At 35.0% G+C, this 86768-nt stretch carries 93 protein-coding genes and 1 tRNA gene; 30 read left to right on the forward strand and 64 right to left on the reverse strand.

The features are described 5' to 3' along the window. Positions 1-53 precede the first annotated feature (53 nt). Entirely contained in the window at positions 54-278 is a 225-nt protein-coding gene (locus tag ACPDG9_RS07575) for a hypothetical protein (RefSeq protein ID WP_430527154.1), read from the forward strand. Positions 279-418: 140 nt separating this feature from the next. Here ACPDG9_RS07575 and ACPDG9_RS07580 read toward each other — a convergent pair whose 3' ends face one another. Beyond that, positions 419-541, reverse strand: coding sequence for an IS3 family transposase (locus tag ACPDG9_RS07580; RefSeq protein WP_430527155.1), 123 nt, complete (start codon positions 539-541; stop codon positions 419-421). Between the two features lie 253 nt (positions 542-794). On the opposite strand from ACPDG9_RS07580, the gene ACPDG9_RS07585 reads away from it, so the two are divergent. The 3 genes from ACPDG9_RS07585 to ACPDG9_RS07595 are packed head-to-tail and all read left to right on the forward strand — an operon-like array spanning position 795 to position 6232. Next, entirely contained in the window at positions 795-1991 is a 1197-nt protein-coding gene (locus tag ACPDG9_RS07585) for a TolC family protein (RefSeq protein ID WP_430527156.1), read from the forward strand. Between the two features lie 18 nt (positions 1992-2009). Beyond that, positions 2010-3104 (forward strand): efflux RND transporter periplasmic adaptor subunit, encoded by a 1095-nt coding sequence (locus ACPDG9_RS07590; protein ID WP_430527157.1) that lies wholly within the window; start codon positions 2010-2012, stop codon positions 3102-3104. Positions 3105-3124: 20 nt separating this feature from the next. Further along, complete coding sequence (locus tag ACPDG9_RS07595; protein WP_430527158.1) at positions 3125-6232, forward strand: efflux RND transporter permease subunit; 3108 nt, start codon at positions 3125-3127, stop codon at positions 6230-6232. A 300-nt stretch (positions 6233-6532) separates the two neighbouring features. On the opposite strand, the gene ACPDG9_RS07600 is transcribed toward ACPDG9_RS07595, so the two are convergent. Beyond that, complete coding sequence (locus tag ACPDG9_RS07600) at positions 6533-8719, reverse strand: glutamine synthetase III (protein WP_430527159.1); 2187 nt, start codon at positions 8717-8719, stop codon at positions 6533-6535. A gap of 236 nt (positions 8720-8955) precedes the next feature. Next, positions 8956-9522: a hypothetical protein gene (locus ACPDG9_RS07605; protein WP_430527160.1), complete on the reverse strand. Its 567-nt coding sequence runs from the start codon at positions 9520-9522 to the stop codon at positions 8956-8958. Between the two features lie 362 nt (positions 9523-9884). Here ACPDG9_RS07605 and ACPDG9_RS07610 point away from each other — a divergent pair, with 362 nt between their 5' ends. The 10 genes from ACPDG9_RS07610 to ACPDG9_RS07655 all read left to right on the forward strand — a co-directional run bounded on the left by ACPDG9_RS07610 (position 9885) and on the right by ACPDG9_RS07655 (position 26139). Then, the gene (locus tag ACPDG9_RS07610) at positions 9885-12761 is read left to right on the forward strand and encodes a tetratricopeptide repeat protein (RefSeq protein ID WP_430527161.1); all 2877 of its coding nucleotides are present in this window, start codon (positions 9885-9887) and stop codon (positions 12759-12761) included. 363 nt (positions 12762-13124) lie between these two features. Continuing rightward, the gene (locus ACPDG9_RS07615) at positions 13125-13826 is read left to right on the forward strand and encodes a LuxR C-terminal-related transcriptional regulator (protein ID WP_430527162.1); all 702 of its coding nucleotides are present in this window, start codon (positions 13125-13127) and stop codon (positions 13824-13826) included. A gap of 253 nt (positions 13827-14079) precedes the next feature. Next, entirely contained in the window at positions 14080-15162 is a 1083-nt protein-coding gene (locus tag ACPDG9_RS07620) for a lipase family protein (RefSeq protein ID WP_430527163.1), read from the forward strand. 423 nt (positions 15163-15585) lie between these two features. Further along, entirely contained in the window at positions 15586-16440 is an 855-nt protein-coding gene (locus ACPDG9_RS07625) for a hypothetical protein (RefSeq protein ID WP_430527164.1), read from the forward strand. A 177-nt stretch (positions 16441-16617) separates the two neighbouring features. After that, entirely contained in the window at positions 16618-17046 is a 429-nt protein-coding gene (locus ACPDG9_RS07630; protein ID WP_430527165.1) for a hypothetical protein, read from the forward strand. Positions 17047-17319: 273 nt separating this feature from the next. After that, positions 17320-21165 carry an efflux RND transporter permease subunit gene (locus ACPDG9_RS07635; RefSeq protein ID WP_430527166.1) on the forward strand — a complete coding sequence of 1282 codons (3846 nt, stop codon included), beginning with the start codon at positions 17320-17322 and terminating at the stop codon, positions 21163-21165. Further along, entirely contained in the window at positions 21158-22609 is a 1452-nt protein-coding gene (locus ACPDG9_RS07640) for a TolC family protein (protein ID WP_430527167.1), read from the forward strand. Before ACPDG9_RS07635 ends, ACPDG9_RS07640 begins: the two co-directional genes overlap by 8 nt. Positions 22610-22619: 10 nt before the next feature. Then, entirely contained in the window at positions 22620-24530 is a 1911-nt protein-coding gene (locus ACPDG9_RS07645) for an efflux RND transporter periplasmic adaptor subunit (protein WP_430527168.1), read from the forward strand. Between the two features lie 196 nt (positions 24531-24726). Continuing rightward, a tRNA-Arg gene (locus tag ACPDG9_RS07650) sits at positions 24727-24800 on the forward strand. A 115-nt stretch (positions 24801-24915) separates the two neighbouring features. Beyond that, complete coding sequence (locus ACPDG9_RS07655) at positions 24916-26139, forward strand: tyrosine-type recombinase/integrase (RefSeq protein WP_430527169.1); 1224 nt, start codon at positions 24916-24918, stop codon at positions 26137-26139. A 10-nt stretch (positions 26140-26149) separates the two neighbouring features. On the opposite strand, the gene ACPDG9_RS07660 is transcribed toward ACPDG9_RS07655, so the two are convergent. From ACPDG9_RS07660 to ACPDG9_RS07715, 12 genes are all read right to left on the reverse strand, one after another. After that, positions 26150-28171, reverse strand: a complete 2022-nt coding sequence (locus ACPDG9_RS07660; protein ID WP_430527170.1) for a hypothetical protein — start codon at positions 28169-28171, stop codon at positions 26150-26152. Positions 28172-28175: 4 nt separating this feature from the next. After that, the gene (locus ACPDG9_RS07665; RefSeq protein WP_430527171.1) at positions 28176-30173 is read right to left on the reverse strand and encodes a hypothetical protein; all 1998 of its coding nucleotides are present in this window, start codon (positions 30171-30173) and stop codon (positions 28176-28178) included. Between the two features lie 159 nt (positions 30174-30332). Then, entirely contained in the window at positions 30333-34478 is a 4146-nt protein-coding gene (locus tag ACPDG9_RS07670) for a phage tail tape measure protein (protein WP_430527172.1), read from the reverse strand. Continuing rightward, complete coding sequence (locus ACPDG9_RS07675; protein WP_430527173.1) at positions 34468-35076, reverse strand: hypothetical protein; 609 nt, start codon at positions 35074-35076, stop codon at positions 34468-34470. Before ACPDG9_RS07675 ends, ACPDG9_RS07670 begins: the two co-directional genes overlap by 11 nt. Then, a complete protein-coding gene (locus ACPDG9_RS07680) occupies positions 35069-35545 on the reverse strand; it encodes a hypothetical protein (protein ID WP_430527174.1) in 477 nt (158 codons plus the stop codon). The genes ACPDG9_RS07675 and ACPDG9_RS07680 overlap by 8 nt, the downstream gene beginning before the upstream one ends. After that, a complete protein-coding gene (locus ACPDG9_RS07685; protein WP_430527175.1) occupies positions 35487-35696 on the reverse strand; it encodes a hypothetical protein in 210 nt (69 codons plus the stop codon). The genes ACPDG9_RS07680 and ACPDG9_RS07685 overlap by 59 nt, the downstream gene beginning before the upstream one ends. Then, entirely contained in the window at positions 35696-36574 is an 879-nt protein-coding gene (locus ACPDG9_RS07690; RefSeq protein ID WP_430527176.1) for a hypothetical protein, read from the reverse strand. The genes ACPDG9_RS07685 and ACPDG9_RS07690 overlap by 1 nt, the downstream gene beginning before the upstream one ends. A 12-nt stretch (positions 36575-36586) precedes the next feature. Beyond that, positions 36587-37099, reverse strand: coding sequence for a hypothetical protein (locus ACPDG9_RS07695; RefSeq protein ID WP_430527177.1), 513 nt, complete (start codon positions 37097-37099; stop codon positions 36587-36589). Further along, the gene (locus ACPDG9_RS07700) at positions 37099-37680 is read right to left on the reverse strand and encodes a hypothetical protein (protein WP_430527178.1); all 582 of its coding nucleotides are present in this window, start codon (positions 37678-37680) and stop codon (positions 37099-37101) included. Before ACPDG9_RS07700 ends, ACPDG9_RS07695 begins: the two co-directional genes overlap by 1 nt. A gap of 11 nt (positions 37681-37691) precedes the next feature. Continuing rightward, entirely contained in the window at positions 37692-39002 is a 1311-nt protein-coding gene (locus ACPDG9_RS07705) for a hypothetical protein (protein WP_430527179.1), read from the reverse strand. 7 nt (positions 39003-39009) lie between these two features. Further along, entirely contained in the window at positions 39010-39402 is a 393-nt protein-coding gene (locus ACPDG9_RS07710; RefSeq protein ID WP_430527180.1) for a hypothetical protein, read from the reverse strand. 16 nt (positions 39403-39418) lie between these two features. Next, positions 39419-40036 (reverse strand): hypothetical protein, encoded by a 618-nt coding sequence (locus tag ACPDG9_RS07715; RefSeq protein WP_430527181.1) that lies wholly within the window; start codon positions 40034-40036, stop codon positions 39419-39421. A 108-nt stretch (positions 40037-40144) separates the two neighbouring features. On the opposite strand from ACPDG9_RS07715, the gene ACPDG9_RS07720 reads away from it, so the two are divergent. From ACPDG9_RS07720 to ACPDG9_RS07760, 9 genes are all read left to right on the forward strand, one after another. Beyond that, the gene (locus tag ACPDG9_RS07720; protein ID WP_430527182.1) at positions 40145-40591 is read left to right on the forward strand and encodes a hypothetical protein; all 447 of its coding nucleotides are present in this window, start codon (positions 40145-40147) and stop codon (positions 40589-40591) included. Positions 40592-40596: 5 nt separating this feature from the next. Then, positions 40597-41244: a hypothetical protein gene (locus tag ACPDG9_RS07725; protein WP_430527183.1), complete on the forward strand. Its 648-nt coding sequence runs from the start codon at positions 40597-40599 to the stop codon at positions 41242-41244. 2 nt (positions 41245-41246) lie between these two features. Then, positions 41247-43802: a hypothetical protein gene (locus ACPDG9_RS07730; protein ID WP_430527184.1), complete on the forward strand. Its 2556-nt coding sequence runs from the start codon at positions 41247-41249 to the stop codon at positions 43800-43802. Positions 43803-43808: 6 nt separating this feature from the next. Beyond that, positions 43809-44612, forward strand: coding sequence for a hypothetical protein (locus tag ACPDG9_RS07735; protein ID WP_430527185.1), 804 nt, complete (start codon positions 43809-43811; stop codon positions 44610-44612). A 2-nt stretch (positions 44613-44614) separates the two neighbouring features. Then, complete coding sequence (locus ACPDG9_RS07740; RefSeq protein ID WP_430527186.1) at positions 44615-45499, forward strand: hypothetical protein; 885 nt, start codon at positions 44615-44617, stop codon at positions 45497-45499. Positions 45500-45512: 13 nt separating this feature from the next. After that, complete coding sequence (locus ACPDG9_RS07745) at positions 45513-45809, forward strand: hypothetical protein (RefSeq protein ID WP_430527187.1); 297 nt, start codon at positions 45513-45515, stop codon at positions 45807-45809. Beyond that, positions 45809-46336, forward strand: a complete 528-nt coding sequence (locus ACPDG9_RS07750; protein ID WP_430527188.1) for a hypothetical protein — start codon at positions 45809-45811, stop codon at positions 46334-46336. Before ACPDG9_RS07745 ends, ACPDG9_RS07750 begins: the two co-directional genes overlap by 1 nt. 78 nt (positions 46337-46414) lie before the next feature. Continuing rightward, complete coding sequence (locus tag ACPDG9_RS07755) at positions 46415-46957, forward strand: N-acetylmuramoyl-L-alanine amidase (RefSeq protein ID WP_430527189.1); 543 nt, start codon at positions 46415-46417, stop codon at positions 46955-46957. Positions 46958-46959: 2 nt separating this feature from the next. Further along, the gene (locus ACPDG9_RS07760; protein ID WP_430527190.1) at positions 46960-47400 is read left to right on the forward strand and encodes a hypothetical protein; all 441 of its coding nucleotides are present in this window, start codon (positions 46960-46962) and stop codon (positions 47398-47400) included. 19 nt (positions 47401-47419) lie between these two features. Here ACPDG9_RS07760 and ACPDG9_RS07765 read toward each other — a convergent pair whose 3' ends face one another. From ACPDG9_RS07765 to ACPDG9_RS07955, 39 genes are all read right to left on the reverse strand, one after another. Further along, the gene (locus tag ACPDG9_RS07765; RefSeq protein WP_430527191.1) at positions 47420-48481 is read right to left on the reverse strand and encodes a hypothetical protein; all 1062 of its coding nucleotides are present in this window, start codon (positions 48479-48481) and stop codon (positions 47420-47422) included. Positions 48482-48503: 22 nt separating this feature from the next. Then, the gene (locus ACPDG9_RS07770) at positions 48504-48914 is read right to left on the reverse strand and encodes a hypothetical protein (RefSeq protein ID WP_430527192.1); all 411 of its coding nucleotides are present in this window, start codon (positions 48912-48914) and stop codon (positions 48504-48506) included. 43 nt (positions 48915-48957) lie between these two features. Further along, positions 48958-49302 (reverse strand): hypothetical protein, encoded by a 345-nt coding sequence (locus ACPDG9_RS07775; protein WP_353159356.1) that lies wholly within the window; start codon positions 49300-49302, stop codon positions 48958-48960. Positions 49303-49459: 157 nt separating this feature from the next. Beyond that, complete coding sequence (locus ACPDG9_RS07780; protein WP_430527193.1) at positions 49460-49861, reverse strand: hypothetical protein; 402 nt, start codon at positions 49859-49861, stop codon at positions 49460-49462. Between the two features lie 7 nt (positions 49862-49868). After that, entirely contained in the window at positions 49869-50132 is a 264-nt protein-coding gene (locus tag ACPDG9_RS07785) for a hypothetical protein (RefSeq protein WP_430527194.1), read from the reverse strand. A 196-nt stretch (positions 50133-50328) separates the two neighbouring features. Continuing rightward, complete coding sequence (locus tag ACPDG9_RS07790) at positions 50329-51756, reverse strand: phage portal protein (RefSeq protein WP_430527195.1); 1428 nt, start codon at positions 51754-51756, stop codon at positions 50329-50331. After that, positions 51756-53189, reverse strand: coding sequence for a phage terminase large subunit (locus ACPDG9_RS07795; RefSeq protein WP_430527196.1), 1434 nt, complete (start codon positions 53187-53189; stop codon positions 51756-51758). Before ACPDG9_RS07795 ends, ACPDG9_RS07790 begins: the two co-directional genes overlap by 1 nt. After that, entirely contained in the window at positions 53182-53745 is a 564-nt protein-coding gene (locus ACPDG9_RS07800) for a terminase small subunit (RefSeq protein WP_430527197.1), read from the reverse strand. Before ACPDG9_RS07800 ends, ACPDG9_RS07795 begins: the two co-directional genes overlap by 8 nt. A 12-nt stretch (positions 53746-53757) precedes the next feature. Further along, complete coding sequence (locus ACPDG9_RS07805; RefSeq protein WP_430527198.1) at positions 53758-53970, reverse strand: hypothetical protein; 213 nt, start codon at positions 53968-53970, stop codon at positions 53758-53760. A 144-nt stretch (positions 53971-54114) separates the two neighbouring features. Then, complete coding sequence (locus ACPDG9_RS07810) at positions 54115-55284, reverse strand: hypothetical protein (protein WP_430527199.1); 1170 nt, start codon at positions 55282-55284, stop codon at positions 54115-54117. Positions 55285-56071: 787 nt separating this feature from the next. Then, a complete protein-coding gene (locus tag ACPDG9_RS07815; RefSeq protein WP_430527200.1) occupies positions 56072-56365 on the reverse strand; it encodes a hypothetical protein in 294 nt (97 codons plus the stop codon). Then, positions 56362-56838: a hypothetical protein gene (locus tag ACPDG9_RS07820; RefSeq protein ID WP_430527201.1), complete on the reverse strand. Its 477-nt coding sequence runs from the start codon at positions 56836-56838 to the stop codon at positions 56362-56364. The genes ACPDG9_RS07815 and ACPDG9_RS07820 overlap by 4 nt, the downstream gene beginning before the upstream one ends. Then, complete coding sequence (locus tag ACPDG9_RS07825; protein ID WP_430527202.1) at positions 56835-57281, reverse strand: hypothetical protein; 447 nt, start codon at positions 57279-57281, stop codon at positions 56835-56837. The genes ACPDG9_RS07820 and ACPDG9_RS07825 overlap by 4 nt, the downstream gene beginning before the upstream one ends. Positions 57282-57600: 319 nt before the next feature. Continuing rightward, positions 57601-57822 carry a hypothetical protein gene (locus ACPDG9_RS07830; protein ID WP_430527203.1) on the reverse strand — a complete coding sequence of 74 codons (222 nt, stop codon included), beginning with the start codon at positions 57820-57822 and terminating at the stop codon, positions 57601-57603. A gap of 109 nt (positions 57823-57931) precedes the next feature. After that, positions 57932-58234: a hypothetical protein gene (locus tag ACPDG9_RS07835; RefSeq protein WP_430527204.1), complete on the reverse strand. Its 303-nt coding sequence runs from the start codon at positions 58232-58234 to the stop codon at positions 57932-57934. Position 58235: 1 nt separating this feature from the next. Next, positions 58236-58439 carry a hypothetical protein gene (locus tag ACPDG9_RS07840; protein ID WP_430527205.1) on the reverse strand — a complete coding sequence of 68 codons (204 nt, stop codon included), beginning with the start codon at positions 58437-58439 and terminating at the stop codon, positions 58236-58238. 32 nt (positions 58440-58471) lie between these two features. Next, complete coding sequence (locus ACPDG9_RS07845; protein ID WP_430527206.1) at positions 58472-58747, reverse strand: hypothetical protein; 276 nt, start codon at positions 58745-58747, stop codon at positions 58472-58474. Between the two features lie 75 nt (positions 58748-58822). Next, on the reverse strand, positions 58823-59611 hold the full coding sequence (locus ACPDG9_RS07850) for an SPFH domain-containing protein (RefSeq protein ID WP_430527207.1): 789 nt from the start codon (positions 59609-59611) through the stop codon (positions 58823-58825). Between the two features lie 172 nt (positions 59612-59783). Next, a complete protein-coding gene (locus tag ACPDG9_RS07855; protein ID WP_430527208.1) occupies positions 59784-60254 on the reverse strand; it encodes a DUF3127 domain-containing protein in 471 nt (156 codons plus the stop codon). Beyond that, positions 60254-60904, reverse strand: coding sequence for a site-specific integrase (locus ACPDG9_RS07860; protein WP_430527209.1), 651 nt, complete (start codon positions 60902-60904; stop codon positions 60254-60256). Before ACPDG9_RS07860 ends, ACPDG9_RS07855 begins: the two co-directional genes overlap by 1 nt. A 10-nt stretch (positions 60905-60914) precedes the next feature. Then, on the reverse strand, positions 60915-61262 hold the full coding sequence (locus tag ACPDG9_RS07865; protein WP_430527210.1) for a hypothetical protein: 348 nt from the start codon (positions 61260-61262) through the stop codon (positions 60915-60917). Further along, positions 61255-61902, reverse strand: a complete 648-nt coding sequence (locus ACPDG9_RS07870; RefSeq protein WP_430527211.1) for an HNH endonuclease signature motif containing protein — start codon at positions 61900-61902, stop codon at positions 61255-61257. Before ACPDG9_RS07870 ends, ACPDG9_RS07865 begins: the two co-directional genes overlap by 8 nt. A 3-nt stretch (positions 61903-61905) precedes the next feature. Next, positions 61906-62319, reverse strand: a complete 414-nt coding sequence (locus ACPDG9_RS07875; protein WP_430527212.1) for a hypothetical protein — start codon at positions 62317-62319, stop codon at positions 61906-61908. Between the two features lie 29 nt (positions 62320-62348). Then, the gene (locus ACPDG9_RS07880; protein WP_430527213.1) at positions 62349-62567 is read right to left on the reverse strand and encodes a hypothetical protein; all 219 of its coding nucleotides are present in this window, start codon (positions 62565-62567) and stop codon (positions 62349-62351) included. Positions 62568-62569: 2 nt separating this feature from the next. Continuing rightward, positions 62570-62800 (reverse strand): hypothetical protein, encoded by a 231-nt coding sequence (locus ACPDG9_RS07885; protein WP_430527214.1) that lies wholly within the window; start codon positions 62798-62800, stop codon positions 62570-62572. Continuing rightward, positions 62778-63233: an ASCH domain-containing protein gene (locus ACPDG9_RS07890; RefSeq protein WP_430527215.1), complete on the reverse strand. Its 456-nt coding sequence runs from the start codon at positions 63231-63233 to the stop codon at positions 62778-62780. Before ACPDG9_RS07890 ends, ACPDG9_RS07885 begins: the two co-directional genes overlap by 23 nt. A 3-nt stretch (positions 63234-63236) precedes the next feature. Continuing rightward, positions 63237-63881, reverse strand: a complete 645-nt coding sequence (locus tag ACPDG9_RS07895; protein ID WP_430527216.1) for a hypothetical protein — start codon at positions 63879-63881, stop codon at positions 63237-63239. Positions 63882-64039: 158 nt separating this feature from the next. Beyond that, positions 64040-64777, reverse strand: a complete 738-nt coding sequence (locus ACPDG9_RS07900; protein ID WP_430527217.1) for a hypothetical protein — start codon at positions 64775-64777, stop codon at positions 64040-64042. Further along, positions 64752-65702: a Lin1244/Lin1753 domain-containing protein gene (locus ACPDG9_RS07905; protein WP_430527218.1), complete on the reverse strand. Its 951-nt coding sequence runs from the start codon at positions 65700-65702 to the stop codon at positions 64752-64754. Before ACPDG9_RS07905 ends, ACPDG9_RS07900 begins: the two co-directional genes overlap by 26 nt. Then, positions 65699-65959: a hypothetical protein gene (locus ACPDG9_RS07910; RefSeq protein ID WP_430527219.1), complete on the reverse strand. Its 261-nt coding sequence runs from the start codon at positions 65957-65959 to the stop codon at positions 65699-65701. Before ACPDG9_RS07910 ends, ACPDG9_RS07905 begins: the two co-directional genes overlap by 4 nt. Before the next feature lie 29 nt (positions 65960-65988). Beyond that, positions 65989-67044: a nucleoid-associated protein gene (locus ACPDG9_RS07915; RefSeq protein WP_430527220.1), complete on the reverse strand. Its 1056-nt coding sequence runs from the start codon at positions 67042-67044 to the stop codon at positions 65989-65991. 5 nt (positions 67045-67049) lie between these two features. Beyond that, positions 67050-67244, reverse strand: coding sequence for a hypothetical protein (locus ACPDG9_RS07920; RefSeq protein WP_430527221.1), 195 nt, complete (start codon positions 67242-67244; stop codon positions 67050-67052). A gap of 74 nt (positions 67245-67318) precedes the next feature. Then, entirely contained in the window at positions 67319-67759 is a 441-nt protein-coding gene (locus tag ACPDG9_RS07925; RefSeq protein ID WP_430527222.1) for a hypothetical protein, read from the reverse strand. A gap of 2 nt (positions 67760-67761) precedes the next feature. Next, positions 67762-68496, reverse strand: a complete 735-nt coding sequence (locus ACPDG9_RS07930; RefSeq protein ID WP_430527223.1) for an MBL fold metallo-hydrolase — start codon at positions 68494-68496, stop codon at positions 67762-67764. Then, the gene (locus tag ACPDG9_RS07935) at positions 68493-68807 is read right to left on the reverse strand and encodes a hypothetical protein (protein WP_430527224.1); all 315 of its coding nucleotides are present in this window, start codon (positions 68805-68807) and stop codon (positions 68493-68495) included. Before ACPDG9_RS07935 ends, ACPDG9_RS07930 begins: the two co-directional genes overlap by 4 nt. A gap of 17 nt (positions 68808-68824) precedes the next feature. Next, complete coding sequence (locus ACPDG9_RS07940; RefSeq protein ID WP_430527225.1) at positions 68825-69697, reverse strand: recombinase RecT; 873 nt, start codon at positions 69695-69697, stop codon at positions 68825-68827. A 92-nt stretch (positions 69698-69789) separates the two neighbouring features. Next, on the reverse strand, positions 69790-71790 hold the full coding sequence (locus ACPDG9_RS07945) for an AAA family ATPase (protein WP_430527226.1): 2001 nt from the start codon (positions 71788-71790) through the stop codon (positions 69790-69792). A 10-nt stretch (positions 71791-71800) separates the two neighbouring features. After that, on the reverse strand, positions 71801-71983 hold the full coding sequence (locus tag ACPDG9_RS07950) for a hypothetical protein (RefSeq protein ID WP_430527227.1): 183 nt from the start codon (positions 71981-71983) through the stop codon (positions 71801-71803). Between the two features lie 60 nt (positions 71984-72043). After that, positions 72044-72265 carry a hypothetical protein gene (locus ACPDG9_RS07955; RefSeq protein ID WP_430527228.1) on the reverse strand — a complete coding sequence of 74 codons (222 nt, stop codon included), beginning with the start codon at positions 72263-72265 and terminating at the stop codon, positions 72044-72046. Positions 72266-72637: 372 nt separating this feature from the next. On the opposite strand from ACPDG9_RS07955, the gene ACPDG9_RS07960 reads away from it, so the two are divergent. After that, positions 72638-72811: a hypothetical protein gene (locus ACPDG9_RS07960; protein ID WP_430527229.1), complete on the forward strand. Its 174-nt coding sequence runs from the start codon at positions 72638-72640 to the stop codon at positions 72809-72811. Here ACPDG9_RS07960 and ACPDG9_RS07965 read toward each other — a convergent pair. Next, the gene (locus tag ACPDG9_RS07965; RefSeq protein WP_430527230.1) at positions 72786-73004 is read right to left on the reverse strand and encodes a hypothetical protein; all 219 of its coding nucleotides are present in this window, start codon (positions 73002-73004) and stop codon (positions 72786-72788) included. The genes ACPDG9_RS07960 and ACPDG9_RS07965 overlap by 26 nt on opposite strands. 473 nt (positions 73005-73477) lie before the next feature. On the opposite strand from ACPDG9_RS07965, the gene ACPDG9_RS07970 reads away from it, so the two are divergent. From ACPDG9_RS07970 to ACPDG9_RS07985, 4 genes are read left to right on the forward strand one after another with little or no spacing between them, the layout of a single operon-like run. Next, complete coding sequence (locus ACPDG9_RS07970; protein ID WP_430527231.1) at positions 73478-74149, forward strand: hypothetical protein; 672 nt, start codon at positions 73478-73480, stop codon at positions 74147-74149. 40 nt (positions 74150-74189) lie between these two features. Continuing rightward, positions 74190-74492: a superinfection immunity protein gene (locus tag ACPDG9_RS07975; RefSeq protein ID WP_430527232.1), complete on the forward strand. Its 303-nt coding sequence runs from the start codon at positions 74190-74192 to the stop codon at positions 74490-74492. 13 nt (positions 74493-74505) lie between these two features. After that, a complete protein-coding gene (locus ACPDG9_RS07980; protein WP_430527233.1) occupies positions 74506-75045 on the forward strand; it encodes a hypothetical protein in 540 nt (179 codons plus the stop codon). A 4-nt stretch (positions 75046-75049) separates the two neighbouring features. Beyond that, entirely contained in the window at positions 75050-75571 is a 522-nt protein-coding gene (locus tag ACPDG9_RS07985) for a hypothetical protein (RefSeq protein ID WP_430527234.1), read from the forward strand. A 253-nt stretch (positions 75572-75824) separates the two neighbouring features. Here the strand turns inward: ACPDG9_RS07985 and ACPDG9_RS07990 are convergent, their stop codons facing one another. Continuing rightward, positions 75825-76049, reverse strand: a complete 225-nt coding sequence (locus ACPDG9_RS07990; RefSeq protein ID WP_430527235.1) for a CDGSH iron-sulfur domain-containing protein — start codon at positions 76047-76049, stop codon at positions 75825-75827. Positions 76050-76356: 307 nt separating this feature from the next. On the opposite strand from ACPDG9_RS07990, the gene ACPDG9_RS07995 reads away from it, so the two are divergent. Next, a complete protein-coding gene (locus ACPDG9_RS07995) occupies positions 76357-77166 on the forward strand; it encodes an ankyrin repeat domain-containing protein (protein ID WP_430527236.1) in 810 nt (269 codons plus the stop codon). A 6-nt stretch (positions 77167-77172) separates the two neighbouring features. Here the strand turns inward: ACPDG9_RS07995 and ACPDG9_RS08000 are convergent, their stop codons facing one another. The 6 genes from ACPDG9_RS08000 to ACPDG9_RS08025 form a co-directional block, all read right to left on the reverse strand. Beyond that, the gene (locus ACPDG9_RS08000) at positions 77173-78348 is read right to left on the reverse strand and encodes a multidrug effflux MFS transporter (RefSeq protein WP_430527237.1); all 1176 of its coding nucleotides are present in this window, start codon (positions 78346-78348) and stop codon (positions 77173-77175) included. 63 nt (positions 78349-78411) lie between these two features. Beyond that, positions 78412-79260: a helix-turn-helix domain-containing protein gene (locus ACPDG9_RS08005; RefSeq protein WP_430527238.1), complete on the reverse strand. Its 849-nt coding sequence runs from the start codon at positions 79258-79260 to the stop codon at positions 78412-78414. Between the two features lie 129 nt (positions 79261-79389). After that, on the reverse strand, positions 79390-79629 hold the full coding sequence (locus ACPDG9_RS08010; RefSeq protein ID WP_430527239.1) for a hypothetical protein: 240 nt from the start codon (positions 79627-79629) through the stop codon (positions 79390-79392). 157 nt (positions 79630-79786) lie between these two features. After that, positions 79787-80365 (reverse strand): TlpA family protein disulfide reductase, encoded by a 579-nt coding sequence (locus ACPDG9_RS08015; protein WP_430527240.1) that lies wholly within the window; start codon positions 80363-80365, stop codon positions 79787-79789. A gap of 113 nt (positions 80366-80478) precedes the next feature. Further along, a complete protein-coding gene (locus ACPDG9_RS08020) occupies positions 80479-81795 on the reverse strand; it encodes a solute carrier family 23 protein (protein ID WP_430527241.1) in 1317 nt (438 codons plus the stop codon). Positions 81796-81870: 75 nt separating this feature from the next. After that, positions 81871-83091: an MFS transporter gene (locus ACPDG9_RS08025; protein ID WP_430527242.1), complete on the reverse strand. Its 1221-nt coding sequence runs from the start codon at positions 83089-83091 to the stop codon at positions 81871-81873. A 172-nt stretch (positions 83092-83263) separates the two neighbouring features. Between ACPDG9_RS08025 and ACPDG9_RS08030 the strand changes: the two genes are divergently transcribed. Beyond that, positions 83264-84079: a LysR substrate-binding domain-containing protein gene (locus tag ACPDG9_RS08030; RefSeq protein ID WP_430527245.1), complete on the forward strand. Its 816-nt coding sequence runs from the start codon at positions 83264-83266 to the stop codon at positions 84077-84079. A 150-nt stretch (positions 84080-84229) separates the two neighbouring features. Here the strand turns inward: ACPDG9_RS08030 and ACPDG9_RS08035 are convergent, their stop codons facing one another. Then, a complete protein-coding gene (locus ACPDG9_RS08035; RefSeq protein WP_430527243.1) occupies positions 84230-86491 on the reverse strand; it encodes an aconitate hydratase in 2262 nt (753 codons plus the stop codon). Between the two features lie 81 nt (positions 86492-86572). Then, positions 86573-86768, reverse strand: a 196-nt coding sequence (locus tag ACPDG9_RS08040) for a hypothetical protein (RefSeq protein ID WP_430527244.1), incomplete at its 5' end; no start/stop codon positions are given.

Genomic DNA, 86768 nt, shown 5'->3' on the forward strand with positions numbered 1-86768 from the left:
CTAAAAAAGTATCAAGTTCGTCTCGTTATTTCTAATAGCCAAACACACATATAATGAAAATAAGAAAGGTTTATTTAAGTCTGTTATTGGGTGGATTTTTAGCCACTCAAAGTATAAGTGCTCAAGAGCCTATCAAAACACCCTTGGAGATTGCCGATGGTCACTATAAGCACTACGAATTTGTAGAGGCGGCTAAGGTGTACCAGAAGTTGATCCGCAGTGCTAAGACAGATAATTATATTTATTTACAATTAGACGATTGGATGTTTACGTGGTAGACTTGACAACCCCTTAAGCAGAACCTAAGTTCTTCGACTCACCAATCAATAGACAAAGTAAATTTATCCTCTTAAAAAAGTTTTAGTCCGTTTGTTTAAAAAAACCCTTATTTGGACTGATCCCAAAAAGTTGGACGAAGTTATGCAATCTTTTTAATATAATGAGCTCGGTATTCTACTGGGCTCATTCCATTTAAATTAATTCGTATTCTCTCGTTATTATAATATTTTATATACTGTTTTATCTCTTGGGTTACCCCCATAGAACTTACCTTTATTACTAGGGATCAAGACTTCCAAAAAGGTGTACCATCCACACTTGCCGCTAGGAGTTCTAATCGAATTCTAATCTACTTTTAATATCTTATTAATCCTATTCCAAAGCCTCTATAATATAGGGTTTGTAATTTTGATCTATAAATTATGAGCACCATGTTTAAAAATGTAATAACCTTATCTCTATTCATTTTTTCCACTTGTCTCGTCCTCGCACAAGAGAAACAGCAAGTACTAAAAATGAGTAAACAAGAAATAGAACACGTATTTCTAGAGCAGAATTTAGATTTACTGGCAAAAAAATTAGAAATTTCACAGGCTGAAGCCCAACTTATTCAAGCGCGTTTATGGCCCAATCCATCCTTCGAAATTTCAGAAGTGAATGTTTGGCGAACAACGGATATTGAAGAACAACCTATTATTTTTGGAAACTGGGGAACTTCTCAACAAATATCTTTACACCTTGAGCAAGAAATCGAAACAGCAGGAAAAAGACGCAAGAGAATCGACCTTCATAAATTATCTATTGAAGAGCGAAAAACGGATTTCGAAGTGGTTTTACGCGAATCTAAACTGTCGTTGCGCAATACGTTAACTTCTATTCAAGTATTACAACAACAACGCGATATTTATCAACAACAAATCGCCAATACAGAGCAACTGATTTCTGGTTATAAAAATCAGCTCTCCCAAGGTAATATCAGCCAAAGTGAATATATCCGATTAAAAGCAGCTCAACTTCAATTTAAAAAAGAGGTTGTCGATCTATCCAAAGATTTAGAAGAAGCCTTAAAAGAGTTAAAAAACTTTATCAACATCGGATCAAACACAACTATTGTCCTTACGGATATTCTTGATGTTCCAACGAAAATAGTTAGCGAATTACAAGTGGAAGATTGGATTATTCATGCACAAGAAAACAGACCTGATATTTTACTACATGACAACTTAATTAGTCAAGCTAAAAAACAAGTCGAAATCGAAAAAGCAGAACGCACACCAAATATCACCTTAGGGGTTGACTATGACCGTGGGGGAAATATAATGCGTGACTTTGTGGGCTTTGGGCTTTCTTTTGATCTTCCAATTTTTGATCGCAATAAAGGAAATATCAAAGAAGCTAAAATTGGAGTTCAACTAGCAGAACTAGAATCACAATCCAAGAAAAACGAAATCGCCAACGACATTGTTGAGGCCATGAGAAACTATATACAAGCCAAAAGTTTATATGATCAAATTGAAAGTACTTACGAAAGTGATTTGGACCATTTACTCGAGGCTTACATCAAGAACTTCCAAAAAAAGAATGTAAGTCTGATCGAGTACTTAGACTTTGTTGAAGCCTATCTCGACAATAAAAACATCTTGTTGGAAACAAAAAAAGAATTACACGAACAACTTGAAAATTTACAATTTGCTGTTGGCAAAGATATATAAGGATAAAAACGAAATAAAATGACTTCAAAATATACCCTAAGCTATGCTGTATTAGCCTTGCTAACCTTAGCATCATGTAAACAAGAAACGCAAACAAAAGAAAAAGAAAACTATTGTATTCCCGAAGAAATTGGCCAAGGATTAAATTTTGCCAAAGTAACAAAACGTCCCATTCAACGAACCATCAATTTAAGTGGTACAGTAGAGTACAACCAAGATAAAACGGTTCCTTTTTATAGCCTAGTAGAAGGGGTTGTACTCCGTGCTACATTCTCTTTAGGTGATTTTGTCAAGAAAGGACAACTACTAGCAGAAATCAGAAGTACCGATCTCAATGAATTCAAAACAGAATTACGTGCAGCCGAAGCGGAATTAAAAGTAGCTAAACGCGAATTAGAATCGGTTTCTTCCATGTACAACGATGGACTTTCGTCTCAAAAAGAACTTCTTGAAGCGGAAGAAGAGGTACAAGTTTTAGAGAGTAAATTACACGCTGCAAAGAGTAATCTCGCTATGTTTAACGGACAAAATGAAGCGGGAATTTATCAAATTCTTGCGCCACAAGATGGTTATATTGTGACCAAAAATATCGTTACAGGGATGACGTTAACGGATACAGATGAACCGTTATTTACCATTGCCAATTTAAACGATGTTTGGATTATGGCCAATGTTTATGCTACATCCATGCGTTATGTCAACCTCAACGCGGAAGTACAGGTGAGTACGCTTGCTTATCCAGATGAGCGATTTGAGGGAAAAATATCTAATATTTCACAAGTTTTTGACGCAGAGGAACGCGTATTAAAAGCGCGTATTGTCATGGGTAATCACGACATGAAACTACGCCCAGGCATGTCGGCAGAAATTCATTTGCTTGTCGATGACAACCAAGGCGAAGCCCTTGCGGTGCCAAACAACGCTATTATTTTTGACAACAATCAAAACTATGTGGTAACCTATCAAGATGCTTGTCATCAACAAATCAAACCTATTATCCCCCTTACAAAAAACAAGGAATTCACCTATATTTCAAGCGGTGTTCAAGAAGGAGAAACTGTAATTACCACCAATGAATTATTAATTTACGAACAATTAAACAATCATCTATAACCCCTAAAGAAGAGTAGAAAATGCAAAAATTTGTCAAAAAAATTGTAGCTTTTTCCCTAAAAAATACGTTCATCGTGCTCTTTGGCGTGTTGTTATTGTTATTTGGTGGAATTTACAGCTATATCCATACGCCTATTGAGGCTTTTCCTGATGTTACCAATACGCGAGCCCGTATCATTACCCAATGGCCTGGACGAAGTGCTGAGGAAATAGAAAAATTTATCACTTTACCCATTTCCAAAGAAATGAATACGATTCCGAATAAAGCGGAAGTTCGTTCTATCTCTCTCTTTGGTCTGTCTGTAGTAACCGTAATCTTCAACGATGAGATTGACGATTTTTACGCCCAACAGTATGCGTCAAATCGCATGGGAAATGTCAATCTACCCGATGGCGCTGATTTCGAAATTGAGCCGCCTTCAGGCGCTACTGGTGAAATCTTCCGTTACATTATCGAAAGTGATTTACCCATAAAAGAAGTAACAGCGATCCAAGATTGGGTTGTTGAACGTGAATTGCTATCTGTACCAGGTGTTGCGGATGTTGTGAGCTTTGGAGGTGAAGAAAAAATATTCGAAATCCAAATCAACCCTACAGAACTGGTCAACTACGGTTTATCGCCTTTGGATGTTTACGAAGCGGTTGAGAAAAGCAACATCAACGTGGGTGGAGATGTAATTCAACGCGGGGATCAAGCCTATGTTGTTCGCGGTGTTGGATTACTAGACAACCTCGAAGATATTGAAAATATTCTAATCGAAGTAAAAGGCAATACGCCTATCTTAGTCAAACACGTTGCTAACGTTGAAATTAACGCCAAACCTCGATTAGGTCAGGTAAGTTACCAAGATAAAGATGATGTTGTACAGGGAATCGTGGTCATGTTACGCGGGGAAAATCCTAGTGAGGTGATCAGCAAATTGAAAACGAAAATCGCAGATCTCAACGATCGTATTTTACCTAAAAATGTAAAAATAGTTCCGATTATTGATCGTACTGATTTGGTGAACACTACCGTGCATACCGTAACCAAAAACTTAATCGAAGGGGTCTTATTAGTATCCGTTATTGTTTTTATCTTTTTATACAATTGGCGAACGACTTTTATTGTTGCAACCGTAATTCCGCTGTCTTTCTTATTTGCTATCATTATGCTTAAGATTCAAGGCTTACCTGCAAACTTAATCTCCATGGGGGCCTTAGATTTTGGTTTACTGCTAGAAGGAACATTGGTTATTGTAGAACACGTCTTTGTTGGACTAGAGAAAAAAGCGCAAGTTGTTGGTATGAAGCGCTTCAACAAGATGTCCAAATTAGGTACGATCCGAAAAAGCGCGAGTAGCGTTGCTGGTTATATTTTCTTCGCTTTATTGATTTTGATCGTAGCCTTAATGCCTATTTTCTCTTTTGAAAAAGTAGAAGGAAAAATGTTCTCTCCGTTAGCCTTTACACTAGGTTATGCTTTGCTAGGCTCACTAATCCTCAGCTTAACCTATGTACCTGCGATGTGTAAGCTCTTATTGACCAAAAACATAGAAGAAAAAGAAAACGCAATCTCTAGATTTTTTAAAATAAAGATCTACAGCATGTTCAATTGGAGTTTTTATCACAAAAAACTAACTTTTGGTCTTTTTGGTTTGATCTTAGTAATCTGTGGCGTGAAATTTCATTACTATGGATCTGAATTCCTACCAAAATTAAACGAAGGGGCAATCTATATTCGCGCTACTTTACCTAGCAGCATCAACTTAGATGAGTCTGTGCGTTTAGCAAAAGAGATGAAGGGAATTCTACGCGAGTTTGACGAGGTGAAATTTGTCTTAACACAAACGGGTCGCCCCAATGATGGAACGGATCCAACGGGATTCTTTAATATTGAATTTCACACTGAACTCAAACCGGAAAATGAATGGAAACGCTCCGTATCTAAGGATCAATTACTCGAAGAAATGCGCGTTTCCCTAGAGAAATATCCAGGAATAAACTTTGGTTTTAGTCAACCTATTCAAGATAACGTCGAGGAATATGTAGCAGGAGTTAAAAGCGCTCTAGTTATTAAAATCTTTGGTGATAATCTATTTGATTTAGAGCAATACGCGACTCAAGTTGCACAAAGTATCAAGGATGTTCCGGGAATTACAGATTTAAATATATTTAAGAATATTGGGCTTCCTGAATTGCGCATTTCCTTGAGTGATACAAAAATGGCTAAATACGCCGTTACTACCGCCGATGCGCAAGCTGTCATTGCGATGACTATTGGCGGACAAGCAGCAACGACCTTTTACGAGAACGAACGCATGTTTGATGTCGTCCTGCGTTTCGACAAAGACTACCGCGATTCTGCTGAAAAAATTGGAGAAATTTTAATTCCCAGTTTAGATGGCAAACAGGTACCTTTAAAAGAAATAGCAACGATTGATTACCACACCGGACCTGCTTTCATCTATCGAGAAGGAAACAGCCGTTACATCGGGATTGGTTTTAGTATCGAAGGACGTGATTTAGGTAGTACTATAGCCGAAGCAAGAGCAAAAGTGGATAAAGAAGTTCAGCTTCCCGCCATCAATAAAATGGAATGGGCAGGTGAATTTGAAAGTAAAGAAAGAGCAGCAAAACAGCTAATACTCGTTGTTCCTGTTTCTCTAGTACTCATCCTAATTCTACTGTACTTCAACTTCGGCAACGTCAAAGATACCGCAATTGCTTCCCTTACCTTGCCCTTTGCTTTTATCGGTGGATTTATCTCCCTTTGGGTCACAGGTACAACGTTTGGAATTTCCGCAGGAATTGGCTTTATTATCTTGTTTGGGGTATCTACCATTGATGGAATTGTCCTCATTGGGGTCATGAAAGAAAACCTCAAAAAGCGCATGTCTTTAGAAGAAGCTATCCGCGATGGTGTTAAAAGTCGTATTAGACCTGTAATTATGATTGCCCTAATGGGGTCTATGGGACTCTTACCTGCAGCTTTGTCAAACGGAATGGGATCCGAAATTCAAAAACCCTTAGCGATTATGATTGTAGGGGGATTACTGATCGGGATGATCTTAGCTTTTACTATTTTACCTCAAGTTTTTTATTGGGCTTATAAAGGGAAAATGGGAGAGGAAAGAAGAGAGGAGTAAATGTTCTAAATGAGAAGACGAGCTTTAAAACAATAATTTATAGCATATTAAATAAACTTAAAAAGGGGGAATTGCAAAGCAATTCCCCCTTTTTTTGGCACTATTAGTAAAGTGATACGTTCAAAAAATGATTTAGAGGATGCGACCTCTCCTACGTCGAGGTGACATACGAACCGAAGACTTGACTGGAAAAATATTGTTACTCTCCCCAACTTTTGCACCTAATCCTATATCTCACTTATTCTATATTGGTTTTGGTGTTCGATGAATCTACGCTTCGCTCCGATTTCCTCTTTCCAATTAATTCGTAAACAATAACTCACGGTATTTTGTCAACGTCCACAACTCGTTGTCTACCATCATTTCTAATTTATCACTGTGGTAACGGATAATATCGAAATACGGTTTTACGATATGGCAATACATGGTTGCCTGTTCTTCTACATCCTCAATCGCATTGGCTATTTTACGTTGATCTACCATTTCCGCCACTTTCGTATTGACTTGTGCAATGTGGTAAGAAATTTTCTTTAAAATGCGCAATTGTTCTTCTGCATACTCTTTATACTCTGCTTCTCCGAAAATTTCTTTCAATCCTTTTACGTTTTCAATCACCAAGTTTTGGTACTTAATTGCCGTAGGGATCACGTGATTCTTAGCAATATCTCCTAAAACACGTCCTTCAATTTGGATGCGTTTCACGTACTCTTCCAATTCGATTTCATAACGAGCCTCCACCTCTATTTTTGTCATAACCTGCATTTCTTCAAATACAGCAATTGACTTAGGGTAAACTTTTGCTTTTAAGGCTTCTGGTGTTGTTTTGTGGTTACTCAATCCACGTCTTGCCGCTTCTTCTTCCCACTCTTTGCTGTATCCATCTCCTTCAAACAAAATACGCTCACTTTGCTTGATATACTCACGCAATACATTAAATATAGCCTCGTCTTTTTTCAATCCATCTTGGTCTACCAAACGATCTACTTCTAACTTAAACTCTTTCAACTGTTTGGCTACAATAGTATTTAAAACAGTCATCGGACCTGCACAATTTGCTGTTGATCCAACCGCTCTAAATTCCCATTTATTCCCTGTAAAGGCAAATGGAGATGTTCTGTTTCGGTCCGTATTATCTAATAATACATCTGGAATTTTACCAACTACATTGAGTTTTAAATCCGTTTTCTCTTCTGGCGATAATTTACCATCTGTTACTTCTTTCAACTCTTCTAACACTTTCGTTAATTGTTGTCCGATAAATACAGAGACAATCGCAGGTGGTGCTTCATTTGCCCCTAAACGGTGATCATTACTCGCAGAAGCAATGGCTGAACGCAACAACTCCTCATTGTCATTTACGGCCTTGATTGTATTAATAAAGAAAGTCAAGAACTGTAAATTGCTCTTTGGTGTTTTACTCGGACTCAATAAGTTAACCCCTGTATCCGTAGCTAAAGACCAGTTGTTGTGCTTTCCTGATCCATTGACTCCTTTGAATGGTTTTTCGTGGAATAGCACTTTAAAGTGATGCTTCTCCGCCACTTTCTTCATCACATCCATCAACAACGAGTTGTGATCTACTGCTAAGTTAATTTCCTCAAAAATAGGAGCTAACTCAAACTGATTCGGTGCAACTTCATTGTGTCTTGTTTTTACGGGAATTCCCAACAAAATACAGTGATTTTCCAAATCGTGCATATAGTTTAATACACGGGTAGGAATAGATCCAAAATAGTGATCATCCAGTTGTTGTCCTTTGGCTGCTGTATGTCCTAATAAAGTTCTACCAGTTGTTAGAATATCAGGTCTTGATGCAGCTAAAGCAGCATCAACAAGAAAGTATTCTTGTTCCCATCCTAATGTTGGTGTAACTTTTTTTACGTTTTTATCAAAATAACGCGCTACTTCCGTTGCCGCGTCGTCAATAGCGTTGATTGCTTTTAAAAGTGGGGTCTTGTTGTCTAAGGCTTCTCCAGTATACGAAATAAATACAGTCGGAATACACAAGGTTGATCCGAATATAAATGCTGGAGACGTTGGATCCCAAGCGGTATATCCTCTTGCTTCAAATGTATTGCGAATTCCACCATTTGGAAAACTAGACGCATCGGGTTCTTGTTGTACTAATTGTCCGCCATTAAACTGTTCTACTGGATCGCCATCAAATTGCGTTTCAAAAAAAGCATCGTGCTTTTCTGCTGTTGTTCCTGTTAAAGGTTGGAACCAGTGTGTATAGTGTGTCACTCCTTTTGAAAGTGCCCACTCCTTCATCCCTAATGCGATGTAATCAGCTAATCGACGATCAATCTTAATGCCCAACTGTGCATTCTTTACCGCCTGATAGGCTTCGGGTGTCAAAAATTGGCGCATCGACTTGTCATTAAAGACATGATCACCAAATATTAATGATTTTCTACCCAGTTCTTCTACCTTCACAGCACTTCTTGAGGCTGCTTTTTCAATTGCTCGAAAACGAAATGTTGACATAAATACACTTTTTAACGGGACACCCCCTGTTTTTATGATGCAAAAATAACAAAAAACACAAAAACAAAAGACACACCCCCTGTTTTTTTATACTATTTTTTTTTATTTCATACTTTACACTTGAATACTCTAGTCGAAAAAGAGACTTTTACCAACGAACAAAAAAGCAAATCATCATTCGCTATTGATCACGGATAACAAAAAAAAATGGACGAATCTTCATTCGTCCATTTTTCTTAATACATTTTTTTCACCGGAGCTTTAGTCAAATTATACTTTAAAAGTAATTCATCATAACTCAGCGGTTGTAAATCTTCTGCTATAGCGGTTGCATTACTTCTTTGTATAGGATCTTTCCCTTCAATATAAACTACTCTGAAAATCATATCAGTCACATAGCCTGGATCTTTTTTACTTCCATTAAACAGTCCTAAAGGAGCAGTAGCACGAGCTGTAATTTTGAAATCATCTAATCCATAATTATAGACATACTCTAACTCTTCGTCTTTTTGTGCTGCACTATCTTCAACAAAGAAACGAATTGGCAGAGGCGCCCAAATTGGATCCCCATTTTTATCCGTCTCTTCCATTACATAAATCGCAACCATATCCCCTAAGTAAACAGGAATAGAGTGTCTTACCACTTGAGTCGCAATATTGGCATTTAAGTTCTGATTAAAACTTAATCGATACTCAAAAACGTTGGAAAACTCCCCATCCCCTTTGGGCCCACGAGGTCCTTCACAACTTGCTGCAAATAAACTTCCTATCACTACAGCACATAATAACATTAATTTTTTCATAACATTTCTTGTTTATCTTTTTCAAATGTATTGTTTAATTCAAACGCGGAATTACTTGTTAAGACATTTTTAGCATTTTTATCCCGCTTGTAACAAAATGCTCTTTTAGTACTTCTAAAACTAAGATTCTTTTGGCAAAGAAAAAAACAAATGAATAAAAAACACCTTTAATTCCTTCAAATCTTTCGTTCAACATTAAAATTCATTATAAATAGTATGAAATCGAAAAAAAGGATTTTACTGCCCGTACTCTAGCTGAGATATTCCAGTTCGCCAACTAAAATCTCATCTGTCATTTTTATTTTATTTCAATTGAAAATATAATGTATTTATCTATTTTTGGTTTACTAAACAACCTTACTATGCACAATCTCTACACGTTCCGTTATCGGATTTTATTTTTTATTGTATTACTTTCCTTCCCTCTTTCTGCCCAAGAAGGACAGCTTCAGCAAAGAAAAATTGACTCGCTTACGACCTTGCTACAACAGCGTTCTGTTTCCGATACCTTAACGGTAAATCGCATGAACAAATTGGCGAATATCTTATCACAAGAAAGACAATTGGAGCTTGCAACAAGCTATGCAAAAAAAGCCCTAACAATGGCAGAAAAACTGAACTTTCCGCAGGGAGAAGCGAATGCTTACAATACCATTGGAGTGGTTCACATCCACAAAGGAGAGTATCCGTCAGCCCTAAAAAATCTCTTTGTTGCTTTAGAAAAATGGGAGAAACTAGGAGAAAAAAAAGAAATTGCCCTTACTCACATCCAGATTGGCAATACTTATGATTATGAAGGGGATTATCCCACAACGTTAACGCATTTTTTCTCTGCCTTAAAACTATATGAAGAAATCAAATTTAAAAAGGGAATAGCAATGGCCTACAGCGCTATAGGGTTTACTTATTTCCATCAAGAGCAATATGCGGAAGCCTTAACAAACCACGTCAATGCCTTACAAATACGAAAAGAAATTGGAGATAAACAAGGTATTTCGCAATCGTACAATAATATTGGGACTATCTATGACTATCAAGGACAATTGCCTGAAGCATTAGAACACTATTACACTTCCTTAAAAATAAAAGAGGAAATTGGAGACAAATACGGAATGGCAGGTACCTATCTTAATATTGGAGCCATTAATCTCTCATTACATAAGTACCAAGAAGCATTAGAAAATACTTCTATAGCCTTAAAAATGATGGAAGAATTTGGAGATAGATGGGGCGCTGCACAAGCTTACTCCATTATCGGACTTGCAGAACTTAAATTAAATCGACCAACTGCGAGCAAAAAAAATCACGAAAAAGCCTTACTTATTGCTAACGAAACTGGTTCAAAAGGTCTTTTTAGAGATATTTATTACAACATTACACAAGCTGATAGTACCTTAGGAAATTACCGAGATGCTTATGAAAACTACAAGCAATACATTTCCTATCGCGATAGCCTCATCAACGAAGAGAATGAAAAGGAAAGCTTAGCGATATCCATGGGCTATGAATACGATAAAAAAGCTGCTGTTATCCAAGCAGAACTCGAAACAAAAAATTTACAGCGCAATGTTGCCTATGCTGGTTTTGGGGTTATGGTACTTTTAACCGTTTTAACGATTTACCTTTTTAAGATGAGAGGAAAAAGATTGAGAATTGAAAAAGAAAACCTAGAATTGCAACGCAGGGAAGTGGAAACGATTAAGGAAAACGAACGATTCAAAACCCGATTTTTAACCAATATTTCCCATGAATTCAGAACGCCACTTACCTTAATCAATGGACATGTAGAAGTATTGAAAGAACAGGGACGTCCGGAAGATTTTTTGCATTTTAGTGAAATCGAACAAAACGGTAAACGACTACTTACCTTAATCAATCAGTTATTGGATCTCTCCAAAATGGAAAGTGGGCAATACAAATTGAAATACAAAAAAGGAAATGTGATAAACGAAGTTAGTATGCTTGTACAATCGTTCCACTCTTATGCGGAGCAGCATACTATTTCACTCCTCCTAGAGCAAACTGAAAAGGCTAAAAAAGCAACAGCCTATCCCTTTGTCTATTCGTCAGAAGCTTTGGCGATGATTATAACCAATTTACTTTCTAATGCCATTAAATACACCCCTTCGGGAGGAAATATCACAGTTACTATTGATTGTGCAGAAGACCGAGTAACAGTAAGTATTGCGGATTCAGGTCAAGGTATTGCAGCTGAACACCTCCCTAAAATTTTTAATCGTTTTTATCAAGTGGATGAACCTGGTCAACGTACGTATATGGGGTCAGGCATCGGATTGGCTTTAGTGAAGGAGTTGGTTCTCCTCCATGGAGGAGAGATTTCTGTTGAATCTCCTATGGAAGGAGGGTGTATTTTTACCTTTTCAATCCAAAGTAAAACAGAAGAAATCGAACCTACTGAAATTGTCGAGCCGCACACCATTCTTTTAGCAAAAGAAAAAGAAGAAACAGACGAAGAGCAGCAAAACACAACACTCCCTCTACTTCTCATTATAGAGGATCAACCGGAGCTGCGTGCGTTTATTGTGCGTAATTTAGGTAAAGAATACCGCTATGAAGAAGCTTCAAATGGGAAAGAAGGAATAGCTCAAGCTAAAAAATTACTTCCTGACTTGATTATCAGTGACGTGATGATGCCAGATGTGGATGGACTTGAATTGTGTGAAACCCTCAAAAATGATGTAGCTACCTCTCATATTCCCATTATATTGCTCACGGCAAAAGCAGAACAAAAAGATAAATTAACCGGATTGGAAACAGGAGCAGATGATTACCTGACCAAACCATTTTCACTCCAAGAGCTCAAACTCCGCGTAAAAAACATTTTGTCTTTTAAAGAATTACTGCGTGCAAAATTTAAAGGGAATACCCTTCCCTCGGCAAAAGAAACACCAGAATTGAGTAGTCGAGATCGAAAATTCTTAGACGATGTCACCGCACTTGTGGAACCAAATATTTCCAATGTGCAATTTGGGGTAACACTATTGGCAGAAGGTGTATTTTTATCCGTCAGTCAGCTTAATCGAAAACTTAAAACTATCACCGGTAAAACTCCAGCAGACTTTATTCGAACTATTCGCTTAGAAAAGGCCATCGAATTACTTAAAAACGGTGAAAGTGTTGCAGACGTTGCTTGGGCTGTTGGTTTTGAAGATTCCGTGTACTTTAGTAAAGTATTTAAAAAACAATATGGTTTCCCTCCTTCGTCAACCCGAAAATAAAACTACGTAGTTCATCCAATAAGCAGTTCAATATCAAACCTGTTAGGTCCGTTTACCTAACAGGTTTTTTAATTTTACAAAACCCTAACAAACAACACATTATAAAAATAGAATTAAAAAAAAGCTAAAAAAACACCTAGTTTTTGCGCTATTTTTACCAATACAATCCTAGTACACACTTGTACATTTGTAAAGAAGGTTCAAACAAAATCGTTTGTTCCCATTCGATTTTATTTAACAGATTTAAAGCATTAAAGAAACAAAGAAACGAAGCTTGTATTTCCGATCAAAAATAGTACATCGGCTATAGACAACTAATTTCCTCTTGTCTTTTTGCGCCTTTACAAACATTACATTTTTACTATGAAATCAAAAAACGCCCCTTCACTTTTAGGTCAAAAATGGGATTTCTGGTTAAATCATCCGCATTCAAAAAATCCTGAAAAGAAAAGTAAAAGCAAAAACAGCTATTATTTCATCTTTAACTGTGAGTTGAACGACTTAGAATACACAAGCAACAGTATTCTAGATGTTCTAGGCTATACCGCAACCGAATTTGATATGTACCATTTTTTTTCCTCCATTCATCCTGATGATTTAGAGTATTGCAACACCTGCGAAAACAATTCTCTACAGTTGAGGGATCGTATGACTAACGAAGAGCTTTTCAAATTTTCAATTTCCTATAGTTTTCGAATCAAAACAAAAGCAGGGAAATACATCACCATCAAGCAACAATATCAAACAATAGAGTCAGATGAATACGGTAGAATGTTTAAAAACTTTGTGCGCCATGAGAAAATAGAAGACTATGAAGTTCGACCAACCTCTGATTTTCAAATCATTGACAAGTTCAACAACAAACGCCTCAACTTGGATGCTAAATTTAACTTGACCAAACGAGAAATAGAAGTTTTAGGGTTAATCCATGAGGGATACCAAAGTAAAGAAATTGCTACTATATTAAACATCAGTTATCATACAGCGCAAACACATCGCAAAAACATTTTGAGCAAAACAGCATCATCTTCTCTTATTGAAGTATTTAAAAAAACAGGTAGATAACCAAGTCCCCTGGGGATAAAACCAACAGAAAGTCTCATTTCTGTTGGTTTTTCACCCCCAAGTTTGCATAAAATCTACTCCTACCTTCTCAAATCGATGAAACAATGTTCGACAGGACTTAGAAAAAAGTACCGAAATACGATCCCTTCCTTTATGCCTTTATCCCTATAGCAAAAAAACAAATGCACAAAAAACGGCATTTCTCACTTCAATCCTGTACATTTATATTGTATTTTAAAATTGATTATTTACCATGAAAAAGATTGTGTGCATTTGTTTACTCTTCTTGAATTTCGTCTCCTTTGCTCAACATTTACACCCCATTGCAAACTTAGAGGAAATCGAACACAGCTTGTACTTAGCAGAAGATATTCACAAGCCCTATTCCAAGGATTCGCTTTTTCTCTTAACGCAGTATGAAAATATTTACCGCTCCCCCGAAATGGGACTAACCAATAAATGGGGACTGTATTATAATAAGGAGTCTCGTGTTTCAGAAATCGTTATTCGCGGTTCAGTGAACAAAGGGATCAGTTGGCTCGCGAATTATTATGCTGCTATGGTTCCTGCCCAGGGTACTCTTTTTTTAACGCCTGATCAACCTGTTTCCTATCGTTTTTCGGACGATGACAAGGCGAGTGTACACGCAGGTTGGACAATTGCTTCCGTTTATTTACTCCAAGATATCAAACCTAAAATAGACAGTTTATACCGAACAAACAACAAAGAAATCCTCATTTCAGGACATAGTCAAGGAGGGGTAATTGCCTATTTAATTACGGCTCAGCTCAAACAATGGCAAAAAGAAGAAATTCTACCACGAGATATTCAATTCAAAACTTACACACTTGCAGCTCCAAAACCGGGGAATATTTACTTCGCTTATCAGTATGAAAAAACAATGACTCAATGGAGTTATTCTGTTGTCAATACTCAAGATTGGGTCCCTGAAGTACCACCAACCACCCAACGCATACAAGACTTTAATCCCATTAGTCCGTTTAGCAAAGAAAACATAGACACAGCGATTAAGAAAATTAGCTGGCCTAAACGTTGGTTTGCGCGTGGCTTGTACAATCGCGTAAACAACCCAACTAAAAAGAGCGTCAAGCGCTACGCCAAATTACTCGGACCGTTTTTATTTAAACAAATCAACAAAACACTTCCTGATCTACAAGAACCTACCTATCGCCAAGAAAGCAACTATAGCCGTTGTGGCAATCCCATCATCTTAGATGGACTAACAAATCAAGCCTACCTAGAACAATTCAATAAACCAGAGCATATTATGTCGCATCACTTGCCAAATGCCTATTTGTTCTTGTTGAAGAAGTAACGGTCAGTTTTGCGTTTCCCTTGTTTAAAAGCGGTCTCTTCATTCCGCTTCCTTTGTTGTATCTAAAACGCAACCAAAAAGAGCATCACTTCTTGGCTAAAAAAACTTTTTCACTTCCCTAACCCCTATGATTTTCACATTTTTAATCCTAAAAATAAAAAAAAAATTAATTTAAAATTACCTCAAGTTCAACCAAAATAATCTATTTTTAAAGCTAAAATAAAATAACTTTTCTTTTTTAAAAATATAAAAAACAAAGATTACCCTATAAATTTAACAGGACAGAACTATCATATCATCACCTTTCGATTTGGATTTTTACAAAATTCTGATTAAACTAGCATTAAAATTGCATTAAAATTAGATTAATAATTTACATGCATTTTTTAACAAACAACCAAACAAACAACACTAGCTAACTTTATGAAACTTGAATTATTTGAAGAAGTACAAAGTACACTTCAACACTTTGTTCGGCATTTTGCCAAAATTTTTCCGCATGAAAATCTAAACTCACTTGCTTTTCAACATTATCATTTCAATAATTTTAAAGCAATGACCTCAACTCTTTTTGAAGCTTTACTGCATATTAACTATGCACAACTTCAAAAAAGCGAAGACAAGATAACCTACAATACGCCGTTTTCGATCACGTTAAATGATTCGTACGAATTAATACGGGACATTGAGTTTTCTAAAATAAATGCGGAAAAGCAAACCAAAATACTTGCTGCGGTTCGACAAGAAATAAAAGATAAATACGATCATCAACCGGCGAATACCTATACAAGTATAACCTTTAACTGTTTAGATCGGACCAAACAAATGTGCGCCTTAGTAGGAACTATTCACATTTCAGAAAACAAAGAATTTACGGTAAACCTCTTCTATCTGAAAATAGAAACCCACTTGGAAGATTTACTCTTGGATTTTAACTTTTACCTCAAAGACAAAAACAAACATCAAACTATTTATAACAACTTAGTAGAAACAGAAACTGCCGATGATATAAAACTACTTTCTCTCTTACAAAACTACAATTTATCTCTAGAAGAATTCAACGACAATATCTTGTATTTTTATGGAGATACCTTATCAAATTATCAAAGAAAAGAACGTTTCTTAAAATCACTCGAACTGCTTCTATTTTCACAAAGCTCTATAGAAGAAATCAAAAAGAGTTGTGAAAAAACGCGATCACCTTATAGCTTAACTCATTTTTTTAGCAGTACAAGAAATGCTAAAACTAATGCAGTTATTCGATATAATATTGGTTAACAGCGAACGGTTGACGGTTTGAACCGTCAACCGTAAACTATTTTGCTTTTTTTAAAACTGTTCCGCCAATTCAAGAGCAATTGAACAATTGAATAGATTTGAATTGTAAACCGTAAACTATTTTTTATATCTTTGCTTTTGGGTATAGTACCTTTTTTTAATCATACATTCCATTAAATGAAGAAATTTCTATCCATAGTATTACTTTCTTTATCTGTACTTGTTACAGCAAATCCAATTATTAGTTGGAATTGTAACGAGATGACTACAGCTATGGCTAGTTGTATGGAGATGGATGAAGATGTAATGCCTTGTTGTGCTCCCGATGGGATGGACAGTCATCACAGTATGGCTGATATGCTTTGTTGTTCGCCAATGGCTCGAATCAATACAGTTCAAGCGGATTTACAGGTTGAGCAAACTGAAGCAGCACCTACGACTAAAGAAAAAAAAGCAGCTATACGCACCAAGTGGTTTAACTCAAACTACTTGACCGATTTAAAATCAGTTGATCTAACACTTGCTTATGCAATTCCTACTGCCGTTGATGGATTCAAATTCAGTTCCGTCGACCGGCTTTCTTATATTTGTACTTATCGTATATGATACCTTCTTAGGTTTAGGGAGTCTCTATTCTCTTGGGTATTTCTCCATCCGTTGAGACGCTACCTAGCCTATTCTCACTTTTATTTATAGAAACACTTCAATAGCTTTATTTAGGTTTAAATTGATTACAACTTCATTATAATCAACTGGTTGTATTTGTATTTTATTTACCTTTACTAAGGTCAGTTGCATGAATCACCTTTTTTCTGTGAAATAAAGCAATACAATCGGTGTTTCTTATTGCGTATCATTAACACTTTAAAGACATCAAATATGCTTAATAAAATCATTAAGTATTTCCTTCATAATCGACTAATTACGATGTTGATCCTAATTGTCGTTATGATATGGGGCTTAGTAACCGCCCCTTTTACTTGGCATCAAAACCTTTTGCCAAGTGATCCTGTTCCTGTAGATGCTATTCCTGATATTGGTGAAAATCAACAAATTGTCGCCACAGAATGGATGGGTAGATCGCCAAAAGATATTCAAGAACAAATTACGTATCCCTTAACCACCTCTTTACTAGGGGTTCCGGGTGTAAAAACCATTCGAAGTAGTTCGATGTTTGGCATGTCTTTCATCTACATCATTTTTGAAGAAAATGTCGAATTCTACTGGAGTAGATCGCGTATTTTAGAAAAATTAAATTCTCTGCCTTCGGGAACACTTCCAGAAGGTGTAATTCCAACTTTAGGTCCAGATGCTACTGCCTTAGGTCAGGTTTACTGGTACACCTTAGAAGGGCGCAATCCCCAAACAGGGGAACCTACTGGTGGATGGGATCCCGATGAACTGCGTACCATTCAAGATTTTTACGCTAAATATAGTCTGGCTTCCGCAGAAGGTGTATCTGAAGTAGCGTCAATAGGAGGCTATGTCAAAGAATACCAAGTAGAGGTAAAACCCGATGCCATGCGGGCGTATAATGTTAGTATTATGGACATTATGACGGCTATCCAAAAGAGTAACCTAGATATTGGCGCAGAAACTATTGAAATCAACCAAGCAGAATACCTCGTTCGCGGTTTGGGCTACATCAAGAGTATTCAAGACTTAGAAGATGCTGTGGTTACCGTTCGAAATAATGTCCCCGTTAAGATCAAAGATGTTGCCGTGGTCAACCTAGGTCCTGCCACTCGTCGTGGAGGTTTAGACAAAGAAGGTATTGAGGCTGTTGGCGGTGTTGTTGTGGCGCGTTATGGGGCAAATCCCATGGAAGTCATTAACAACGTGAAAGGCAAGATTAAAGAAATGGAAGCCGGACTTCCACAAAAGACCTTAGCAGACGGCACTGTCTCAAAAGTAACGGTCGTTCCTTTTTACGATCGCTCTGGTTTGATTAAAGAAACCATCGGAACCTTAGAAACGGCACTTGCCCATGAAATACTCATCTGTATTATTGTGGTGATTGTATTGGTTATTAATTTACGTGCTTCTGTAATCATATCTAGTATTTTACCTATTGGGGTATTGGCCACTTTTATCATCATGAAGTACATGAGAATTGAAGCCAATATCGTCGCTTTGTCCGGAATTGCCATCGCCATCGGTGTAATGGTCGATGTTGGCGTTGTCTTTGTTGAGAGTATCATTCGGCATATGGAAGAAGAACGAGCCAATGGAATTGAAAGCAAAGGGAAAGCTTTTGTCAATTTGATTGTCAAGGCGGTTTCCGAAGTTTCTGGTGCGTTATCAACAGCTATGCTAACGACAATCATCAGTTTCTTACCTGTTTTTGCCATGGAAGCTCAAGAAGGTAAGTTATTCAAACCTTTAGCTTATACGAAAACCTTTGCTTTAATCTCAGCTTTCCTTTTGGGTATTATCATTTTACCGACGTTAGCCTACTATATCTATTCGATTAAAATAAACAAAACTAAAGTGCGTAAAATTGCCAATTATGCATTATGTATATTGGGTATTGCCCTTTGGATCTACACTGGTGTTTTTACAGCAATTGCCTTGACCTTTGTGGGAATTAACAACCTATACACCCCCAAATGGAGAAACGAAAAAGTAGCCAACTATATCAATATTGGAATTACCTTATCTATAGCGGTTTATTACCTCGCTATTGAGTGGCTACCGCTAGGTACACAAGCGAGTACTGGTCTCAACTTTGTTTTTGTGATTCTAGCCATTGGTAGTATTTTGGGAATTTTGTGGCTATTGGTTATTTACTATGAAAAAATCTTGCGTTGGGCTTTAGCTAATCGCTGGAAGTTTATAACCATTCCGATTATTACGGTTATTTTTGGTATGCTTGTTTGGTTGGGTTTCAACACTTCTTTTGGATTTGTTGCGAAAGGATTTGAAACTGTAGGTTGGAAATCCATACGACAAACTGCATTTTGGCAAAAATCATCCCAAGCCTTTCCGGGTATAGGCGAAGAATTTATGCCGAGCTTAAATGAAGGTTCTTTCTTGTTAATGCCTACGAGTATGCCTCATACGGGAATTGAACAAAATCTAAACTTTATTCGCACGCTCGACAAACGCATTCAACATATTCCCGAAGTCGAATTGACCATTGGTAAATGGGGACGAGTAAATTCGGCACTAGACCCTGCTCCTACGCAAATGTTCGAAAACACCATTGCGTATAAACCCGAATACTTCTTGGACGAAGCAGGGCATCGCGAGCGTTTTAAAGTAGCAAAAAATGGAGAATTCGAACTTATAGATGGTTCTACGTATGCGGTTGCGCATGGTTATCGACAAATACCTAGAGATAGTTTGATTCCCGATAAAAAAGGAAAATTCTTCCGTCAATGGCGACCTGAGATCAAAAGTGCAGATGACATTTGGCAACAAATTGTCAACGTCTCTCACCTTCCTGGACTCACCTCCGCACCTAAATTGCAACCGATTGAAGCGCGTTTAGTGATGTTGTCAACAGGAATGCGCGCTCCTATGGGACTGAAAGTTTCTGGTCCGGATTTAGAATCGATTGAGGAGGGTGGTAAAGCGCTAGAAACAGCACTTAAAGACATTCCTTCTATTATGGCTTCTACCGTATTCTATGATCGCGCTGTAGGTGCTCCCTATGTGGAGATTCACCTGAATCGAAACAATATGGCGCGTTATGGTATTACCGTTGCAGATTTACAAGAAGTACTTGAAGCTGCAGTTGGTGGTATGCAATTAACCACCACAGTTGAAGGACGTGAACGCTTTCCTGTCCGCTTGCGTTATCCTCGTGAGTTAAGAGACAACCCAGACGCTTTAGCGAAATTATTAATTCCTACAGCTACCGGTGTTCAAATTCCTTTAAGTGATGTGGCGGATATTACCTATGCTAAAGGTTCGCAAATGATTCAAAGTGAAAATACCTTCTTATTGGGCTATGTTATTTTCGACAAAATTAGCGGAAAGGCAGAAGTAGATGTGGTACGCGAAGCCGATGAAATACTAAAAACGAAACTCGCTTCAGGGGAATTAACCTTACCCAAAGGAGTAACGTATACTTTTGCAGGAAATTACGAACAACAAGAACGAGCGGCACAACGTCTGCTATACGTTGTCCCAATGAGTTTATTGGCGATTCTGTTGATCTTGTACTTCCAATTTAAAACAATTACAGCGTCATTAATCCACTTTTCAGGTGTTTTTGTAGCTTTTGCTGGTGGTTTTATCTTGCTATGGCTCTATGGACAACCGTGGTTTATGAACTTCTCTATTGGCGATATGAATATGCGTGATTTATTCCAAATGCACAGCATCAATTTGAGTATTGCCGTTTGGGTAGGTTTCATTGCTCTCTTTGGATTAGCTACCAATGACGGGGTATTAATGGGGACGTATATCCACGATACTTTTGAGGCACGCAATCCAAAAACCAAACACGAGATTAGAGAAGCCGTTGTATATGCAGGTCTTAAACGTGTTCGCCCTGCAGCTATGACTACTGCTACGGCCTTGATTGCCTTACTACCTGTGATGACCTCCACAGGAAAAGGAGCAGAAATTATGATTCCCATGGCAATTCCAACTTTTGGAGGTATGCTCATCCAATCTATGACGATGTTTGTCGTTCCTGTATTTCAATGTTGGTGGAGGGAATGGGCGATTAAAAAAGAACGAAAATCAACTGAAAAAACCATTGAAAATGAATAAGATATATGCAATACTTTTCGTTATTGGAGGATTATTTCCTTCTACTACGACATTATGGGCACAAGAAAGTAAGGTGGATTCATTGGCTTATTATACTCAATTAGCCCTAGAACAAAATCCAGGACTACAAGCACAGCGTTTAGCGTATGAAGCATTTCTAGATAAGATTCCACAGGCTGGTGCTTTTGACGATCCTGAACTGTCGATGGGTTTCTATACAAAACCGATGGATATTGTGGGAGGAAGACAAATTGGCGACCTTACCTTAATGCAAATGCTTCCTTGGTTTGGCACGAAAAAATCAGCCAAAAAAGAAGCGCATCACATGGCAAGTATGCAATTGCAACAGTATAGAGAAGCACGAGAAATGGTCATTTTACAAGTACACACCCAATGGTATGTCTTACAGAAACTACAGCAGCAAGTTCACAATGCCCAGCAGAACAAAGCGCTTTTAGAACAACTAGAGCAATTGGCAATTCAAAAATTTTCTGCTCCTTCCGGAGCAACAGCTTCCAACAGCATGACGATAAGCGCACCTTCTACCACAACAAACACAAGTAGCAGTGGTATGGGAGGTATGGCAATGGGAGGCGGATCTACTGCAAATACTGCTACTTCCTCTCCTACTCCCTCTAGTAGTGCAATGAGCGGAATGAGCAGTGGTGGCAATGGCTCTGGTATGTCGGATGTATTGCGTATCCGCTTGGAAACGATTGAAATTGAAAATACCATCGAAAGCTTGCAAGCGCAAATAAAAGCCGAAAAGGCAAAATTTAACGCACTACTCGACCAAGAGATTCAAACGGCTGTAACAGTTCCTCAAACGATTGATAAAGTACCTTTTTTCTTGACGGATGAAGAAGCACAGACGATGATCGAAACGAATAATCCCATGTTAGCCATGCTAACAGAAGAAGGATTAGCGTATCAAGCCAAAGCTGAAATGGATAAAAAAATGAGTTACCCCATGTTGGGATTGGGTGTCCAATACATGATTATAGGAAAAACCAATGATCCTATGCTGGCAATGGGCGATATGAATGGAAAAGATATGATCATGCCCATGGTTACACTCTCGCTTCCTATATTCAGAAAAAAATACAAAGCGCAACAAGAAGAAGGTAAAAAATGGTGGAAATCCAGCGAGGAAAAGTACAAAGACACCTATAATACCCTAGTTGCTTCTTACTATAGTTTTAAAAATCAAGTAGAAGATGCTGAACGCACAATTACACTCCTTGACAAACAGTCCACTTTAGCAGAGACAACCTTTAACCTCATCGTTAAGGAATTTGTAACAGGCAAAAGCGACTTGACGAATGTCATCCAAGTACAGCGTCAGTTGTTGGATTATCAGCTTAAAAAAGCGGAGGCCATTGCCAATTACAATACACTGGTAGCTTCCATTGAAAATATTACGGCTACTCCTAACGATTTATAACACAGACATCATGAGTAAATTAAACAATATATATAATAATAAAGGAGTAAAATACGTTGCTATTTTACTCGTTGGACTTCTTTTAGGTTGGTTGGTTTTTGGAGGATCAGCCACCCATGAACACAATGGAGAACCCGCTTCAACGGAGGAAGCCGCAGTAGTGTGGACCTGCTCCATGCACCCGCAAATTAAAATGGATAAACCAGGTAAATGTCCTTTATGTGCCATGGATTTAATTCCGCTAAAATCATCCGATGGTGGGGATGATGCCATTGACGACGATGCGATTCAAATGTCAAAAGAAGCGATTGCTCTGGCTAATATTCAAACGACTGTTGTCGGACGCCAAGAGGCAATCAAAGACCTTCAACTTTATGGGACTATCCAGGTAGACGAGCGCTTACAGCAATCGCAAACCTCACACGTCAATGGTCGTATTGAGCAATTGTTCATCAATTTCACCGGTGAGTCAGTCAAACAAGGGCAACTCATTGCGACAATCTATTCTCCCGATCTGCTCAATGCACAACAAGAGCTCTTAGAAGCACAGAAACTCACGGACTTTCAACCGATGTTACTCGATGCTGCTAAGGAAAAACTGAGGTTATGGAAGATGTCTGATGCTCAAATCAACAAAGTATTGTCAACAGGAAAGGCTTCTCCTTATGTGAGTATCACAGCTAATACGAGTGGGATTGTTACCGCTAAAAACGTCAACCAAGGAGATTACATCAACCAAGGCTCCGTGTTGTATAGTATTTCAAACATGACTAAACTTTGGGCTGTTTTTGAAGCTTATGAAGCAGATTTGCCTTTTATTAAGGAGGGAAATACCTTAGAATACACCCTTCAGAGTATTCCTGGAAAAGTGTACAAAGGGAAGGTATCCTTTATCAATCCCATTATTGATGCTACTTCACGTACAGCCAAAATTCGCGTTGAAGCAGACAATACAGATCAAGCTTTAAAACCTGAAATGTATGCCACTGCAACGATAAAAGCCGCCATCCGAAGCACAGATAGTCACCAACTGACTATCCCAAAATCGGCTGTTTTATGGACAGGAAAACGCTCCGTGATTTACGTTAAACAACCGAATACGAGTACCCCTGCTTTTAAAATGAGAGAAATTGTACTAGGCCCATCGTTAGGAGAAAACTACGTGGTAACTTCAGGTTTACAAGAGGGAGAAGAAATAGTGACTCGCGGGGTATTTACTGTTGATTCCAGTGCACAGCTTGAAGGAAAACCAAGCATGATGAACAACGATTCATCAACGCATGCGGCGCATGCTGAGGAAGGACATACCATGTTTACTGTTTCGGGAAATTGCGATATGTGTAAAGCGCGTATTGAAAAAGCGGCGAAAAGTGTAGCAGGTGTCAGCAGTGCTACTTGGAATGCAAAAGATCAAATGCTCCACCTCAACTTCGATAAGGCGAAAACCGATCAACAAAAAATAAGTAAAGCCATTGCAGCAGCCGGCCATGATACAGCACTTGACAAAGCACCTGACACAGCCTATGATGCTTTGCCTTCTTGCTGTTTATATAGTAGAGATCAAGTGAAACCCAAGCAACAAATGGATCACAACGATCACAGTAAACACAATCAACAGCAACCTACCTCAGTAAAACCAAAGGCCAAAGAAGAACAGCAAGGACACGCCATGCTGAAAGTAAAAGGAAACTGTGTCATGTGTAAAGAGCGAATCGAAACAGCTGCTAAAGGTGTTGCGGGTGTTTCCACAGCAAATTGGGAGGTCAACGCCAAAGTGTTACACCTCAACTTTGATCCAACCAAAACGGATCAAAAAAAGATCAGTAAAGCCATAGCTGCAGCAGGACACGACACTGCATTAGACAAAGCAGCAGACAAAACCTACAACAGTTTACACGGTTGTTGTCAATATGAACGCTAAACAGACTTAAAACCTCAAGGATGATCGCAAAATGAAAGGATACAAATTTCTAATTTTCAATCAGTTATTTGATAATTTTCATTTTTATGCAATTATCCTTGGTGTTTCTGTAAAAAATAGAATATATTTGCACCATCAAAATAAGAAAGTATAACGCTTTTTCATTTTGATGGTTTAAATCACTTGATGATTTAATGGTCCAATAGCTCAGCTGGATAGAGCAACTGCCTTCTAAGCAGTAGGTCTCAGGTTCGAATCCTGATTGGATCACAAGGCTTGAAAGTCAATCCTAACAAGACTTTCAAGCTTTTTTTTCTCTCCTTACGGTTAGTAATTACTTAAAAAAACGGCAACCTAAATGGCAACCTTAAAAAGTAATTACAAAATGGCAAAAAATCTCCCATTTGACTGCTCTCATACAGAAGTATGGGTAAGTCCTAAAAATTGGAAAACGTTAAATTCTAAAAAATCCCTTGACCTTAATTGGTATGTTCAATGCAAATTTTATGATCCTTTGTTTAAGGAGAAGTACCCTAACGGATTTCAATTTAGAAAACGCTTAAATAAATTTCGCACCCTAGAAGAAAGAAAAGCAGCTGTCGAATTTTATCTCGAGGAAATACCCTTGATGTTAGCAAAAGGGTTTAACCCTATTACAAAGAAATACATGATCAAGGAAGAACCTAAAATAGTTGATCCAACCAAATTAAGCCCCGAAATGATGTATTTAGACGCGATGGAACTAGCTTTTCAAAAACTAAAAACATCAGACTCGAATCGCAAAGAAATAAGAATCGCTAAAAATAGATTTATCAAAGGAGCGAAAGAGCTTCGATTAACAGAGACTAAAATAAAGAATCTTGAAATTCCTGAGGTAAAAGAGATTCTCGATCACTTAAATCTAACTGACAACTACTACAACAAGTTCTTAGTCCTGTTAGGATCGATTTTTACCGAGCTTATAGAATACGGATGTGTGAAGTTTAATCATTTCAAAATGTTCAGAAAAAGAAAGTTGCAATACACCGAAAGAGAAGTCTTAAGTAAAGAAGATTTTAAAGGAATAAAGCAATATCTAAAAATAAATCATTACGATTTTTACCGGTATTCAATGATTTTCTTTTTGTCCGGAGCTAGAACGACCGAGCTTATGAATTTGCAGGTGAAAGATGTTGATTTAATTAATCAGGAATACAAAGTAATCATAAAGAAAGGACAGCAATTCACAGAAACTAAAAAAGTAATCCTAAAAGATGCCTTACCTCTTTGGAAAGAAGTAATTTCCGAAAGTAAAAATGAGAATGACTATTTGTTCGCGAAAGGTTTAAAGCCAGGTAAAACACCTATCAATGCAGATCAAATTACAAGAAGATGGAGGAGAATAGTAAAAAACAACTATTCAAAAGAATCAGGTATTGAAATTACAGCTGATTTCTATTCTCTAAAACATTTATTCTTAGACAGTTTAGATGAATCGATTGAAGATATTGAAAATGTAAGTATGCTTATGGCCTCACACACTAATCCAACGATCACCAATAAGGTATATTTAGTGAATAAAAAACAACGGCAATTAGATAAATTGAAAGATATAAGGGTGTCCATTTAGACACCCTTATTTATATCTGAAGAAAACTACTTGGATCTACATTTATAAAGCCAGGAACTTCTGTCATTGGGCTATCATCAATGATTATAATATCGTTAGTTGGCCTGTTAGAATAACTATGCCCGTTCTTTATCATCTTAGCAGTCAAAATATATAAATTAGTTTGCCCTAACGGTCCTTCTGTTTCAAAATCGGATTCAAGAACATAGCCTACACCATCAATATATACAGTATCGTGTGATAAAGCTATTTTTAACTTTCTCCACATTTCCTTAGTCAAAGGCTCAAATCTAAATTCATTAGATTCATAAATATTTGCTTCTAACAAGGTTACCTTGTCATCTGTTTTATAATTTTCACTTGTACCTATGTCCTTTCCACTAACATATTCAATAGGGATACGTAATAGATGTTCAATTCGGGTTGAATACAAAACATCCGTATTACGTGTGTTTTTGTACCTAATTTCAACCATATCTTTAACAATAGACTTTACATTTATTTCTTCACTCAAATATTTAATTTTTTGATCAAATATTGTCTCTCCTTCAGCAAACTCTATACCTACTCTTATAGCACTATTGAGGTAATTTTGCATACTTACACTGAATTCAAAAACATTATAATTTTCTCTATTATACTGTGCAGCTACAATTGTTATAAATTCAGTACTTGTGTATACATTGTTAATTACTATAACCTCTGCATTTTTATTTGTATCAAAATAAGTATCTATAATTTGAAACCAAGCATCTCCTTTTTGAAATCTATTTCCTTTTTTTGCCCATTCTGGTAAATTACCATTTAGTTGATAAGTTTCTATAGCCGCTCCAGTATCATAATCGAATACTATACCACTTATAAAATAGATACCAGTTTTCCCATTCTGTAAATTGAACTGTATTGCTGTTCTTTTGTCTTTTAAATTTAGATTATTGGTCATCCGTTGTATTACCAAGTCATTTCTGACTTCATCTTGTAATACATAAGCCTTATTTATGTTGTAATTTGACTTAAATTGAGTTTTGATAACATCAGTAGGTTTAAAAACTTGTATTTGCTTATAAGGTTTTAAAACATCAACTTCACACGATAGTGTATTCTCATCTGTCTTGTGACTATTTGCAGGATCTCGTCTAGCAAATCGAATACTATTTGATTTTGACAAATAATGAAAATTGTTACTTCGTATAATATTGTTTGTGTAAGGATCAATTTGAAAATCTTTGCTTCGTACACATCCATACTTGTCCTTTATCCAAACAGTGTAATGACCTTCTAATAATCCACTAAACGTATTAGATTCTTGCCAAGCTATATTATCTATAGAGAATTGATGTTGCAATTGTGAACTGAATGGAGCATTCACAGTAACTGAACCTCCATTCAAACCATTTATAATTTCCAAAACAATAATATTATCATAACCATCCTCCATTAAAGGAGGAGTCATAATATTTAAAGTTATAATCTGCGCATTTCTTACCAAGTCTAATTGGAAAATTCCAGATCCTCTTTGTCTCTCTATCTCTAATACATTTGAATTGTATATGAAACAAGTTAGATCAGTACAATAAGAAGACATTGGCAGCGATGTTGTAACTTTTACAATTACTTTATTACACCTATCTGTTTCAAATGGTAAATATTCTATTGACCTAACAGAAAAAGCTTGTTGTACAATGTCTTCAGGTATGACTCTTATTGGCATATCTATTGGGTTCGTTACATGCCTGTCAAATATCCAATTTGGCTGTATAGCTGTTAATCTAACTCCCGAATCTACTATTTCGCTTCTAAAAATACCACCATAGTCCAATTCGAGAGTCTTTCTAAGGTTATGAATAGTATCTTGAACATTTGCACCTATAACCGTTTGAAAAGGTTCTTTTCTGAATTCAACAAATTTGGTTGAAACATCATGCTTATTATTTTTGTTATCTCTTACAAATAAATTGAAAGAATTATTAAGTTTTACCTGATCTGAAAATAGAAGATCAATTTGTAATTGCGTATCTGTAGTCTCTTTCATATCATTATCTATTTGCTTTTAATAATCTCCATTTGCCTTCTCCATTAGGTTTAACTGATAACAGATAACCTCGTTCCGTCTGTCCTAATTCATTTGTGAATTCAACAAGTCCATACATATTAGGAATGATTTGATTGTCAAATGTTCTTGTCGTACCATTTAAAACTTGTGAAATTTCAAAATCTACTTTATGATTAAACTCAACGATCTCTGGTACATATCGCGCTCTTTCTAATCTTGTATTTTGTATTTCTCCATTTTCAGCATATTCTGTGCGTAATGTGCTATTTCCTGTACTACTGGAGTATTTTATTTTCTGATTTGGATATTTAGTCAATCCAGCACCAATAACCCATCCATGACGCAATAATGAATTAAAAGGAGAAAGTCTCAAATTATAGGCTGTTTCAGGAGAATATATACCCGTTGGAATAGAATCAAAATCATCACTGTGTTTGCGCAACTCATAACCTACCCATGAGGTTTTACAATCAAGGAAGAAAACATCCTGGTCATACGAAGTATCTTCAGTAGAATATGATTCGAATGGTTTTCTACGTGCAAATTCCGCTCCATACGAATCTGCCCTATATTTAGAAATTTGAGTATATGAATTTCTTATAGTCGAAAGACATGTGGTATATGTGTTTTTTACGTTGAATTCATCCAATCCCATAGCCTCTTCATATTCTCCGCCTTTTTCAAATCCTATTTCAATATTCTTGTAATATTTATTGTAATCTATAGATCGCTTAACATTCTTAACCTGTTCAGGTAGCTTAATTGTCACATTTTGGTTGTAGAAATACCCTAACTCCTCAATTACAATTTGCTCATTGTATCCATTTCGCTCAACACCACAGCCCAAATTTGCAACAGCTGAAAAACTCTCCATTAGATCTCTAAATGATGTTGTAAGGGGCTTGAACTTTCTATCGTTCTCTGGCAATGTGCTATCTAACTCTCTTGAAAATTGGCGAATCCATAATCCATGTGCAAGGAGCAAATCTTTCCACTTTCCATTTTGTAGAATATTTGACTTTAAAATATTCTTTCTATTTGTCATTATTTCAACAAGGCGATTTGCTAAATAAAATGGTTTTATTGCTTTAGTTGTAGATTCCGTAAAAGTAGAATTTTCCTTAATGGTAATAAATCCTCCCTCAAGTAGTTTATATCTAAACGACACTATACCGTAACTTGTCATTGAAATCATCAACCCTAAACTCTCGCCAACTTCTAAAGTGAATTCATGTAGTCTATTTAATATTTCAATTGTATTATTAGGGATTCCTTGTGATTGTTGGTTATCTTGTGTTTCCCAAAGAACTACTTTAGATGAAGGAATTACACTATACGTCTCTCCATTTCTACTGAATTTTGCAATAAAAACAGAAACCTTCGCAGATGCATTCCAGTCATAACTTATATCTGCATTTATCTTAATTTTATCAATGTGAACAGATATGTTACTTAATAGCCTTCTTGTGCTATTAATTAACATCATATATTCATTACCTCGCTCGCTAAATCCATCAGAAAAGATATTAGTATCTTGTGCTTGATCATGAGAATTCTTAAAAATTTCCATTGGCAAAGTGTTACATACGCTTACTGATCCACTGAAAGAAAATGGATGATGAAGAGTCATAGGAGCTGCCTTCCAAGCGGTTTCTAAAAATATACGGCGACTGTAAAGCTTCACATCAACTGTTTCTAAATCAATCAAGTAATTACCATCAATTGTATCAAGTCGATCAATTTCAACCATCTCATTTTCTCTTGCCTTTAAAACAGCTTCAATTCCACCAGAATTAAATTTCATCTTGATAAGGCCATCCTCTTTTAGATAAGTAGCCATATCAAGATACCCCGAATACGTCAACGTCCAATGATCAGTAACTGGATGTCTTTCTTCTCGGGTTAATCTCAATTCAGCTAAAATACCTTCAGTATTATAAACTAAATCGATGTAATCAATAGCATTACCTACAAATGTCAAGTTGTTGGACATGTTTACAAAAATGCCATGTAAATCTTCGTGGCGCGTATATTCTTGTTCATTAGTGCCCCATTCTAAGGGTTCTGTTATACTAATACTATCAAATGCTTTTGATTTTAAAGTAAATCTAACTCGGTCATTTAATGCTAATATGTTCATTTAATTTCTAGTTTTTAAATTACTGAATTTCCAAAAATCATGTCCGACATCAATTCTTGTGGAATGCTTAACGATGATATTTTGTTTTTGCTTTTTCAACTCATCCAATTTTTGAACAATTTCAGCACCATAAGCGCTATCAAAAACCATATTCATTTGGTAAGTATCTAAATCTTGTTTCTCATTAACTAAGGACATCATCATTGTGGTGCGTTGAAGTCTTTTATACTCGTCCAAAGAAGGAATTACCTCTGTTCCTTTAGGTAAATCATAATAACCTCTCTTATTGATAATGTAAGGATCTCGACCAGGTTCTAAAACCACCTCTGGACGTTTTTCCCCAACTTCTGCAATACCTCCTTTGTGTTTTTTACCACGTGTACCAAATTCATATTTAGGAATTGGTGTTGCCAAAACAGTAGCTAACTGAACAGCACCTAAAGCACCTATCAAAGCCGTTAGCGGAATAGCAGCTGGGAATCCAGGGTTTTTCCAAGCTCCAATTATAGCTACAGCTGTGCTTATTCCAATTTCCATTGCAGCCATTGCCTTATTAAAAATGGCTTGCCTTTGACGTTCCTTCCTTTTCTTTTCTTCTAGTTTATCAACATCAGCTTGTTGTCTGAGACGTATTCTAGCTTGTTCTTTTTCGTTACCCTGAGCTAATTGAAATTCCTGTTCATACTTCTTGTTAGTTTTGTCTATGTCATCATCAATACGCTGAACACGGGCATCAAACAAAACATTTACAAAATCACCAATTGCACGATACAAGTCCCTAGATATATCCTTTAATTTCTGATGATACTCTTTTTCCTTTTCAAGCTTTTTATCCAACAATTCTTTTTGTTCCTCAAGCTCAATTTCTGATAATCTAGTTTTGAATTTTTGAAAGTCATTAAGAAGTTGTCTTTTTTTATCATCATCCGCCTCAGTTAAAGCAATTAATTTTTCAGCATTTTGAATTTCCTCATCAATTCTTTTTTTAGCATGATCATTTTGAATTTTACGTTTATCAGCTTCGAACTGCTCCGTTAATTTCTTTTTCTCTGTTTCATTACCAACAAATAATCTTAAATCTTCAGCATACTTAGCATTCAGTTTTTCAAGATCTTTATTTTCACTAATATCTAATGAAGTAAGTGATCTTTTTAGGATTATCTCAGCTTCTTTTTTAACATGAGCTTCCAATTCTGCAGCTTCTTTTTTGCGAAGAGCGTTTTTTACATCATACCACTTTTCAAGCACTAACTGTTGTTCATGGGTTAAATTTTCAATAGAAACATTACCTTCTAGGTAATTCTGAATTTCCTCATTAGTTAGGGCCTTTTGATCTTTATTGAAATTAGAAGCTAAAGTGAATTCCTTTTCAGCTTCTTTTTGTTTTAGGTTAAATGATTCTTTGCTATAAGTCTCAAATGAAAGCATTCTTTCCTCCATTGTCCTTTTTTCATCATTGGCGAGGTCTTTGTTGATCTCTACAGTTCTCTTTGCTTTTAAAATCTCAAGATCCATTTGCTTTTCATAAGCTGTTTTAGCATTTTTCAATTGTTCATCAATTAGTTTTTCTCTATCTCTTTGTGCTTTTTTAGCTGCTTTATTTTCTTTTTCGGATAATTCTCCAGTTGCATTATCTGTCGGAATTTTAGCAACTTTCTGTTTTCCAAATTCGTCAAGAGTTGCATAGTATTCTCTAGCCTCTTTAGTTGCTTGTTTGTAAGCTTCTAGTTCCTCCTCTGACATTAGTTTCTTCTCCTTTCGGGTATCTTGAGTTTTTAATAGTTGCTCATCTAGTTCATCATTCACTAATGATTCCGCTAGCTTCAATCCTTCTACTAGTTGTACTCGTCCCTCGATATCAGAATAATCGGAAAAGAAACCAGTGCGTTTACCTTCATCCTTTAATCGCTTCATTACCTCATATCCAGACTTCTCTACATTACTCCAATCAACAGTAATATCTTTCCATTGATTTTCATTAATAACCTTCTGTAGTTTCTCTCTAAGTAATACTTCTTGTTTTAAAGATTTTTCAGTAATAGAATCTCTTTTATCACGTATTTTATCAGCTTTTTCAACTTCGATTTGGAGAGCAATGCGTTCACGATAGTTTTCATTTACTTTATTTAATATGGATACCAATTCATCATTAGAAACTTTTTCTAAATCAATATTCCCTAAGAGTTCCGGATACTTCTCATTCAATTCTTTGAGTAACCTAATTCTTTCCATATTAGTTGTATTGGATGAAGTAATCTTGGATATTAATCCATTTAGCTCCATTTGTTGATCAAACAATTCATCAGATAACTGTTTAGTAGGTGTAATTGCTTCAATCAATGCTGTTCCAAATTCTGCAATACTTAGAGTTGCTTGAGCGAATATTCCTTCTCCATTTTCAATTGATAGAATGAAGTTATCCCACGCAATTCCCATTTTCCCCCATTGGAGTATCAATTTGCTACTGAATGTTTCAAACTCTTGAGTCATTGCACCACTTGAATCTTTAACAACAGTCATAGCATTGGCTAAAGTCTCGAATCCTCCTGTTGCCAATGCAGATAAAACACGCTCTTGGCGCTCTTCCTTGATACCAAGTTCGTTTAATGTTCCAATAACGGATCCTCCAGCTTTATCAATCTCATGTAAACCTTCGATAAACTTAAACAAGACTCCCCCAGAATCGTCTTTGAATTGTGTTTTAAGTTCCTCAACAGAAAGTCCAGTAAGCTTCATTACATCTGTGAGATTCTCTCCTGTTCGAATGGAGGCTTCAAGAAATTTCATCGCTTTTCCAATCTTAGAACCCGCTAATTCAGACTCAATACCTACAGCCTTTGTTGCAGTACCATAGGCCAAGATATCTTGACGGCCAGTTTTGTAAACAGTTACGTTTTGAGCAATGGATGTTGAATTAGAAAGAATTTCTTTTTCGGTGGCTGCGAAGTTATTTCCAAGGTTTACAATTTCATCTCCGAATTTCTTGACATGCTGAACTCCACCATCAACAAGCGTTAATAGGCGCGCAATATCTGAACCTCCTTCCTCGCCTTTGATGTTAGATGCTGTTTCTAACATCGCTAAAGCTTCTGTAAAGGCTAAAATGTTTTTAGATCCCTTAACTCCAAGTTGCCCCGCGACTGTCGCATATTCCATTAAGGCGGGCGTACCAACAACCTTTAGTTTTTTGGACAAGCTTACAATATCCTCTCCAAGTTTAGTTAATTCAGCATCGGCTAAGCCTGTTGTTTTTCCAACGTTAATCAATCCAGAGTTGAAATCAGCAACAGTTTGTTTATTTCCCCCGATAAGAGCGAATAAAGTTCCTAATACTGTAAGGACCGCGCCTAATGGAGTTAAAAGAAAAGCACCTACAGATTTACCAAACTGAACTATATCGGTTGTTAATTCTTTAAAAGGAGACTTTGTAGTTGATAGTTTTTCTACTGAAGTTCCAAATATGCCCAATTGTGAATTTATACGTCCAAAAATTGGATTTAATGCTTCAGCAGCAATAGCATAATTACCAACTTCTCGCTGGTGTTGTCCAAGAGATTTATCAATATCTTTTATTCCTTTGTCAAGTACATTTGTTTGTAAAGTCAATGCCTTAGATTGAATCTCTAAATCTCGATATGCTTGTGTATTTTTCCTTCCTGCTTGTTCAAGAACAAACATTTCAGCTTTTAAATTCTTTGCTTGGTTACGGACTTCATTCAAAGCTATTTCTAGTTTTTTATACTGTCCGATTTGACCAGTGCGTTCAAGTATCTCTTGCTTAATCTGCTTGTTGGTCTCTTGTAGCTCTAATCGTTGTTTTACAAGCTCACGATTGGTTGATTCAGTCGCTAATTCCTTTTGTTTTAGAGTAGAAATAAGCTTTTTTTCAAGTGCGTCTTGTTCCTTCCAAACGACATTGGATTCCTCAATAATTCTCTTTTCTTCTTGTTTGATTTTCACATACTCAGAAGTAGATTTGACCTGTCTAAAGGAATTAGCAATTTTGTTTATCTCCTTAATTGACTCAATAAAGTCTTTATTTGCATTAATAGCTTGCTCTAAGTTCTTTGCGTATTCCCATCCAACCTCTAGCGCTTCTCTACTGAAAATATCTTCACGTGTAATTACACCACCATCATAGGCCATTTTTTTTACGGTTCTTTAAATCACGGAGCTGTTTCTCTTGTTGTCTCATTTTGATGTTTACTTGCTTTTTAAGCGAGATAAATTCTCGACAAGTAATATTCATGTATGAACCAAGATGAAACCCCAAAACCATTGAATAAGAAGAAAGAATATCTTCAATACTAACCTTCTCATTATTTTCTGTTACTTCTGGTTTTGGTAATTGTGATTTGAAATGCTTGGCTTTTTCAAGTAAGCCTTCTGAATCGATCTGAGTTCTATCAAGATCCTCCAGGTAATTAGATTTTGTAATTCTAAAACCTTTCTTTTTTACAATAGAAATCAAATCTTCATTGTATGAAAATCGGAGTGCTTCAACACAACGATTTACAACTTCATATGTCAAGATGTAGTAATCATATTGCTTACTCAACATCAATATTTTGTTGTTTAAATAATTTTGATCTACATCCTGAAATTCTAAGTGTAAATTATCCCAAATAATTTGTAGCTCTTCGCTTTGAACTTCAACACCATTAGGATTCAATAAGGCTATATTTCCTGTCTCTACGATACGGAAATACAAAACAATTGGTAAAGTGTCTAAGCTATTATACATTTAATTGTTGTCTAACGTGTTTTAAAATAAAAGGGAGTAAATCACTATTGATTAACTCCCTTAGATTTTCCTCTTGTAATCCAAACAAACTCGTTGATAGTAAATTTTCATTACTCAGAATTAAATCAGTTTTATTGTCATGTGAACCGAAATATATTGCTCCGTTTTTTACGTCGATATATAGCCCTTTTAAGAAGCTTCCAGTATCTCGTAAGTTATATGGATCACCTTCCTTTTTTATCTCCCCTTGTCCGCCTAAAAGAGCGTTATTGGTTGTTATATACTCCGTTGCTTTGGAATAGTAACCGATAGGGTTTTGAAATATATCTTCACTCGATTCAAATAACTGCTTCTTGTTTAATTCTATGAATTTTTCTTGAATTGTTTTGATGAAATTAAAGAGTTCTTCACTAATCTGTTGGCTCGTTAGATTTCTCGCTTTTTGCAGTTGTTCCTTTAACGTTGCCATTTGTTGCGATTTTATATGCGTCCTTTAATGCTGCTTCTCGTTGTTTAGGATGGATATTTTTAAAGACATGAGTTGAAGCAAACTCTTCTTTAAACTCTGCAAAGGACTTGTTATAGCCCTTTGCAAAAGTTATCCCTCTATAGCTTCCCATTATCCTAACTTAATCGTTAAAGGTTCAGGAGACTCGTAAGCAACACCTCCTTGCTTATCAACTACACCGTTAAGTGATAATTTAAAGCCGTTGGCAAAACCTGTACCTTTAAGTTCATAAATACCATCGGAATCTGGTTCAACAAAAGACGTGTCTTGAACTGCTCCTGAAGCATCTTTTAAAGCAACATCATCTGCAACCAACGATCGCAATGATTCTCCAGTTCCGCATCCAGCGAATGCTTTAAATTTAATCGACGTGGCACTCGCAGAAACTTGAACTAAATTCACATCAAAAATTCCAAATACATCCTGATCCCCCCAACCATCTAGACGAACATTTACACCGTTGTTGGTGTATTCTCGCTCATCTGTGTAGTTAACAGTCACAATCGTACTTTGTGGAGTTCCTTCAATCATGTCTTGCAATTTACCTACACTCAATGTCGCCTTTTGACCTTTGACCTTACCATCACTTTGTACAGCTTTGATACCAGGATCATCTGTAAATTCAAATACACGCCCAGCTTTATCACTGTGAGATCTTAGCGCTTTATAAGAGCACAAACCTATTACAGAGCGAAAGGTCCTAATTTTTTTACCTGAAGCTGTTTTATACTGTTTTCGATACCCTTCATAAAACTGATCTTCTGTATCGGCAACAGCATATTCTTCCGCATCGTATAATGGGTAAATTTTCTTATCTGCGATCGCTTTATCCCATGCTTCTTTGCTCTTTAAATCTTCAAGAGATTCAAACCCCCAAGTAGGATCAGGGCAAAAGGCATATTTTGTTGTAACCCCTAAATAGCACTGTTCTTTAGCGCCAGTGTTTTGAGGTCCATTCTCGTTTGCATTACATTCTACTATAACACTCATAACTTTTTTCTTTTAACAATTATTGATATTGTATTTTAACTTACCCACGACAGCAAACACGTGATAAGGCTGCATGTCGTTTATTTTAATGGTCGATGTGTCAAAACCCTTAAAAACAGTTGGAATTCCTTTTTCAATTTTTTCAATCGTGAAAAATCGATGCTTTTTAAGTTCTAAAATAGCTTTAGTTTGAACCTCTGAATCATTTCTCAACTCAACTCCTGAAAGTTTTTTTAAATCTAACATGAACACAACTTTTATATCAGACTCAAAATCATTTCCTCCTAAGAATTTATGTATTTCACTATCAATAAAAAACACACTTCCTGACTTCAAGTCGTTTGTAAAAACGTCTCTGTATTCTAATCCAGATACGTACACCTCAGCTGTAACTCCACTTTTATTTGGATTGCGATACACACGCCCATATACGTCTACATTTTCTCCAATCGTTTTAAAAATAGACTTCTGAATGATATCTATTTTAGTGTCGATTCCTAATGGTTTTTCTCTCAAATAAAGCATTACCAAATAGATTTTGAATCAACCGTTGCAACGATTGGAAATATAATACTAGAAGCTTTTCTAATTGATCGGTTAAGATGGTCCTTTAATCCAGTTGCTACTTTATAGCCTCTATCATTTTTAGCACCTTCTAAATCCAACTTCATTCTAGCTACTGCCTCTTTTGCGTTTCTTTCAACAAAGTTCTTTCTATTGGTAGAAAGGAAAAGCTCAATCATCTGACAAGCGACTGAATAACCAATTGCTTCAACGAATAGATGCTTTTTTGTGATTATTACATTGTCATAATTAACTGAATCAATGTAACCCTTACTTTGATCCATAATCTTACTCAATACGCTTAAAACAGCGTTTTTTGATACTTCTTGTAAGTATAGATTAAAAGGTTCTTCACTAATAGATCTCTCGCTAACTGAATAATAAACGTTTTCAAGATTCACTAGAGAATGAAAGGATTCGAACGTTCGTCCTGATTCAGAAATAAAAGCAGCTGAATCAATTTCAATAGGTAGGCTAGGCGCTAATGCGCCCGACCATCCTATTTGTGATATTAAATTGTTTATGGCTACTTCTGAATACATCTAAATTAATTTTAGTCTCCTTCTCCTTCTGTGATTGGTTCACCTAAAGCTTCCTCGAATTTCGCTAACTGTTCTTGATTCAACGTATTGATTTTAGCTAACAATTGCTCATCAGTCATTTTATCGACATTGATTCGTCCATCAACCGATTTTAAGGCTGCTTTTACCACTGATACTTTGTAAACATCACCGTTGTAATCGAAATTTTCATCTCCTTCGGTTTGCGTGTCGTCCGCGTTTGGTTTATTAGTATCAAGTATGAAAATTTTACTAGCATTATCTAAGACAGGTAAACATAAAGCTTGAGAAGATGTAAATTCAGCATAAGGTTCATTTTCATGCCATTTTTTAAGCAAGATATATTCTACCTTTTCATACATAATAGCTTTACTTTTCCCATCCTCTTCTGCTAGAATACCATATACCAAACGACCTGCTTTATTACTTGGAAGGAATGTGACCATACCTTGTGCCCAAGGATTATGTTCTGTTCTTATTCCATTTTTCTCGGTGATAATTGTTCTGTCAACAATTTTAAGAGTAAGTTTAAACTTTTTCTTAAAAAACGTAACTAATTGTTCTTCATCTAGGTCAGGAACATTAGACCCTACAGTTGCAATACCTCCAGAAAAAGCAAAGTTGTTTTTTATTTGTTCATTTTCAACTACATACTGGGCAGTAATATCATCCATCATCACAACATTTAGTCGGATATTTTGAGCAGATGCTGACTTAATAATAGCCTTAATATGATTTACAATTTTTGCTTTAGGATCTGACCATGGTTCAGGTGCCTTACTTTGGTTTTTAGTTTTGATTCCAAATTTTAATCTAATACCAATTCCTACATTTTCAGTATCCTCCACCAATGCATAACCAGTTGATAAAGATTGAAGAAGTACCATTTCATTTCTTTCATAGACACCATATGTTACCTTTGGTACTTGTTGGAATATTTTTTTTGCAATTTCCTCTTCCGAATGACCCGCATTGCGCATAGTTCTAATTTGAGTCAATTGCTTTTCTGTAAGCTTCAATTTCATACCTGCCTTTGGAATATCTCCTGATGCTAAAGCAATTGAATCTTGTTTCTTTAATGGCAACTCTGAATCCATTGCCACAAAGTCCGCAGCAACAATAGAACCATCTATAGATGCACTTTCCCATTTTAAGTCAGTTGACAACTCAGGAGTCAGCATTTCTTTATGATAGTATTTTATTGCTGCATTTTCATCCTTTCCGTTTACTCTAACCTCAATTCTCTTGGCTATTTTTTTAAACCAATCTTCAAATTTTACAAATAATGATTTTTCTTGTGCCATCTTTTACTTACTCTTTAAAGAAATTAATACGAGGCAATGCATCTTTGATTGCCTTTGTTAGTGGATACGGAGATGCTGCTTCATTCACGGATCCACGAGTTGAAATACCAACAAAAGGTTTTTTAGTACTCACTGTTGAAATTACAGCCCCTACAATTGTGTGACCTGCTGGTAAAGCACCATAATTAATACCCTCAGTGTCTAAAGGCATAGGTTTATGATTACCTGTTGCATCTTCTTTAATTACAATCGACCCTGCTTTGATAACAGCTTGCTTGTAATCAGTTGTATCGAGTGTTCGTCCCCCAATTACGGTTTCCATAACTCTAGGAACTACTATCGTATCATTGCCTGTGTCGAAGATTTCTTCTTCATTATTTAAACTTGCTACTACTCCCATAATGATTTTTTATAAATTAATACCCATCTAAAATTGCGTCTACGGCAGCATCAGAAATATCTTTACCACCTACACTATTGTAACTTGGAACTCCTGAGAATCCCATCGAGTCAACAACCGATTGTTTGAGTTCGCTGTATTCCGTTTCAAGGCTAGCTATTTCAGCTGATAAATCCTCTGATTCAAGGTTTACGCGATTCATCCAAGATTGCTTTTGTGCTTCTGGTAAGCTTTTTAAGACCTCTGATTTTGCAAATAAGTCAGTAACTGTACTTTGTTTTGATTTTACAACCTCACCTTTTTCAATTGCTTCAACTTTTTGAATTAAGGCTTTTGCCCAAGCTGGAGCATCATCTCCTTCTTCTTTCTTTTCCTCTTTTTTAGGATCGGTTGTCTCAGGTGCTTTTGATTTAGCTTCTAACGTTCTGATTCTATCGTCCTCTTTAGCAATCGCTGCAAAGTCCATCAAATCATTAGCGTCGTTAATCACTTGATCAATCGCATCATCTTCAGCATCATCTTCAGGTTTTTTTGCAAGTCTTGCCGAAATCTCGTCAAGCCTTTTTTGCGACAAGTTAGCCTTAGGGAATAATACCTTAAGTCTCTCCTTAATCTTTTCTGGTTTAACTGCCATAGTATGTTTCTTTTAAAAATTGTTTACAAAAACAAATGTAGTAATATTTTACTTATTTTGAACGATTCTAAATAAGGTTTTTTTTGTATTTTTGTTTAAAAAATTATTATGGATGAGGCACTTATAAGAAAAGTAGAAGAAATATCGAGGTGGATCGAAGGGACTCTTGACAATTCTAAGGCGATCCATGAATTATCTGCAATGAGTGATGATGGAAATCTATATATCGCAGTTAGCAACGGCAACACAACAGGGAAGACACTATACAGACCTAGCGAAGTTTCTATAGAGGAGTTTGAGAATTTAAGAAATATGCAACTTGTTTCTGATTCTGAATCTAATACAATTTTTATTCAAGATTCGGAGGGGAATATATTAACGTCGTTAAATCTGAATCTATTAACTAGAGATTTTGTTAAGCATACTGAACAATTCTTAGAACCTGAATCACAAAAACAAGCACGTATAAATATAGATGCTGTTGGAAACCCTGAAATGGAAGCAATCGATATTCCTGATTGGAGTACGCACTTACAAGAACAAATAAACTTTTAGAAACTATGGGAGATTTTATAACAAGACTATTTGCTGAAATTCAAGAATTACTTACAGTGATAGCGGTTAAAATGAACTTGCTTGACACGAATAAAGCAAACAAAAACTTAGACAACTTACCAAGTAACTTAACACCAACAGAAAAAACTACTATTCGAACTAAGATAGGGGCAATTGATTCAGCTGTTTTAGATGCCTATATTCCAAAAACTGAAAAAGGAAGCGCCAACGGAGTAGCAACACTAGATGGAACAGGACGAGTTCCTGCAGTACAGCTTCCGAGTTTCGTAGATGATGTAGTTGACTTGGTAGATTTTGTAGCCACAGCACCAACATCGGGTATGGTCGCTGGCCAAAAACGCTATTTAACAGGAACAAAAAAAATATTTACATCAACGAGTACAACGGCAGGAACTAGCTCAGATCCTGAAGCGGATAAAATTTATGTTAGAGTATCAACTAACACAACTTACCGCTGGTCGGGTACTGATATGATACAATTAGATTCGGGTTTAGCACTTGGAGAAACATCTTCAACGGCATATCGCGGAGATCGGGGAAAGATTGCCTATGATCATGCAATTGCAATGGGTGATGCTAATTCAGCAATTCCCGATTGGAGCACACAATTAGAGAATCAAGTAAACTTTTAACTATGGGGTTCATTAGTGATTTAACAATAAACATTACAGCTTTACGCATAAAAACTGGCGAAAAGTTGAATAAACTATATGCCGATATTGGAGATAAATCGCAGCTTACTACTTCGAATAAAACAAACTTAGTTCATGCTATAAATGAGCTAAATACAAATAGCCTTGGATTCGTAAAGAAAACTGGTGATACGATGTCAAGCAATCTTAATTTTAGTACAGATAATACAGGTATTGATCATAAAAACGATAAGAGGTTTATAATGTCTAGCACTAGTACTATTATCAGTGCTCAAGCTACAGGTAATCAAAGTACAGGTATTTTCTTTAGACCAACTAAATCAGATAATGCTAATGGTCAAATTCATATTAATGATGTGGGTGTACTTAGTACAAGAAATGAAATTAATACCATAGGATCGTCAGCTAGTTTATTAAGTTTATATAGAAACACTAGCGCTATAAACTCTTCAATTAAAATTAGTGTTACTGATGGAGATGTTTATACAGGGTTAGGAAATAAGGACGCATATGTAATAGGTAGTACACCAGATATCAATTCATCCTCAAATAGATGGGTGTGGTTTACTAGAGATGGCCAAATTGCTTCAAAACGAGATGGAGATTCATCTCAATGGAAGCAAGCTTATGATCGTGGTGATTTCAGAGATTATGGATTGGGTACCGCTACAACAACCTCAATCGCAATAAATTCAAATAGAAATAGAGGATTTTACGAAATACCTATAAATGACCCAAATTTACCAACTAATTTTGGAGGTACTATTGGAAATATGACAGTGCTTAAAGGCAATCATTTATTATTAACAAATAATGTTACTACTGGTACAGGCACAAAATTATTTTATGGGGTTTCTACTGCTTCAAATAATGCTCCTACAAATTGGATTGAATTATTACATACTGGTAATACTCCTAATGTAGTAACAGATTTAGGTAAATCAAGAAATCCTAATATTGGAGATCGTATTACAAAAGTTGTAAATGGTGTAGCTACTAACATAGACTATATAGGAACTCAAGTAATAGATATTAGGAGTACAACAAGTGGACTTGGATCAAATGGTAGTGCAGTATATATGCCTTCTTCTTTAAATATACCAAATAGTACATCTTTTACTTTATTTCATAATTTAACAACACCTAGTTTTAATAATTGGTATTCTAGTATAATTACAAAAGGTTGGACTAGTACTTATGCTTCTTGGAAAATAACAGGGTACGCGGGTGCAGAAACTAATAATGATTTAGATTTTTATCTAAGTCATACAAAAGTTGATGGAGTTTGGGGTAGAGATAGAAAAATTTGGGATGACTTGAATCTTCCTAATCCTGCAACTCGTCAATGGGTAGAATCTCAAGGGTTTTCTAAACAAACACTTGTAGCAGGAACAAATATTCAAATAAATGGTAGTACAATTTCTGCTACAAATACTACCTATGCTACTGGTACTTTAGCATTATTAAATACTGGAACTAATACGAATAACCATGTTTATTCTCCAAAAGTTATATCTGATTTTGTTACAGCCAAAATTACTCAAGGAGCCGATTCTATTTGGGAACATACGGCACAAGGAGGATTGAGAATTAGAAATTATGACTCTTTGGCAACTCGTGATGGAGCTATTGCAATTGGCCGTGGTGGTGGAGCAACTAAAACAAATGCCATCCAGATTGGCACAGGAGGTAATAGTGATGGAAATCATGGTGTACAAATAGGATATTTAGGTGTTAATTTAGGTAAGTACGGTGTATCAGTCGGTTCTTATTCTTCTAATAATGTAATGGAAGGAACTACTATTGGTTATTCATTACTAAATAACCAACGCGGATGTACTGTCGTAGGCAGATTTAATGATCCTACAGTAATCAATGTGTCAGAAACAATAACACCTAATAGTCCTTTATTTATAATAGGTAGTGGCGAATCTGAAATGATTAGATCAAATGCTTATGTGATGAATAATAATGGTGTTGGTACTTTTAGTAATAAACAAAAATATAGTTCAAACGTAACATCTTTCACTGGTAAAGAAATACCTACTGCAGAATGGGTTTTAGCTAACGGAGGTAGTAGTAATGGTGCGGAGGATTATATCTCTAGTAATGGTTCTCAGATATCACAATTCAGTGAATCAACAGCGAATAATAAACTAAGTACCTCCCCACTAAAAGCGAGTGGTGAGATTCTAGGGGAACAAGATATTATTGGATATACAGCTCCTACCCTTGTTTATTTAGGTAATGACGGTAAGTGGTACAAGTGGAATAGTAATGGAAATGCTGAATATGCAAATCTAACAACTACTGCAGGATTAGGCATCGCAATCAGCAACAAAGAAGTACTGTTAAGAGGTTATTACTATAGAACAATCTCTACAGAACTCACTACTTTGATGAATAGTGCTAATAGGTTTCACTCTTTCAATAAAGGTTCATTATATGCATCTCCAAGTACGAGTTCTACGGAAAGAGTTTTTGGTTATAAGTTAAAAAATAATATAGGATACTTTAATCCTTGGATGTTTAAATAATAGAATATGCCAACAAAAATAAAATTAGTAGCGGTTAATGACAATATACCACCAGAAGTTTTAGGTGATGTTAGAATAAGAGTTGTTAGAGGTCAGACAGTAAGTATTACTAGAGCTGACCTAACCAACTCTACTCCCGAATATTACCATGAGTTCAATAGACCTTTAGGAGGTGTAAAAATAGTTAGAGAAGGTAACAGATTTGAAAATATACTAATGCCAGGAGGTACAGGAGCAATAGCTACTTTATTAAACAATAATGCTGCTATATACGCCAATGGTCCTAATGCGTCTATATCAAACGGTGAAGTAACTAGAGCAACTTTAGATACTAATAACTTTAAGGTTAGAGGCAACAACATAGGTAGTGATTATGTAGAATTTGTTGCAAGTTCATATAATAATACTGCCAATACAGTATCTGGTTATAATAGGGAGCCTGCTAAATTGTTTATAGATGTAGTATCAGGAACTAATAGACCTCCTAGTGCTATTGGTGATAACTTAATAGAGTGCCCTATTGGTACGTTAGTACCTATAAGTTTAGCAGAATTTACAACTAATACTACACCTCCGTATAGAGATCCTGAGAATGATCCACCTCTAAAGGTAAAGGTTGTCACAATACCTCCTAGAGCAATACTAACTCATAATGGGGAAAGAGTATCTAACGGAGATGAATTTTTAGCTACTGATCTGAGTAGAGGTGAAATGAAAGTATTTTTCCCTCCAGGTACAGCAATTAATACTGAAGATGCTATTGTATTTGATGTAGCAGACGTTGGAAGTGGTCAATATTCAGGTTTATAATTATGGCAAAGATAAGATTAAGAGCAATAAGCGATCGTCTTAGTTCTTCAATAAGAACAGGTACAAACATATTTACATGGTCTGACTATGATATAGAAAGATACAATCAGTTAGATAGTGTAAATCAACGTGCAGGTAAAGGATACCGACTAGGAGTTAATGATGTTACAACAGATACATTTCCTCCATATATACCGAATGCAGGTAGAAAATTTGAAGCGTTAAAAATAGTCGAAATGAATACTATTAGTATACGATCTTTTCTACCGGGAATACCTATAAGGGATTTATCAGTTGGTGATATTATACCAAGAGATCATCTAGAGAGAGGTCTTATTGCAGTATCTTATGGTGGAAGTTCAGGTCAATATGAGACAAGAGTGGGATATGTAGATTTTCTATGGTCAGATGACGGAGTCAACTTCACTGAAGATACACGTCAAAGATTTTATCATATGCACGCTAGGAATGTTGATTATAGACCTAGCACACACGCTACTATTAGATTTAATAATCAAAACTACTTCAATATGTATAACACTGAAAGAGTTCAATATATCACACCTGATGATTTAAGAAACTCTTTAAGTTTCGAAGTAAATAACGCAACACTAACAAGTGACAGTCCAATAGTATTAGACTTCTTCAATACATTTCTAAACTCTCAGATACCTGCTAAATTACACATACAAGAAATAACAGGTAAAAATTGTTTAAAGTATTTTGGGGAATTAGTAGAAGTTGGTATGAAAATACCTTTTGAAGGTTTTAGGCAAAACAAAGTAACTATGGATTATAGTTTACATGACCCTACAAAACCTATGGAGATGAGAGTCTATATAGGAGAAGCAGCAACAGGAATATTTAGGGAAGATCCTTTAATTTAATAACTAAACAGAAATGAAAACAGAATCAAAAAAAACTCAAGAAACGAAATCAGTTGAAGAAACAGTAAACAAAATTTCAGTATTACACTTAGCTAAACTTCAAGCATCCAATGCAGAGATGGAGAAAGTTGATAAGCAAGCTATAGATATTCATTATCGTAGAGCCGAACTCAAACAATTACAAGCCCTCCTTGATGTATCGACAGAAAAGACCTTAAAGGAAAGAAACGACTTGTTTAATGAGATCTATGCAGCATACGGAACATTGAATATCGATTCGGAAACAGGAGAAATTAAAAATATGGAGTAATGAATATACAGCATTTATTTGTTAGGACAATGCTACTAACTGAGCCATGTGTTAAGTTTTCCGATAGGCTAGATTACTACTTATCCTTGATCACTCGATTAGCACCAGTCGCCTTTATTTTAAGTCAAATAAATTGGTGGTTTACAGAAAATCAACAGTTTGGAATTTTTATGATTATTGCATTAGCTGTTAATATGGGAGTGGGTGCAGTATTCCATTTAGTAAAAAAAAGCTTTAGTTGGTGGGATTTCTTGGTTAGAAATGCCTTCATGATACTAGCTGTATCTGTAGTATATATAATGCTGGAAATGCTAAGATATACAGCAGGCGATAATCTAGTTGGAGAATTGTTTAAGATATTAATCCAAATAACAACTTTACTCTACCCAACATCAAAAGTTTTAAAAAACATCCACATTTTAAGTAGGGGAAAATACCCTCCAGCTTTCATAATGGAAAAGCTGTATAATTTCGAGAAGAATGGCGATTTAAAAGCCTTCTTTGATAGTAAGAATAAAGAAGAATAGTTTTACAAATAAGTAAACTACATATTTCGAGAAGAAGGATATCTTGAACCCCTTCTTCTATTTTGGACTAAAAACAAAATGTCACAAGACAAAGTATTCCCTTCAGCGGGACATCACGACAAGGATCCAGGAGCAGTTGCTAATGGATTTGTCGAAATGAAAGAAATGGATGCCTTCAGAAATTTATTGATCGAGTACTTAATGTACAAAGGGCATCGATACATTACAGATGAAAACTGGGAAACTAACACCCAATATCAAAGCAGAATTAAGCCAGTTAAAGGCGATGTGGTCCTAGATATGCACCTCAACGCAGCTTCACCTTCAGCAACCGGATGCGAGGTATTTGTTTCCAACAATGCAGGTCAAACCTCCAAAGACTTTGCAAAAGAATTAGTCGATGGTTGTTCTTGTATTATGCAAATTGCTAACCGTGGAGTAAAGCCAGAAAGTCAATCCGCTCGAGGAAGATTAGGTATTCTAAACAAACCAGGTACCGCTGCTCTTATAGAGTTCTGTTTTATCACCAACGTAAATGACATGAAAGCTTTTCACAGCAAACAAATGGAATTAGTACAATTTGTTGGTGATTTATTAATCAAGTACGATCAAAATAAATAGCCATGAGATATACATACATTTTATTTGCTTTGTTACTCGTTGGTTGCGGTTCGCGTAAAGTAGATTTACAAAAGCGAATCAATGATATCGAAACTAATCTAAAGGTAAAGATTAAAGAACTTGAAGTCGAAAGAAGCAAAATGAAAATCTATGAAAGCTCAAGGGTTTTCAAAGCCGATTCGATAGTTGAAAAAGACGGTAAACGCACAATCTACAATCCTAGTTCCGAAGAGAAAGAAAAATCAAAAGAAGAAAGTACTGAAAAGGAAAAATCAAAAGAAGAGAATATTCAAGAAAACACTAAAGACAAGAGTACAATAAAAGATAAAACAGTTGACAGGAAGCAGTTCAACTGGTGGGGTATTATTATACCAATTGCGGTAATAGTATTTCTAATTTACATTTTCAGAAAACCATTGAAAAAAGTAAGCCGACTGTTTTAGTCGGCTTTTGTACTTATAATTAATATAACCCTGGAATACTATTGTAAAATGATTCAATATTGTCTTTAATTTCAACTACATCATCTATAACTTGTACATCTTCAGTTACTTCAATACAGTTTATTTTTTCTGTTAAAACTTGATCTACTGGGATTACATAGTTATTTTTAGTACTAAAGTCTCTTGCAATTAATTCTAACTCAAATTCTATCTCTGATGTGTTATGTTCAATAAGCATATCAATCTTTATTATATCGAAATCCTTCTGTACCAAAGGAGTGTCTAATTCCTCAAATACATTAAGATATTTTTTATTAGATAATTTACGTACCCCTTTGGTAAATTTGATTCTTACTTGAGAATGTTCTATAACTTTTAATCCTGTATTCTTTAAGTAAATTTTAATTGTAACAAAAGAACGATTAATATGGGTATTAGGTTTAAGTATATCGCTATGAATATTCTTTAAATAACTAAATTTTGAGACTGCCTCTGCAATGTACTTAAATTGCTCTGGTATTATTTCTTCTTCCTTCTTTTTATACTTAGTTACTTCTTTTATAAAATTAGGTTTAAGTATTTTAGGTTCAAAAAAAACTGTTATATCATATTCTGTCCTTGAGCTTAATCCACATAAATACCAATTAAGAATATTAGGATATTCTTCTAATAAATCTTCGATATCTTCCCAACAAAATAAATCAATACTAAAACCTCCTGCTTCAATAGATTTAATATTTTGTTCTCTAATATATTCTTCAATTCGTACATCTTTATTTGAAGAAGTTGCAAAAATAAATTCCCCTAACTGAGGTTTAAAGTTTTTAGCTAGTTTAATTTCCCTATCAATTTCAGCTATAGTTAATTTAGCATCTGTATAATCATCTTTTCCTTTACATTGTATACCAAAATAATGTTGTTCTCCTTTTGGCTTCCCATAGATATCAACACCACTTTGAGATTGTCCAGATCTACCATTTTTTTTAATTTTAATTGGTATCTGCCACATTTCTCCCCAAAGTTTTTTACACAAACTTTCAAAATCTTGCCAATTTACCGGCTTTCTTATACTTTTTTTCATCAATGTAAAATGCTTAAATTATTTACTCTCTCAAATCTCGATTCAGTTCGTAAGTTAAGAAATAATAAAAGAAAGTAGCTTTCATCGATTTGGTTAACCCGCGATTCCCCGAGAACATTTCACTCAAGGAACTCTTATCAATGGCTAATTGCTTGATTAAATCATTTCGTTTGATTCCAAATTCATCCATTTTACTCTCTACCCAACCAATGGATATATCATCCACTTGGAGAGAATAAACAACGGGAATAATCTTTGCATCAGGAAACACTTCGCGTGCTCGTTCATGCAATTGCTTTTGGTTCAAAATAAAGCCATTTACCAACCTAGATTGAGTAATCTTTACTTGGTTATCCTCCAAGATATCAATGTCAATTCCTGCAGCTCTATAAGCTGAGATTGACTTATTTTGTGATGCTGTCAATGTTTTCATAACGTAAATTATATAATAGCAAGGGCGGGAGGTGTTACCCTCCCTATTTTATTTTAATTTCTCTAAGATTTGTTAGGTCAAAAATTGCTAGTTGTTCGTTTTCTTTTGCAAACTCTATTGCTTTTTGTAGTTCAGAGTTTTTGAAGATTTTAATACTATCGAAGTAGTATTGTTTGTTTTCATCATTTAACCACCCTCCAACTATTTTTTGATGATTTAAAGAGTGTTTAATTACCGTTTGAAGTGATTGCTTACCGAAGCTGTTTTGTGTTTCTAGGTATGCAACACAGATGCCAAATTTGATTGGTTTCATTGTTTCGATGTTAAGGGTGAAACCGTAAGGATTGTTTTGTGAGTATTCCCAAACTCTCTCGATTAAATTTTCCATTTTTGTAACTTGTTTTGTTTAACGTTATATCAAAGAACCCTTGCTTGTTTTGTTAGAACAAATATAAAACAAAAGTTTGTGAATCGCAAACTTTAAAACAAAAAAAGATAAAAAAAAACTGCTCTTTTTTAGAACAGTTTTAGACGTTATTTATAATTTATGAAATCAATACTTTCAATGCGTAAGGTCTTCCAACGGATATCTTGACATCTCCTTTCTTATTATAGCTATTATCAACTAATCCAGCACTATAAAACTCATTCTTATCTTCTTCAAAACAACCTGAAAATCTAGGTGTTTTCCCCATTCCATGAGTCTTAGCCGATATAATGTAATAATATCCTCCATCTCCGCGCTCTTTCCAATCATCTAAATTAATTGTGTGTGGGTAAACATTAGGTATTATAAGAGATATCCCAGCTAATATAAAGCCAAGAAAAGTTGCACCAAACGCAACTATTTGTTTTATATCACTCCAATCTGTTGGAACTACTGCAAATGTAACACCAATAACAAGAAGAACGATATATGCTCTAATTAACAATTTCCTTTTATTCATAACTACTTTATTTAATACCCATTCTTAAATCAGCTCTAGACTCACACAATTCGTCTTGCTCTTTAACTAAATAAGGAACATCCATAGGAGTATCTAACACCTGAATGTAATAAGATACCTTCGTTCCCATTTCGTCGGTCTCAGTAAAGATTTTCTTAACCACACATTGGTAATCGATTCCACCCGTATGAAACCAAACGAAATCGTTCAAATCATATCGATTGTGGGTTAATCCGTTGACTGAGGGTTTTATGTATCTATTTTTTTTCATAGCAATTTTTGTTAAACAAATTTACTCTTTTTCTTTAAATAAATAGTTCATTCCAATCAAAATAAGGTACATTATAAAACTAAAAATGAACAATTTAAAAGGAGTTATTACAAAATCAAATATACTATTCGCTCTTGTAATCAACCATTGACCTAATGCAAAAATCATAAACATGGCTATGATAAACTGAAAGACTTTAATTAGTTTTTGTAGGATCTTCATTTTGCTGTTTTGTTTCGTTATTAATCAACTCTAATTCCTCTTCAGTGTTTTGATTCATATCCAAATACTCGACAGCTGTTCGCTTACTCATCACGCCAGATGTTACCGCTTGAGATACTGTTTCAACTGCTTCTTTTAAGTCCGTAGGAAGAATTGAATTAAACTGGATATCGTAGAACAAATCAGATGCTTCACTAGCTAATTTCGTGTTTGTGGTGGTGGTAATCCCACCGATCAAAATATTGATAATACGCTCAATCATCGTGCGGTTGTCGCCCTCGTTTAAAGACGCTTTGATATTAGAATCCAAAAACATAAGAGTTAAAGCAACACCCGAAATATTTCCAAGGCCCTTTACATTATTGAATGAAAGATTAACTGTTGAAGTGAGCCCATATATTAAGTCCTCAAGCTTATCAAGTTCCAATTTAACGCTATCAGACGAATTAGGATTTGTAATTAGCTCCACATCTCCTTTTATTTCATTACCATCATCGTCAAATTTGATAGGAATCATCCACGCTTTACCATCTTCATCCTTTTCAGGGGCATTCTGCACATCTCCAAAGATTTTCACCATTGGATGTGCTGTATAATCATTGGATCCACATAATTTAGATAGAGTCACTTCAATTCTATCAATTAAGCTAATCGCATCATGCCACTCTGTATTTTCTTGGTCTACATAATCAATGGGAATCCTATCGAATCCATGAGGTTCTTTCTTTACTTCATCATTCTCAGAATTTGTTTTGTAAACATTTGTTTTATCATATATCCAGGTATGTGTTACAGACTTTTCCTTGTTGGTTACTTTGAATTCCCAAACAAATGCTTTCATATCACCTAGGTCGTCGAAATAAGGAAACATTGAGCCTTTTCTATTATCTAACAGCTTTACTTTAATTTGCTTTTTAACATCGGTAAAACCAAGTTTTGTAAATGCCTTTTTGATAAAAGAACTCTCTTTTATATCAGAAATATAAAAGAGTAACGCACCTTCAGTTTGGGCTTTCTTTAAGTAAACTAACTTCTGAATCAAATGATCAATTCGATTAGATACCCAAAGTTTCTTTACTAAATCTGGTAGTTTTGATTTCTTATTGTCTGTATTCGCTGTAAGGGTAACAGGTTTTCCAACCTCAAAAGCAGTCGAATTGGTTACTATCTTTTTTTGAAAAGGAATAGACAACTTTACTTGAGGAACATTCTTTGTCCCGGATTCAGTTTTAACCATTTTATCCTTTTGAACATTTCCGACTTGCGCGTCCCGGATGTCCCTTTCATTTTTGTAAAACTCGCTGATTATTTGATCAATTTTACCGCGGTCTTTACCTTTCGATTTAAGCACTGCAATAGCAGCATTCTTGTCTTTTTTTAATTCATCTAAAATGTTTTCCATTAAATATTCATTCCCTTCAAAACTGACGAGTCAGTTCCATAAACAGTACTTTGATTGCTGTTATGTGAAATATGGCCATATCGAACCGCATCCCAAATGTGATTGTACTTGTCGATAGGTTGGTTAATCATTATGCCGTTAACCTCTTTGTATTTATAATTTTCTTTTTCCTTTTTTACCTCTTTGTAAAGATGATTCTTTACACAGTGTATTTTCTTTTTCTTCATAGAACCAAGCCAATACATAACAGACTTGCTTTTCTTGATTTTGAATGCCTTTTTAAACCCATGTTTTTTCAATCCCTTAACCATTTCAATGGTACCTTTGTTTTCTCCAGTGTATTTGTCAGCAGAATCACATGCAATAAGGTCTTCTACGTCAACTCCAACTGATTCGAAAAAAGAAGCGAGTTCACCATCTGTTTCTATGGGCTGGTATGAAAGAGGTTCAAACCAAATGTTATAATCATCCTCTGCATATTTAACCAATACATTCGGATCCGTTGTAAAACCAAAGTCATTAGCGTATGTATAAGCCATGTCGGGAAATTCATTAATCCATGTTAAATGCTGAATGATTAATCCTTTCATTGCTCCACGTAGACCTAGACCGTAAATTTTCCAATATTCAGCATCTGCTGTTCCTGCATTTACATTATCTACATGAATTGGCGGTTGATTCTTTTCGTCTATTGGTTTGCCTTTATACAATAATTCCCCATCAAGCGTGACTTTATACGTTCCAGGCTTCCAAGGTTCTGTTCCTAATATCTTATTTCTCTCTTGAATCTTTATGTATGGATTTTGTCTAAATGTTGTTCTTAAAAAGCCTACATCAGGTCTATTTATAACATTATCAAATACCCAATGGTCTGTAAAAGAAGGGTTGTAATCAGCCCACCAAAACTTACGACAACGCATTTCAACCTGATCAAATACCGTTTTTTTGATATGCATCACCTCATTGAAAAAAGCATAGTCACAACCTCCACCGTGCTTTCCATCTCCTAAGAAGGAAATAGTATTTTTACCGATTTTAAATGATTTTACTTCTTGTGCATCATCGAATGGGTTAGGTAGACCGAAATCGTCTAGGCGGCGCTTAAAATCATCGTAGAGCGTTGTTTTAAACTCGTTATACGTTTCACGATAGATGTTTATAGTACATTTTGTTTCCACGAATAAACAAAGCCAAATAATAATATCAACACCCGACCATGTTTTACCAGAACGCGATGAACCCTCTAAGAGCACACCGCGATATCCTGATTTTAATTTGCCGTATTCGTCATATTGTTGGGTTGTAATGGACTCATAAAGGAATTTATAGTTTGGATTGGTTAAGGCACTCCATTCGGGAAATAAACCATCAATTAACTCCAATTGCTCTAATTCAATAATCTCCTCATCAGTCAGTGCACATTTATCAGCCATTATCTAACTTCTTCCTAAGTTCTTGAAGTCTTGACTTTCTTTCATCATTAGACATGACAAGAACTGAAGTCTTTTGGGCGTTATCCTTTTGATACCCGCCCAGGTGACGCATAAGCTTTTCAGCAGCATCTAATTTTCGAACAATCTTTACTTTTTGAACTTGGCCAACAGACTTTTTATCGGATCCTGAACCTCGGAACTCTTCAAAGGTTTCGACCTCTGAAATCATTTGCCGCGCATGGATAGGTATTTGATGAATAGGTTTTAAGCAGCCTTGGTCGTCGTAGAGTTCTGCAATATCGAATCTAACCATGTCAGCCAACGAGCTTACTATCTCATCAATAGTAATTTTGTTTCGTTCCGCAACAACACTTTGCAGTTGTTCTATCCTCGTCCTAATATCGTCCCTAAGAGATAGTACGTATGCTTTGTTATTAATCGTTTCATCTTTCATCTTTGAACAGTTATAACTCATACGATAAGCTGCAGACTTATTTCCAGTTTGGATATAGGCCTGACAAAATGCTTCTTGCTTAGGAGTTAGTTTAATGTTCATGATGAAGAATGATTAAGAAATAGAAATAAAGGCTAAATGAGCATTATCTATTGTAGTGCCTTCGATGACCTGCTCAACAACATCCAATACAGCATAACCGATTTGCTCTGGATTAGAAGTTTCTTCTCCATTGACAAATAGTTTCCCGTTTTTGATTTGAATGATTGTTTCTGTGTTTTCTGTTTCAGGACCTGTTGGTGTAGATCCTTCTTCGATAGTTCCCATTTAAGTTTTAGGAATCAGTGCCTTGTTATAGGCGAAATATATGTCTTGTAAGACATTAACAAAAATAGATAAAAATCGTGTAATTGCAAAAGGTAAAATTAGGGTATAAAAAAAGCGGCTATAAAAACCGCTTAAATATTTCATTTATTTACTAAACGTTTGATTATATGTTTTAAATTCCATATAAACTATCAATTCTTCCCCCAATTTTGTAGTATGTATGGCTTTTGCATCGGGATTACTTCTTTCTCCATGAATAGGTTCATCTACTAATACCCCAAATTCAATAAGATCAATAATTTTACCTTTCAATTCTCCAATAATCGTATGTGTTTCTTCAGATAAGGATATAACTCTAAACAAATCTAATAATTCATTTTTTTTCATACTTTCATACAAGGAGTTTAATTGATCATTAGAAATGTGACAATAATCAACACCCTTTAACCAAAACAACATCTTTAGTCCTTTAGGTGTGAACTCTAAATTTTCTATTTTGCTTGCTATTGTATTAGTTGTTGTTTTGGTCTTGCATAAATCTAAATCAACAAACAAATCTATCATAGATGTTGTTGATGCTTTTAAATTATACCCCTGTTTAACATATATATCCGTTAATGCATTTAAAATAGATGGAATAGATATTTTTAATTTTTTTCCTTTTTTAAGTGCCCATAGAAGTAGTCCGGTATAATGTTGAATCTCTTGATCAATAGTTACATGGTTCTGAACACCAGATACACTATTTTTGAAATTATTCAGATCATCAACTTTTTGAGTTATTATTTCATGAGCTTTTTTATATTCATCATTTGAACTCACTAACTCAACTATTTTAATTTCATCTTGATGTTTTTCTTCTGTGAGGCTAGTCACTTCATTATTTAAAGTATCTCTTTCTTCTTCTAATTTGTTTTTTTTATCTTCAAGTTCTGAAATTGTTTTAATCCCAGTTTTAACTTCTAAAACTCTGTATTCTTTTTCGGCTTTTTTTAATTCAATTTCTAAAGCTGTATCATTTCTTTTTTTTGTGATTTTACTTAGTGATAATTCTATTACAAGCATTATAAAAGGAAAAACAAAATTACCTACAGCAGCTATTATTAATGGATATAAATATCTGGTGGGTTCAAATCCATTTTGTTTGATAATTTTTATTACATATTCAATAGGGTAATTTGATTTCCATATGAACAAAATTATATCCCAATTCCAAACGATTAATATTACAAAATAATAAAAGAAAATAGGCATTTTAAGCCTATCCATTGTATATTCTTTTATTTCTTGAAGATTACTTTTTATATCATCCATTAGAGAAAAGTTTAAACAACAAATATAATCACTAAAATAGTATTTACTATAGAATAAAAAAGATGTCTTAATGTAAGATAACACAACTCTTGTTGATTGGCCTTTTTAAGCCATCTGTGTAAAATCAACTTCTTTATTTTACTGTCTTGATATACGAAGACAGTAATTAATTATTGGAATTAATGGAATTAGTCTTAACTTAGCTATAGTTCATTTTTTTAAAACCATAATTATAAACAACTGACAAACAGACATCAACATGATTTAACAATAGGGAATGAGTGAATTTTAGGGGTATTATTTTATTTCGTAATTTTACTAAATGAAAAAAGCCGAAGGTGAGAGTTCGGCTTAGTAATTATTGCCCCACACGTTTATGAGGGTATTTAAAATATCATAGACACTTAAAATTCTAAACAGATATGACAGAATTTATTATGGCGCTATGTACATTAATTGTTGTAGCGAAAGTATTTGAGAAAAACTAATTTTCAAGGGCAGTGTTAGCGCACTGCCTTTTTTTAACTCAAAACTCTTTTACAAATGTAAAATATTTTTCACACTTAAACAAGAAAATGTAAAATAGTTTTTACATTTAAACATTCATTTACAGTCTAATATCACATATTCAGCTTATCATAATACCAAAAAAAAGCAGGTAATAATACAACGATAGCTCCTAACCATAGTACAAGGAACCTCCATATATCGTCGGTATTCCCTATCTTGATAAAAACCATACCAACTAATACAATTGATACAGCTAAAAGTGGTTTTAGTTTTTTTCTCATAATCCTAGTTCTTCGATAAATTTGACTATTTTTTCGTGGGTATTAGCTTCTTGTATTTCTTGATCATTCAATGATCTACGCGCATCATCATACCCTAAATCATGCTCTATCATTTTTCTAGAACGGTATCTTCCTGCAATCATTTTTAATATTGACTTAGAATTCAATGATTGTGCAAATTGTTCTCCTGATCTAAAACCTTTCTTATAGGCTTCAATAACGCCTAGGTTTACCTTTTTTACATCTTTAGCATATTTATATGCTTGTGCTGTTAATTCACTGTCTGTCATAATTTAATTTCTAATTCTTTTTCTGTAAGGACGAAATAAAGGTTCTGGAGTTGGTGTAAAAACCTAACTTCTGTAACTATTGGCAACACATGATTTACTAATTCAATAATAAATTGTCCGTGAAAAAATGTAGCATGTATTTCCATTCTCAAATTAGGTATAGGTAGGAAATAAATTACACTTGAACGTGTCTTATTCTTTCTGAATCCACATTGCAGCAACCTTTCTTCTGTTAGTTCAATTGGCTTGATGAACTCATTCAATTGCCCAATCTCTAACCCTTTTAAATCACCTTTGGTAGGCATTACCCTTATGGATGAATCAGAAAAAGGAAATGACTGTTTTTGATCACTGGTTAGTGTTTTCTTTTCAATTCCTGTAACTATAACAGGAACGTTTTTTAGTTTTGGATGGTACCTTTGATTATCAACTAACACTAAGTTTCCCAACCTCAATTCGCTTGCTTGTATCATAACTCTATTTGGTTAATTGCGGTTTTGGTTAATTGTCTACTTTTTTCTTCTGTTGTAACTAGGTCTTCAATCAGATAATCAGCTTCTTCCAAGTCCAAAGAAATAACGGTGCCTTCATTTAATCTAAAGGATATGATTTCATCATCTGCATCCCAAAACCATCCCTTAAATAAAACACATTCTCTGGCTTTTCTGTATTCATAAGCTTCTGGTGTATTTTTACTTTTTATAGGCTCTTTACTAAATCGGTCTAATAAAAATTCGCTTATAATTGGTTCATCTAAAACATTCCCGTCTAAATCACACGGAATAAACATCCCTAATTTTAAAGGTTGTTTTAAAAAATCAGCATATCTAGTTATTTTCCAAAATGCTTCTTTATACGTTTGCATTGGATCCTTTCTTTGTTCCAAAACAAAATCTATCATTGGTATTAATTTCATAACTTCAACTTTTTAAAAATTTGTTCAAATAAATATTGCGTATAATACGCTTGAAATTCATCGTTTTTCAAGTCTAAATCCTGATTCACATAGTCAAACATCATATTGACCAAATGCACTACCTCGTGCACTAAAATACCGATGGAAAACCGACTTGGTTTTAGTACTAAATAAAGATTGTCTTCAACTGGAGATCTATATACAAATGCTGTTGTAGTTTCTGTATTAATAAGATCATGTTTCTTTATTAAATCAGATATATCATCTTTAAAAACAACATTTATTGGTTGTTTAAATATGGGACACTGTATAGTGAATTTCATAATTTGTCTTTTACTTCATCCAATAAAGGAATTACTGTTTCTAGAATTTCTTGTTTGTTTCTTAGGTCATTGAAACATTGTTTTATGGCCTTGTGAATTGACCTATTCTTTTCTTTGATTAAATAATAGTCGCATACAACATTCTGTATATATCGATTATAACCAAGTTCCGCGATGAAGCTTTTAATCTGTTCTTCTTGATTTATTTGCTTCTCCATACTTTTGATCATAACATTCTTCACTACATACAACACATAAGGCTGTTAATTTTTCTTTCATAATACTTGGAATTAAAAAAGCACTCGTAATGAGTGCTTTCCTGTTGTTTTAATTTTCTTCGATTGCTACTATTTTCTTGGACCATTCAATAGCTTCTTCTGCATTTTCAACTGCGAGCCAAATGAATTGAGTTCCTAAGAAAAGGCAAATTCCCTTGTTTGCTCCTGTGTCGCCTACTAATAGTTTAGGTTCATACTCTTCGTCGTATTTTTCATCGAATTCAGCTTTTGCTTCATCACTGAGAATACTTTTCTCATAATAGAAATAAGGATCTTCCGATTCTTCAATTTTTTTAAAACCAAGAGGTAAAAACTTCTCATCGTTCTTTTTAAAAAACTCTTCTCTATTCATCTTAACTATTTTTGTGTTTAACAAACAAACGATCATTGCTATCATAGTTCCAACAATCAGGACAAAAATGATCATCTCTATTTTTTATCCAGTCAGATTTCAATGCAATTTCTTCTGCTAAATTTTCATCAGCATATGCTTGTTTAAAATCTTCTCCACAGTTATCGCATGAAACTGTATACATTTCTACTTTTTCTATTGACATTATGTTTTGCCGATTACTACAATCGGGAAGTTTTATTCGTTAGCTATTCTCCTTATTTCATCTATGATATAATCTTCTTCTGTCATATCATCACCAGTAAAGGTGTGTTGTTGCTCGACATATTGTTTTGCATCACTAACTAAATCTTGACAGAAATGCCTAATGTTATTATTATTTTTTTCTGTTATGAAACGATGTATGTCACGTTTTGTGTAACTTGGTTGATCACTTAGTGCTATTGTACATTTATCAAAAAATATGTTTAGCCTCTCTTGCTTTGTTGCGGGAACGTTATCTGTTTTGTCCATAATTCCGAACCACTTACTACAAGTGGGAAGTTTTAGAAGTAAAAGACCTTCAGTAAATGAAGATCTTTTGATTTATTATTGCCCTAAAATAATTGGAGTTTTCCCGTCTGTGATAATTACTTTATTGCTAGTAGTTCTCATTGCTTCAATCCACTTTTCTTGCAATACCTCTTTAGTTAATCCTTGTGAGGTAATTCGATTCGTTTCTGCGTCAATTTTGGCTTTTTCCAATAGCATCTTAGAGGTTTCCAACTGATTCTTTACTTCGTTTGCCTTTTGTATCGCGTTATTTCGTGCTTCAATTGCGTTGGCCATACTTTGCGGAGGTGTTAATCCACTAGTTAGTGTATTAAGCCTAAAATACTTTGATTCGAATTTTACTACTAGGGCGGTTTCCACTTGTTTTTCAAACGATCCTAAATTATTCATCAAGGAATCTGTAGTATAGTTTCTTGCTACTTCTCTGTACGTATCAACAACTAATTTATTCAGGATGTTGTTTTCTACATTGTCGAGAAAATCACTCCCCGTGCCAAGATGTTTGTAGTTTAAGATAATTTCAGGCCCTTTACCACGCATGGCTTGATAGGTATAAGAAGGATCTACTTTAAATACTCCCGCGTCTTTTGCAGAAATGTTGACTTGGTCTGCATCACCTTTTTGTTCAAACATAGGCACTTCGTATAGTTCAGATCCTGGTCCGAGTGGTCCTTGCGCTCCGGTCACGATTTTAAAACTTTCGATTCCGTTTCTACCAAATTCGGTCATCAATACTCCTTCGTAATTGGGTTCTGGTCTATTGCAAGAAGTTGTTGCAAATACTAATACTGCTGCAATAGCTAAAAATTTGATTGTGTTTTTCATTTTACTTGTTTTTAAAAATTTTGTTATATGGTATTACTATTAATACTCCGATGATGATAATTAAGAATCCAATACCAAGTAATGGGTAGGTGGTTCTAAAAAGGAATTGTGCTATAATCAATACTAGAATAATTGATACGCAGAAAATAAATACTCTCATTGTTTACATTTTTTAAAACGGTAAATCATCATGATTACCTTCGTTATACTGTGGTACTGGAGGGAACTGTTGTCCTTGTGGAGCTTGTTGTGCAAACTGATTTGGCATTCCTTGATTGCCTTGGGGGTGTTGGGCAAAACCGTTTCCTTGTTGAGTGTATTGCCCCGTGGGCGGTTGCTGATAATTATGCTGTTGTGCATTATTAGGTATATTCAAGCTTTCAATTTTCCACCCTTGAACTGTATTGAAGTATTTTACTTCACCTTGTGGAGATGTCCATTCTCTTCCCCTTAAATTGATATAAACTTTAACGGCATCTCCTGGACGAAACATGTCTAATAAATTCACCTTATCTTGATGAAACTCGATTAAAATGTCTTGTGGGTACTGTTCTTCAGTAGTCAATACAAGTTCTCTTTTTTTGAATGCTTGACTAACATGTTGTGGTTGGCCAATCATTTTTACTCTTCCTGATATATCCATTATGTATTTTGTTTTGAAGTGAAAAGTTTTCCAAGCTTATTAATTGCTTGTTTTTGTTGTTCATGAGAAGGATGTGTGTAAATTTCTAAAGTCATTTTGATATCAGAATGACCAAGCATAGAACTAGTTGTTTTAACATCGATATTAGATGCAATACAGTTACTAGCAAAACTGTGACGGAGTCCATGAAAAGTTATTTTCGGAAGACTTAATTTTTCTAACACTACAAAATAGTGATTGCGCAGTAATCGATTATCTAATGGTTTGTCAGAAAACTTGCTAGAAAAAATATAGCTCGTTAATGATTTATTAGGCGCGTATGTATTGACAAGTAAATCTAAAATAATCTGGGGAACAGGAAGTTTGCGTGTGCTTGATTTTGTTTTAGTTGTTCCAATATTAATACGAGTTTTTACTACGTTATTATTTGAATCTAAAACAGCTACTCGTTGGGCTGTTCTACTTATGGATACCATTTTAGAGTTAATATCAAAATCGCCAAATTGTAGCCCCGTAACTTCACCTATTCTTAATCCTAGGCTAAGTCCTACTAAAATTGCAAAATAATAAATGTTCCCATTTGCATGTTCAAGAAGATAACTTCTGAGTTTTTTTATTTTGAAAATATCGAGAACATCTTGCTTTTTCATATTTCATCAATTATGATTCAATCCAAAGTTTGAACTCTGCTTCAAACACATTTTTGCCTAAACCAGCAATACCTTCCGAAACATTTTTGTAGCCTTTAAATATTGCAAATTCATGTTTTTGCGCATATACATCACCAGGTAAAGCTTTAGGCTCGTCTGATTTCTCTATATTAATAACTCCTGAAGGTAGATAAAGACCTTTAGATGCTTTAAAAGCATCAATTTGAACCTTAGCATTACTTATAATTGTACCAGCAATTTCATTAATTACTTTAGCATCTTCACGTTTAATTTTACCTTCTCTTAGCTGATTCATTGTATCAAAAAGAGTATTATTCAGTGTTGTTAAATCATTCATCTGTTATGTCTTTAAGTTGTTTTTTTAATTTACTATTAAGCCTAATCGCTTGTTTTATGTCAGCAGGATATCGCTGAATGGTATTTCGTCGCATTAGTTCTGCATTGCTTATACATTCTAAGTTATCCAGTTGGCAGTCTAAAGAGTTTCCATTTTTGAATACAATATTTTGACCTTTAGAAATCTTTCCATTAGTTGTTTCCCATATCCAAACATGTTTAAAAAGGAGTTTTTTGTTCCCTGGTAGTTTTATCATCCAATAAACCTTTCCGGAGGAATCTCTTCGTTGTACCTCTTCGAAATCTTTCTTAGCATTAGCAGGTACATTTCCTTTCTTAAAAAATGTGTGTTTCATTTTTTCGTAAACTTCTTTGTTGATTTTTTTCCCTTTATTATGGGGAACACTACCTTTTTTAATTTGATTTCTTTTAGCTCCTTCATTGAATTGCATATTGTAACGTGAGTTATCTCTTATCCATTCAATGTCTTTTTTTAAACCCAAGGACCAAGCTTTATTACGTATAGCGTAGATTGACATTTTAAAATCATCTGCGATTGATTGCGTTAAAGTGGTTGGGTAAATTTCTTTTAACTTTTGTTCTAGTTCTGATGTCCATATGTATTTATTCTTTTTTTTCATTTTTTACACTTCTAATTCTTGTAGGATGTTTTTTAAATCCGTAACAAAATCTTTATAATTGATCGTTGTGTATCGAAGAACACACCAACCATCAATTTGAGCGAGATTATATTTTGTGCAATCACTCGTATAACCTAAAACAGTTGTGTGTCCTGACTTCTTACTCATCAAGCCTTCATATTCAACTGCTATTCTCAATGATTTTATTTGGAATGAAATATCAAAACGGAATCTTCTTTTGGAGTGGAATTTTGTTTCCGTTTCGTAAGGGATTTTTAGAATTGAAAGATGGTTTTTTATAAATACCAATCCTTCGGGATCTCCCTTTGGTAGTTTTGTTTTTGTTTGCTTCTTTGTTTTAGGAGGCTTAGGCAAGATTCCTCTGACAATCAAATCTGATTCTCTCCAATTCTTCATTTTGTAGTTTGGAATCTAAAAGAAATATATCAGCTCCTTGATGGTTTTATTACTGATTGCTTGGGGATAGTTCTTGTAGCAGTAGCTTTCTGAAGAGCTTTGCTTATAGCTGCCTGTACGGGTTTCAAAATTCCTAAACAGAATACTGCATCATCTATAGATCTAGTACTTCCTGGTTGAATTCCAAGCTCTGTAAGGTCTTTGTTTAACTTGTTTAAGCCTTCGATTAATTTTTCTTTCTCTGACATAACTATACTTTTTTATTAATTAATGCGTCAACTAATTTTTGCGTTTTTAACCGAGTATCAAGCGTCTCATCAATACAATCTTGACATTGTTTACTACATGAGTCTGGATGCAGTATTTTAATCTGATCTTTTAAAGGCACTCCTGTATTCTCTAATTCTTTAGCCGCGTTATTGTACTCATCAATACAAAAATCAGTACCTGTATGTATTTTACAATAGAATGTTTTTTCCATTATTCCTAAGTTTTTCAATATCTACATTCCACAGATTAAGTTGCCCTTTTACATTCAAGATAGGTTCTTCAAATAAAACATGGTTTTTTAAAACCCAATTCCAAATTGGTTTTGTTCCAGTTGTAGCAACTTCAGCCCAAATAGAAGGATGGTTTTGAACACAATCGACAATCTCAACTTTACCGATAATAGCACCTTGAGGAGCTTTAACTAAATCTTTATTCAGAAATGCATGAGCTAAATCAATGTTTTTCTCAGACATCATTTCATTAAATTGAAAATAACTGAGGTCTGAGTGTTGATCATATTTAGCAGATGCATGGATATAAAACTCTCCTCTGTACTTTGTGTACCAAGTTCTATTTTCAATGTCTTTTATTCCATGAGCAATCATTGATGCCCAAGGTTGCATGATTGATAATGCTTTTTCCATATTTTACAATATAATTTGTGGAATATTTCTTTTTGTGCCTCTATCACGATACACCCAACCCGATGTTATGTAGCCGTTTCTAGCGTTTCCTTTCAAATCGTATCGATCCTTAGAAAAAGATACTTTTACAAAACATCGTAATCCGTTGAATTGCTCAATCGTGTTTGTCTCATGGATATTGAACTGGTCAAGACGCAAAATAGTATTATTTGGATAAACCACCCTTTCACAATACTGTTTTCGCTCTTCAAAGTAATTAATCGATAGTTCATCGTCCATCGGAACGTTTGGGAATTCGCCTGAATAAAAAACAGTTGGCCGCTCATTACTCCAGATGTAATTGATATCATCTGTCATAAAACCATCTGAATGAATACCTGGGCGATTCAAATTCATTTCTTGAGTAACGTAAAGATGTTTTACAGTGAGATACAAATAGTGTTCTTTGAACTCTTGCGTACCGCGTAAACTGATAAAATCGTGATTGATTATCGTAAGTAATTCAATGATGAAATCATTGTCGATTTGATCAGGCAAACTAAATCCAAAGCAGTTTTTATCCTTTACAGGCAAATACTGATAGAACATCATTTCATCAATTCCATTCTGAATGGTTCCGACTTCCTTTGGCAAAGTTCCGTACTTCATGGCCTAGAAGAATATCAGGTTTAAAATAGTAACTAGAAAAACCATAATTACCATGAGTGTAATCTCGAGTACGGGGAATTTATTTTGTTTTTTCATTTTAAACAATAGATTATCTGTCCGAGTTGCTTCGGATAGTGTTAAACAATAAGTTTTTGTGATTACTCTAAAAAGATTGCTTCGAACTCTTCAAAGCTTTCAAGATGCTTATTCAAAAAATCATTTGCATAAATGCAGCGACAAGCGTTTTGAACCGCAACGATTGGTTGATTGCTTTTTACTCGATCATCAAATTCCTTGAGTAAAATTTTAGCTTTCAAAGATTGATTTGTTCTGATTTCTTCTTTTTCAGAAGGAATGTATTTTCTAAGCTCTCGCTTGTAAGTTGCTTTTTTCTCTTCATTCGATATCTTGATCAATCCTTTTTCCTCAAGTTCAGCAAAAAGCAAATGTGTTTTATCAGAAGTTCCGGTTGTTTTCAATTCATCGAAAACCATTTTCAAAAAATCTCTTCGGATTGCTTTCTTGTCGACTTCTGGAGGTTTTGGCGCTAATAGCAACTGTAATTCGTATTTCGATTTTTGATATTCATGACTCAATTTCTTTTTTTGCTCTATAAACGCTTGAATTACTCTCGAAGTAGTGGTTATACTCAATTCGGGAAATAATTCAAATGCAGTGCCTTTTTGTGTCAAAATCTCCCCATCTAAAGCCAATTTGAAAGCTAAATAAATCTCACCAGGTGTTATTTTGAAATTTGTTGTTGATACATACAACAACCAATCTTTGATCATTTCATCATTCTTTTCGCGGACTTGAAGCAGTCGACAAAGATCATTTGCCAATTTTGTTTTAGTATTAACCGTTGAGTTTTTAATACACTCCTGGGATATTTCCATTTTCAAAATCGGATTCAAGCTCTCGAACAAGCTTGTCGGTATCTGCATAGGCAGGTTTGTAACCCTTACCTGAACTTGAGTTGTTAACTGGTTTTCCATATTGATTCTGCTGATTTTTTAATTTATTTACCCAATCTTCATTTTTCCATTCGTAGATAAAATTTTGAAACCTATGCACTTTTTCTCCCGTGAGTTGCTTATAGGCCATGTATGCTTTTGTCTGCTTGATGAAATTTTGCAATTGCCCTGTATCGTGTAATCTGCACAAATCGCCAAAAGCTCGCATTTCCAATACTTCGTTCGTTTGCGAAAAGTAAACGCATAGTTGCTTGAAAAAATCAGATGACCTCAGGCTTTCGATTTCTTTTTCTTTTTTCGCGGAACTTTTTTCTTTTTCTTCGATTTCTTGATTTTTTAAATCTTGGCTAGGATTTTCCTCGCGCACGCCTTTTGATTCTTTTTCTAAAAGAATATTTCCTTTACTTTCCTTTACTTTACTTTCCTTTGTTGGTTTTTCGTTCAACGGTCGTTCAACGGTCGTTCCAATACCTTGATTTTCAACACTCTTTAAAGCTCGTTTTTCAGCTGATTTTTTACCTGCTGCTCTTCTTTGTTCTCTTAAATTATCTAATGGTTGCATTCGTCTAATTAAGCTTTCGGAGTAGAAGTGCTTACCTTCATCGGTAAAGACAAATAGCCCAAAGTCCTCAATTACTGACTTAATTACTGATGCACTCACACGAAGGTCAAAGGCTATAACGTTATAATCTTTGACGCTCATGTATTTTGTGCTTTCTAACAACCTCTCTAGAATCATAAAGTAAACACCGTATCCTTCAGCCCCATGTCTCATCCGTACGGCGAGAATCTTCTCATCATTACGGGCGTTACTATCATGGCTAAAGTAAAATGCTTCTTTACTCATAAGAAATACTCTTTAAATCGCGTTCCTGTCACATATCTTGAAAGAACAGGAATCCCATAAATATCTTTTAAATCCTTAACTCGCCTTCTTAAATCTCCAATATTGTATTTTAATAAAGCGTCGTGCGTGGTCAGTTTTTCACCTCTTAATAAGGCATCGTGAACGATTTTACATTGTTTGGTAAATTCCTTCTCGTTTTCTTCGTAGTGAGCTTGGCTCTCTGGATTGTTTTCGGGGTATCTCTTGTTTTCTAACATTTCTTACTACTTTATTCATGGTCCAACTTTTAATTACTTTCTTTATTAAAATAACACAAGTAGTAATACATCTGTTTTTCTTCATCCCATCCTTTTTCTACAAATTCATCCGCACTTTCAGGATTAATAAAATCGAGTTTAATTGTGATATTTGTATCGAGTTTAATAACGTTTTTAATTTTCTTTCGAACGTCTGATACAGCGTTGTTTGAAATTGGGAAAGAAGTAGTATCTTCAATACTGTATTTTTCGCCCTTATCTACTTTGTAGTTTTTAAATTCAGAGATTAAATCTGGATTATCTATAACTTCATTTAAGAAATTAGTTTCTTCGAATTCGTCATTTTTAGCAAAATAATTTACTGAACGATTCAAAAACATTACTTCTTCTTTTTTATCTTCAGCCGGAAGGACCACTTCTTTCGCGAAGTCTTGACAGAATTTCAAATACTTCTTGGTTTTAAAATTCTCGTCGTCAAAAATATCTAGTCCAAGGAAGTGTTCCATCCAATAACGCGCATCGTATTTGTTACTGTCGATTGTCAAGATTTTGTAGCCTTCTTCTTTTTTGTAGTTGAATATTAAAACTCCTTTGTCTAGTTTGCCAAGGTTTACTCCTTGTTCTAAGCGCATTTTCAAGTTTGATTCCTCTTTGTCGAATTGAATGAAATCAGCCTTAATTTCACTTTTAAAAATTCCGATCGCGTCAACGACATTGTTGTCAATTGATACATTGGTTAGGTAAGCAACGTAAAGCTCTCCACTTTTTATGTGAGGGTGTCCAGACTGATCATAAAGATGACGAGCGATTTCTTTTGATTTATCATGAGCCGAATTAGGATTTTGGAAAATACTAGTTGCAATATTGTGCATGGTGTGAAATTCCAAATCTACCTCATGTTCAAATCGGAAATAATCTTCGTCTTTCTCTCGGAACGGTTTAAAGAAATACTCTTTAAGCAAAGGCGCTATTTCGTCTGTTAACGTATAAGGGTTTTCGGTCATAAAAACACCTTCACTTCTTGCTTTGTTGTTTACTTGGTGGATTGAAAGGCTTTCAATCTGTGTGTTGAATAAATTAATCATGTGTATTAATTTTTTTTGATTGTTTTACCGACAATATTGTCATAGAAGCGATTAGTTGTGTATTGTCCTTTGAATACACACTCAATCAATACCTCTTGATTCTCTTTAAAGCTGTCTAGCAAGCTCATGTCGTTACCTTGAAACTGAACTTTTGCTAGTTGATTATTTTCCATCTTAAGAATTACATTCTTTTTTCTCATTAGCTTTTTTGAATGAGTTTTATATGTTTCCTCAGGAACTATTTCTTTTATTTTACCGACAAGTTTTATCATGGTTATAAGTAGTGTTTTTGGTTGTTAATTTGTCTTTCCATTTCTCGTATGTTCACGAGATCGGATGGTTCCGGCAAGTAAATGCCGCATTGGTGGCTTGAGAAGTTTCTGAATCGCTCAATGGCCGTCGTCATTTCTTTAGTGTCTAAAACAGTAGAGCTTTTTAATTCATCTCGGACTTCTCCGGTTTTTCGATTTACAAATTCATATACGAATAATTCCGGATTCACAAGTTTTTTAAATATCTCAACTTTTACATATTCTAAAGTTTCTCCCATTTCGAGAGCATACCAGGATAGTATAAGATGGAGATAATTATTTTGACTAATACTTCTCAGTTTTCGCTTCTCCTTCAGTTCAATAATGACTCCTTTATTTAGAAGATGTTTAAACTTCTCAATCGCTCTATTCTTATCAAGTGAATTGGATGTATCGTATTGCATTTCTAAAAAGGTGTTTTGTTGAATTCTATTTCAAGGCCATCATTAGCTACAAAAGTTGTTTTGCCTGTAACTGCATGTACTTTCTCCTTGAATTCTAATTCATTTGAATTTGAATCAGACAAGTGAATGAGTACTATATTGTTCACTTGTGAAAGATCATTGATTCGCAAAAGGTCAATACATTTCTGAATTGAAAGGTGACTTTTTAAAATTCGATTTTTAAGGAAAGCCTTATCTAATTTCAATTTCTCTTCAATGATATCTTCACAGAAGTTTGCTTCGACAATTAGGTTATTTAAACCTTTGAAGCGATATGGAGAATAGAAGGTGTCCGTTAAAAAAAGTGTAACTCCACAATCATTATGATTTATAAGAAACCCTAACGGTTCATTCACATCGTGTTTTACATCAAATGGAATTATCGAAAACCCACCGATTTTAAACATCTTCTTTGATCGAACAATACTTGCATTATGGTGATTTTGATGATTTGTAGCTCTTAACGTACCTTCAGAGGCATAAACCTTAATTAAGGATTTTAAAATGTCGTCAATGGCTTTATTATGATCTCCGTGTTCATGTGTTAGAATACAACCAACTACCTTAGAGAAATCAAAATTTAAAGCTTCTTTGATCTTTTTAAATACTACGCCACATTCTATAAGGAGTGCTTCTTGCTCATTATAGAGCAAGTAAGCATTCCCTCTTGAACCAGTTCCAATTACTTTTAGTTTCATACCTTAAACCAATGTAAAGAGCAACTATTTCTATTTGCTTGTGTGAAGTATTCTTTTATTGAATAAACATATTGGAATTCAATGTTCTCAATTCCCATTGTGCTTTTCATTTCTACTAACTCAGAAAATACTAAGTTGATTTGTGAATTATGTTTTGGTTCTATAATCCAATAGCACAATCTTTCTTCATGTCCAAAAACAAAAGGCGAATCTTCAAATTTGTATTCAATTCCTAATTTTCCTAAACGACTTTGTTTTAAAAATATATTTACTCTATCCTCATAAATGGGATTAAATCTTATTGCTATCATCTTTGTCAGTTTTTAAATTAGAATCCTGGACCACTTGATTCGACTTCCTGTTGAACCTCTTGTTCACTAGGTGTATTGCAAGCGTCTGCTTCGACCTCTTCAAATGAAATCTCTTCAGAATTGGCATGTAGTGCGATTTCTTGTTCAACTTCAGCCTTTACAATACTCGGTTTTATATCTTCTTCTTCGTCATTGTAAAGAGTAGAATCGTCGGATCCACGAATCAGGAGCTTTGTTGCTCTATTGATTACTGTTTTGTTTGCCATTTGATCAGGGAAGTTTGTGTGAGCTTTAGAGGTACCTCCAGCTGAACCTTGAGCCCAAGCATCTCTTATCTGATTAATTGACATAATTTCCGTGTCTATGGTACCATCTTCAAACGTCATAACTGCATAAGCGCCTTTTACATTTTTGCTGCCTAATGAATCTAAAGTTTGTTTGTGTTTCAAAACTTTCTTCCTACCAGTTGCTGCATCTACTTCAAACTCAAATTCATCTCCCTCAAATACAGATACAGCTTTAATATCTTTTAATCCCCCATACCTTTTGGCAAGCGCAATGTTTCCAGTATATTCAGGAGAACATTCAAGTTTATTCCCATACATAATGAAATCACATTGTTTCTTCATTGGAGATAACCCCCATACAACCATTTTCAATAATGCATTTGCAATACTTTCTTTGGTACAATGTTCTAAAGCATATTGACCTTGTTTATTCTTTGTTTCTGAAAGAATTAAATAAGCGCTTTTCAATGCATTCTCAGGAGAGTAGTCTTTTGGGATTCTAAGCTCTCCAGTTTCTCTAAACGCTTCAACTTTTTGAAGTACTTGAGTAGATATATCTTTTTTTACAACTTCGAGTTGTTGATTATTTTGATTTGTTGACATGATTTTTCTTTTAAATGATTGAATAAAAGGAATTGAGCTGGGGACCTGATAAAATTATCATTGCTCAATTCCTTTAGAAAAAAACTAATTGTTTATGAAATTCTTAAAGTCTTGTCTTGTGGACTTACAATTAAACTAATCACTTGAGACTGGGTGTCAATTAATGCTGTAACAGACTCTCGATTATCAATGAATATTGGCGCATTAACCATGTAAAACTCACATAATGCATTGATAATATCAATTCCTGCATTCACTTTAGAAGCGGTGTTTGCTGAATGGAATGGAACCCCATCAATTAAAGCATTACAACATTCTACTTCACCACCATTTATTTGATTTTCAAACATTTTGAACTTAACAAACTCGAATTTGGTATTAATCGCATCCTCTAATACTGTAATAGAAATTTTGATGTACTTATCGATATCGAATTCTAATTTTTCCAATTCCAACAAAGAAGTGGCCAATTTGTTTTCTTCTTGATTCAACTCTTTGATTCTGTTATCAGCAATTTCAATTTGCTTTTTACCTGCTAAGATGTTGTTTAAGTTCTTGATTTCGCTTTGTAATTGTCCTACTTCTTGTTCAAGTTCCTGATTCGTTGGTATGACAATGGATTGTAATTCATTTTCCTTTTTAGATACAGAATCTTTTAATTCATTGTAAGTTTCGTTTGAAACTAAAAGTTCTGTGAATACTTGTTCAAATGTTTTTGGTTGTGCATTTGACTGAATTTCAATCTCCTGGTTAATCTCTTTTTGAATCAAATCAATATCGTTCTTAACCTTGTCTACGTATTCCCTTTCATTAGCACCCTGATTAAGTAAATCAGATAATGTAAACGAGATCTGTTCTTGTTCCTTTTTTAAAGATGCTCCTTGCTGTTGAATATAACTTAAGTTACTCTGTTTAGAAGCGTTGAAGTTCGTTGTCATCTCTAATTTCTTAGCTTCGACATCTCCACTTTCAAGTTCTCTTTTACATGCTGGACAATGAAAATCGTTTTCATCAAATGTTAGAGTTTTAGCATTCAAATCATGCCACTCTTTACGCTTATTATCCATCTGTGTAGTAAGACTATCAATTCTTAAATTACTACTATCAATATCCTGCTCTATGCGTTTTAAACGGATATTAGAAGAATTTAACTCAAATTGCTGATTAGATAATTTTTGCTTTAACGCGTCTAGTTTAGAAGTATCAACTTTAGTAGCATTTTGCGCTTGAGTTTTAAGTTCAAACTCAAGTTCATTTACTTTACCTTGCAACTCATATATTTCTGTTTGAATAGAAGTTTTCTTATCAAGCAATGCTTTATTATTGGTTGATGAATCGTTGATTCTTGACTGAATAGTTTCAAGTTGCGATTCTCTGACTGCTAAATCTGTTTGCGCTTGGTGAAATTGATAAACTTCAGGTTTTGATCTTTCTACCTCATCAATTCTAGTAGGAATTTGTTTCAACTCTTCTTTTATCTTCTTAACCTTTGCATTGGTTTCTGATTTAAGTTCAGAAATTGTTTTCTTTTCGATTAACTGCAGAACATGAGATAATCCGTTACCGATATAGTCTACTTTTATCTCGCCAGCAATATCGATAAGAACTTTACGACGATCTTGCCATTTAAGATTGTTGAATGCGAAAGGATTTGAAATCAACTTAAACACTGTTTCATCAAGTAGATCATTGATTTTCGAAGTATATTCTTTCGCGTTCATTGGAACATCATTCCAAAAATAAACAGTTTCATTCCCAGTAAACTCCGCTTCTAAAGAACCTTTCTTCTTAACCCATTTTTCACGGTGAATTCTTTTGAGAATAATTACATCATTGTTACAAAGTAAAGTTCCTTCAACTTCATTTTCGATTTTCTGAATTACATTACCATTATTGTCTAATGGTTTAATGTCAAACTCTTTACGATCGACGCTATCTTTTCCGAACAATAGCCAAGTGAAAGCGTCGAAGATAGAAGTCTTTCCACTTCCATTTGCACCATGAATGTTTGTTGTGGAATTAAAATCAATTGTTTGATTTTTGATTCCTTTGAAATTAGTAATAACTAACTTCTGAATAATGATTTTTTTCATTGTAGGATGTTTAATTTAAAACTGTTGTTTTTAATAATTTATAGATACCTAAAAGAGTAGCTGTCTGTTTCAACTCTTTTTCCCTTTGTGGTTCATTCTCAATCGCATTATCTATTCTTTCTGCGATGAATAATTTCGCTTTGTCGCTAACTATCATTGTTTTCGACAAACTTTTAATTAACTTTGTACTCATAACATTAACTTTGTTATTTACAATAAAGAAGTCAGGGAGGTAGGATGTCCTGGCTTCTTTTTATTTGGTTAAACTTGCTCTTAATTCTAATTTCTGTTTCTCTGTCAAAACATCTGTTTTACCCTTTCGGGTCCGCATTGAAGCTCCTAACTTCTCCAATGCGGATTGAATCGTTCTCTTACGGTTAATAATTGAACTTAAACTTTGATTCAAAACAGACTCTTGAATTTCTATTTCTCGGAGTTCCGATTTATAGAATTGTTTTAATTCCGTTTTGTTCATATCTCTTGAGTAATTTTAGATTATTCTTAATATTTGATTTACACTTTTCAATCACATCCGCAACCAATTTTTCATTGTCAGGAGTGACGTTTCTATCCTTTCTTAACAATGCGTTTATTAAGTCAATAGATAAGTTGTGCTTATTACAGATAGTTCTTCTTTCGTCAGCTGTAGAACTATTTTTTATCAGTGAAATAATTTCTTCTGGTAGTCTTTCTCCGATATTTACCATATTAGTTTTTGTATTATAGACTGTTTTTGTCAATCGAAATATTGTGGTTTTAGTGCTGCTGTTACATTGAAGTAAGTTCCTATTTCAAAACCAGCAGCTTTTTAATTAAATTTGAGTGCTAACAAAAAATTTAATTAATTATGAAAAGATTTAGAGTCTTAGAGATTTCATTTAGGGAATATTCTCAATTAGAAAGTGAGATGAATGAAAAGATAGGTTTGAGTGATAAAATCATAAACTTTGATATTGTAAAAGGTGTAGATATGATTCATCCCAACTTAGCAAGAATTATTCTTGAATCTCTTCCTGACTAGTACCTAAAATGTACTCACTATACTCATCTGCTTTTTTAATCAATTCAGCAGGTGAGTGTATTTTACCACCATTTTTAAGCTCATGTTTGTAAGCTTTAATAGTTAGCTTTAAGACAATGTGACGATAATTCATTTCTCTTCTAGTTTTTTCTGCTACATCTCTTTCTATTATTCTTTTTTCTTCCTGTGTCATATTATTCACTTATTTTGAAAAGCTAGACAGGGTGTTATAGGATGATCTAGCTTTGTTGATTAAACCTATTTGTGCTGCTGTCGGTATTAATCCGATTAATTAGTTATTCTAACAGCAGCTATGTTTTGTAACCTTTACGGTTGTCTTATTTTTTGCTTTTAATCCATCTAGCAGGTTGTATAATAACCCATAGGATATTTACTTTATCACATTTCAAGCCTTCTCATGTGCAGTTTAGTAACAACTGTAACTTTATATATTTCAACAGGTATATTCCCCTTATGGAAAGCATATTGTTTGTGCCACCTATGCCCAGTAGCTCTATAAATAGATGAATGTCAAAGAACTTTATACAACGAAACAAGATTTTGTATATCTTTGCTGTCATATTGTGATTACAAATATATAACAGTTATATAACTAAACAAACTTTTTGTATAAAAAATTATATAAAAAACATATTTCGATGTTTTATGGAACATAATGATTTGAGAATAAAAGCGTTAGACTTAATAAAAAAACATAACGTTACTGCCTATGAGATAGAGAGTAACACGCATCTATCAGCAGTAGGGGTACAAAAAATAATCAATGGGGAAACAAAAAAACCTCAAAAACCGACTTTAGAAACTATAATTAGTTATATAACTAATAAATATGAGTATGGAACTGTGGTAGAAACTACTAAACTGAATTCATTAACAAGTAAAGAAAACCTGATCCATGTTCCATATTATGATATTGACTTTGCTGGAGGATGGGATTCTGAAGAAATATTTTCTAATCATATGCCTGCTTTTTATATTTCAAGCCCAGATTTCATGAAAGCTCAATTTGCATGTAACTTATTTGGTAACTCTATTTCAAATAGAATACCAAGTGGTGCGATAATAGGATTGCGCGAAATATTTGATTGGCAAACATATTTTCCAACCAATGAGTTATATGCTGTATTGACAAAGAATGATCTCCGCACAGTAAAGATTGTAAAGAGAAGTCAAAAAGATGGGTATCTAACATTAATACCTGATCCTAAAGATCAATATAATCAAATTGGATTTGAGCCAGAGGAAATTCCTATTGAGTTCATATCAAAATTTTATCAAGTTGTAGCATGGGCGCAATTTGAACGTGTAGCAATGTAAAAATACTATTACTAACTAAAAATAAACACTATTACTGACTATGGAAATAATATTAATTATTCTTATGCTAGGAGCATATTTTCTACCTTCTATTTTAGGATATAGCAAAGGAAATTTCGTAGCTATTTTTGCTTTAAACCTTCTTTTAGGGTGGACACTTATAGGTTGGGTTATTGCTCTCGTATGGTCTTTATCTGAGGATAGACAAAACACTGTTATTGTTCAATCTAACGAAACAAAAAGCGTTGCTGCTGAAATAGCACAACTGAAAGAACTACTTGATAAAGGAATTCTTTCAGAAACAGAATTTGAAACACAAAAAACAAAACTACTTAACAGATAGAAAATTTTTAACTATGAAGAAAATTGCCTTACTATTTATTATCCTGATTGGAATGTCAGTAACTGCACAAGAGAAAAAAAATATTTCTGAAACTAAAATGGAAGTCTTTTTATCTAAAACAGGAGTTATAAGAAAGTTTATTGATTTTAATCTTGAATCCATTAGATCTATTTATGATAATTCTAAAACTAGAGTAAGAAAAATTATTATTGACAATGAGTCTAAGTATTTTTTTCAAATAGAAAAAACTGGAAAATATGGAGATAAAACAGCTTCTATTGAATATACTGATTTATTAGAAATAATGAAAGCTATTATTGTATTAAAGGAATCTACAGAATCGGATATAGCATTAGCTCCAGACTACTTAGAAAATAAATTTGTTACAGTTGACGGTTTTCAAGTTGGTTACTATGTGACCAAATCTAAATTAAAGTGGTATTTAAAATTAGAAAAATACGGAAATGATGATACAATATTTATAGATGATATTGAAATTTTAGAACAAATATTAAAACAAGCAAAAACTAAAATAGAAGAATTAAAAGCATAATAACATGAAAAATATATTTTTAATTATAGTAATATTAAGTAGTTTCATAGCGAACGCTCAAAAATGCAAATATCAGCGTAATGAAGTCGATAATTTTACAAAAAAAACAATAATTGAAACTAAAAGAGAAATATTCACTACATCAGGCATGGGCCTAGGATTTGGAACAGCTTACAGTTTGTTTAAATCAGATGATAATAAATTTATACGTTTTTATTTTTCTACAACAGATAAGCCATTCGCGATAAAAGAAGGTGATAATATCATGATTAAATTTAGTGATGATGATGTTATGTCTTTAAAGTTTAGTAAATCTGATATATCGAATTCTTCATATATTTCACAAATAAAAACATCGACATATTCTTTGGATGCGTTAATTTCAATTACAGAAAGTGATATTAGAATATTTGAATCAAAAATAATAACCGATATTAGGGTTTATACAACTGACGGCTATATTGATGGAGAAGTTAATGCCAAAAGAGCTAAAAAATTCCAATCAATACTTAAGTGTATTGAATAAAAAAATAGTATAAACCTAGTAAACACGACACTTACAAACGTTTTGAAACTGACAACCTATAAATTACCTCAAAACTGTTAAAATAAAGAAATAAACAAAAATTAAAATATTTAAGTTGCTGTAAAACAAGTAATTGCTTTTTAAGAAAATAAGGATGCTTGCCCTTCTAAGCAGTAGGTCTCAGGTTCGAATCCTGATTGGATCACAAAAAAAGCCTCAGCACAAATGCTGAGGCTTTTTTTATACCGTATAATTACACTTTCTTCGGAGGAAGATTGAAGGCAACTGCTTCATGTTCAAAATGTCCTTTGTGTGCTCCATCACAAAACGGTTTGTTTTTTGAAAGTCCACAACGACAGATTGAAAGTACAGTTCTCCCTTCTAATCCGTAAACATTTCCATCTTTATCTACGATCTCAAAATCACCTTCTATCTTGACTGATCCGTTATTGTTAATTGTAAGTTTTGTTTTTGACATCTTTATTGTTGTTATTTAGTTTCTAACAAAACTAGACTATTAAATCAAATCCTATACCCCTGTATTTCTATTTAGAAACATTCCTTTTTAGCACAATAATAGTTTATTCTGGTATTGTGTACACATACAGCAACAATACACCAATCAACTACATGCCAATACAAAAAAAACCGCTACATTTTGGAAAGTGTGCATCTACCTTACATAAAAAATAAAATACACTCCGCTATAAAACTGTTCCAAAAACTTGATTATGCTAAAAACAAATTCGATCTTGCCTCTTCATTAGAAAAAAGCTCCTAACTTTATGCAACACCTAGAATCTATACTCCAGACTTACGAAGATACAGCGCTGGGTATTTCAGCTATAAAGAAACTTGTATCCCTTGATATCAATGCCGCCTTACCAGAAGAAGAAGCCAAGACCTACGAGCCTTTTTATACAGGAACGACGGCCTTAATGCTTGCTTGCAATTTTGGTTATGATGCCCTAGCAACCGCGCTTATTGCAGCAGGTGCCGATGTGAATCAGGTGAATAGTCGAGGTTTTACAGCGTTGAGAGGAGCGTTGCGCAGTGGTTCCCTAGCGCTCATTAAGGCGTTACTCCAAGCAGAAGCAGACCTTAATTACGCTGATTCTCTAGGAGAGACTCCCTTACATTATGCCTGTGCACAACCTGATCCAGCTATTTTGAGTGTGATTATTCAAGCAGGAGCCCATCTCAATGCACAAGCAAAAGACAAACAAACCGCTTTATTCTTACCTGCCTATACTGGTCGAATCGAACTCATTCGGTTGTTACTTGAAGCGGGGATTAATCCCGATATCAAAGATAAACATGGATTTACAGCTTTAGCATGGGCTGCACAACAAGGACAAACAGAAAGTATAAAAGTTTTACTCGAAGGACAAGCAACCGTTAACGTAAAAAGCAAGAAGGGAATTACCCCTTTGATGTCAGCCTCCATCAAAGGAGATATCGAAAGCGTTAAAGTCCTCCTTGCCGCTGGAGCGGATGTTACAACAGAAGAAAAAGGGGGCTATACAGCTTTAACCTTTGCGGTAAAAAACAAATGGGATGCCATCATTCAACTCCTAACCGAAGAAGGAAAATAAAATCTATTATTCCTCCTTGATCCAATAGCAAACCAAATACAACACATGACATACAAACAAGGCGATTCCTGTTAAAATCAGTAGGTCTAATGGAATAAGATTGGTCATGGCTGAGAGGATAAACGTCAACATCAACTGAAGGGATCCGAGTAAAGCAGAAGCAGATCCGCTATTTTCGTGAAACGGTTCTAGCGCTAATTTGGTTGTTGCAGGGAACAACACCCCTAACGTTAGAATAATAAAAAACAACGGAATCAACAACCATTCGATAGGTTGCTGTGTCATACAGAATATCAAGAACACCACACTACAAACAAGCCCTACAAGCGTGGTGTAAAAGATAATTTGACGAATCGACCACCAGCGAGTAAAGCTATTGGAAATCCACGCTCCTGCCATTAATCCCACCGCGTTAAACGCAAAGATATAGCTAAATACAGCAGACGATAACTGACCATATTCCATAATTAAATAAGGGGCGTTCGCCAAATAGATCATCAAAATACTGTACGTTATACTGCCAATGAGGGTATATTTTAAAAAGGTTTTTACCTTGAATACCGCTTTAAAATCTTGTAAAAGATTGCGTTTAATCACTGTGCTTGCCGTTTTTATTTTGGTTTCTGGTAAAAAGAAAACAACGAGCAATAAAGAGATCACCCCCAACACGAATAAAGTGACAAAGGTTGATTGCCATTCAAAATGAGACACTAGGAAATTTCCCGCTACCGGACCGATGATAGGTGCTACCCCCGCAATTATTGCCAAGAGCGAAAATACGCGCATGGTATCCTCTTGTTCAAAATACTCGTTGACAATAGCACGAGCAATTACCACACCTGCGCAACCTGCAAAAGCCTGAAAGAAGCGAGCAATCCAAAATTGCTCAATGCTAGTTGCATAAATACAAGCTACTGTAGCTATAATAAACAGCAATAGAGAAACAATGGTTGGCCATTTACGACCATACTTGTCCGAAATGATTCCCCAGAATAATTGACCAACGGCAAATCCGGCTAAAAAAGTAGAAATGGAAAACTGAACGGCTTTTAAATCTGTTTCATAGTACTGAGATATTTTTAAAAACCCCGGTAAATACAGATCAATACTAAAAGGTTCTAAAGCCGATAAAAGCGCTAAAATAAATACAACGATAAATTGCTGTTTCTTTAATTTACTCATACTGTTTTTCTAAAAGCGCAAAAGTACTTCCATAAGCGCAGTACAAGCTTATCCAAATAGGACTTATCCTTGGACTTTTTTCACCTGTTCGCGGAATTCTTTAGGTGTTTGCTGCGTCAATTTCTTAAAAAACCGATTGAAATAAGACACCTCAGAAAAGTTTAAAGTATCCGCTATTGTTTGGATATTATCACTGCTATAACCAACTAAGCGCTTCGCTTCTAGCAGCAATCGCTCTTGAAGTTGTTGTTTCAGTGTTTTGCCAATAGCGTGAAATAAAATTTCATTCATTCGCTTTACAGAAAGAGACACTTGATCAGCATAGAATTCATTTTTTCGCTGTGTGATATAGTGTTCTTCAATTAGTTGCAATAGTTTATGCAAGCGTTCATCCAAGACCTTATGTTGCCCTTGAATGAGGGGTAAATCTTGTAAATGAACGACGTACAGCTGTAGGTATTGCTCTAAAACCACAGCGCGTTTAAACGAATTGAATTCAATCTCAATCAGTAAATGCAAATACTCCAAGCGTTGAACTTCCTTGGCTGGAACTTCAAATTTCAACTGATTATTCCCAGTAAAGAATTGCTGCTTCGCTTCTTTAAACAACACACTATTAAAATAATGCTTGTCAATCACTAAACAGTATCCTTTGCTAAAGCGCGGATCAAAGTGATGCACCTGTCCGGGGTAAATAATCCAAATTTCTTGTGGTTTAATAGGATAGGAAATAAAGTCAATCTCGTGTTCTTGCGGGGTATCCACCGATACAAACCAATAAATTTGATAAAAATCATATTGATAATGTCCTTCGAATTCAAACAGATCGATACTCTCCTCGATTCTGTAGTATTCAATAGGGATATTTTTATCCATTTGCTGCACTTGAACAACCTTTGTCTTTGCTTTCATGTATGCTTTAGCTTATCAACTTTATCCTAATGCAATAGTACTTCTTTTTCACTTTGCCGGACGAAGAAAGAGCAAAGGTAGCGTTTTAAAAAAACAAAAAGACTCGTTAAAACGAGTCTTCTTTATCCTTTACAATTGAGTCATTGTTACTAAATGGGCGTGTGGCACTTTAAAATGTTGCCTACCATCACTAAAAATGTAGTGATTCACCTGTTGTTTATCCGAATAATCGAGTGCAATGAGTTTTTTATCTCTTTGAACGGATTTCATTGTTCCGTTCTGCTCTTCTTTATACGAAACCATAAACCTTTTTCCTACTAATTCGCAAATGCTAGTGGTATCTAGCTCCAAAATCTCATTTGAGGTCATCTTTTTAAATTTTAAATGATACAACTTGTAAGTTACTAAAAATTAACTAGATAAACAAACCTAACCGTAACTAAGCCCTGTTCAACCCTACCACATTAGCCAATCGAACTAAACGTTACCTCATAAAAAAAGTCTTTGGTTTCCCAAAGACTTTTTATTATTTTGCTTCAATTAATTCATCTAATATCACTCTAAACTTAGAGCTATTCCAATCCGCGGCTCTTGTCTTTTTCACCACGATATTTCCTTTCTTATCAATTACATAAGAAGCGGGTAAAGAGGTAGAATACAAGGCTGCAGGTGGTCCATCTTGTTGAAAATAAGAAGGTAACGTATACCCGTGCTTTTCTTTAAAAGCTTTCACTTTTTCAGCATTATCTGTGGTGACAAACAAAAAGACAACGTTGTTTTTGTAATCATCATATAGCGCTTGAAAACTAGGTTTTTCAGCAATACAAGGAGGACACCAAGTAGCCCAAAAATTTAAGATAACTACTTTTCCTTTGGTTGTCGCCATATCGAATACCCGACCTTCCTCATCTAACAAAGTCCAACCTTCTAAACTTACCTGTTCAAAGTCTTCTTGTTTCTCTAAACTGGGACTCATCGCTAGTAGCTTATTCATCCATACTTTAAATGTCGTCCCTAGTGGAGTGAATAGCAATACAAAAAGAATAAGGATAAAAACAAGATTGCTAATCCATCCTTTTCTCTTTTTTTCTCCTTTATTAAACATACCTAATTTTATTTAGCATAAATATATAAACTTTATATACATATTGCCAAATAAAAAATATTAATTTTATTTTTAATAATTTTTAACCTTTTTTATCTAATACATTCACAATTTTATTCCTTAAACATATCATCAAAGGTAATTTCTTTCCTTCCTGGCAATACAATATTTAAAATAATACCAATAATGGAAGCTAATGCCATCCCCTCAATTGACATTAAATCACCAATATGGATTGCTGCTCCCCCAATTCCAATAATTAAAATGACAGAAGAGATGATTAGATTTCTTTTTATTTTAAAATCTACTTTATTTTCTACTAACATACGCAAACCACTAGAAGCAATAATCCCAAACAACAGGATCGAAACACCCCCCATCACGGGAGAAGGTATTGTAGCCAATAAGGCTGTAATTTTACCACAGAATCCAAAGAGAATGGCAAAACAAGCAGCACCTATAAATACGTAAATACTAAAAGCACGGGTAATCGCTAAAACACCGATATTTTCGCCATAAGTAGTATTCGGTGGACCTCCGATCATAGCAGCCAGCATCGTTGCTACACCGTCTCCAAGCATGGAACGATCTAAACCGGGGTCGTTAATTAGATCTTTATTGATTACTTTACTCAACACCAATTGATGTCCGATATGTTCTGCGATTGGTACAATAGCTACGGGAAGCATGACAAAGACAACGTAGAGTGTTACACTAGGGGTATAATCGACAAAGGGAATTGTAAAATTAGGTACCTGAAACCAGGAGGCTTCTAATACAGGCGTGAAGTTCACCACCCCCATGGTAGCAGAAAAAACATAACCACCGATAATTCCCACTAAAACAGGAATTACGCTCAAAAAACCACGGGTAAAAATAGCCGCTACAATAGTAATCATCAACGTAACTAAACCAATTGTCACATACGTAATATCATATTCACCCATAGGATTATTGGTAACCATCCCTACAGCAGTGCTTGCCAATCCCAATCCAATCACCATAATTACGGGTCCTACTACAATTGGAGGTAACAATTTCATCAACCAATTGGTTCCAGCCTTTGCAATTAAAAGTGCGACGAGAGAATACACCACCCCGACCAAAAAGCTACCGACCAAAAAACTGCCGACCGGCACCTCATTTGAGGTCACTTGTTCCATGGCTTTAATGGCAATAATGGGATTGATAAATGCAAAGGAAGACCCCAAGTACGAAGGTACTTTCCCCCTTGTAATAGCAATAAAAACTAAGGTACCAATTCCACTAGATATCAAAGCAATGGCAGGATCCATTCCCGTCAAAGTTGGCACTAAAACTGTTGCGCCAAACATGGCAAATAAATGCTGAATACTCAACAATAACCATTGTCCCAGTTGGGGTTTCTCGTCAATTGCCAAGATGACCTTTTGATCCTGATTGTCATTCATCGTGTTTTCCTTTTTAAATTGATACGAAAATAGATTATTTTCAAACAAAACGGAAACAATTGATTGGGATACTCCTTATTTAGTAGATCTAGTACGCGTGCTGCTATAGGTTACCAAAAGAGCGATAGAAGCTAAAAGGAGTAAAGTCAAAAAGAATCCACCCCAATGATCCTTATTAATAAAAAAACCAGTAGAACTGCCAATTAAGGTAGATCCCATATAGTAAAAAAACCAATACAACGCTGTTGCAGAACTCTTGGCCTTTCCTCCTAATTGAGTTACTACGCGACTCGCTATGGTATGTCCACTGAAAAAGGAAATCGTAAAAAGAGTGAGTCCTAATAAGATGATGAATAAATTAGAGCTATACATCAACCCTACACCTGCTAACAATAAGACAAGCGCTAACAGAAGTATATTTTTAGCAGCGTATCGATCAGATAATCGCCCTGCGACTAAATTACCTACAATTCCAAAAGCATACATCAAGAAAATCAAGGCAATAATATAATGCGGTAAATTGTACGGAGGAGCTTCTAATTTAAATCCGAGATAGTTGTAAATACTGACAAAGGTTCCCATCAAACAAATCGCAACCACATACATGGCTAGTATTTTCTTGTTTCTAAAAATGCGTTGCATTTGTCTTAGTTTTTTGTCAAATTTGACTTTATGAGGTTGAAAAAAATTGGATTCAGGAAAGAGAAAATAAAAGAGAACGGCAATTCCCAGGGCCAATAAACCGATCGTTAAAACGGCTACTTGCCAATTAAACCAACCACTAACCAAGGCAGCTATAATACGACCAAACATTCCGCCAAACGTATTTCCTGCCAAGTAAAAACTAATGGCCGTTCCGATAGATTTAGCATCAATTTCCTCTGCCAAATACGCCAAGGTTACTGCAGACACCCCAGAAATACAAATACCCTTGATTAGATTAATATTAATCAAAAGCGAAAAATCAGTAACAAACACAGAAGTCAACGTCAACAGCGTTGAAGTAATTAGCGAAAAAAGCATAATGTCTTTTCTAGGATAACGATCTGCAATAAAAGCAAATAACAGCAATCCTATTGCCATTCCAAAAGTCGAAGCCGAAACCAAATAGCTACTTTCCGCAGGAGTAACGGCAAAATATTGGGTAATCTCAGACAACAACGGTTGATAATTATACAATTGTGCAAAAACAGAAACTCCTATTAAAAAAATCCCCCATTTAATTCGCTTATATCGCACGCTGCCTTTGACTGCCTTTTCAGTCTCTCTAAAGTCAATATACGTCGTTGTTGCCATTTTTATCTTGCTATTTGAAGTAAAGTTAAGCTTAAGTTCTAAATTTGTAAAACGATATTTTTCTATAACATCAATCGATAAAACCGATTAACCCATGGAACTAAGACAACTCAAATACTTTTTAAAAGCCAAAGAACTGCTCAATTTTACGGAAGCAGCAAAAGAGCTTTAAATTACACAGAGCACACTCTCTCAACAGATTAAACAATTGGAAGATGAATTGGGTATTCCCCTATTTGATCGCATTGGTAAACGCATCTCTATTACTGAAGCAGGCGAACTCTTTGCGACATATGCAGAAAAGAGTATTCAAGCGTCAAATGACGGCAAGCTAATCCTTGAGGATTTGAAGCAAATCAACACAGGAACCTTGAGTATTGGATTGACATGGGGGTTAAAATCAATCGTCATCAATGCATTTAAAGGCTTTATTGAACAATTCCCTAAAATCAAGCTCCAAGTTACCTTTGGCACAACGACAGAATTAATTGATGCCTTACTCAAACAAGAAATTGATTTTGCGCTTACTTTTTACGAAGGAAAACACAGGGATGAGCTCGTTCATGAACCGATCATGAGTTCGGATATGTCGGTGATTGTTTCTGCCAATAGTCCCTTAGCAAACCTAAAGAGCATCAATTTAAAAGAAGTGGAGCAACTAACTTTAGCACTTCCCGTACAAGGGTTCAGTACTCGAGATTTTTTAGATCGTCAATTTGAAAAATATAAAATACACCCCAATATTACGGTAGAGGTTAATTATACCGCTACGATTGTGGATTTAGTTCGAACAGGTGCTTTTCAAACCATTCTTACTTTAGCGACAGTCCACGGAGAAAAAGAGTTATGTGCCATTCCGATTCGAGATAAAAACATGAAACGAGAGGCGGTTACCCTGCGCTTAAAAGACAGCTATCAGAAAAAAGCTGCGTTGTATTTTATTGATTTACTGAAAGCAGAAAATAAGGAGGACTATAATCAGTTGTGAGTGATGAGTGATCTGTTATGAGTGATCTGTTATGAGTGATCTGTTATGAGTTCATAAAAAAAGGTTCGGTTTTAAAAACCGAACCTTTTTTGTTTTTGTAAGAGGGTGAGATGTTCATCTTCTTTCTTCTCTCCTCTTTCCAATAATCTATTATTTACCAGCTGCAATTAGATTCAAGGCAGATCCTGCTTTAAACCATTTCACTTGACTCGCATTGTAGGTATGATTAGTTGCAATTACATCTTTAGATCCATCTGCATGAACGAATTCAAGGTGTAATTGTTTCCCAGGAGCAAATTCAGTTAAGTCTAAGAAGTTGATGGTATCATCTTCTTGTACTTTGTCATAATCTGCTTCATTGGCAAATGTAAGGGCTAACATTCCTTGTTTTTTCAAGTTTGTTTCGTGAATACGGGCAAATGATTTCACCAATACTGCAGCCACCCCTAAATGACGAGGTTCCATAGCCGCGTGTTCGCGAGAAGATCCTTCACCGTAGTTTTGATCTCCCACAACAATAGAAGGAATTCCTGCTGCTTTATACGCACGTTGTACTGCAGGTACGGCATCATAAGCGCCAGTTAACTGGTTTTTCACTTTATTGGTTTGGTGATTGAATGCGTTTTCAGCACCAATCAACATATTGTCTGAAATATTGTCTAAGTGACCACGGAAACGCAACCATGGACCAGCCATAGAGATATGGTCTGTGGTACATTTTCCAAAAGCTTTAATTAGCAATTTAGCCCCTGTGATATTTTGTCCATTCCATGGAGCAAAAGGCTCTAACAATTGAAGGCGACTAGAGGTTGGAGAAACTACTACTTCTACACTTGAACCATCTTCAGCTGGTGCTTGATATCCTGCGTCTTCAACATCAAATCCTCTTTTTGGCAATTCATCTCCAGTTGGAGGGAGTAATTTTACTTCTTGCCCCTCATCATTGATTAACGTATCTGTGATCGGGTTAAACCCTAAATCTCCAGCAATCGCCAACGCAGCTACCATTTCTGGCGATGTTACGAAAGCATGTGTATTCGGGTTTCCATCCGCACGTTTGGAGAAGTTACGGTTAAACGAGTGAACAATTGTATTTTTCTCACCTTTATCTGCTCCTGCACGATCCCATTGTCCGATACAAGGTCCACAAGCATTGGTAAATACTTTAGTCCCCATTTTTTCAAAGGTCTCGATGATACCGTCTCTTTCGATCGTATAGCGAATCTGTTCAGATCCGGGGTTAATTCCAAACTCTGCTTTTGGTGTAATTCCTTGTTTAACGGCTTGTTCCACAATAGACGCCGCTCTTGACATGTCTTCATACGAAGAGTTGGTACACGATCCGATTAATCCCCATTCTACTTTTAGTGGCCATCCATTTTTCTCGGCATCTTCTCTCATTTTTGATACAGGTGTTCCTCTATCTGGTGTGAAAGGTCCGTTGATATGTGGTTCTAATTCCGATAAATTAATTTCGATTAATTGGTCAAAATATTGCTCTGGGTTTTCATATACTGCAGCATCTGCTGTTAGGTGCTCTGCTACTTTATCAGCTGCATCTACTACATCTTGACGTCCAGTAGCGGCTAAATAACGACGCATTGAATCGTCATATCCGAAAGTCGAAGTTGTCGCTCCAATTTCAGCTCCCATATTACAAATGGTTCCTTTTCCAGTACAAGACATCGACAAAGCTCCTTCTCCGAAGTATTCAACAATAGCCCCAGTTCCTCCCTTTACCGTAAGAATATCCGCTACTTTTAAAATCACATCTTTCGGGGCCGTCCATCCGTTTAATTTTCCGGTTAACTTCACTCCGATTAATTTTGGAAACTTCAATTCCCAAGCCATACCCGACATGACGTCTACAGCATCTGCTCCACCAACTCCAATAGCCAACATCCCTAATCCACCCGCATTTACGGTATGAGAATCCGTTCCAATCATCAAACCACCTGGAAAAGCGTAATTTTCTAAAACAATTTGGTGGATAATTCCAGCTCCTGGTTTCCAAAATCCGATTCCATATTTATTTGATACAGAAGACAAGAAATTAAACACTTCTGAAGATTGAGTTTCTGCAACTTTTAAATCGGTTGCAGCTCCAACTTTTGCTTGGATCAAGTGGTCACAATGCACTGTAGTAGGCACAGCTACCTTTTCTTTTCCAGCATGCATAAATTGCAATAACGCCATCTGTGCTGTTGCATCTTGACAAGCTACGCGATCCGGAGCGAAATCTACATAATCATTTCCGCGTTCAAAGGTTTGCGTAGGCATTCCCTCCCATAAGTGTGTGTATAAAATTTTCTCTGTAAGTGTCAAAGGACGCCCAACTAATTCACGTGCTTTTGCCACGCGATCTGGCATCTTCTCATACACTTTTTTAATCATTTCAATATCAAAAGCCATAATAACAATTCTTTTATTTATACGAATTAAAATTTCTAAACAATTTACAGATTTTTACCGCTAATAAGTTCTATACAAATGTTAAAACACTGTATTTAAAATGGTTCTATTTTGCGAATTGTTGTTTGTGAGGTTTGTGAGGTTTGTGAGGTTTGTGAGGTTTGTGAGGTTTGTGAGGTTTGTGAGGTTTGTGAGGTTTGTGAGGTTTGTGAGGTTTGTGAGGTTTGTGAGGTTTGTGAGGTTTGTGAGGTTTGTGAGGTTTGTGAGGTTTGTGAGG

The sequence above is a fragment of the Myroides sp. C6-3 genome (assembly GCF_050522425.1).
In the GTDB taxonomy this organism is placed as follows: domain Bacteria; phylum Bacteroidota; class Bacteroidia; order Flavobacteriales; family Flavobacteriaceae; genus Flavobacterium.

What these genes read in the sequence shown, in the direction of transcription:
- ACPDG9_RS07575 (WP_430527154.1), top strand. Translation starts at nt 54, where the DNA reads ATGAAAATAAGAAAGGTTTATTTAAGTCTGTTATTGGGTGGATTTTTA.
- ACPDG9_RS07580 (WP_430527155.1), bottom strand. Translation starts at nt 541, where the DNA reads ATGGGGGTAACCCAAGAGATAAAACAGTATATAAAATATTATAATAAC.
- ACPDG9_RS07585 (WP_430527156.1), top strand. Translation starts at nt 795, where the DNA reads ATGAGTAAACAAGAAATAGAACACGTATTTCTAGAGCAGAATTTAGAT.
- ACPDG9_RS07590 (WP_430527157.1), top strand. Translation starts at nt 2,010, where the DNA reads ATGACTTCAAAATATACCCTAAGCTATGCTGTATTAGCCTTGCTAACC.
- ACPDG9_RS07595 (WP_430527158.1), top strand. Translation starts at nt 3,125, where the DNA reads ATGCAAAAATTTGTCAAAAAAATTGTAGCTTTTTCCCTAAAAAATACG.
- ACPDG9_RS07600 (WP_430527159.1), bottom strand. Translation starts at nt 8,719, where the DNA reads ATGTCAACATTTCGTTTTCGAGCAATTGAAAAAGCAGCCTCAAGAAGT.
- ACPDG9_RS07605 (WP_430527160.1), bottom strand. Translation starts at nt 9,522, where the DNA reads ATGAAAAAATTAATGTTATTATGTGCTGTAGTGATAGGAAGTTTATTT.
- ACPDG9_RS07610 (WP_430527161.1), top strand. Translation starts at nt 9,885, where the DNA reads ATGCACAATCTCTACACGTTCCGTTATCGGATTTTATTTTTTATTGTA.
- ACPDG9_RS07615 (WP_430527162.1), top strand. Translation starts at nt 13,125, where the DNA reads ATGAAATCAAAAAACGCCCCTTCACTTTTAGGTCAAAAATGGGATTTC.
- ACPDG9_RS07620 (WP_430527163.1), top strand. Translation starts at nt 14,080, where the DNA reads ATGAAAAAGATTGTGTGCATTTGTTTACTCTTCTTGAATTTCGTCTCC.
- ACPDG9_RS07625 (WP_430527164.1), top strand. Translation starts at nt 15,586, where the DNA reads ATGAAACTTGAATTATTTGAAGAAGTACAAAGTACACTTCAACACTTT.
- ACPDG9_RS07630 (WP_430527165.1), top strand. Translation starts at nt 16,618, where the DNA reads ATGAAGAAATTTCTATCCATAGTATTACTTTCTTTATCTGTACTTGTT.
- ACPDG9_RS07635 (WP_430527166.1), top strand. Translation starts at nt 17,320, where the DNA reads ATGCTTAATAAAATCATTAAGTATTTCCTTCATAATCGACTAATTACG.
- ACPDG9_RS07640 (WP_430527167.1), top strand. Translation starts at nt 21,158, where the DNA reads ATGAATAAGATATATGCAATACTTTTCGTTATTGGAGGATTATTTCCT.
- ACPDG9_RS07645 (WP_430527168.1), top strand. Translation starts at nt 22,620, where the DNA reads ATGAGTAAATTAAACAATATATATAATAATAAAGGAGTAAAATACGTT.
- ACPDG9_RS07655 (WP_430527169.1), top strand. Translation starts at nt 24,916, where the DNA reads ATGGCAAAAAATCTCCCATTTGACTGCTCTCATACAGAAGTATGGGTA.
- ACPDG9_RS07660 (WP_430527170.1), bottom strand. Translation starts at nt 28,171, where the DNA reads ATGAAAGAGACTACAGATACGCAATTACAAATTGATCTTCTATTTTCA.
- ACPDG9_RS07670 (WP_430527172.1), bottom strand. Translation starts at nt 34,478, where the DNA reads ATGGCCTATGATGGTGGTGTAATTACACGTGAAGATATTTTCAGTAGA.
- ACPDG9_RS07675 (WP_430527173.1), bottom strand. Translation starts at nt 35,076, where the DNA reads ATGTATAATAGCTTAGACACTTTACCAATTGTTTTGTATTTCCGTATC.
- ACPDG9_RS07680 (WP_430527174.1), bottom strand. Translation starts at nt 35,545, where the DNA reads ATGGCAACGTTAAAGGAACAACTGCAAAAAGCGAGAAATCTAACGAGC.
- ACPDG9_RS07685 (WP_430527175.1), bottom strand. Translation starts at nt 35,696, where the DNA reads ATGGGAAGCTATAGAGGGATAACTTTTGCAAAGGGCTATAACAAGTCC.
- ACPDG9_RS07690 (WP_430527176.1), bottom strand. Translation starts at nt 36,574, where the DNA reads ATGAGTGTTATAGTAGAATGTAATGCAAACGAGAATGGACCTCAAAAC.
- ACPDG9_RS07695 (WP_430527177.1), bottom strand. Translation starts at nt 37,099, where the DNA reads ATGCTTTATTTGAGAGAAAAACCATTAGGAATCGACACTAAAATAGAT.
- ACPDG9_RS07700 (WP_430527178.1), bottom strand. Translation starts at nt 37,680, where the DNA reads ATGTATTCAGAAGTAGCCATAAACAATTTAATATCACAAATAGGATGG.
- ACPDG9_RS07705 (WP_430527179.1), bottom strand. Translation starts at nt 39,002, where the DNA reads ATGGCACAAGAAAAATCATTATTTGTAAAATTTGAAGATTGGTTTAAA.
- ACPDG9_RS07710 (WP_430527180.1), bottom strand. Translation starts at nt 39,402, where the DNA reads ATGGGAGTAGTAGCAAGTTTAAATAATGAAGAAGAAATCTTCGACACA.
- ACPDG9_RS07715 (WP_430527181.1), bottom strand. Translation starts at nt 40,036, where the DNA reads ATGGCAGTTAAACCAGAAAAGATTAAGGAGAGACTTAAGGTATTATTC.
- ACPDG9_RS07720 (WP_430527182.1), top strand. Translation starts at nt 40,145, where the DNA reads ATGGATGAGGCACTTATAAGAAAAGTAGAAGAAATATCGAGGTGGATC.
- ACPDG9_RS07725 (WP_430527183.1), top strand. Translation starts at nt 40,597, where the DNA reads ATGGGAGATTTTATAACAAGACTATTTGCTGAAATTCAAGAATTACTT.
- ACPDG9_RS07730 (WP_430527184.1), top strand. Translation starts at nt 41,247, where the DNA reads ATGGGGTTCATTAGTGATTTAACAATAAACATTACAGCTTTACGCATA.
- ACPDG9_RS07735 (WP_430527185.1), top strand. Translation starts at nt 43,809, where the DNA reads ATGCCAACAAAAATAAAATTAGTAGCGGTTAATGACAATATACCACCA.
- ACPDG9_RS07740 (WP_430527186.1), top strand. Translation starts at nt 44,615, where the DNA reads ATGGCAAAGATAAGATTAAGAGCAATAAGCGATCGTCTTAGTTCTTCA.
- ACPDG9_RS07745 (WP_430527187.1), top strand. Translation starts at nt 45,513, where the DNA reads ATGAAAACAGAATCAAAAAAAACTCAAGAAACGAAATCAGTTGAAGAA.
- ACPDG9_RS07750 (WP_430527188.1), top strand. Translation starts at nt 45,809, where the DNA reads ATGAATATACAGCATTTATTTGTTAGGACAATGCTACTAACTGAGCCA.
- ACPDG9_RS07755 (WP_430527189.1), top strand. Translation starts at nt 46,415, where the DNA reads ATGTCACAAGACAAAGTATTCCCTTCAGCGGGACATCACGACAAGGAT.
- ACPDG9_RS07760 (WP_430527190.1), top strand. Translation starts at nt 46,960, where the DNA reads ATGAGATATACATACATTTTATTTGCTTTGTTACTCGTTGGTTGCGGT.
- ACPDG9_RS07765 (WP_430527191.1), bottom strand. Translation starts at nt 48,481, where the DNA reads ATGAAAAAAAGTATAAGAAAGCCGGTAAATTGGCAAGATTTTGAAAGT.
- ACPDG9_RS07770 (WP_430527192.1), bottom strand. Translation starts at nt 48,914, where the DNA reads ATGAAAACATTGACAGCATCACAAAATAAGTCAATCTCAGCTTATAGA.
- ACPDG9_RS07775 (WP_353159356.1), bottom strand. Translation starts at nt 49,302, where the DNA reads ATGGAAAATTTAATCGAGAGAGTTTGGGAATACTCACAAAACAATCCT.
- ACPDG9_RS07780 (WP_430527193.1), bottom strand. Translation starts at nt 49,861, where the DNA reads ATGAATAAAAGGAAATTGTTAATTAGAGCATATATCGTTCTTCTTGTT.
- ACPDG9_RS07785 (WP_430527194.1), bottom strand. Translation starts at nt 50,132, where the DNA reads ATGAAAAAAAATAGATACATAAAACCCTCAGTCAACGGATTAACCCAC.
- ACPDG9_RS07790 (WP_430527195.1), bottom strand. Translation starts at nt 51,756, where the DNA reads ATGGAAAACATTTTAGATGAATTAAAAAAAGACAAGAATGCTGCTATT.
- ACPDG9_RS07795 (WP_430527196.1), bottom strand. Translation starts at nt 53,189, where the DNA reads ATGGCTGATAAATGTGCACTGACTGATGAGGAGATTATTGAATTAGAG.
- ACPDG9_RS07800 (WP_430527197.1), bottom strand. Translation starts at nt 53,745, where the DNA reads ATGAACATTAAACTAACTCCTAAGCAAGAAGCATTTTGTCAGGCCTAT.
- ACPDG9_RS07805 (WP_430527198.1), bottom strand. Translation starts at nt 53,970, where the DNA reads ATGGGAACTATCGAAGAAGGATCTACACCAACAGGTCCTGAAACAGAA.
- ACPDG9_RS07810 (WP_430527199.1), bottom strand. Translation starts at nt 55,284, where the DNA reads ATGGATGATATAAAAAGTAATCTTCAAGAAATAAAAGAATATACAATG.
- ACPDG9_RS07815 (WP_430527200.1), bottom strand. Translation starts at nt 56,365, where the DNA reads ATGACAGACAGTGAATTAACAGCACAAGCATATAAATATGCTAAAGAT.
- ACPDG9_RS07820 (WP_430527201.1), bottom strand. Translation starts at nt 56,838, where the DNA reads ATGATACAAGCAAGCGAATTGAGGTTGGGAAACTTAGTGTTAGTTGAT.
- ACPDG9_RS07825 (WP_430527202.1), bottom strand. Translation starts at nt 57,281, where the DNA reads ATGAAATTAATACCAATGATAGATTTTGTTTTGGAACAAAGAAAGGAT.
- ACPDG9_RS07830 (WP_430527203.1), bottom strand. Translation starts at nt 57,822, where the DNA reads ATGGAGAAGCAAATAAATCAAGAAGAACAGATTAAAAGCTTCATCGCG.
- ACPDG9_RS07835 (WP_430527204.1), bottom strand. Translation starts at nt 58,234, where the DNA reads ATGAATAGAGAAGAGTTTTTTAAAAAGAACGATGAGAAGTTTTTACCT.
- ACPDG9_RS07840 (WP_430527205.1), bottom strand. Translation starts at nt 58,439, where the DNA reads ATGTCAATAGAAAAAGTAGAAATGTATACAGTTTCATGCGATAACTGT.
- ACPDG9_RS07845 (WP_430527206.1), bottom strand. Translation starts at nt 58,747, where the DNA reads ATGGACAAAACAGATAACGTTCCCGCAACAAAGCAAGAGAGGCTAAAC.
- ACPDG9_RS07850 (WP_430527207.1), bottom strand. Translation starts at nt 59,611, where the DNA reads ATGAAAAACACAATCAAATTTTTAGCTATTGCAGCAGTATTAGTATTT.
- ACPDG9_RS07855 (WP_430527208.1), bottom strand. Translation starts at nt 60,254, where the DNA reads ATGGATATATCAGGAAGAGTAAAAATGATTGGCCAACCACAACATGTT.
- ACPDG9_RS07860 (WP_430527209.1), bottom strand. Translation starts at nt 60,904, where the DNA reads ATGAAAAAGCAAGATGTTCTCGATATTTTCAAAATAAAAAAACTCAGA.
- ACPDG9_RS07865 (WP_430527210.1), bottom strand. Translation starts at nt 61,262, where the DNA reads ATGAATGATTTAACAACACTGAATAATACTCTTTTTGATACAATGAAT.
- ACPDG9_RS07870 (WP_430527211.1), bottom strand. Translation starts at nt 61,902, where the DNA reads ATGAAAAAAAAGAATAAATACATATGGACATCAGAACTAGAACAAAAG.
- ACPDG9_RS07875 (WP_430527212.1), bottom strand. Translation starts at nt 62,319, where the DNA reads ATGAAGAATTGGAGAGAATCAGATTTGATTGTCAGAGGAATCTTGCCT.
- ACPDG9_RS07880 (WP_430527213.1), bottom strand. Translation starts at nt 62,567, where the DNA reads ATGTCAGAGAAAGAAAAATTAATCGAAGGCTTAAACAAGTTAAACAAA.
- ACPDG9_RS07885 (WP_430527214.1), bottom strand. Translation starts at nt 62,800, where the DNA reads ATGGAAAAAACATTCTATTGTAAAATACATACAGGTACTGATTTTTGT.
- ACPDG9_RS07890 (WP_430527215.1), bottom strand. Translation starts at nt 63,233, where the DNA reads ATGGAAAAAGCATTATCAATCATGCAACCTTGGGCATCAATGATTGCT.
- ACPDG9_RS07895 (WP_430527216.1), bottom strand. Translation starts at nt 63,881, where the DNA reads ATGAAGTACGGAACTTTGCCAAAGGAAGTCGGAACCATTCAGAATGGA.
- ACPDG9_RS07900 (WP_430527217.1), bottom strand. Translation starts at nt 64,777, where the DNA reads ATGGAAATATCCCAGGAGTGTATTAAAAACTCAACGGTTAATACTAAA.
- ACPDG9_RS07905 (WP_430527218.1), bottom strand. Translation starts at nt 65,702, where the DNA reads ATGAGTAAAGAAGCATTTTACTTTAGCCATGATAGTAACGCCCGTAAT.
- ACPDG9_RS07910 (WP_430527219.1), bottom strand. Translation starts at nt 65,959, where the DNA reads ATGTTAGAAAACAAGAGATACCCCGAAAACAATCCAGAGAGCCAAGCT.
- ACPDG9_RS07915 (WP_430527220.1), bottom strand. Translation starts at nt 67,044, where the DNA reads ATGATTAATTTATTCAACACACAGATTGAAAGCCTTTCAATCCACCAA.
- ACPDG9_RS07920 (WP_430527221.1), bottom strand. Translation starts at nt 67,244, where the DNA reads ATGAGAAAAAAGAATGTAATTCTTAAGATGGAAAATAATCAACTAGCA.
- ACPDG9_RS07925 (WP_430527222.1), bottom strand. Translation starts at nt 67,759, where the DNA reads ATGCAATACGATACATCCAATTCACTTGATAAGAATAGAGCGATTGAG.
- ACPDG9_RS07930 (WP_430527223.1), bottom strand. Translation starts at nt 68,496, where the DNA reads ATGAAACTAAAAGTAATTGGAACTGGTTCAAGAGGGAATGCTTACTTG.
- ACPDG9_RS07935 (WP_430527224.1), bottom strand. Translation starts at nt 68,807, where the DNA reads ATGATAGCAATAAGATTTAATCCCATTTATGAGGATAGAGTAAATATA.
- ACPDG9_RS07940 (WP_430527225.1), bottom strand. Translation starts at nt 69,697, where the DNA reads ATGTCAACAAATCAAAATAATCAACAACTCGAAGTTGTAAAAAAAGAT.
- ACPDG9_RS07945 (WP_430527226.1), bottom strand. Translation starts at nt 71,790, where the DNA reads ATGAAAAAAATCATTATTCAGAAGTTAGTTATTACTAATTTCAAAGGA.
- ACPDG9_RS07950 (WP_430527227.1), bottom strand. Translation starts at nt 71,983, where the DNA reads ATGAGTACAAAGTTAATTAAAAGTTTGTCGAAAACAATGATAGTTAGC.
- ACPDG9_RS07955 (WP_430527228.1), bottom strand. Translation starts at nt 72,265, where the DNA reads ATGAACAAAACGGAATTAAAACAATTCTATAAATCGGAACTCCGAGAA.
- ACPDG9_RS07960 (WP_430527229.1), top strand. Translation starts at nt 72,638, where the DNA reads ATGAAAAGATTTAGAGTCTTAGAGATTTCATTTAGGGAATATTCTCAA.
- ACPDG9_RS07965 (WP_430527230.1), bottom strand. Translation starts at nt 73,004, where the DNA reads ATGACACAGGAAGAAAAAAGAATAATAGAAAGAGATGTAGCAGAAAAA.
- ACPDG9_RS07970 (WP_430527231.1), top strand. Translation starts at nt 73,478, where the DNA reads ATGGAACATAATGATTTGAGAATAAAAGCGTTAGACTTAATAAAAAAA.
- ACPDG9_RS07975 (WP_430527232.1), top strand. Translation starts at nt 74,190, where the DNA reads ATGGAAATAATATTAATTATTCTTATGCTAGGAGCATATTTTCTACCT.
- ACPDG9_RS07980 (WP_430527233.1), top strand. Translation starts at nt 74,506, where the DNA reads ATGAAGAAAATTGCCTTACTATTTATTATCCTGATTGGAATGTCAGTA.
- ACPDG9_RS07985 (WP_430527234.1), top strand. Translation starts at nt 75,050, where the DNA reads ATGAAAAATATATTTTTAATTATAGTAATATTAAGTAGTTTCATAGCG.
- ACPDG9_RS07990 (WP_430527235.1), bottom strand. Translation starts at nt 76,049, where the DNA reads ATGTCAAAAACAAAACTTACAATTAACAATAACGGATCAGTCAAGATA.
- ACPDG9_RS07995 (WP_430527236.1), top strand. Translation starts at nt 76,357, where the DNA reads ATGCAACACCTAGAATCTATACTCCAGACTTACGAAGATACAGCGCTG.
- ACPDG9_RS08000 (WP_430527237.1), bottom strand. Translation starts at nt 78,348, where the DNA reads ATGAGTAAATTAAAGAAACAGCAATTTATCGTTGTATTTATTTTAGCG.
- ACPDG9_RS08005 (WP_430527238.1), bottom strand. Translation starts at nt 79,260, where the DNA reads ATGAAAGCAAAGACAAAGGTTGTTCAAGTGCAGCAAATGGATAAAAAT.
- ACPDG9_RS08010 (WP_430527239.1), bottom strand. Translation starts at nt 79,629, where the DNA reads ATGACCTCAAATGAGATTTTGGAGCTAGATACCACTAGCATTTGCGAA.
- ACPDG9_RS08015 (WP_430527240.1), bottom strand. Translation starts at nt 80,365, where the DNA reads ATGTTTAATAAAGGAGAAAAAAAGAGAAAAGGATGGATTAGCAATCTT.
- ACPDG9_RS08020 (WP_430527241.1), bottom strand. Translation starts at nt 81,795, where the DNA reads ATGAATGACAATCAGGATCAAAAGGTCATCTTGGCAATTGACGAGAAA.
- ACPDG9_RS08025 (WP_430527242.1), bottom strand. Translation starts at nt 83,091, where the DNA reads ATGGCAACAACGACGTATATTGACTTTAGAGAGACTGAAAAGGCAGTC.
- ACPDG9_RS08035 (WP_430527243.1), bottom strand. Translation starts at nt 86,491, where the DNA reads ATGGCTTTTGATATTGAAATGATTAAAAAAGTGTATGAGAAGATGCCA.